General features: G+C 68.5%; 100 protein-coding genes, 10 pseudogenes and 2 riboswitches (1 of these 112 only partly in view). Of the genes and pseudogenes, 59 read left to right on the forward strand and 51 right to left on the reverse strand.

Features of this window, described 5'->3' with window-relative positions; genetic code table 11:
- Window positions 1-1,436: phosphoketolase family protein (locus ABEB03_RS32835; RefSeq protein WP_345656477.1), on the reverse strand; the 1,436-nt coding region annotated here is incomplete at its 3' end.
- A 2-nt stretch (window positions 1,437-1,438) separates the two neighbouring features.
- On the opposite strand from ABEB03_RS32835, the gene ABEB03_RS32840 reads away from it, so the two are divergent.
- A complete protein-coding gene (locus ABEB03_RS32840) occupies window positions 1,439-1,585 on the forward strand; it encodes a hypothetical protein (RefSeq protein WP_345656478.1) in 147 nt (48 codons plus the stop codon).
- 16 nt (window positions 1,586-1,601) lie between these two features.
- Here ABEB03_RS32840 and ABEB03_RS32845 read toward each other — a convergent pair whose 3' ends face one another.
- The 4 genes from ABEB03_RS32845 to ABEB03_RS32860 all read right to left on the reverse strand — a co-directional run bounded on the left by ABEB03_RS32845 (window position 1,602) and on the right by ABEB03_RS32860 (window position 5,203).
- Window positions 1,602-2,468 carry a universal stress protein gene (locus ABEB03_RS32845; RefSeq protein WP_345656479.1) on the reverse strand — a complete coding sequence of 289 codons (867 nt, stop codon included), beginning with the start codon at window positions 2,466-2,468 and terminating at the stop codon, window positions 1,602-1,604.
- A gap of 5 nt (window positions 2,469-2,473) precedes the next feature.
- Window positions 2,474-3,496, reverse strand: a complete 1,023-nt coding sequence (gene adhP, locus ABEB03_RS32850) for an alcohol dehydrogenase AdhP (RefSeq protein ID WP_345656480.1) — start codon at window positions 3,494-3,496, stop codon at window positions 2,474-2,476.
- 23 nt (window positions 3,497-3,519) lie between these two features.
- Window positions 3,520-4,425, reverse strand: coding sequence for a universal stress protein (locus ABEB03_RS32855; RefSeq protein ID WP_345656481.1), 906 nt, complete (start codon window positions 4,423-4,425; stop codon window positions 3,520-3,522).
- A 154-nt stretch (window positions 4,426-4,579) separates the two neighbouring features.
- A complete protein-coding gene (locus ABEB03_RS32860; protein WP_345656482.1) occupies window positions 4,580-5,203 on the reverse strand; it encodes a DoxX family membrane protein in 624 nt (207 codons plus the stop codon).
- A gap of 262 nt (window positions 5,204-5,465) precedes the next feature.
- Between ABEB03_RS32860 and ABEB03_RS32865 the strand changes: the two genes are divergently transcribed.
- Window positions 5,466-5,606 carry a hypothetical protein gene (locus ABEB03_RS32865; RefSeq protein WP_345656483.1) on the forward strand — a complete coding sequence of 47 codons (141 nt, stop codon included), beginning with the start codon at window positions 5,466-5,468 and terminating at the stop codon, window positions 5,604-5,606.
- A gap of 119 nt (window positions 5,607-5,725) precedes the next feature.
- On the opposite strand, the gene pflA is transcribed toward ABEB03_RS32865, so the two are convergent.
- Together pflA and pflB are read right to left on the reverse strand one after the other, a co-directional pair.
- Window positions 5,726-6,457: a pyruvate formate-lyase-activating protein gene (gene pflA, locus ABEB03_RS32870; RefSeq protein WP_345656484.1), complete on the reverse strand. Its 732-nt coding sequence runs from the start codon at window positions 6,455-6,457 to the stop codon at window positions 5,726-5,728.
- Between the two features lie 5 nt (window positions 6,458-6,462).
- A complete protein-coding gene (gene pflB / locus ABEB03_RS32875) occupies window positions 6,463-8,721 on the reverse strand; it encodes a formate C-acetyltransferase (protein ID WP_345656485.1) in 2,259 nt (752 codons plus the stop codon).
- Between the two features lie 152 nt (window positions 8,722-8,873).
- Here pflB and ABEB03_RS45465 point away from each other — a divergent pair, with 152 nt between their 5' ends.
- The gene (locus ABEB03_RS45465) at window positions 8,874-9,137 is read left to right on the forward strand and encodes a hypothetical protein (RefSeq protein WP_425589338.1); all 264 of its coding nucleotides are present in this window, start codon (window positions 8,874-8,876) and stop codon (window positions 9,135-9,137) included.
- 320 nt (window positions 9,138-9,457) lie between these two features.
- Here the strand turns inward: ABEB03_RS45465 and ABEB03_RS32885 are convergent, their stop codons facing one another.
- Window positions 9,458-9,667, reverse strand: a complete 210-nt coding sequence (locus tag ABEB03_RS32885; RefSeq protein WP_345656486.1) for a hypothetical protein — start codon at window positions 9,665-9,667, stop codon at window positions 9,458-9,460.
- 197 nt (window positions 9,668-9,864) lie between these two features.
- Between ABEB03_RS32885 and ABEB03_RS32890 the strand changes: the two genes are divergently transcribed.
- Complete coding sequence (locus tag ABEB03_RS32890; protein ID WP_345656487.1) at window positions 9,865-10,329, forward strand: Crp/Fnr family transcriptional regulator; 465 nt, start codon at window positions 9,865-9,867, stop codon at window positions 10,327-10,329.
- Between the two features lie 33 nt (window positions 10,330-10,362).
- Entirely contained in the window at window positions 10,363-11,070 is a 708-nt protein-coding gene (locus ABEB03_RS32895; protein WP_345656488.1) for a CBS domain-containing protein, read from the forward strand.
- A 635-nt stretch (window positions 11,071-11,705) separates the two neighbouring features.
- On the opposite strand, the gene ABEB03_RS32900 is transcribed toward ABEB03_RS32895, so the two are convergent.
- Complete coding sequence (locus ABEB03_RS32900) at window positions 11,706-12,293, reverse strand: Rv1733c family protein (RefSeq protein WP_425589339.1); 588 nt, start codon at window positions 12,291-12,293, stop codon at window positions 11,706-11,708.
- A gap of 224 nt (window positions 12,294-12,517) precedes the next feature.
- Between ABEB03_RS32900 and ABEB03_RS32905 the strand changes: the two genes are divergently transcribed.
- Together ABEB03_RS32905 and ABEB03_RS32910 are read left to right on the forward strand one after the other, a co-directional pair.
- A complete protein-coding gene (locus ABEB03_RS32905) occupies window positions 12,518-13,213 on the forward strand; it encodes a response regulator transcription factor (protein WP_345656490.1) in 696 nt (231 codons plus the stop codon).
- Window positions 13,214-13,570: 357 nt separating this feature from the next.
- Window positions 13,571-13,858, forward strand: a pseudogene (locus ABEB03_RS32910) (helix-turn-helix domain-containing protein); the annotation flags it as partial.
- Between the two features lie 288 nt (window positions 13,859-14,146).
- On the opposite strand, the gene ABEB03_RS32915 reads toward ABEB03_RS32910, so the two are convergent.
- Complete coding sequence (locus tag ABEB03_RS32915; protein ID WP_345656491.1) at window positions 14,147-14,458, reverse strand: hypothetical protein; 312 nt, start codon at window positions 14,456-14,458, stop codon at window positions 14,147-14,149.
- Between the two features lie 128 nt (window positions 14,459-14,586).
- Between ABEB03_RS32915 and ABEB03_RS32920 the strand changes: the two genes are divergently transcribed.
- The 3 genes from ABEB03_RS32920 to ABEB03_RS32930 all read left to right on the forward strand — a co-directional run bounded on the left by ABEB03_RS32920 (window position 14,587) and on the right by ABEB03_RS32930 (window position 20,049).
- The gene (locus ABEB03_RS32920) at window positions 14,587-15,558 is read left to right on the forward strand and encodes an Acg family FMN-binding oxidoreductase (RefSeq protein WP_345656492.1); all 972 of its coding nucleotides are present in this window, start codon (window positions 14,587-14,589) and stop codon (window positions 15,556-15,558) included.
- A 1,069-nt stretch (window positions 15,559-16,627) separates the two neighbouring features.
- Window positions 16,628-18,262 (forward strand): ribosomal protection-like ABC-F family protein, encoded by a 1,635-nt coding sequence (gene abc-f, locus ABEB03_RS32925; protein ID WP_345656493.1) that lies wholly within the window; start codon window positions 16,628-16,630, stop codon window positions 18,260-18,262.
- Between the two features lie 80 nt (window positions 18,263-18,342).
- Window positions 18,343-20,049 carry an ABC-F family ATP-binding cassette domain-containing protein gene (locus ABEB03_RS32930; RefSeq protein WP_345656494.1) on the forward strand — a complete coding sequence of 569 codons (1,707 nt, stop codon included), beginning with the start codon at window positions 18,343-18,345 and terminating at the stop codon, window positions 20,047-20,049.
- Between the two features lie 986 nt (window positions 20,050-21,035).
- Here ABEB03_RS32930 and ABEB03_RS32935 read toward each other — a convergent pair.
- Complete coding sequence (locus ABEB03_RS32935) at window positions 21,036-22,070, reverse strand: DUF6215 domain-containing protein (protein WP_345656495.1); 1,035 nt, start codon at window positions 22,068-22,070, stop codon at window positions 21,036-21,038.
- A gap of 714 nt (window positions 22,071-22,784) precedes the next feature.
- Here ABEB03_RS32935 and ABEB03_RS32940 point away from each other — a divergent pair.
- A complete protein-coding gene (locus tag ABEB03_RS32940) occupies window positions 22,785-23,900 on the forward strand; it encodes a tellurite resistance TerB family protein (protein WP_345656496.1) in 1,116 nt (371 codons plus the stop codon).
- Window positions 23,901-25,700: 1,800 nt separating this feature from the next.
- Here ABEB03_RS32940 and ABEB03_RS32945 read toward each other — a convergent pair.
- Window positions 25,701-26,039: a hypothetical protein gene (locus ABEB03_RS32945; protein ID WP_345656497.1), complete on the reverse strand. Its 339-nt coding sequence runs from the start codon at window positions 26,037-26,039 to the stop codon at window positions 25,701-25,703.
- A gap of 755 nt (window positions 26,040-26,794) precedes the next feature.
- On the opposite strand from ABEB03_RS32945, the gene ABEB03_RS32950 reads away from it, so the two are divergent.
- Entirely contained in the window at window positions 26,795-27,229 is a 435-nt protein-coding gene (locus tag ABEB03_RS32950; protein ID WP_345656498.1) for a VOC family protein, read from the forward strand.
- A 67-nt stretch (window positions 27,230-27,296) separates the two neighbouring features.
- Here ABEB03_RS32950 and ABEB03_RS32955 read toward each other — a convergent pair.
- Window positions 27,297-27,632, reverse strand: a pseudogene (locus ABEB03_RS32955) (transposase); the annotation flags it as partial.
- A 234-nt stretch (window positions 27,633-27,866) separates the two neighbouring features.
- Between ABEB03_RS32955 and ABEB03_RS32960 the strand changes: the two are divergent.
- Window positions 27,867-29,318, forward strand: a complete 1,452-nt coding sequence (locus ABEB03_RS32960; RefSeq protein ID WP_345656499.1) for an amidase — start codon at window positions 27,867-27,869, stop codon at window positions 29,316-29,318.
- 318 nt (window positions 29,319-29,636) lie between these two features.
- Here the strand turns inward: ABEB03_RS32960 and ABEB03_RS32965 are convergent, their stop codons facing one another.
- On the reverse strand, window positions 29,637-30,911 hold the full coding sequence (locus ABEB03_RS32965) for an MFS transporter (protein ID WP_345656500.1): 1,275 nt from the start codon (window positions 30,909-30,911) through the stop codon (window positions 29,637-29,639).
- 17 nt (window positions 30,912-30,928) lie between these two features.
- On the reverse strand, window positions 30,929-31,468 hold the full coding sequence (locus tag ABEB03_RS32970; protein ID WP_345656501.1) for an ArsR/SmtB family transcription factor: 540 nt from the start codon (window positions 31,466-31,468) through the stop codon (window positions 30,929-30,931).
- Between the two features lie 438 nt (window positions 31,469-31,906).
- Here ABEB03_RS32970 and ABEB03_RS32975 point away from each other — a divergent pair, with 438 nt between their 5' ends.
- Window positions 31,907-32,329, forward strand: a complete 423-nt coding sequence (locus tag ABEB03_RS32975; protein ID WP_345656502.1) for a hypothetical protein — start codon at window positions 31,907-31,909, stop codon at window positions 32,327-32,329.
- 368 nt (window positions 32,330-32,697) lie between these two features.
- On the opposite strand, the gene ABEB03_RS32980 is transcribed toward ABEB03_RS32975, so the two are convergent.
- Window positions 32,698-33,924: an MFS transporter gene (locus ABEB03_RS32980; RefSeq protein WP_345656503.1), complete on the reverse strand. Its 1,227-nt coding sequence runs from the start codon at window positions 33,922-33,924 to the stop codon at window positions 32,698-32,700.
- A gap of 55 nt (window positions 33,925-33,979) precedes the next feature.
- On the opposite strand from ABEB03_RS32980, the gene ABEB03_RS32985 reads away from it, so the two are divergent.
- Complete coding sequence (locus ABEB03_RS32985; protein ID WP_345656504.1) at window positions 33,980-34,138, forward strand: hypothetical protein; 159 nt, start codon at window positions 33,980-33,982, stop codon at window positions 34,136-34,138.
- Window positions 34,139-34,341: 203 nt separating this feature from the next.
- Here ABEB03_RS32985 and ABEB03_RS32990 read toward each other — a convergent pair whose 3' ends face one another.
- On the reverse strand, window positions 34,342-34,713 hold the full coding sequence (locus ABEB03_RS32990; protein ID WP_345656505.1) for a winged helix-turn-helix transcriptional regulator: 372 nt from the start codon (window positions 34,711-34,713) through the stop codon (window positions 34,342-34,344).
- A 56-nt stretch (window positions 34,714-34,769) separates the two neighbouring features.
- Here ABEB03_RS32990 and ABEB03_RS32995 point away from each other — a divergent pair, with 56 nt between their 5' ends.
- From ABEB03_RS32995 to ABEB03_RS33010, 3 genes are all read left to right on the forward strand, one after another.
- Complete coding sequence (locus ABEB03_RS32995; protein ID WP_345656506.1) at window positions 34,770-35,450, forward strand: SDR family oxidoreductase; 681 nt, start codon at window positions 34,770-34,772, stop codon at window positions 35,448-35,450.
- Window positions 35,451-35,491: 41 nt separating this feature from the next.
- Entirely contained in the window at window positions 35,492-36,076 is a 585-nt protein-coding gene (locus tag ABEB03_RS33000; protein ID WP_345656610.1) for a hypothetical protein, read from the forward strand.
- 367 nt (window positions 36,077-36,443) lie between these two features.
- Window positions 36,444-36,917, forward strand: coding sequence for a hypothetical protein (locus tag ABEB03_RS33010; RefSeq protein ID WP_345656507.1), 474 nt, complete (start codon window positions 36,444-36,446; stop codon window positions 36,915-36,917).
- On the opposite strand, the gene ABEB03_RS33015 is transcribed toward ABEB03_RS33010, so the two are convergent.
- The 4 genes from ABEB03_RS33015 to ABEB03_RS33030 all read right to left on the reverse strand — a co-directional run bounded on the left by ABEB03_RS33015 (window position 36,914) and on the right by ABEB03_RS33030 (window position 40,241).
- Window positions 36,914-37,306, reverse strand: coding sequence for a hypothetical protein (locus ABEB03_RS33015; RefSeq protein ID WP_345656508.1), 393 nt, complete (start codon window positions 37,304-37,306; stop codon window positions 36,914-36,916). The two genes, ABEB03_RS33010 and ABEB03_RS33015, sit on opposite strands and share 4 nt — an antisense overlap.
- Before the next feature lie 24 nt (window positions 37,307-37,330).
- Window positions 37,331-38,047 (reverse strand): hypothetical protein, encoded by a 717-nt coding sequence (locus tag ABEB03_RS33020; RefSeq protein ID WP_345656509.1) that lies wholly within the window; start codon window positions 38,045-38,047, stop codon window positions 37,331-37,333.
- The gene (locus tag ABEB03_RS33025; RefSeq protein WP_345656510.1) at window positions 38,044-39,645 is read right to left on the reverse strand and encodes a serine/threonine-protein kinase; all 1,602 of its coding nucleotides are present in this window, start codon (window positions 39,643-39,645) and stop codon (window positions 38,044-38,046) included. The genes ABEB03_RS33020 and ABEB03_RS33025 overlap by 4 nt, the downstream gene beginning before the upstream one ends.
- Before the next feature lie 362 nt (window positions 39,646-40,007).
- Entirely contained in the window at window positions 40,008-40,241 is a 234-nt protein-coding gene (locus ABEB03_RS33030; protein ID WP_345656511.1) for a DUF4265 domain-containing protein, read from the reverse strand.
- Window positions 40,242-40,668: 427 nt separating this feature from the next.
- Here ABEB03_RS33030 and ABEB03_RS33035 point away from each other — a divergent pair, with 427 nt between their 5' ends.
- A complete protein-coding gene (locus tag ABEB03_RS33035) occupies window positions 40,669-41,145 on the forward strand; it encodes an SRPBCC family protein (RefSeq protein ID WP_345656512.1) in 477 nt (158 codons plus the stop codon).
- Window positions 41,146-41,360: 215 nt separating this feature from the next.
- Here the strand turns inward: ABEB03_RS33035 and ABEB03_RS33040 are convergent, their stop codons facing one another.
- Window positions 41,361-42,938: an SLAC1 family transporter gene (locus ABEB03_RS33040; protein WP_345656513.1), complete on the reverse strand. Its 1,578-nt coding sequence runs from the start codon at window positions 42,936-42,938 to the stop codon at window positions 41,361-41,363.
- 476 nt (window positions 42,939-43,414) lie between these two features.
- On the opposite strand from ABEB03_RS33040, the gene ABEB03_RS33045 reads away from it, so the two are divergent.
- Entirely contained in the window at window positions 43,415-43,819 is a 405-nt protein-coding gene (locus tag ABEB03_RS33045; RefSeq protein ID WP_345656514.1) for a helix-turn-helix domain-containing protein, read from the forward strand.
- On the opposite strand, the gene ABEB03_RS33050 is transcribed toward ABEB03_RS33045, so the two are convergent.
- A complete protein-coding gene (locus tag ABEB03_RS33050) occupies window positions 43,795-44,379 on the reverse strand; it encodes a transposase family protein (RefSeq protein WP_345656611.1) in 585 nt (194 codons plus the stop codon). The two genes, ABEB03_RS33045 and ABEB03_RS33050, sit on opposite strands and share 25 nt — an antisense overlap.
- 2 nt (window positions 44,380-44,381) lie before the next feature.
- Here ABEB03_RS33050 and ABEB03_RS33055 point away from each other — a divergent pair, with 2 nt between their 5' ends.
- Entirely contained in the window at window positions 44,382-44,909 is a 528-nt protein-coding gene (locus ABEB03_RS33055; protein WP_345656515.1) for a GNAT family N-acetyltransferase, read from the forward strand.
- A gap of 347 nt (window positions 44,910-45,256) precedes the next feature.
- Here the strand turns inward: ABEB03_RS33055 and ABEB03_RS33060 are convergent.
- A pseudogene (locus tag ABEB03_RS33060) lies at window positions 45,257-45,583 on the reverse strand (short-chain fatty acyl-CoA regulator family protein); the annotation flags it as partial.
- A gap of 12 nt (window positions 45,584-45,595) precedes the next feature.
- On the opposite strand from ABEB03_RS33060, the pseudogene ABEB03_RS33065 reads away from it, so the two are divergent.
- From ABEB03_RS33065 to ABEB03_RS33080, 4 genes and pseudogenes are all read left to right on the forward strand, one after another.
- Window positions 45,596-45,958, forward strand: a pseudogene (locus tag ABEB03_RS33065) (3-hydroxyacyl-CoA dehydrogenase family protein); the annotation flags it as partial.
- A 188-nt stretch (window positions 45,959-46,146) separates the two neighbouring features.
- Window positions 46,147-46,367, forward strand: a riboswitch (cobalamin riboswitch).
- 166 nt (window positions 46,368-46,533) lie between these two features.
- Window positions 46,534-48,852: a 5-methyltetrahydropteroyltriglutamate--homocysteine S-methyltransferase gene (metE, locus tag ABEB03_RS33070; protein WP_345656516.1), complete on the forward strand. Its 2,319-nt coding sequence runs from the start codon at window positions 46,534-46,536 to the stop codon at window positions 48,850-48,852.
- Between the two features lie 240 nt (window positions 48,853-49,092).
- Window positions 49,093-50,574 (forward strand): hypothetical protein, encoded by a 1,482-nt coding sequence (locus tag ABEB03_RS33075; RefSeq protein WP_345656517.1) that lies wholly within the window; start codon window positions 49,093-49,095, stop codon window positions 50,572-50,574.
- 10 nt (window positions 50,575-50,584) lie between these two features.
- Entirely contained in the window at window positions 50,585-51,520 is a 936-nt protein-coding gene (locus ABEB03_RS33080; RefSeq protein WP_345656518.1) for a lysylphosphatidylglycerol synthase transmembrane domain-containing protein, read from the forward strand.
- A gap of 555 nt (window positions 51,521-52,075) precedes the next feature.
- On the opposite strand, the gene ABEB03_RS33085 is transcribed toward ABEB03_RS33080, so the two are convergent.
- Window positions 52,076-52,747, reverse strand: coding sequence for a DedA family protein (locus ABEB03_RS33085; protein WP_345656519.1), 672 nt, complete (start codon window positions 52,745-52,747; stop codon window positions 52,076-52,078).
- Window positions 52,748-52,888: 141 nt separating this feature from the next.
- Here ABEB03_RS33085 and ABEB03_RS33090 point away from each other — a divergent pair, with 141 nt between their 5' ends.
- The 3 genes from ABEB03_RS33090 to ABEB03_RS45470 are packed head-to-tail and all read left to right on the forward strand — an operon-like array spanning window position 52,889 to window position 53,828.
- Complete coding sequence (locus ABEB03_RS33090; protein WP_345656520.1) at window positions 52,889-53,263, forward strand: BlaI/MecI/CopY family transcriptional regulator; 375 nt, start codon at window positions 52,889-52,891, stop codon at window positions 53,261-53,263.
- Complete coding sequence (locus ABEB03_RS33095) at window positions 53,260-53,709, forward strand: hypothetical protein (protein WP_345656521.1); 450 nt, start codon at window positions 53,260-53,262, stop codon at window positions 53,707-53,709. The genes ABEB03_RS33090 and ABEB03_RS33095 overlap by 4 nt, the downstream gene beginning before the upstream one ends.
- A complete protein-coding gene (locus tag ABEB03_RS45470; RefSeq protein WP_425589340.1) occupies window positions 53,637-53,828 on the forward strand; it encodes a M48 family metalloprotease in 192 nt (63 codons plus the stop codon). Before ABEB03_RS33095 ends, ABEB03_RS45470 begins: the two co-directional genes overlap by 73 nt.
- A 5-nt stretch (window positions 53,829-53,833) precedes the next feature.
- Here the strand turns inward: ABEB03_RS45470 and ABEB03_RS33100 are convergent, their stop codons facing one another.
- Window positions 53,834-53,971 (reverse strand): hypothetical protein, encoded by a 138-nt coding sequence (locus ABEB03_RS33100; protein WP_345656522.1) that lies wholly within the window; start codon window positions 53,969-53,971, stop codon window positions 53,834-53,836.
- A gap of 9 nt (window positions 53,972-53,980) precedes the next feature.
- Window positions 53,981-54,118, reverse strand: a complete 138-nt coding sequence (locus ABEB03_RS33105; RefSeq protein WP_345656523.1) for a hypothetical protein — start codon at window positions 54,116-54,118, stop codon at window positions 53,981-53,983.
- A gap of 124 nt (window positions 54,119-54,242) precedes the next feature.
- Between ABEB03_RS33105 and ABEB03_RS33110 the strand changes: the two genes are divergently transcribed.
- Together ABEB03_RS33110 and ABEB03_RS33115 are read left to right on the forward strand one after the other, a co-directional pair.
- Complete coding sequence (locus ABEB03_RS33110) at window positions 54,243-55,217, forward strand: bile acid:sodium symporter family protein (protein WP_345656524.1); 975 nt, start codon at window positions 54,243-54,245, stop codon at window positions 55,215-55,217.
- Window positions 55,218-55,425: 208 nt separating this feature from the next.
- Window positions 55,426-55,950, forward strand: coding sequence for a GNAT family N-acetyltransferase (locus ABEB03_RS33115; RefSeq protein ID WP_345656525.1), 525 nt, complete (start codon window positions 55,426-55,428; stop codon window positions 55,948-55,950).
- On the opposite strand, the pseudogene ABEB03_RS33120 reads toward ABEB03_RS33115, so the two are convergent.
- Window positions 55,925-56,187, reverse strand: a pseudogene (locus tag ABEB03_RS33120) (ATP-binding protein); the annotation flags it as partial. The gene ABEB03_RS33115 and the pseudogene ABEB03_RS33120 sit on opposite strands and share 26 nt — an antisense overlap.
- A gap of 259 nt (window positions 56,188-56,446) precedes the next feature.
- On the opposite strand from ABEB03_RS33120, the gene ABEB03_RS33125 reads away from it, so the two are divergent.
- Window positions 56,447-57,826, forward strand: coding sequence for a cytochrome P450 (locus ABEB03_RS33125; protein ID WP_345656526.1), 1,380 nt, complete (start codon window positions 56,447-56,449; stop codon window positions 57,824-57,826).
- A gap of 131 nt (window positions 57,827-57,957) precedes the next feature.
- Here the strand turns inward: ABEB03_RS33125 and ABEB03_RS33130 are convergent, their stop codons facing one another.
- The 8 genes from ABEB03_RS33130 to ABEB03_RS33165 form a co-directional block, all read right to left on the reverse strand.
- On the reverse strand, window positions 57,958-59,484 hold the full coding sequence (locus ABEB03_RS33130) for a glycoside hydrolase family 64 protein (RefSeq protein ID WP_345656527.1): 1,527 nt from the start codon (window positions 59,482-59,484) through the stop codon (window positions 57,958-57,960).
- A 15-nt stretch (window positions 59,485-59,499) separates the two neighbouring features.
- Window positions 59,500-60,906: a glycoside hydrolase family 16 protein gene (locus tag ABEB03_RS33135; RefSeq protein ID WP_345656528.1), complete on the reverse strand. Its 1,407-nt coding sequence runs from the start codon at window positions 60,904-60,906 to the stop codon at window positions 59,500-59,502.
- A 468-nt stretch (window positions 60,907-61,374) separates the two neighbouring features.
- A complete protein-coding gene (locus ABEB03_RS33140; protein WP_345656529.1) occupies window positions 61,375-62,655 on the reverse strand; it encodes an MFS transporter in 1,281 nt (426 codons plus the stop codon).
- Between the two features lie 97 nt (window positions 62,656-62,752).
- The gene (locus ABEB03_RS33145) at window positions 62,753-63,148 is read right to left on the reverse strand and encodes an NUDIX domain-containing protein (protein WP_345656530.1); all 396 of its coding nucleotides are present in this window, start codon (window positions 63,146-63,148) and stop codon (window positions 62,753-62,755) included.
- Window positions 63,145-63,933, reverse strand: a complete 789-nt coding sequence (locus ABEB03_RS33150) for a dihydropteroate synthase (RefSeq protein ID WP_345656531.1) — start codon at window positions 63,931-63,933, stop codon at window positions 63,145-63,147. Before ABEB03_RS33150 ends, ABEB03_RS33145 begins: the two co-directional genes overlap by 4 nt.
- Window positions 63,902-63,993: riboswitch (ZMP/ZTP riboswitch) on the reverse strand. (Overlaps the previous gene by 32 nt.)
- Before the next feature lie 365 nt (window positions 63,994-64,358).
- Window positions 64,359-64,652: a DUF1330 domain-containing protein gene (locus ABEB03_RS33155; protein ID WP_345656532.1), complete on the reverse strand. Its 294-nt coding sequence runs from the start codon at window positions 64,650-64,652 to the stop codon at window positions 64,359-64,361.
- Window positions 64,653-64,685: 33 nt separating this feature from the next.
- Entirely contained in the window at window positions 64,686-66,119 is a 1,434-nt protein-coding gene (locus ABEB03_RS33160; protein WP_345656533.1) for an MFS transporter, read from the reverse strand.
- Window positions 66,116-66,478: a MarR family winged helix-turn-helix transcriptional regulator gene (locus tag ABEB03_RS33165; RefSeq protein ID WP_345656612.1), complete on the reverse strand. Its 363-nt coding sequence runs from the start codon at window positions 66,476-66,478 to the stop codon at window positions 66,116-66,118. The genes ABEB03_RS33160 and ABEB03_RS33165 overlap by 4 nt, the downstream gene beginning before the upstream one ends.
- Before the next feature lie 184 nt (window positions 66,479-66,662).
- Between ABEB03_RS33165 and ABEB03_RS33170 the strand changes: the two genes are divergently transcribed.
- Window positions 66,663-66,830, forward strand: a complete 168-nt coding sequence (locus ABEB03_RS33170) for a hypothetical protein (protein ID WP_345656534.1) — start codon at window positions 66,663-66,665, stop codon at window positions 66,828-66,830.
- A gap of 67 nt (window positions 66,831-66,897) precedes the next feature.
- On the opposite strand, the gene ABEB03_RS33175 is transcribed toward ABEB03_RS33170, so the two are convergent.
- Together ABEB03_RS33175 and ABEB03_RS33180 are read right to left on the reverse strand one after the other, a co-directional pair.
- The gene (locus ABEB03_RS33175; RefSeq protein ID WP_345656535.1) at window positions 66,898-67,671 is read right to left on the reverse strand and encodes a glycosyltransferase family 2 protein; all 774 of its coding nucleotides are present in this window, start codon (window positions 67,669-67,671) and stop codon (window positions 66,898-66,900) included.
- A gap of 104 nt (window positions 67,672-67,775) precedes the next feature.
- Window positions 67,776-67,991, reverse strand: coding sequence for a hypothetical protein (locus ABEB03_RS33180; RefSeq protein ID WP_345656619.1), 216 nt, complete (start codon window positions 67,989-67,991; stop codon window positions 67,776-67,778).
- Between ABEB03_RS33180 and ABEB03_RS33185 the strand changes: the two genes are divergently transcribed.
- Window positions 67,912-68,115, forward strand: coding sequence for a hypothetical protein (locus tag ABEB03_RS33185; protein ID WP_345656613.1), 204 nt, complete (start codon window positions 67,912-67,914; stop codon window positions 68,113-68,115). The genes ABEB03_RS33180 and ABEB03_RS33185 overlap by 80 nt on opposite strands.
- A gap of 268 nt (window positions 68,116-68,383) precedes the next feature.
- On the opposite strand, the gene ABEB03_RS33190 is transcribed toward ABEB03_RS33185, so the two are convergent.
- Window positions 68,384-69,283, reverse strand: a complete 900-nt coding sequence (locus ABEB03_RS33190) for an NADP-dependent oxidoreductase (RefSeq protein WP_345656536.1) — start codon at window positions 69,281-69,283, stop codon at window positions 68,384-68,386.
- 436 nt (window positions 69,284-69,719) lie between these two features.
- Complete coding sequence (locus ABEB03_RS33195; protein ID WP_345656537.1) at window positions 69,720-70,430, reverse strand: DUF4232 domain-containing protein; 711 nt, start codon at window positions 70,428-70,430, stop codon at window positions 69,720-69,722.
- Between the two features lie 254 nt (window positions 70,431-70,684).
- Between ABEB03_RS33195 and ABEB03_RS33200 the strand changes: the two genes are divergently transcribed.
- Together ABEB03_RS33200 and ABEB03_RS33205 are read left to right on the forward strand one after the other, a co-directional pair.
- On the forward strand, window positions 70,685-72,991 hold the full coding sequence (locus tag ABEB03_RS33200; RefSeq protein ID WP_345656538.1) for an ATP-binding protein: 2,307 nt from the start codon (window positions 70,685-70,687) through the stop codon (window positions 72,989-72,991).
- 193 nt (window positions 72,992-73,184) lie between these two features.
- Window positions 73,185-73,313, forward strand: a pseudogene (locus tag ABEB03_RS33205) (IS630 family transposase); the annotation flags it as partial.
- A gap of 105 nt (window positions 73,314-73,418) precedes the next feature.
- On the opposite strand, the gene ABEB03_RS33210 reads toward ABEB03_RS33205, so the two are convergent.
- On the reverse strand, window positions 73,419-73,961 hold the full coding sequence (locus ABEB03_RS33210; RefSeq protein ID WP_345656539.1) for a DUF1707 domain-containing protein: 543 nt from the start codon (window positions 73,959-73,961) through the stop codon (window positions 73,419-73,421).
- A 588-nt stretch (window positions 73,962-74,549) separates the two neighbouring features.
- On the opposite strand from ABEB03_RS33210, the gene ABEB03_RS33215 reads away from it, so the two are divergent.
- The gene (locus tag ABEB03_RS33215; RefSeq protein WP_345656540.1) at window positions 74,550-74,981 is read left to right on the forward strand and encodes a hypothetical protein; all 432 of its coding nucleotides are present in this window, start codon (window positions 74,550-74,552) and stop codon (window positions 74,979-74,981) included.
- Between the two features lie 581 nt (window positions 74,982-75,562).
- Window positions 75,563-75,754, forward strand: a pseudogene (locus tag ABEB03_RS45475) (hypothetical protein); the annotation flags it as partial.
- Window positions 75,755-75,791: 37 nt separating this feature from the next.
- Here ABEB03_RS45475 and ABEB03_RS33220 read toward each other — a convergent pair.
- Window positions 75,792-76,157, reverse strand: a pseudogene (locus ABEB03_RS33220) (DUF4259 domain-containing protein); the annotation flags it as partial.
- The gene (locus tag ABEB03_RS33225; protein WP_345656542.1) at window positions 76,100-76,510 is read right to left on the reverse strand and encodes an organic hydroperoxide resistance protein; all 411 of its coding nucleotides are present in this window, start codon (window positions 76,508-76,510) and stop codon (window positions 76,100-76,102) included. The pseudogene ABEB03_RS33220 and the gene ABEB03_RS33225, both read right to left, overlap by 58 nt.
- A 142-nt stretch (window positions 76,511-76,652) precedes the next feature.
- Here ABEB03_RS33225 and ABEB03_RS33230 point away from each other — a divergent pair, with 142 nt between their 5' ends.
- Window positions 76,653-77,567 carry an AraC family transcriptional regulator gene (locus ABEB03_RS33230; RefSeq protein ID WP_345656614.1) on the forward strand — a complete coding sequence of 305 codons (915 nt, stop codon included), beginning with the start codon at window positions 76,653-76,655 and terminating at the stop codon, window positions 77,565-77,567.
- Window positions 77,568-78,170: 603 nt separating this feature from the next.
- Window positions 78,171-78,950, forward strand: a complete 780-nt coding sequence (locus ABEB03_RS33235) for a hypothetical protein (protein WP_345656543.1) — start codon at window positions 78,171-78,173, stop codon at window positions 78,948-78,950.
- A gap of 200 nt (window positions 78,951-79,150) precedes the next feature.
- Here ABEB03_RS33235 and ABEB03_RS33240 read toward each other — a convergent pair whose 3' ends face one another.
- Window positions 79,151-81,100: an ABC transporter ATP-binding protein gene (locus ABEB03_RS33240; RefSeq protein WP_345656544.1), complete on the reverse strand. Its 1,950-nt coding sequence runs from the start codon at window positions 81,098-81,100 to the stop codon at window positions 79,151-79,153.
- An 817-nt stretch (window positions 81,101-81,917) separates the two neighbouring features.
- Here ABEB03_RS33240 and ABEB03_RS33245 point away from each other — a divergent pair.
- From ABEB03_RS33245 to ABEB03_RS33265, 5 genes are all read left to right on the forward strand, one after another.
- Window positions 81,918-82,451, forward strand: coding sequence for a nuclear transport factor 2 family protein (locus ABEB03_RS33245; protein WP_345656545.1), 534 nt, complete (start codon window positions 81,918-81,920; stop codon window positions 82,449-82,451).
- A gap of 285 nt (window positions 82,452-82,736) precedes the next feature.
- Window positions 82,737-83,660: an EamA family transporter gene (locus tag ABEB03_RS33250; RefSeq protein ID WP_345656546.1), complete on the forward strand. Its 924-nt coding sequence runs from the start codon at window positions 82,737-82,739 to the stop codon at window positions 83,658-83,660.
- A 32-nt stretch (window positions 83,661-83,692) separates the two neighbouring features.
- On the forward strand, window positions 83,693-87,547 hold the full coding sequence (locus tag ABEB03_RS33255; RefSeq protein ID WP_345656547.1) for an amino acid adenylation domain-containing protein: 3,855 nt from the start codon (window positions 83,693-83,695) through the stop codon (window positions 87,545-87,547).
- An 88-nt stretch (window positions 87,548-87,635) separates the two neighbouring features.
- Window positions 87,636-88,082 (forward strand): luciferase domain-containing protein, encoded by a 447-nt coding sequence (locus tag ABEB03_RS33260; RefSeq protein WP_345656548.1) that lies wholly within the window; start codon window positions 87,636-87,638, stop codon window positions 88,080-88,082.
- 521 nt (window positions 88,083-88,603) lie between these two features.
- Window positions 88,604-89,473, forward strand: coding sequence for an NAD-dependent epimerase/dehydratase family protein (locus ABEB03_RS33265; RefSeq protein ID WP_345656549.1), 870 nt, complete (start codon window positions 88,604-88,606; stop codon window positions 89,471-89,473).
- 126 nt (window positions 89,474-89,599) lie between these two features.
- On the opposite strand, the gene ABEB03_RS33270 is transcribed toward ABEB03_RS33265, so the two are convergent.
- Window positions 89,600-90,043, reverse strand: a complete 444-nt coding sequence (locus ABEB03_RS33270; protein WP_345656550.1) for a helix-turn-helix domain-containing protein — start codon at window positions 90,041-90,043, stop codon at window positions 89,600-89,602.
- Window positions 90,044-90,150: 107 nt separating this feature from the next.
- On the opposite strand from ABEB03_RS33270, the gene ABEB03_RS33275 reads away from it, so the two are divergent.
- The 3 genes from ABEB03_RS33275 to ABEB03_RS33285 all read left to right on the forward strand — a co-directional run bounded on the left by ABEB03_RS33275 (window position 90,151) and on the right by ABEB03_RS33285 (window position 93,459).
- Window positions 90,151-91,350, forward strand: coding sequence for a cysteine desulfurase-like protein (locus ABEB03_RS33275; RefSeq protein ID WP_345656551.1), 1,200 nt, complete (start codon window positions 90,151-90,153; stop codon window positions 91,348-91,350).
- Between the two features lie 23 nt (window positions 91,351-91,373).
- On the forward strand, window positions 91,374-91,550 hold the full coding sequence (locus ABEB03_RS33280) for a hypothetical protein (protein ID WP_345656552.1): 177 nt from the start codon (window positions 91,374-91,376) through the stop codon (window positions 91,548-91,550).
- 208 nt (window positions 91,551-91,758) lie between these two features.
- Window positions 91,759-93,459 carry an FG-GAP and VCBS repeat-containing protein gene (locus ABEB03_RS33285; protein ID WP_345656553.1) on the forward strand — a complete coding sequence of 567 codons (1,701 nt, stop codon included), beginning with the start codon at window positions 91,759-91,761 and terminating at the stop codon, window positions 93,457-93,459.
- Between the two features lie 194 nt (window positions 93,460-93,653).
- Here the strand turns inward: ABEB03_RS33285 and ABEB03_RS33290 are convergent, their stop codons facing one another.
- A complete protein-coding gene (locus ABEB03_RS33290) occupies window positions 93,654-94,958 on the reverse strand; it encodes an MFS transporter (RefSeq protein WP_345656554.1) in 1,305 nt (434 codons plus the stop codon).
- A 45-nt stretch (window positions 94,959-95,003) separates the two neighbouring features.
- Between ABEB03_RS33290 and ABEB03_RS33295 the strand changes: the two genes are divergently transcribed.
- Entirely contained in the window at window positions 95,004-95,618 is a 615-nt protein-coding gene (locus tag ABEB03_RS33295; RefSeq protein WP_345656555.1) for a TetR/AcrR family transcriptional regulator, read from the forward strand.
- A 187-nt stretch (window positions 95,619-95,805) separates the two neighbouring features.
- Here ABEB03_RS33295 and ABEB03_RS33300 read toward each other — a convergent pair whose 3' ends face one another.
- Complete coding sequence (locus ABEB03_RS33300; RefSeq protein ID WP_345656556.1) at window positions 95,806-96,357, reverse strand: hypothetical protein; 552 nt, start codon at window positions 96,355-96,357, stop codon at window positions 95,806-95,808.
- Between the two features lie 505 nt (window positions 96,358-96,862).
- On the opposite strand from ABEB03_RS33300, the gene ABEB03_RS33305 reads away from it, so the two are divergent.
- Together ABEB03_RS33305 and ABEB03_RS33310 are read left to right on the forward strand one after the other, a co-directional pair.
- Window positions 96,863-97,984, forward strand: a complete 1,122-nt coding sequence (locus tag ABEB03_RS33305) for a WD40 repeat domain-containing protein (RefSeq protein WP_345656557.1) — start codon at window positions 96,863-96,865, stop codon at window positions 97,982-97,984.
- A 607-nt stretch (window positions 97,985-98,591) separates the two neighbouring features.
- Entirely contained in the window at window positions 98,592-99,719 is a 1,128-nt protein-coding gene (locus ABEB03_RS33310) for a LysR family transcriptional regulator (protein WP_345656558.1), read from the forward strand.
- Window positions 99,720-100,025: 306 nt separating this feature from the next.
- Here ABEB03_RS33310 and ABEB03_RS33315 read toward each other — a convergent pair whose 3' ends face one another.
- On the reverse strand, window positions 100,026-100,532 hold the full coding sequence (locus ABEB03_RS33315; protein WP_345656559.1) for a hypothetical protein: 507 nt from the start codon (window positions 100,530-100,532) through the stop codon (window positions 100,026-100,028).
- A gap of 378 nt (window positions 100,533-100,910) precedes the next feature.
- On the opposite strand from ABEB03_RS33315, the gene ABEB03_RS33320 reads away from it, so the two are divergent.
- Window positions 100,911-101,804, forward strand: a complete 894-nt coding sequence (locus ABEB03_RS33320) for a LysR family transcriptional regulator (RefSeq protein WP_345656560.1) — start codon at window positions 100,911-100,913, stop codon at window positions 101,802-101,804.
- Between the two features lie 13 nt (window positions 101,805-101,817).
- A complete protein-coding gene (locus ABEB03_RS33325) occupies window positions 101,818-102,474 on the forward strand; it encodes a tyrosine-type recombinase/integrase (RefSeq protein ID WP_345656561.1) in 657 nt (218 codons plus the stop codon).
- 94 nt (window positions 102,475-102,568) lie between these two features.
- Here the strand turns inward: ABEB03_RS33325 and ABEB03_RS33330 are convergent, their stop codons facing one another.
- The gene (locus tag ABEB03_RS33330; protein ID WP_345656562.1) at window positions 102,569-104,143 is read right to left on the reverse strand and encodes a serine/threonine-protein kinase; all 1,575 of its coding nucleotides are present in this window, start codon (window positions 104,141-104,143) and stop codon (window positions 102,569-102,571) included.
- Between the two features lie 387 nt (window positions 104,144-104,530).
- Complete coding sequence (locus tag ABEB03_RS33335; RefSeq protein ID WP_345656563.1) at window positions 104,531-107,854, reverse strand: AfsR/SARP family transcriptional regulator; 3,324 nt, start codon at window positions 107,852-107,854, stop codon at window positions 104,531-104,533.
- A gap of 397 nt (window positions 107,855-108,251) precedes the next feature.
- Between ABEB03_RS33335 and ABEB03_RS33340 the strand changes: the two genes are divergently transcribed.
- The 6 genes from ABEB03_RS33340 (at window position 108,252) to ABEB03_RS33365 (ending at window position 113,164) form a co-directional block, all read left to right on the forward strand.
- A complete protein-coding gene (locus tag ABEB03_RS33340; RefSeq protein ID WP_345656564.1) occupies window positions 108,252-108,581 on the forward strand; it encodes a PadR family transcriptional regulator in 330 nt (109 codons plus the stop codon).
- Between the two features lie 77 nt (window positions 108,582-108,658).
- The gene (locus ABEB03_RS33345; protein ID WP_345656565.1) at window positions 108,659-109,405 is read left to right on the forward strand and encodes an HD domain-containing protein; all 747 of its coding nucleotides are present in this window, start codon (window positions 108,659-108,661) and stop codon (window positions 109,403-109,405) included.
- A gap of 832 nt (window positions 109,406-110,237) precedes the next feature.
- Window positions 110,238-110,594, forward strand: coding sequence for a hypothetical protein (locus ABEB03_RS33350; RefSeq protein WP_345656566.1), 357 nt, complete (start codon window positions 110,238-110,240; stop codon window positions 110,592-110,594).
- 35 nt (window positions 110,595-110,629) lie between these two features.
- A complete protein-coding gene (locus ABEB03_RS33355) occupies window positions 110,630-111,052 on the forward strand; it encodes a cyclic-phosphate processing receiver domain-containing protein (RefSeq protein WP_345656567.1) in 423 nt (140 codons plus the stop codon).
- A gap of 89 nt (window positions 111,053-111,141) precedes the next feature.
- Entirely contained in the window at window positions 111,142-111,942 is an 801-nt protein-coding gene (locus ABEB03_RS33360) for a phosphotransferase family protein (protein WP_345656568.1), read from the forward strand.
- A gap of 583 nt (window positions 111,943-112,525) precedes the next feature.
- Entirely contained in the window at window positions 112,526-113,164 is a 639-nt protein-coding gene (locus ABEB03_RS33365; RefSeq protein ID WP_345656569.1) for an HAD family hydrolase, read from the forward strand.
- Between the two features lie 52 nt (window positions 113,165-113,216).
- Here the strand turns inward: ABEB03_RS33365 and ABEB03_RS33370 are convergent.
- A pseudogene (locus ABEB03_RS33370) lies at window positions 113,217-113,341 on the reverse strand (IS21-like element helper ATPase IstB); the annotation flags it as partial.
- Between ABEB03_RS33370 and ABEB03_RS33375 the strand changes: the two are divergent.
- Window positions 113,331-113,397, forward strand: a pseudogene (locus ABEB03_RS33375) (transposase); its annotated part runs 206 nt beyond the window's last position; the annotation flags it as partial. The pseudogenes ABEB03_RS33370 and ABEB03_RS33375 overlap by 11 nt on opposite strands.

Consider the following 113,397-nt stretch of genomic DNA (forward strand, 5'->3'; position numbering starts at 1 on the left):
AGATAGCCCTCCAGCCAGCCCTGGCAGAGGTGCTCGGAGAGGATCTCCATCACCCGGCCGTGCCGGTCGAGGTGTTCGTCCACCGGCAGGTGCTGGGCCTGCCAGGCCTTGCCGCTGGCAGCGAAGACCGCCTGGAGCCGGTTGGACGCGGTCTCGTCCGGGCCGACGACCCGGAAGTCACGGCGTCCGGCCGTGTCCTTCATGACCTGTTCCAGCAGGTCACCGAGAATCCTCGTCGGTTCGTGCAACGTCGTGCCCGGCTTCTCGACCGGAACGGCGAAGGTGTCGATGGAACGGATCGGCAGGTCGCGGATGAGGAGGCCGCCGTTGGCGTGTGCGGTGGCACCCAGGCGCCGGGAACCTTCAGGGATACAGCCGAGGACATCGGCGACGGGCCGGCCGTCCGGGCGGAACAACTCCTCGGGCCGGTACGAACGCAGACACGCCTCCAACTGCCGTAGATGTTCCGGATTTTCTCGGACCCCGGCGAGCGGAACCTGGTGCGCACGCCAAGTCCCCTCGACTGGCAGGCCGTCGACCTCGGCGGGTCCGGTCCAGCCCTTCGGGGTGCGCAGTACGATCAGCGGCCAGTGGACACGCCCGGGGACGCCGTCCTCTCGGGCCGACCGCTGCATCAGGGTAATGCGGTCCAACGCCGTGTCGAACGCCGCGGCCATGTCCCGGTGCACCTGGATGGGGTCGTCGCCGGTGACGTGGAGGGGCTCGTGACCGTATCCGCGCAGCAGCGTGTCGAGCTCGGCCTCCGGGAGGCGGGACAGCACCGTCGGGTTGGCGATCTTGTAGCCGTTGAGGTGCAGGATCGGCAGGACGGCGCCGTCGTGCACCGGGTCGAGGAACTTGTTGGAGTGCCAGGAGGCGGCCAGCGGCCCGGTCTCCGCCTCGCCGTCACCGATCACACAGGCGACCAGCAGGCCAGGGTTGTCGAAGGCGGCGCCGTAGGCGTGCGAGAGCGAGTAGCCGAGCTCGCCGCCCTCATGGATGGACCCCGGGGTCTCCGGAGCGACATGGCTGGGCACGCCGCCCGGGAACGAGAACTGCCGGAACAGCCGCTCCATCCCCTGCGCGTCCCGCGACACGTCCGGGTAGGTCTCGCTGTAGCTGCCCTCCAGCCACGAGTTGGCGAGCACGGAGGGGCCGCCGTGCCCGGGGCCCCACACGCACAACGCGTCGAGGTCTCGAGCCTTGATCACGCGGTTGAGATGGGTGTACACGAGGTTCAGCCCGGGCGAGGTCCCCCAGTGGCCGAGCAGCCGCGGCTTGATGTGCTCCGGCCTCAGAGGCTCGGTGAGCAGCGGGTTGGCCATGAGGTAGATCTGTCCTGCGGCCAGGTAGTTGGCAGCGCGCCAGTGGGCGTGCAAACTGCGCAGTTCCTCGTCGGAAGGCGGGGTGGCGTCGAAGTGTTCGACCTTGGGCATGGTTGACTCCGGAAGTCATGGACTGGGTCGTCGAATCGGGGAGCGGCAAGGCGACGGCGGCGCTGCCGCACAAGAGCCACGAGCGCGAACTACTGAGCTCGCCCAGTGATCTGCCGGCCTACGTTCCCGACCACGCGGCGAGTCTGTGAGCCACCACGTTCGGGATCACGCCGGTTCGGGCACGATGACGACCGGGCAGGCGGAGTGGTTCAGCACACCGTGGGCCACGCGGCCCATCTGGAGCCCGAAGTGCCTCGGGCGACGCCGGGCCCCGATGACGACGAGGTCGGCGTTTCCCGAGGCGTCCACGAGAATGGTGCGGGCGTGGGCCTCGGCCGTGCGGCGGTGTACCTCTACATCGGCGGGGGCCTCCTGGAGCGCCTCCGTCAAGGTGTCCACCGCCTGCTGTTCGTGCAGCCGGGCAGGTTCCCCGGCCAGCAGCGGATGGTCTGCGGTCTCGTGTGCGGGGCACCTCCAGGCCCGTACGGCCTCCACCGACACTCCGCGCCGCCGTGCCTCGTCAACGGCGAAGCGGACAGCCGCCGAGCCCCACGGCTTCTCCCCGACTCCCACGACGATGCGGCCATACGTCCCAGACGTGGCCGGGTTGTCGCCCCGCACGACGATCATCGGGCAGTGCGCGTGCCCGGCCACGGTCAGGCTCACGGAGCCCAGCAGCGCCGCGGCGAGACCGCTGCGGCCTCGAGTACCCGTCACCAGCAGGGAAGCGTTCCGGCTCTCCCGCACCAACACGTATTCGGGTTCCTCGGGAAGCACCTCCGCAGAGATCTCCAGATCGGGGTGTCGGCCACGAGCTCGCGATACAGCGGCATCGACGATGTCCTCGGCCATCACCCGCTCGGAGGGCTTGCCCAGGTCCTCGGCGAGATGGGGGCCCTCGTACCGCTCCCACTGCGAGGCGTTCACGAGCCGTAGCGGCAGTCCGCGCAATGCGGCCTCGTCCGCCGCCCAGTCGACGGCCCGCAGGCTGGGCTCGGAGCCGTCGACGCCGACGACGATCGGGAGGTCCATGGCGCTCACCGTCCCGTGCCGAACTCGAAGACGATCCGCGCCTTGACCTGGCCGCGCAGCACCTCGTCGATCGACTCGTTGACAGAAGACAGCGGGCGGGTCTCGCAGATGACCCTGGTCCGGCCGGCGGCGTGCAGTTGGAAGACCTCCCTGAGGTCCTGCCGGGTGCCGACGATCGAGCCGATCACGCTCGTCCCGTTCAGGACGGCCTCGAAGATGGGCACTCGGACCGTGCCGTGTGCCGGCAGGGCCACCATGACCAACTTGCCACCGCGCCGCAGGCCTGAGCCCGCGGCCTCGAAGGCCGCGTCGTTCACCGCGAGGGCAAGGGCCGCGTGGGCACCCCCATGCCGCATGAGTACCTGGCCGACATCGTCCTTGCGGGCGTCGATCACGATGTCGGCGCCGAGCTCGGTGGCGAGTTCGAGCTTCTCGTCGGTGACGTCGATGGCTGCGACGGTGGCTCCGGCGATCTTCGCGTACTGCACGGCCAGGTGCCCGAGACCGCCGACGCCGGAGATCGCGACGAGCTGCGCGGGCCGCACGCCGGCGACCTTGAGCGCCTTGTACGTGGTCACGCCTGCGCAGGTCAGCGGGGCGGCATCCACGGCGCTCACGCCGTCAGGCACGGGCTGGGCGAAGTCGGCCCAGGCCAGCATCTTCTCGGCGTACCCGCCGTCACATCCGTAGCCGGTGTTGATCTGCTGCTCGCACAGCGTCTCCCAGCCGGACAGACAGTGCTCACACCGCCCGCAGGTCTTGCCGAGCCACGGCACGGCGACCCGCTGTCCGACGGCCAGGTGGGTGACGCCGTCGCCTAGCTTCTCGACGAGACCTACGCCCTCGTGGCCCGGGACGAAGGGCGGGTCCGGCTTGACGGGCCAGTCGCCGTGGGCGGCGTGGATGTCGGTGTGGCACAGACCGGACGCTTCCAGACGGATAACGACCTGGCCAGGGCCGGGCTCGGGGTCGGGGCGCTCCTCCATGACCAGGGGCTCACCGAAGGCTCTTACGACCGCTGCCTTCATGATCTCTGCTCCTCAGGGGTGAGTCAGCCGTGCGGGACGACGGCGACGGGGGCGGGGGAGTGGTGCAGAACGGCGTGGGTGACGGAGCCGATGTGGGCGCCGAGCGGGCCGCGACGGATGCGGCGGCCGACGACGACCAGGGAGGCCGCGCGGGAGGCGTCGACGAGGTGGCTGCCAGGAGTGCCGTAGAGCGACTCCGCGGTGACCTCGACGTCCGGGTGCTTGTCGCGCCACGGGCCCAGGACCTCGGCCAGGTCGGTGTCCTCCTGACGTTCCAGAGCCCCGTGCAGCTCCAGGTCGGTGGGCAGCCCGTAGGCGTAGTACGGGGGTGGGTTCCAGCCGTGCACGACCCGCAGGGAAGTGCCACGACGGGCGGCCGCCGCGAAGGCGAAGGCGATCAGGGCGTCGTCGGGGCTCACGACGTCGAGGCCGAGGACGACGGGTCGGAACGCGGTTGCGGCGGACGGGATGCCGGCCTGGTCCATCTCGTGCTCGTCTGCGGCCTGTTCCCCGGCGCGGACCAGCACGACCGGCCGCTCGGTGCGCGCGAGGACCGACAGGCCGACCGAGCCGACCATGAACCCGCCGACCCCGCTCAGTCCACGGGAGCCGAGGACCAGCAACTCGGCCTCCTGTGCTGGGCTGGCCAGGACGTCGACAGGCCGGCCCGTCAACTGCTCGGTCGACACGTCGAGTCCGGGGTGACGCAGTCGTATGCCCTGGGCTGCCTCACGGGGGATCCCCTCGGTCCTGTGCTGATGGGCCTCGGGGCCGAGAAGCGGCGACTGTGCCATGGGGCTCGGTACTGGGTCCCAGACCTGCACCAGCTTCAGTGGCAGGCCGAGCAACTGTGCCTCGCGGGCCGCCCATTCGGCCGCAGCGCGGCTCTCGGGAGAGCCGTCGAGGCCCACGGTGACGGTGCGCGTCATGGTTTCCACATCCTGGATCGGGGGTTCTGATTTGAGCTTCGGATTCGCATGAGGCACGTGGCAGGGGCCGCAGGTCCCTGCGGAGGGATCGAACGGCCCTGTCCCGGGGCTCGGCACGGCGGACCCACCGAGCGGCCCGCCGCGCCTGTCGCGGTCACCGCAGCCAGCGGCTGTGGCGGACAAGCGGGAGCTTGGCCCAGATCCGGCCGAGGCCGAGGGTGTCGCCGGCCGAGGCGGCGGCCAGGGCGATCAGGACGACGGCGTAGATGAGGTGGTAGTCCACGAACGGGTTCGTCGACATGCTCGCCGAGCCGTCCGAGAGGTGCTTGGCGGGCGGCCACTCGGCGATCCACATCAGCGCCATCATGAAGGTGCCCGCGACGGCGGCAAAGCGCAGCGCCACCCCCGCGATCAGCGCGACCCCGATCCCGAGCAGACCGAGCATGAACAGCCAGTCCGTCCAGGGGGCGCCCGCCCAGGAGTGGAACGTGGACTTCATGGGCCCGGCGGCGACGGAGCTGAGGAAGCCCTTGGTCGGCGAGCCGCCGTCGATCCAACCCTTGCCGGAGGGCGTGGCGTAGCCGAGGCCGAACGTCTTGTCGAGGAAGGCCCACAAGAAGACGAATCCGGTGAGCAGGCGCAGGGACGAGAAGGCGTAGGCCTGCGCGGTGTTCGTGGCGGTGCGTGCCGACACGGCGGATTCGGAAGCGGACCGGTCCCTGCGGAAGGACGGCAGGTGGAGGCCGGGACTCCGGTGAGAGTGCTCGTGCATGGCCATGACGGTGATCCCTTCGAGAAGGAGCGGATCTCTGTCCGTTCGGTATCTGACGCCCCTCACTCTCGTCTCGTCAGGGCACCGCTACCGGATGCCGAAGGTCTGCGCCCGTGGGGCTGAACGGCCCTGTCTGCAGGGTCCGTTGGGGTCGCGACACCAGCGGCGGCGGGCGGGCGCCGACCCAGGTCGAGGATCCAGAGGGTCAGGCGTATCCAGCCCGACCCGGACAGGGGTGACGACCCGGTGACAAGACGAAATCGGGCCGATGGTCGAGGCCGTGCACGTGGCGACGGCACACGGATTCACCACCGACAAGCAGGGTGCGGGAGGGCAGGCCATCATGTACCTCATCGACCAGGGCCTGCTGCCCGAGAGAGGGACGGCGGGCACTTCGTGCCTGGCCTGAGACAGATCACGTACACCAACGGACCGCACCCGGGGACCCCCGAAGCAGGTTGAGGTGCGTTTTCGTCGGCAGGCTCTGACCGGTGTGGCCCGCTACCTGATCGACCGCTTCAACCCTGTTCAGTAGGCCGCCAGGCCATGCGCGCGGAACTGCTCCCGCACCCGCTCGACTGACTCCTGTACCGGACTCGGGGTGTCGCTCAAAGGGAACGGAACGCCGAGGGCCTCGTACTTCGCGGCGCCGAGCTTGTGGAACGGCAACACGTCCACGCGGTCGATCGAGCCGAGACCCGCGACGAAGTGGGCCAAGCCTTCGACGGCCTCGGCCCTGTCCGTCCAACCGGGTACCAGGACGTACCTGATCCACATCGGGACACCGAGCCGGTTCAGTCGGGTGGCGAAGTTCAGGGTGGGGGCGAGTTCGCCACCAGTCAGGTGCCGGTAGGTCGTGATGTCGAAGGACTTGATGTCCAGCAGCACCAGGTCGGTGCAGGAGAGGAGTTCGTCGGAGGCACGGCCGCCGAGGAAGCCGGAGGTGTCGAGTGCCGTGTGCAGTCCGGCTTCCTTGCAGCGGCGCAGGACCTCGCCGGTGAAAGCGGGCTGCAGCAGTGGCTCGCCGCCCGTGACGGTCACTCCGCCGCCTGCTGTGGTGATGAAGGCACGGTACTTCTCGATCTCGGCCATCACCTCGTCGACCGTGGTCTCTTTGCCGTCGCGCATGCGCCAGGTGTCGGGGTTCGCGCAGTACAGGCAGCGCAGCGGGCAGCCGGAGACGAAAAGGACGAATCGGGTCCCGGGGCCGTCCACGCCGGTGGACAGGTCCCAGGAGTGAATCCGACCGGTCGTCGTCATCGCGCTCACAGCGATCCGTGGAAGGTACGGCTGATCACGTCGAGCTGCTGCTCCCGGGTCAGCCGGACGAAGTTGACGGCGTATCCGGAGACGCGGATGGTCAAGTCAGGATATTTGTCGGGGTGTTCCATGGCGTCTTCCAAGGTGACCCGGTCGAGCACGTTGACGTTCATGTGGAAGCCGCCCGCCGCCATGTAGGCGTCGAGGATGTCGACCAGGTGCCCGGCGCGCTCGACCGGGTTGTGCCCCAGTCCCTCGGGCGTGATCGTCGTTGTCAGGGAGATGCCGTCGCGGGCCTGTTCGTAGGGCAGTTTGGCGACCGAGAGCGCGGAGGCGGCCACCCCATGCCTGTCCCGGCCGTTCATCGGGTTGGCGCCCGGTGCGAAGGGCCGGCCGGCGCGGCGGCCGTCGGGGGTGTTGCCGGTGTGCTTGCCGTAGACGACATTCGAGGTGATCGTCAGCACGGACTGAGTGTGCTCGGCGTTCCGGTAAGTGGGATGCCTGCGTACCTTCGCCATGAACGACTTCACCAGGCCGACGGCGATACTGTCGGCGCGGTCGTCGTTGTTGCCGTACGTCGGGAAGCCGCCCTCGGTGCGGAAGTCGACGGCGAGTCCGGTGACGTCCCGGAACACCTTCACACGCGCGTACTTGACGGCGGAGAGGCTGTCGGCAGCGACCGAGAGGCCGGCGATGCCGCAGGCCATGAAACGGTGTACGGGATGGTCGTGAAGGGCCATCTCGAGGCGCTCGTAGGCGTACTTGTCGTGCATGTAGTGGATGACGTTCAGCGCGTCGACGTACGTCTCGGCCAGCCAGTCCAGGACGCGGTCGTACGCCGCCGACAGTTCTTCGTAGTCCAGGTACTCTCCGGTCAGCCGAGGCGCCTCGGGCGCGACCTGTTCGCCGGTCATCTCGTCCCGGCCGCCGTTGACGGCGTAGAGCAGCGCCTTGGCGAGGTTGACCCGTGCTCCGAAGAACTGCATCTGCTTCCCGACGGCCATCGCCGACACACAGCATGCGATCGCGGTGTCGTCCCCGGTCCGCGGGCACATGAGCTCGTCGGACTCGTACTGGACAGCGCTGCAGTCGATCGACACCTGGGCGCAGAACTCCTTGAAGCCGGCGGGCAGTCGGGGGGACCACAGCACCGTCAGATTGGGTTCCGGCGCGGGACCGAGGTTGTACAGGGTCTGCAGGAAGCGGAATGACGTGCGGGTGACCAGGGTGCGTCCGTCGGCACCCATGCCGCCGATGGACTCCGTCACCCAGGTCGGGTCGCCGGAGAAGAGTGCGTCGTACTCGGGGGTGCGCAGGAACCTTACGATCCGCAGCTTGATGACGAAGTCGTCGATCAGTTCCTGTGCGCGCCTCTCGTCGATGAGACCGTCCGCGAGGTCTCGCTGGAGGTAGATGTCGAGGAAGGTCGACGTGCGGCCCAACGACATCGCGGCACCGTTCTGCTCTTTCACGGCGGCCAGATAGCCGAGGTAAAGCCACTGCACGGCCTCGTGCGCGCTGACGGCAGGACGGGAGACGTCACAGCCGTACGTGGCCGCCATCTGCGTGAGCTCGCCCAACGCCCGTGTCTGCTCGGCGATTTCCTCGCGGTCTCGGATGACGTCGGCGGAGGAGGGGCGGGCGTCCAGCAGGGCCCGCTCCGCCTGCTTGGCCTCGATGAGCCGGTCCGTGCCGTACAGCGCCACACGCCGGTAGTCGCCGATGATCCGGCCGCGGCCGTAGGCATCAGGCAGTCCGGTGATGATGCCGGCTTTGCGGGCGGCCCGCATCGCGGGCGTGTAGGCGTCGAAGACGCCGTCGTTGTGGGTTTTTCGGTAAGTGCCGAAGACGCGTGTGACGAACGGATCGGGCTCGTAGCCGTACGCCTTCAGTCCGGTCTCCACCATACGCAGGCCGCCGTTGGGCATGATCGCGCGCTTGAGCGGGGCGTCGGTCTGCAGTCCGACGATGAGTTCGCGGTCGCGGTCGATGTAGCCGGGGGCGTGCGAGGTGATCGTGGAAGGGATGGCGGTGTCGACGTCGAGCACACCTCTGCTCCGTTCCTCGGGAAACAGCGCACTGACCTTCCCCCAGACGAGGCTGGTGCGGTCTGTGGGGCCGGTCAGGAAGGACGCTTCGCCTTCATACGGCGTGTAGTTGGCCTGGATGAAGGCGCGCACGTCGATGTGCTCGCGCCAGCCAGTTCCAGCGAAGCCTCGCCAGGCACCGGCCGTCCGGTTGTCTGTTGACACGGTTGTGGTCATCGCCGGTTCCCTCTCGTGCTCGTTTGTGCGTGCATGCGTCTGGTATTTCAGATCCTGGTGAGGGGTGGTGGCCGTGGGGAGTGCCGACCAGGGCCCGGGGCGGAGCCGTACGGCCCTGCCCGACCGCCGGACGGCCCCAGCGGGCCTTCCCTGTGATCGTTTTCGAGGAGACGACGAGATCCGGCCGGATCAACGTGTCCGACCTGCCGTGGATGATCCAGGACGCCGCATTCCGGGCCTTGTGGCCGGTGTTGACAAAAACGTCGTCGCAGCCGATCCAAGCCACCATGGTCGCCGCATTGCCGGCCCACGCAGTGATCCAGCACGGCCAGGCGTTGACGAATCCGGCGAATTTGCCGAAGGCTTCACGGGCACAGAAGTACGGCCCGCCGCTCGCCGGTCCCTGCTTGTGCTGACATGCGGCAATCGGCCGGCCGAGCACGCCTCGGCGGAGGTCGGCGCCTTCGTCGAGGACCTCGGCCGGCCCGGGCCTGCTCTCATGGAGGTGGTCGATCTACTTCCGACCCGTCTGGGACGCCGGTTCGGCCAGGTGGAATCCCCGTACAGACGTCTGACGGTGCACTGGTCGAAGACAAGAGATCCTCTGACTTCCTCGGAGACCTCTATCGGTGCTCCACGCGGGTGGGCATCATCAACAGGGCCCACAGGGACCGCTGACCGGGAACAGGCCGACGCGATCACCAGGAGAGGGCGCGGTCGCGTCGGTCTGTGCGCTTCAGTGATGCACCAGGGTCTGCTTGGGCCGGCTGGGAATGCGAAGTGCCCCGTCCTGGCGACCGGCGGGCAGTTGACGTTGCCGACGGCGTTGCCGCAGTCGCAGGACCAGCGCATCGAGGGCGGCGCTCACCACGAAGGTGGCTGCCATGGCGATCGCCAAGAGAAGGGCGAACGACTTCCAGAAGTCGGGAGTCAGTGAGGTACCCACAGTGCTCACCTCCTCCGACGGGCGGGTCGTCTCACACCCTCATGGAACAGCCGAGCCAACCTGGACACAGGGTGCCGGAGGTCTTCCTGCCGGAGCCGAGCGGCCCGATCGATGGCCCCGGGTGGCCCATGGCCCTGCTGCCGGACGTGGACACACGCTGGCCATGGCAGTTCCTACATCGCGTCGGGAGGCACGCCATGATCACCACCCCTACACCCAGCATGTTGCGCGGGCTACCCGCCGACCACCGGCAACGGCTGATGCGCGTCGCCCGCGAGGTGGCGTTTCCGCAAGGTACCCGCCTGTTCGAGGAGGGCGGCAAGGCCGACCGGTTCTGGATCATCCGCAGTGGCACGGTCGAGCTCGACATGCATGTTCCCGGTCGTCGCGCCGCAGTTGTCGAGACCCTCCGGCACAACGAACTCATCGGCTGGTCCTGGCTGTTCACACCACACGTGTGGCACCTGGGCGCTGAGGCGGTCACCCCGGTGAGGGCGTACGAGTTCGACGCCACCGCCGTGCGTCTGATGTGCCAGGAAGACCCGGCCATGGGCAACAACATGGCCCGGTGGGTCGGTGACGTGCTGGCCCACCGCCTGCGCTCCTCCCGCACCCGGCTGATGGATCTGTACGCCCCGTACGGCACCGGCGTCCCTGTCTGAACCCGCCCCGGTCGATGCCAGAAAGGAGTCACCATGCACGGCTCCCCGCACATCGTCAGCGACGTCATGAGCCAAACGGTCGCCGCCGTCGGCCGCAAGGCCACCTTCAAGCAGATCGTGCAGCTGATGCAGGACTGGAAGGTCAGCGCCCTGCCGGTCCTTGAGGGCGAGGGCCGCGTCGTCGGCGTCGTCTCCGAGGCCGACCTGCTGCCGAAGGAGGAGTTCCGCGACAGCGACCCCGACCGGTACACGCAGCTGCGGCGTCTGAAGGACCTGGCGAAGGCCGGCGCGCTCACCGCAGAGGAGCTGATGACCTCCCCGGCCCTCACCACTCGCCCGGATACCATCCTCGCCAAGGCCGCCCGCACCATGGCGCACTCGAGGATCAAGCGGCTCCCCGTCGTCGACGAGCTGGGCATGCTGCAAGGCATCGTCAGCAGGGCCGACCTCCTCAAGGTGTTCCTGCGAGGCGATGAGGAGATCGCCGAAGAGGTACGCCGCGAGATCGTGGCCCATCTTCTCCCCACCCCGGGCTCGACCATCCGCGTGGAAGTGCACGACGGAGTGGTCAAGCTTGCCGGCCACGTCCGCGACACGTCTCTGATTCCCGTGGCCGCCCGCCTCGTGCGCGCCGTCGAGGGCGTTGTGGACGTGGACTTCGCGTTGGAAGGCAGTCGGCCGGACGGCTCATCGAGCACTTCGGTGGCACCGGGAGGCACAGGAAGTTCCGGTCCGGTGTAACGGTGTGAAAAGCATTCGCGGGTGTGGCCCCGCCTCGACGACGGGGCCACACCCGCGAGCATCACGCCTTCGGCAACGGATGCTGGGCGGGCGGCGAGGAAGCGGAGGGCAGAGCTGGAGATGTCGACGCCGGACGGGTGAGCAAGCAAGACAAGTCTCTTTGTGGAGACGGTTCTCTTGGTCGAAAAACCGTCTGTCAGCAGCTTCGTCCGCCTGCCAGGTAAGATGCCCCGGCTGCGCCTGAGGTTGGGCAAGGCTCACTGAGTCGAGGCGTCAGCCGGCGAGCGGGCCGACCAGCTCGTGCAGGAGCCGGCGCAGCTTGTTGTCGATCGCGGTGTGCGGGGTCAGCTGCGCGCGCGATGCTCGACCAGGCCCCACGACCTTGAAGTCCTCCCCTCGGACACCGTCACGTCTTGGACGACTTCGGGCCGCTGCCGGATGAGCAGGGTGATGATCCGGACACGGCTGTCGACGGCGGTCGTGGCGCCCCAGCCTACTGAGCGCGGTCAGGCGGCATCTACGTCCGCTACCAGCTCCGTCGGCGCCTCAGCACGAGGGCCCACTACGCGCTCCCGCTGACACTGATGGGCGATCTCTGGTCCGTCCAGGCGGCGTCCACGGTCGAAGAACGCTGTTCAACTGGTCTTGCGCCCCCACTGCGGTCCCACCTGATCCCACTCGATGCCCCACTGCTCCGTGGCCCGACGTTCAATCCGCAGACGGACCATCAGTCCGCCTGTCAGAACAAGGAGCCCACCCGTGAGCCCCGCCCCCGCACCGGCCAGCCCGACACGTGCCGCCGCCTCCGCCGATCCGATCGGCCCGGACACCAGGTGCCCCCGCCCATCGGTCCACGCAGCGACAGTGGCTCCGGCGGTGCTGCCGCCCTTGACGGTCGTCTGGTCAGTCCGCAGGACACCGTGGCTGTCGGTCCACCGCACTTTGGCCGTCACGTGGTCGTACTTCACGCCGGTGGTGACGTCCCGTGTCCCGCTCGGTGCGTCGCTCACCATCACGGCCGACACCGGCCTCCGCCCCATCCGATCGTGCTCTACCGCACCAGCCACAGCCTGCGCCACGACCGCGCCGCCCACGGCTCCGCCGACGATCGCCGCCGCCCAGGCAGCGAGGACGATCCGCGCTTCGACCACGTCACTGTGCCGTCGCAGCGGATTGCGCCGCCACCGCCAGCCCCTGACCTTCGTGTGCCCTTCCTTCCGCATCGGTCACACCTCCTCCTGAGTACTACGAACCCGAGTACGGCAAGGAAGGTCTCACCAACCGACCGTCCGGCGGCAGGGGCCGGCGGACCGTCACCATGGGGCCGGACAGGGGGGATCTCGAAGCCGAGTAGGGCCGGTCGGCCCTATGCCATCGGGGTCCGGCGAGCAATGATCGTCGTCACGGGTACCCGCAGCCCGTCCGTCACCGGGAACAAGGGGTGGTCATGACCGAGACACGCACCTTCACGGAGCAGGATCCGATCCGTGTCTTCCTGTTGGACGACCACGAGGTCGTACGACGCGGCATCACCGACCTGCTCGACGGCGAATCGGACATCTCGGTGGTCGGCGACGCGGACTCGGTCGAACATGCCCTGGTCCGCGGCCCGGCCCTGCGGCCGCACGTCGCCGTGCTCGACGTACGGCTCCCGGACGGCGACGGCATCACGGTCTGTCGGGAGCTGCGCAGCCAAATGCCCGAGCTGGCCTGCCTGATGCTCACCTCGTTCGACGACGAGGACGCCCTGCTGGACGCCATCATGGCCGGGGCCTCGGGTTATGTCCTCAAGCAGATCAGAGGCTCCGACCTGGTCTCGGCCGTGCGCACGGTCGCGTCCGGCCAGTCCATGCTCGACCCCACGACCACCGCGCGCCTGATGCGCTCCCTGCGCGACCCCGCCGAGCCTCCCACCGTCGCCCCAGAACTGGCGAGCCTGTCGCCCCGCGAGCGGGAAATCCTCACCCTGATCGGGGAGGGGCTGACCAACCGCCAGATCGGGAAGCAGCTCTACCTGTCGGAGAAGACGGTCAAGAACCACATCTCGCGACTGCTCGCCAAACTCGGTGTCCAGCGTCGCGTCCAGGCCGCGGTCATGGCCTCCCACCTGGAGCAGTCGGACACCGGCGACCGCCCCAAGTGAGTTCCGGCTGGAGGGTTTCGTTCGGATCGGCTCGGATCGGGCCGTGGCGTCCGGTGCGGTGCCTCGCAAGGCGGAGGATCGCCCGCGTACTGGGCGTATTCCGGTGGTCCGACCACGCGGCGACGGGCCGTGCGGGGCGTCGCGGACCCGACCTGATCCGAACCCGAAACTCCCTAGTGCTGGATTCCTCTTTGGTTGGGCATATGTCCTGGTAGCGGGGTGGTTCGGGTACTCGGGGGCGGGTGCTGGACAGTGGTGTTACGAGCACGGCCGAGCCGTGACGAAAACGAACGACAGGTCGTATGTCGGCTCTCGCGAGCACGCAAGGCGCCGCGTGATCTGGTGCAGCGGGTGCGGATGGTCGAGCTGAGCTGGTCCGGACAGCGCGTGCCTGCTGTCGCAGATGAGTTGAGGTGCAGCCCCAAGACGGTCCGTCGCCGGCTGCACCGCTTCAACCGCGTGGGTCTGGACGGGCTGGAGGATCTCGGCGGGCAGGGCCGTAAGCGGCGCATCACCGAGACGGCACGTTCGAGAATCATCGGCCTGGTCAGGCAGCCGCCACCGGGTCGGCTGACGGTGCAGGCGGACGGCGAGTTGGCCGCGGTGAATGAGTCCGGGCCGCCGAAGTGGACGCTTGACGCGCTGGCTGCCGAAGCCAGGCGGTTGGGCAAGGAGATCGGCCGCAGTCAGGTGCGTCGGATCCTGCTGGCTGAGGGAGTTCGCTGGCGTCACACCAGATCCTGGGTCCGCTCCCGAGACGCGGACTTCGAGGGAGAAGGGACCAGGATCATCGGGCTCTACAGCAGCCCGCCCGAAGGCGCGACGGTCGTCTGCGCCGACGAGCTCGGACCGGTGATCCCCCGAACCTTCCCGCCGGCGCCGGGCTGGTCGCCGGACGGCCACCGCATCAAGGCGGAAGTCCAATTGCGGGGTTCACGAACGGAGGGAGAGTGTCCAACATCGGGTTGTGGCGACCGATTTAGACACCCTCTTGACGGCACTGTACGTGCATATCGACGACCGTTTGAAGACCCCGCGTGGGCGTCCGGCGAGGGCGGCCTTGCGGAAGATGCGCCACCAGCCCTCCTGGAGGTTGAGCCGGCAGGCGCCGAAGGGGATGAACATGGGCCGGATTCTGGGATGGTCCTCCAGCCAGGTCCGGGTGGACAGGCCGTTGCGCGAGGACAGGTTGTCGGTGACGACATAGATGTCGCCGACGGGATCGGCTGCCTCGAAACTACTCATCTAGGCCATCCAGAACCCACCCCGGGGCCGGACGGCCCCTCCCTCTCCCCGCATGCCGGAGACCAAGATGGTTCGGTCACCGAGAAGTCCCGAAGCCACCCTTGGCGGAGGACGGGGAGGAGCCCCCGATGCGTACCGCAGTCCTCGACGCAACGACTCTGGAGACGTTCGTCTCCGCGGCCGTGGCCGCCCCCTCGATCCACAACACCCAGCCCTGGCGCTTCCGCCTGGACCCGGACACTCTCACGTTGGAGATCCGGGCGGCCGCGCAACGCGGGCTTCGCCACATCGATCCGACCGGGCGGGCACTGCATATGTCCGTCGGCTGTGCGGTGTTGAATATGCGGATTGCGGTGGCGCACTTCGGCTGGGAACCGGTGGCCCGACTGCTCCCGCGCCCCGACGAGCCGGACCTGCTCGCCACCGTGCGCCTCGGCGGCTCCGCCAGGCCCTCCTCACACACTTCTCTCTACGACGCAGTGTGGCGCCGGCACAGCAGCCGTTTCCCCTTCTCGGAATGCCCGCCGCCCAGTTCCGTACTCACGGAACTCGCCGAGGCAGCGCACTCAGAAGGAGCCTTGCTGCACCGCCTTACGCCCGGGAGGGCCAACAGCGTCCTGAATCTCACCAGGGAGGCAGAGCACCGCAACACAACGGATGCGAGCCGGGCCATGGAGAGCCGCCGCTGGGTCGGCGAGGCGCAAGGCACCGGCCTGGGCATGCCGCCCGAAGTACTCGGCCCCCAGGACTTTCTGGACCGCATCCCGATGCGGGACTTCCGCGCCCATCGGCATGCGGAGGTGCTCTCCGCCCAGCCCTTCGAAAAGCGCCCGTCGATCACCGTGCTGTCCACCGCGCATGACCGGCGGACGGACTGGCTCCGAGCCGGCCAAGCCCTGGAACGGGTCCTGCTCGTCGCCACCGCTCAGGGCATCCGGGCATCGCTTCTCCACCAGGCACTGGAATGGCCTGACCTCCGTGACCAACTGGTGCCGTTGACAGACGCCCGTCGCTCTCACGCACAGATGGTGATTCGCCTCGGGTACGGTCCCCAGGGACCGAGCACGCCCCGCGCCGGCAACGCCCTGCTGCCGCAGTAGGCCGCGTCTGACCTGCTGAAGTGAAACTTGAGCTACCAGGTGGCTCCAGTCGGCACTTCAAGGGCACGCCGCGGCTCGCTCTGCGGGATGATGCCGTCCTGCACATGCGGTCGGCAGCAACTTGTATGGCGGCCGCGGTCTCCACCGGGATCTCCCGAACCCCGAACATCGTCCGGACAGAGGGGCCCGGACACAGACATTCTGTGCTCGTTCACGTGCAGCGGGTGGACGCGCTCAGATTTCGATGACACGTGACCAACTTCGTGGGTGAGGTGGCGCGGACGTATGGGCTTGTCGGCGGTGGGGCTTTGGCCGGACAGGTCGGTCCGGGCGTCGGCGATGCCTTTGAGGGGAGTTGCTGGACCGGATCCGGCCGGCGGGGCTGGGGCCGGCACGTCACTAGGTGGTCCAGGGCAGGCGGGTGGCTTCGATCTCGAGGTCGCAGAGCAACGCCTCGACCAGCGGGCGGGGGCCGCAGACTTTGGTGCCCCAGAGGTCGTAGTCGGTGCAGACGATCCAGGAGCGGTCCGCGGCCCACAGGTTGGACGGGGTGTACAGGATGTCCGGGTGGTCGAAGAGGGTCTGGGCGTCGCCCAGGCGGCCCGAGCGGACCTGTCCCTTTTCGAAGTCCCGCGTGACGATGGGGTTGTAGTACGCCAGGCAGGCGGTATCCGCACCAGCACGATTGGGCCGCCGGGGTGCAGCCGGGCCGCGATGAGGGGATCGCGGTAGTCGGTTCAGGCGACGCTACGCCGCCCGCCGCACCTGTTGTCGTCGTGTCGTCCAGCACATCGTGGTCCGGATGCCCTGCGCTAGCCGGCCCGCTGGAGGGGGACGGGAAGAGGCGATGAGAACAGGTCGCTATGCTGGTGGGTGACATAGGTCGTACATCGAGGAGCACAGACGTGGTGGGTGACGACGACATCTCCGGGTGAGATCCGGATCTGACGGCCACCGGCCGGCGCACACGAGCGCTGCCGAGGTGGTCCGTTTCGTCGTACCCCCTTCTCCCACGTCTGCCCAGGGCAGAGGTCTACGCTCTGCCCTCAGTACCTTCGAGGTCATTTCCATGTCCGACGCCGCTGTCGTCTGCTCGAACGTCTCCTTCACCTGGCCCGACGACACCCCCGTCTTCCACGACCTGTCCTTCTCCGTGACCCCTGGCCGTACGGGCCTGGTCGCGCCCAACGGCTCCGGAAAGAGCACTCTGCTCAAGCTGATCTCCGGTGAGCTGAAGCCCGCCACGGGCTCGGTGTCAGTGAACGGTACGCTCGGCTACCTTCCACAGACCCTGCCCCTGACCAGCGGCCTCACCGTCGCCGAGGTGCTCGGGGTCGCCGCGGTGATCCGCGCTCTGGACGCCGTGGAGTCCGGGGACGTCGACGCGAAGCACTTCGCCACCATCGGTGACGACTGGGACATCGAGGAGCGCACCCGCGCCCAGCTCGACCGTCTGGGCCTGGCCGACCTCACCTTGGACCGCAGCCTGAGCACGCTCAGCGGCGGCCAGGTGGTCTCCCTCGGCCTCGCCGCCCAGTTGCTCAAGCGCCCCGACATCCTGCTCCTGGACGAGCCCACCAACAACCTCGACCTCCAAGCCCGGCACCAGCTCTACGATGTGCTGTCCGACTTCAACGGCTGTCTGCTCCTGGTCAGCCACGACCGCGCGCTGCTCGACCGCATGGAGCGCATCGCCGAACTCGGCAGTGACGAACTACGCCTGTACGGAGGCAACTTCACCGAGTACGAGGAGGCCGTCCGCGTCGAGCAGGAGGTCGCCGAGAAGAACGTCCGCAACGCCGAGCAGGAACTGAAGCGGGAGAAGCGGGAACTGCAGCAGGCCCGCGAACGCGCCGAGCGCCGGGCGAGCAACGCCGCCAAGAACCTGAAGAACGCCGGTCTGCCCAAGATCTTCGCCGGCACCATGAAGCGCGGCGCGCAGGAGGCCGCGGGCAGGTCCGGCACGATGCACGCCTCCCGGGTCAGCGACGCCAGGGCCCGCCTCGACGAGGCCGGGCGGGCGCTGCGCGAGGAGCAGCGGCTCGCGCTGGAGCTGCCCGGCACCCAGGTGCCCGCCGGCCGCAACCTGTTCCTCGGCGAGGGCATGCAGGTCCGCCTCGGCGACAAGGACGTGTTCGCGGCGGGCGGCGTCGACCTGAGCGTCCGGGGCCCCGAGCGCATCGCGCTGACCGGGCCCAACGGCGCCGGCAAGACCACCCTGATGCGGCTGCTCACCGGCGATCTCGCCCCGGAGAGCGGGGAGATCAAGCGCAACGACGGGAGGATCGCCTACCTGTCGCAGCGCCTGGACCTGCTGGACCTGGACCGCACGGTGGCCGAGAACTTCGCCGCGTTCGCGCCCGAGCGGCCCGAGGCGGAGCGGATGAACCTGCTCGCCCGGTTCCTTTTCCGGGGCGCGCGGGCCCATCTGCCGGTGGGTGTGCTCTCCGGTGGCGAGCGGTTGCGCGCCACCCTGGCCTGTGTGCTGTGCGCGGAACCGGCCCCGCATCTGCTGCTGCTCGACGAGCCCACCAACAACCTTGACCTGGTCAGCGCGGGCCAGCTGGAGAGCTCGCTCAACTTCTACCAGGGCGCCTTCATGGTGGTCAGCCACGACGAGCGGTTCCTCGCCCGGATCGGGATCAGCCGCTGGCTGCGGCTGGCCGACGGGGTGCTCAAGGAGATGGGGGCGCCGGAAGTGTGAGCCGCCGACGTGTGACCTGGCCCGCGCCCGAGGCCCTGCGCCCGGCGGGCCGACCATCGATCACGCCAGGACGGTACCCCGTGCCCCAACTCGCTCTGCTCGCCCACGACCTCGTCCGTGACCTCGGCGGCCGTCGCGTCCTCGACGGTGTCTCCCTCACCGCTTCCCCAGGTCACCGCATCGGCCTGATCGGGGAGAACGGCGTCGGCAAGTCCACCCTGCTGAGGCTGCTCGCCGGCGTGGACGAACCCGACGCGGGACGTGTCACCCGCCCCCGCGACCTCGGTTTCCTCCACCAGGAGATGCCGTTCGACGCGGACTCCACGCCCGCCGCCGTACTGGACGAGGCGCTGCGCGAGACCCGTGAGGACCTCGCCGAACTGGACCGGCTCGGCGAGGAGTTGGCCCGCTGCGCCGAGGACGACCCGGGCCACCAGGAACTGCTCGACGCCTACGGCAGACGTCTCGAACAGGCCCAGGATCGAGAGGCCTGGGACGCCGACCGCCGGGCCGCGCTGGTCCTGGACGGCCTTGGCCTCGGCGCCGTCGGCCACGACCGGAGGCTCGGCTCGCTCTCGGGTGGGCAGCGCGGCCGGCTGGCCCTGGCCGCGCTGCTGGTCCGGCGGCCCTCCGCGCTGCTCCTGGACGAGCCGACCAACCATCTCGACGACGACGCCGCCACCTTCCTCGAGGGACAGGTCGGGTCCCTGCCCGGCACCGTGGTGGTCGCCAGCCACGACCGGGCGTTCCTCGACGCCGTCAGCACCGACCTGATCGACCTCGACCCGGCGCTGTACGGGCCCGTCCGTTACGGCGGGAACTACAGCGCCTACCTGTCCGAGAAGCACGCCGAGCGGCGGCGCTGGGAGCGGCGGTACACCGAGGAACAGGAGGAACTGGAAGAACTGCGCGAGTCGGTGGGCGTGACCGCGTACCGGGTCGCCCCGGACCGGGGCCGCGTCGACAACGAGAAGATGGGCTACGGCCACCGGGCCGGCCGGGTGCAGCACTCCATCTCCCGTCGGGTGCGCAACGCCACCCGGCGGCTGGAGGAGCTGGAGCGCACTCGGGTGACCGAGCCGCCGCGCCCCCTGCGATTCGCCGCCGGGGACTTGGCGAGGCAGGCCGAGGAGAGCAAGGAGCCACTGGTGGCACTGCGGGACGTACGGGTGCCGGGTCGACTGGTACTGGACGTCCTGGAGGTGGCGGCGACCGATCGGCTCCTGATCACTGGCGACAACGGGGCCGGCAAGTCGACGCTGCTCGCCGTCCTCGCCGGACGGCTCCCGGCCGAGGGCGAGGTGCGCAGGCGGCGGCACTTGACGGTGGGGCTGCTCACTCAGGACACCGTGTTCGAACGGCCCGAACGCACGGGGCGCGACACCTATGAGGCGGCGGTGGGTTCGGCCCGGGCGGCGAAGGTGCCACTCGGCTCGCTCGGCCTGATGCACGGGGCCGACCTGGACAGGCCGGTCCGGGAGCTGTCGGTGGGGCAGCGCCGCAGGCTGGCGCTGGCACTGTTGGTGGCCCGCCCGCCCCACCTGCTGCTGCTCGACGAGCCCACGAACCACCTGTCCCCCCGCCTGTGTGACGAACTGGAGGAGGCACTCGGCACCGGACCAGGTGCCATCGTCGTCGCCAGCCACGACCGCTGGCTGCGCCGACGCTGGCAGGGCCGGGAGGTTCGACTGGTCCTTGGGGCCGACCGGCGCAGGAGCGACAGAGCAGACGCGTTCCGGGCCGCCGGTTTCGTCCGGGAACCAGCATCCGAACAGGGCAGCGGATAGTTGTGGCCAGAGCAGACCTACTGTCACCAAAGCTTCCGGTGGACGCCCGGCGACGCGCCCGGATGGACACGAAGTCAGGCCGCGAACCGCACTGTTGAGCCGGTGGTCCCTCTCGTGGACGCCAGTGGAGCGAACGAGGACGGCGCATACATGCTCAGAGAACTCCCATCGCTGGATCCCGCGGTGCGCGCGGACGTCCTGCGCCTGCTGGACTGCGTGGTGCGGGACCTCCCCGCTCACTGGCAGCGCCGCAGGGGAGTATCGCAACTCATGGTGTTCCTCGACGGACCAGGGACGTGCGGTTGGAGAAGATCACCCTGCGGGAGTTGTCCGAGCACGGATATCTCGACGAGTTCAGCCGCTGGGCCGGCAGCGTCCCGGTATCCAAAGCCAGGGAGCACGGCTGTGCCGCTCTGGTGCACGGGAACCGTATTCACGCGAGGATCAACCAGATCGGCCCCATCGGATCGGGCTGGCACACCAGACACATTCGTCTGCGTGCGCACCGCGCACCGGGACTTGCGAATAAGCCCTTCCGTTTCGCTCAAGTTCGACGTCGGAGGCCGGTTCTTCCCGCGGCTGGTGTTTCACGAGTGGGTGTTCGACACCATCGCCCGCGCTCGGCAGAGTTGACCCCGGCGCGAGTACTCCAGCCGTGTCGGGGAACCTCTGGTACCGCGTACGCCGTGATCGCAATTGGGCAGGTCCGAATCGTTCGTAGCGTGGCCGGCGACGGCCGTCCTGTGGGGCTGCCGGTGGGTCGGCCGTCGGATTGCCCCTCGGCCGTCCAGCGTGACGTGTGGTGGTGATCGCCCGACGGAGGAAGGCGACGGTCTCCGCGACGCCTGCACGGCGGACTAGCAGTGTCTCTTCGCCGCCGGGATCCGGGCCAAGGAGTTCGTGGCCCGGATCCCGTTACACGACTGGTCCGGTCGCCGGCAGCGTGACTGGACCGATCTGTTCGCGGCTGAATTGTCCTCGGTGTCTCATCTGGCAGGCCGCTCGGAAATCGTCGGGAGAACCTTCTCGGCGATGTCGAGGAGAACATGGTCGTCCGGGAGGGCTCCGGACGTGCTCCACACGGTGATGTCGCAGTAGCCGCCCCGGTCCTTGCGGTCGAGGGCCACGGTCAATGTCCTGGCCAGGGGACCTTGTTCGACCGGTCCGCCGGATCCGCCGCTGCCGAGGTTGATCTCGAGCTTCATGGTGTGATCCGAGGAGAAGACCGCGGGCCGGTCGAGAACCTTGAGGGTCCTGATGTCTGTCTCATCCCCGAACTTCATCAGCTTCACGTACTGGTCGGTCGTCAGATCGTTGTAGGTGGCCGAGACATTGACGGTGTACGTGTCGAACGCGACCTCGGCCTCCGGCTGGGCGACCTTCCCATCAGTCAGGGGAGCGGTGTTGCTGGTGCCCGAAGCAGTGGTCGCGGTTTCTCCGGGCGTGCCGAGGAGCTTGGCCAGGTCTGGCCGGTTGAGTGCCTTGCACAGCTCTTCACCCGTCACGGGCTGGGGCTTCTGCTTGTAGGCCTGGGGCAGCGGCTCGTGTTCTCCGCCCGAACACGAGGCGGGCTGGGGAGTGCTGTCGTCGGACGGCATCACGTGTGGGGCCACCCACAGCGCGGCCCCGAGTGCCCCGACCACGGCCACGGCGGCGACGGCCTGGCCCCACGCGTTGGGTTCCTTCTCCGGGGTGTCCGGGCCGGGATGCGGCCCAGCTCCTAGCTGGGGCTGGGGCTGGGGCTGGGGCTGGGGCTGGGGCTGGGCGTGGGCGGCAGCATCGACCGCCGCCCGGTCTGCGGAGGCCGCCGGACTCGGGTCCCGGCGTGCACGCAGGGCCCGGACCACCCCGTAGAAGCGTATTGCGGTGAACACGAGGAACACCATGCCGAGTCCGGCCGCGACGCGATCGTGATCACGGACGGCGAGATACATGATGCGTATGCCGAGAACGGACCCGACCGCGATGAGCAGGGGCTCGCGGACCCAGAACGGCAGGAGACGGAGGAGGAAACCGAGCATCCGGTGATCTCACCAGGACAAGACGATATTCGCCGTGGTGGAAGCCACAGTTCCGCGTACGTTGCGGTGCGGCCGATGCAAAAGCCACCAAGCCGACGATCCTGAGATGGCTGTCGCGACGTCAGCGGGTGCCGGCGCCTGAGACCAGGCCCTCACCTTCGGCGTCCTCCTCGTCCTGCCCGCACTGATCGTCTTCGCGTTCTTCCAGCGACGGTTCGACCACGACGTCGTCGGCTCTGCCGTCAAGTGCTGAGCCAAGGCTGCCTGAGGTTCTGGACCAGTCCACTGCCCAACAACAAGCGGGGGAAGTCATGCCGGGCCTGGAGGCCAGCGGTCCTCTTGCAGGGCCGAACAAGATGCCGGGGAGGGCAGTGCGCACTCGCAGATCGCCATGATGACCGAGACCTACTCCGAGGTGGGCGAGGAGCGGGTGGATGCCAGGGTGCGGTCGACGCGATGTAGGCGGTGTCCTACCGCGGCCGGCGGGCGAGTAAGGGTTCGTTGACGCCAGCCAGAGGGTTGGCAGGGTCTGATACGAAGACGGCGTTTGTCACGCGAGAGTGCTGCTCCTCGCGGCGAGAGTTGCCGTTGAGCGGGATACTTCCTACTGGGACCTCTGCAGGAAAGGGCATCAGTCATCTCGTCGGCCACCTGTGGATTGCCCATATCTGGCAACCTTGCAGGTTGCTGAACCATCCGGGAGGGGACCCCGCTGTGACCGAAGTGCTGCCCGGCTCCGTCAACGCCGGCGACGACGATGCCGACCGCGAAGCTGTCGAACAGGAGCGCGCCAAACTGCGGGAGTTCGTTGAAGGGCTGTCGGCGGACGACATCAAGTCGGGCGGCTGGTTCACGAAACTCTGCGCCCAGGCGTTGCGGTCGTACACAGAGAAAGCCACCTGGGAGTACTTCCAGCAGAAGTACAGGGGCGTCCCCGCGGACGGTATCGTCGGGCAGCAGATCAAGCTGGCGGCAAAGAACGCCATGATTGAAGGCGGAATCACCTCCAGCCTCTACACAGGGACGATCGCGGCGACCATCGGGTCGTTGGGTGGTGCCAGCCCCGCCACTGTTCCGGCCGGGCTCGTCACCTTCATGGTTGACCTGACGTACATCACCCAACTGCAGATGCGCCTGGCCTACGACATCGCGGTGATCTACCGGATTCCCCTGGACGTGGACGATCCCGAGGACATGATGAAACTCGTCCGGGTGGCAGTCGGCATTAAGGCCGGAGAGGTCGCCCGCGGCAGCATGAAGTTCGTACCCGGCCTGGTCCGGCAAGTCCTCAAGAAGTACTACGCCGGTCCGGTCCTTGCCACCGCGAAGAGCCTCCCGTTCGTCGGGAAGCACCTTCTGCAACGCAACATCATCAAGTTCGGCGTCCCCGGCGTCGGGATCCCCCTCACCATCCTCGTGAACCGCTACACGACCGTGGCCGCGGGACGCCACGCGAAATCCGTGTTTCGTGACGAAGCAGAGGTGATCGAACTTGCCGACACTTTGATCCGACGTACGCGCCACCTGCGGCTGATGCTGTGGGTCGCGTGGCTCGTCATCAACGCGGACGGCAAGATCTCTGACGCCGAGCGCCTGCTGTTCCAGCGGCTGACGCGGCTTGCCCGGGAACGGCATCAGATCGATGACGAGCAACTCGCCGACGTCGTCACCATCGACCCGGACGAGGTATGGCAGCGCATCGACGCCGAGCCCGGGGATCTCAGTGACGTTCTCTACGCCGCCGAGCGGGTCGCCGCCGTCGATGGGGATCTCAACACGCACGAGAAGGCAGTCATCGCCGAGCTACGGGATCGCTGCCGACGACGCTGACCCGCGGTGCGCAGGCCCCACGAAGGCCGAAGTCTGCCCTACGGCGAGGCCGCTGTCGGGCGCCCCACCAGTTGCCCGGAGTGGCTCGCAGCGAGCAATGTGCACCTCAGGCCACCAGGCCGGCATCCGGGGGAGGGATCTCGGCCCACCCTCTGCTGGCCGGATTCAAGTGGTGGCGAAGTACTGGTTGCGCCAGTGACCGCGGACCCAGTGCCCGGCAGAGGCTCGACCGCTTACTGGGGCACGGGCGGGGTTGAGTTCATGGACGGCTGTCTCCGGGCGCGACAGCATGATCCGGCGGAAGAGTCGGGGCGCAGTCCCGCACGGCGAGCGATGCCGCGCGCCGGTTGGAGGAGTTTCGGCTGATCGGCGCGAGCCAAGGGCTGGCGGGCAAGGGCGGAGAGGGCGCGCGTGCGGAAACGGCGCGCACGCCAGCACGCTGTGGGCGCTGGTGGAGTTCATCCAGTCCGCGACCATCCGGCCCGGCAAACGCAGACAGCGACGCCCGGCCGTGACCGCGACGTCAGCATGGTCGAGGACGGTGACGCCGTGGTGCCCGGGCACCGCCGCCCGGACTACGCACGTGCCGTGCCGAGGGCACTGCTCGTCAGGGCCGCTCATCGCGGCTACACGTGATCGCACCTTCCCTGCCGGGTATGGCCACCGGTAACCCCCACGCCGACATGCCTGCAGAAGGGCTCGGACGCACGGAACTGGCCGCCGGCGGTGTGCCACCGGACTCCGGGGCAGACGCGGCGGAGGGACCGAGAGCGGTGAGGCAAGACCACAGCGGGTTGTAACCCGGGGAGGGACAAGACGACTCCAACCAGCCGATCTCGCAAAGATCGCAGACCACGTACTCGACCTCGAAAGCCAGCTCGGATCCGAAGTACGCCGTTCGGATGGGCCAACTCGTTCGCTTCTACTGCCCTACGGGCCGGCCGACCTGGGGTCGTGGCAGGGTGGCTGTGTCGAAGCGGTAGGTCTCTCGGTATGCCCAGCGGTGGAGTCGGTCGCGCCCGAGGTCGCCAACAGAGGCTTTGGCCCCGACATCGGTCTGGCCTCGCTCACCGAAGGCATCCGGGCCCCGGGGGAGCTTGAACCACTGGCCAAGCGCGGTCAGCATCCATGAGCGCAACCGTTCGCGTGGAGTGCCAGCGTCGTGGCTCCCCCTCGCTTACAGCGGCTGCACGGTGGAGTGGCACCTTTCTGCGACGCCGACGCCGACGCCGACGCCGACGGCAATGATCTGAGGAGCTGCCCGGCGCGTTCTCGCGAGGCACCTACACGCGGATCGATGAGCTGCAACTCGCTTGCGATCGCCTGCCTCACGTCCTCTGCTGCGCTGACCGTGGACGTGTCCCCACCGGGCCCACCTGCGAAGCCGCAACCGCATTGCTCGGTTACGAGGGTTCAGCGACCGTGACCTGCGTCCGCCTCCTCGATCACCACTCCGACCTGCTGGAAGCTGTCGTAGTTGTCGACGTCACTCGTACACGGGGGAACGCTTGCCTCTACGACGGCGGATGTGATCGGGAGCAAGGGCGCCCTGGGTTCTCCGGCCGCAGCGGCAGGCCTGGTCAACGGCGCATCTCGATTGCGGCGAGCGGCCGTGGACCGCATGAGGTGGCACGATTGTGGAGAGAACCTTCTTTCCGAGGCAACTTGCTCGGGCGCTCGGCCTCGGGCTGGTGTACCCGTCACCTGCCGCGATGGTCCACAGGTGTGCGTGCTTGTCCGCCGGTGTACGCAGGCGTTGTCTCGCAGTTGGACACTCACACGACAGGCATGGCACGAGCGTCAGTCGCCCGCGAACCACAGGTAGCTGCCTCGGGTGGCCGCGCACTGTTGCAGCATCAAGGCGAGGTCGTTCAGTGCGGCGAGCTGACGCTCGTTATCGCACCGCTGCATTAGATCGTCGATCTCTCGGAGGGCGGCTGCGGCCTCCTGCTCGTTCATCAACGTATTCCCGTACGGATCGACGGCAGTGAGCCTCCCGGATACCCCAAGGAGCTGGAGCGAGCCGAGTGCATCGGCCAGGGCGTCGCCGTGCCCGTAGCTCCGCAGGAGTGTTGCGCGGGACTTGCGCCAGTTGTTGCGGGCCGGCCGTGCTGAGTGCAGCTCCAGATCAATCCCCATGCTTCATGATGCACACGCTATGCCGCTGAACAGCAACACTGATCATCGGCGGGCCGTGGCCTCTGCCCGACATCCGCTTCAGGAGCTCGATCCGAGTCGGCCTCGGCGGTGGCCGGCGACTGGTGTGAGTCAATGGCCCCACCGGTCACCTGACGCTTGGTGCTGGCAAGATCTACGGGGGAGGGGTGGGCATGGACATCGTGGAACTCATGGAATGGCTGATCGAGCTGGGGTGCTGTGGAGTCTTCAAAGCTGACGGCGAGCGCACCCCGGGCACACGCTGGATTGTGATCGTCTCTGGCTGAGCCTTGGGTGAGGATACGTTCTTTCGTACCGACCAGCCCTCGCCGGACGCCTGTCTTCAAGACCTGCTTGATCACCTTGAGACTGCTGGACTCTCTCCCTTCGCCTGAAGGCCGACGGCGGCACTGATCTTGAAAACCTTCGTGGCGCGAGTCGTCGTGGGTTCACATCCCGCAGTCACTGCATGTGAACGGCTCCTGGCCAGGTACCTCGGTCAGCGGCCGCTCGTATGAGTGTTAGGTTGTCCAGCAACGGAACTTGGCAGCAAGGTGGTTGGTCAGGACTGGGTTCTGGGAACCGCTGGGGCGCTCCGCGCCACGGTCGCGTCGTTCTCGTGAGCTGTCAGGATTGACCACTTGGTATCTACGACGCCATGGATGTGACGGGTGGCGGGCGGAGCCGCCTGTGGAAATGAGCGGCAGGGTCCCCCTGGTACGCGGTACGGTGCGCCGATGTCCGGGCTCAAGAAGTTCCAAGTCACCTTTGACTGCGCAGACCCCGAGCGTCTTGCTCGCTTCTGGTGCGAAGTGTTGGGGTACGTCATACCGCCGCCACCGGAGGGGTTCGCCACCTGGGACGATTTCAACCGCACCCTGCCTCTGGAGAAGCAGGGATCATGGTTCGCCTGCAGTGATCCATCCGGCGTGGGCCCGCGCCTGTACTTCCAGCGCGTCCCCGAAGGCAAGATCGTCAAGAATCGCGTGCATCTCGATGTTCGGGTCGGCACCGGGCTGATGGGGGACGAGCGCCTCGCCATGCTCGAAGCCGAGTGCACACGACTGGTCGCGCTCGGCGCCACCCACGTGCAAACGCTGTATGCCGACGAGGAAAACGAGTCGTGCATCCCAATGCTGGACATCGAAGGAAACGAATTCTGTATCGACTGAGCCCTCTCCGAGCCGGAGAGGGGGAGCCGCCTCCCCTGGGCCTCTCTGGTCTCGTATGGGGCGGGAGTTACCCTGTGCGGGCGAGGTTGTGCAGCCGGGCGATGCCGAGCATGTCGGCATGCACGCCGTCGCCTTTCAGACGGCAGTGACGAAGGATCTTCCCTGCCTTCATTCGCGCGAAGACGTGCTCGACGCGGGCCCGGACCTTGCGGTGGGGGGCGTTGTGCTCCTCTTTCCAAGCTGGCAATTCGGTCTGGCCGCGCTCACGGCGGTGTGGGACAGGCAGGGCGGTGCCCCGATAGCCGCCGTCCGCGATGACCGTGGCCCGGCCGATGGCGGCCTTCGCACCGGAAAGTTCCCAGGTCTTGCAATCGTTGCGGTTGCCCGTGGCCGGTCGGCCGACGGCGGCACGATGGCATCGGGGCAGGCCGGCCATGACGTGGGGCGGAGGGCGAGTGTCAACCCCACCGTGACAGTCAGTCTTCGTTCAGGCGGAGGCGATGCCGCCGCGTGTCGCCATCGCCGACTGTCAGGCGAATCGTCCGTGGCCGAAAAGGGTCATGAGTATGGGGACATCCAACTCGTTGTGCGAAGCGGCATTTTATGACCTCTTCCAGTGGCCGATACGGTCGGATTCATGGAGTGGAATTTTCAGACGGCCGAAGAACTCTCCGCTGCCTTGCGCGCCGGAGAAGTGACCTCGGCGGAACTGACTGATGAGGCGATCGCCCGTATTGAGCGGGACGACAAGGCGATCAACGCGATATGCGTGCCGGACTTCGACCGTGCGCGGGCCGCCGCACACCGTGCCGACCAGGCGCGCGCCCGCGGCGAGGACCGGCCTCTGCTCGGTATTCCGGTGACGGTCAAGGAGTCCTACAACATTGCCGGGCTGCCCACGACCTGGGGCATGCCGCCATACCGGAACTATGTGCCGCCCGAGGACGCGGTACAGGTGACGCGGCTCAAGGCCGCGGGCGCGGTGGTGCTCGGTAAGACCAATGTGCCGTTGGGGCTGCAGGATATACAGAGCTTCAACGAGATCTACGGCACCACCAACAACCCGTGGGATCACGGCCGCACGGCGGGCGGGTCCTCCGGCGGGTCGGCGGCGGCCCTGGCGTGCGGGTTCGGCGCGCTGTCCATCGGTTCCGACATCGGCGGCTCGCTGCGCACCCCCGCGCATTTCTGCGGCATCTACGCACACAAGCCGACACTCGGACTGGCGGCCAACCGCGGCATGGTCCCGCCGCTCGCGCCGGCATTGCCCTCCGATCTCGACCTCGCCGTCGTCGGTCCGATGGCACGTACCGCCCGCGACCTCACGCTCCTGCTCGATGTCATGGCCGGACCGGACCCGCAGACGCTCGGCGTCGCGTACGACTTGACGCTGCCGCCCGCGCGCCACGAGCGGATCGGCGACTTCCGGGTCCTGGTCCTCGACGAGCATCCGCTCATTCCGACCGGGTCCGCGGTGCGGGCGGGCGTGAACCGGGTGGCCGACGCGCTTGTCGACTGTGGCGCTCGCGTCGAACGGCACAGTTCGCTGCTGCCCGACCTGACCGAAGCCGCGACGCTCTACACGCAATTGCTGATCTCGAGCTCCATTGCACGGTTTCCCGTCGAGTCGTACGAGCAGTTGCAGACCCGCGTCGCCGGACTGAACCCAGACGACCAGAGCCTGAACGCTGCGAGGCTGCGCGCCATGGTGTTCAGCCACCGCGACTGGATCGAGGCGAACAACCGTCGCGAACTCCACCGCCACGGCTGGCGGCAGCTGTTCGCCGAGTTCGACGCCGTGGTGTGCCCGATCACGCCGACGCCCGCGTTCCCGCACGACCACAACCCCAATCTGCTGGAACGGCGCATCGACATCGAAGGCGTCGAGTACCCGTACCTCGACCAGCTCGTCTGGGCCGGCCTGGCCACCATGCCCGGGCTGCCCGCCACCGCCATACCCGCGGGGCGGTCCGCCGAGGGCCTGCCGGTGGGAGTGCAGCTCATCGGTCCGATGTTCGAGGACCGCACCCCGCTGCGTCTGGCCGAACTGCTCGAGCTGAAGATCGGCGGCTTCCAGGCGCCGAAGTAGGGCCTACGACCTCGATGTCCGTCGAGGACGTGGGGCGGGTCACGACGGGATCTTCCGAATGATCGGTGGCCTGGCGAACCACGGGGAGGTGCAGTGGAGTTGAGACGGCCCATCGATGAAGGAGCCTGAGACGAAGCGGAGGCCGCTACCTGTTCGACATCAAAGCCGGCGGACCCGGCCAGGGACTGCGCCCCTTCCGGGAACCGGACATTGCCGAGGGCGGCGAGGACTGACGGCCGGCACACGCGACCGCCCCGGTCACTCCTTGCGCCCAGTGGGGGCTGGCACCCGACGTGTTGTGGCGTCTTGCGGCAGGCGTCACAGCAGGTCCGGTGCATTCTCCTGGGCGGGGGCCTTGGATGCCGGGTGCTCCGGTTCGTCGGCCGGGGCAGTGGCGCTCAGGGCCGCTTCGACCCGGCGGTTGCTGGTCATGGACGCCGTGACGATCGTCATTGACAGGAGGAGGCCGGCGGCGGCGTAGAGCGGGGTGCGGATGTCGTAGGTGGTGGCCAGCCAGCCGCCGGCGAAGGCCCCGACGGGTGCGGCGCACATGGCCAGCATGCGGGAGGTGGAGGCGACTCGGCCCATGAGGTGGGCGGGGACGATTGCCTGCCGGAGGGAGGGCGCGAGCACCATGGTGGCGCCCATGGCGGCCCCGCAGACGGCGAGCGCCAGCCCGGCCACGTACGGGTTCGGGGCGGCGGCAAGCCCGAGGATGGCAAGGCCTTCGACGGCGGCCGTGAAGGTCAGTGCGGTGCCGGTGCCGAGTCGTTGGCCGAGGCGGGAGGCGATGCCGGCGCCGAGCAGACCGCCGGTGGCCTCTGCCGTGAGGAGCAGGCCGAAGCCGTAGGTGTCGATGCCGAGGCGGTCGTGGGCGAAGAGGGCGAGGACGGTCTCCACGGCGAGGAAGGCGATGTTCCCGACCGCCGGGCGGAGCGCGAGCCCGAGCAGCAAACGGTCCCGGAAGACGTACGAGGCTCCGGCCCGCGCCTGCCGCAGCAGCGACTCGCGGACCTCCGGTACGGGCCGGGGCATGGCGGGAAGCGACCGTACGAGCAGCGCGGAGAGCAGGAACGACACCGCGTCGGCGAGCAGCGGAACCGCACGCCCGAGCGCGAGCAGCGCACTGCCCGCAGGCGGCCCCGCGAAGCCGGACATGGCGGTCTGGGCTCCGCGCAAGCGGGAGTTGGCTCGCTCCAGCAGCGCGGGGTCGCGGCCGAGAAGATCGGGCAGGTATGCCGTGGCGGCCGTGTCGAAGAAGAGTCCGCCGAGGCCGAGGAGGAAGGCGACGGCGGCGAGCAGCGCAATGCTCAGCACGTCGAGCGCGGCTGCCACCGCCGGTATCGCGAGCAGCACCGCACGCGCCGCGTCCGTGACCCACATGGTGCGCCGGCGGTCCCAGCGGTCCACCAGCGCACCGCCGAGAACCCCGAAGAGCAGCCAGGGCAGCGTCCCGGCGGCCGTGACGACGGCGAGCGCCATCGGATTTCGCGTCAACGTCAGCGCGATCAGCGGCAGCGCGGCATGCGACACTCCGTCACCGAGCGAGGACACGGTCTGCGCAGTCCAGAGCCGTGCGAATCCGGTCGGCAACTTCCTTATATCTGATGTCACTTGGTGTCCCCCTCGGCCTGATTGCGCGGTGCCGGGTGGAACAGTGCGAAGACGAGTGAGGCGTCCGGCAGCGACGGATCGGACAGCTCCCGGTACTCGTCCGCCAGAGCCTGCAGCCGCGCCCCCAGCTGCGCGAACTGCTCCTCGGTGAGCCGCAGATGCGCCATCCGCACGTGCCGCTCGCCATCCGACGGCGAAGCCTCCAGGTCCGCCACCGCATGGCGCATCAGCACATCCGGGCCTCCCTCGCCCGGATCCGGCAGCACGATCGACCGTGCGGCCATCGCGTAGTACCGCTCGGTGACGCCCCGCACCTTCCGTGTCCGTACGACCTTCACCAGGCCGGCCCGTTCCAGCAGCCGCACGTGGTAGCTGGAACTCCCCTTGGCGAGGCCGACCCGCTCGGCGATCTGCGTGATCGTCGCGGGCTCGAAGCGGAGCACGGCCATGATCCGGTGGCGCGTGAGATTGGAGACGGCGCGCAGCTGCTCGTCCGTGGTGACGTGAAACGTCTCGGGAAGATCCTCGGTTGGCATGCGAGCAATGGTCAACGATTCTTGACCATTGCGCAAGGGGATTTCCCCCATCGGAGGACGCGGACGACATGGACGCGCTCGTCGCCGAGCCGCTCGTGTGCACCGGGATCAAAATCGGTTATGTCCGGGGGGCGACCGGCGGGCCCGAACTGCAGCGGCAGCTCGACTCGCTCACCGCCGCCCGGCGCCGGCCGGAACATCTACGCCGACAAGCAGTCCGGCAAGGGTGCGCTCCGTCCCGAGATGAAGGCGTGTCACGCCTTCATCGACGCAGGCGACATGGTCGGCGTCCCCTCACTCGACCTCGACCGCTACGACCACAGCCTCCAGGCCTCATCGACATGGTCACCGAGCTGCGCGAGCGCGGCATCGGCTTCACCACGCTGCACGAGAACCTGGACACCACCACCCCCGGCGGCCGACTCGTACGATGTGCCCGTGCATGCTGCTGATCAGGTTGGCGAGGGTGTCTCTGCGGGCCTCACGACGTTTCTCCGGAACGCTGACGGCGACCGCCCAGTGAAGATCGTTCCTTCCGTCTGTGGCGAGTGTGACGGGCGCGTGTTCTTCGTGCTCGTCGATGATGTCGAGGGCGCAGCCGAGCGGGTGTGCACTGGTTGCGGCGGCCGCGCGTTCATCGCGGACAGCGAGGAGTTCTGGGAGGACGCGGGTCCCGGCGAGGCCGGCTGTCCATGCGGGGGCGAGGAGTTCGAGGCTGCGGTCGCGTTCTCGCTCGGTGACGACGGGTCGGTGCGCTGGGCGACCGTGGGCCTGCGGTGCATCAAGGACGGATTCTGCGGGGTCTATGGTGATTGGAAGATCGACTACGGCTCCACGGATCACCTCCTGACCATGGTCTAGGGCTGGGCGGTGGCTCGGACGGGCTGGGGTTCAACGTAGGACCACCCTCGGATCATCAACAACAGGAGGGGGCAGTGCAGGGGGCCGGGTTGTCCGGTCGTCCGTCCCGTTCCGGTCTCGCGGGCCACACAGCCACGCACTACATGCAGCTCGCACGAACGCCGACGCCTCGCCGACCACAGCGACACCTCGCCCAAAGAGCCGATGCGTGCCGGGCACCAGCCAGCCGTCGGATCTCGTGTTCCTCCTTCGCATCGCGCGCAGCCGCGCGAGCAGTGCCTTCGGCATGAGCACATCCCTACCGAGCGCGATTCCCCTGGTCAGGGGATTGACCAGGGGTAAGACCAGACGCTTTGAGGAGCGCAGCACTAGCCGACTCCGACGCGGTTCTGTGCCGCCGGCACCGTCCTGCCGATCAAGGTGGCGAGCGTTGCTCCAAGGACGCTGACGCCGACCAGGGTCAGCCAGATTGGTGTTGCCCCCGTGGACAGCAACCCGGAGAGTGCGATCGGAGCGAGCGCTCCTGCGACAGTCACAGCGAGTTGGTTGAGGGCCAGGTATCGGCCGCGGAGAGCGTCCGGGGCGCTCTCCGCTGCGACCGTCGACGTGATGGGGCCGCCGAGGATTTCGCCGAGGGTGTAGCTGCTCGCACCGAGCAGTACGACGGCGACCGCGAGGGCGAGCGCTGTCACGTGGTCGGCGGCGAGGAACAGGAGGTAGCCGGCAGCAAAGCAGGCGTGTCCTGCGACGAGGACGCGGCTGCGGACCCGCCCGCGGAGCCAACCGACGACGGCGCCCTGGCCGAAGCCGACCATCAGGGTGTTGAGTGTGAAGACCGCTCCGGCCGTCCAGCCCGGAAGTCCCAGCACGTCCACGGCGTAGACCGGTATCGCGATGTTCAGGGCGAACAACGAGATGGCGAAGCACAGTTGATGTCCGACGAGTGACAGGTACCGCCGGTCCTGGAGTACGCGCCGCCAGCCTCCGGCAGTGTCGTGGCCCGCTTCCGGACGGGCGTTGGGTACGGCCCCCATCAGGGCGAAGGCGGCGACATAGGACATGGCGTTGATGGCCACGATCGCGGCGTAGACGCGGGGAGTGCCGATACCGACGGCGACGGCGGAGAGGAGCCCGCCGAGTGCGTACCCGAGGTTGCGTACGGACCCGAGGAGGCCGAACCAGCGTTCGCGTTGACCGGGCGCGGCCAGCGCCGTGACGGTCACGCCGTAGCAGCCGAAGAACACTGCCCTCCCGGCGCTGTTCAACCACGCGCAGACGGCGATCTGCCAGGCTTGGTCCACGACGAGATACCCGGCGAAGCCGAGCGCCTGAGCCAGGTTTGCGGCTTGCAGCACCGGCTTGGCGCCGTACCGGTCGACCAGCCCTCCGACCAGAGGACCTGCTGGGAGTGCCAGCAGCCCGGCCGTCGTGAGCGCCGCGCCCACCTGCACCAGCGTCAGCGAGGTCGTGGCCAGGAAGTACAGCATCGTAACGGGGATGAAGACGCCGGTGCCGATCGAGTCGATGACGATGGCCGCGACGAAGCGGCCATGTCGAGCCATCGAGGGACGCACCATGGAATCGGAAGGAGGCACGACCCAGACGGTATATATTCTATACCGGTATCTACAACGCTACCGGGAATCGTGCATGGGTAAGGCCTTGAACGTCATGGCCGCGCCCTGCCCCGGCCGCCACCAGCCGACCAACCACCTGATGCGTTCACCCGGCGCCCTGCTGGACCAGATCGACGAAGCCACCCGGCCCCGGTTCCAGATGCTCTTCAGGCGGCCCAACGCGTTTCGCTGAGGCGCCCCTTGAGGCCGTGGACGCACGGCCAATCGTTGCCGGGGATGCGGTCGAAGCCGCGAGGAACGTGCCGAACTGGGCGCCAAGTCGTCGGTGATCTACGACAGCACGTCGAAGGGCGAAGCCGGTGCCGCCGGCTTGTGCTGTGACGTGACGCTGCGGTCAGCGCCTTGCGTTGTTGCCCGGCGCTCGGGGTGGCATCGTCAGCCCGAGGCCTTCTCGACGCCGGCTCGTTCGCGCGCAGCGAGGATGTCGGGGACGTGCGTCTCGGCCCACTGTCGTACGGCACGCAGCGGAACCAGCAGGGAACGGCCGAGCTCGGTCAGGGCGTATTCGACGTGCGGCGGGTTGCCGCCCAGGTCGGTGCGGGTGAGCAGGCCGTCGGTCTCCATGGCGCGCAGTGTCTCGGTGAGGGCCTTGGGGGTGATCCCGCGGATGTGTGCCTTCAGTTCGGTGAACCGCATCGGGCCGTCCTCCAGTGCGTTGATGGCGAACACCGTCCAACGCGCCCCGATGCGGTGCAGCACCGTTCGGCTCGGACACGTCGCCGCCATGACGTTGTACGCCTTGCCCATGGGGGTCCTCCCGGTAGCGTTGAAGATACCGGTAGCAAATCTATACCGTCGCGGTCATGAGTGAGAACCTGACAGGCAAGCGGATCCTGGTCGTCGGCGGGGCCCGCGGTATCGGCGCTGAGATCGTCCGGCGCACCGAGCAGGCCGGCGCCGACGTCGTCGTCGCAGCACGGTCTGGCTCCGAGGTACAGATCGACGTCACCGACGAGACCACCATCATGCGGGCCGCGGAGTCGCTCGGCGCCTTCGATCACGTGATCTCCACCGCGTCGGCTCACCACGACGTGCCGGTGCCGGATCTGGAACACGACAAGATCCAGGCCGCGTTCTCCGCCAAGGTCGTCGGCCCGTTGCTGCTGGCCAAGCACTTCGCCCCACGGATGCCTGCCGGAGGATCGTTCCTGTTCTTCTCCGGCATTGTGGGCTGGAAGCCCAAGCCCGGAACCGTCGTCAAAGGCACTGCGAATGCTGCTCTGGCCGCGTTGGTCACCCACCTGGCCGTCGAGCTCGCGCCGCTGCGTGTCAATGCCATCGCGCCCGGTATCACCGACTCCGGCACTTGGGACAGGCTTCCGGACGAGCGTCGCCGTGCCTTGTACGACAGTGCCGCCGCGGCCTCCCTCGCAGGCAGGGTCGGGACGCTCGAGGACGTCACCGACACCGCCCTGTGGCTCCTGGGCGCGGGATGGGTGACGGGCGACACCATCCATGTCGATGGCGGCGCCCGGCACCGCTGATCTCAGCGCCACATTGTGTGGCGCGTAGGGTGTCCGTCGTGATGAAACGGGGAGTCAAGCTGGTGGCAGTGTCGGGCATAGTGGTGCTGGCCCTGACGGGGTTCTCGACGGGTCGGGGGCACGGGCACGCGCGGGGGCACAGCAGCGGCGGGGGCGGGTGCAGCAGTTCTTCGCAGAACCACGACAGTTCGTCGAACTCGTCGACGTCCGGGGGCGGGAGCTCCGGGTCCACGTACGGCGATGACGACGACGTGTACGGCAGTTCGTCGGGGTCGTCGTCGGGCGGCAGCGGCTACACGCGACGGCCCCACCGCTCCACGTCGTCGCCGGCCGCGACGGGCAGCACGAAGTCCGTGGAGGATGGAACCGTGCGTCTGATCAAGTGCGCCGACGCGACAACGCCGTACGCCACCGTCCAGGTCAGCAACCCCAACAGCAAGTCCATGCGGTTCGACGTCCACGTCGCCTTCCTCGACGCGAATGGCGGCACGGTCGAGGCCCTCTTCCACGAGGTCAAGGTGCCTGCGAAGGGCAAGGTGACCGCAAAGGTGCCGGTCGGCGGCGCCGGCTTGGCTGCCAAGGTGGACCGCTGCGACGTCGACCCCGATGCCCTCGTGCAGGTCTGACACCTACAAACCGGACAAGAGTCTTCGACGCGCGCGCTTCCTCTCCTGATCGTGATGGACCCTGCTGCGGGACGGGCGGCGGCGGACTCGGAGGTAGGGAGCCGCCGGACGCCGGCTGATCGACCAGTACTTCACCGCCGCCCATCAACTCGGGGAGCAGATCCTCGAAGTGGCCTCGGCCTACGCGTCCGAAACGGCGTACAGCGTGAGCGAGAGCTCGCAATAGCGGACCACGTCCGGAGAGGGTCCACTGCCAAGGCGCATGTGGAAGAAGTTCTCGGCGCAGCCGCATCCGATGGGATCGGGGCGAGTCCGCGGCTTGGTCAATGCCGTCGCTGCGGAGCGGAAGGTGGCATAGGTTCACCCGGTGACCTACGACATCGTGCTCGTGCGGGTGCAGCAGGGTCTGACGCTGCAGGAGACGCTTGACCGCCTCAACGCCGGCATTGATCCCGATGCAGACCTGCCGCTGCTCCGACTCACCGACGCGCAACGGAACGAGTGGGAGCGGATCCTGGGCCGAGTCTCGCGGGACATTGGTTCTGTCGAGTCTGAGGAGTACCTGTACAGCCTCACCCTTGAGACGGTTGGTCCGCCGGGACGCGTGCAGCTCGACTACTGCGGGGACACAGCCCATATCGAGGTCGCCTACCGCCACTCGGGTCCGGCGGCGTTGGAAGTGATGCGGCTGGCCTATCGCATTGCTTGCATTGTCGAGGACGAAAGCGGCCTGACCGGCCACGACTTTGAGGTGGGCCAGCCCACCCGAACCGGTGACCCTGTCAAAGCCGCCGTCCGGCTCAGCGGCCTCTCCGATTGGGCACGACATCACTTGAGCTAGCGGATCACAGGGCAGGCCAGAGGAAGAAGGCAGGCCGGAGGCGGAGTGCGATGGACACCTGGCGCCGTCGCACGGCGCGACGTTCCCAGTGTCTGGTCGGCCGTCGCGAAGCGGTGCTCCGTCGGCTTCAGCACGTCATCGAGGTAGCCCAAGTACTCCGTCTCCGCCGTTCCTGTCAGCACCGCCAGCAGGAAGGCCAGGCAGCCCATGTCGTGGTGCTCCCACAGTGGGCCGCGGCCCTCGTTGCAGAGCACCGTCCACTCGTCAGGCCGCTGACCGGGCCGCGCCAGCCAGTACAGGAACGCCCCAGTGCCCTCCTTCTGCCAGGCCCGCTTCGGCACGTTCGTCACCAGGACATCGGCGCGGAACGTGCCTGTTGCGGTGGCCACTTCGGCCGAACAGGCCACCGCGGGTCATCGGCAGTCGTAGGTCAGCTTCGTGACCGCCGTGTGCACCGACGGCGTGAGGACGCGGAGTTCTGCTCGCCCGGCCTGGTGGCCCTTGCCCTCGAAGGTCCACAGGAGGCTGAGAGTGGCGTGACGTCGGCCGCGGGGCAGGCGTTCGCGCAGCACGCCCGAGGACGTGCCGTCGCTGCGGAGCCAACGGTAGGTGAACGTGCCCGGGCGGCCGTTCGTCGTGACATGGGCAAGGATCCGCGCCGTCTCGCCGCAGCCCAGCTCCGCCGGACGGGAGGTGACCGACACGTCGCGCACCTCCACCGAGGGGCCGAGCCGGTGCCACGCCAAGAAGGCCAGGATGCAGAGGAAGACCAGCGCCGGGAGCGCGTAGCGGCGCGGGCCGCTGCGTGGGACGGGCGGGGGCGGTGGGGGCGTGACGATCAGCGTGCTGAGGCTACGGTGGGCGGTTGCCGCCGTGACACCGGGGCCGAAACGCAGGACGGTGCCCTCCATGCGGTCCGGCACCGTAGCGGGGGACACCTGCTGCCGCGGGCGGGGGAACCCCCCGACCGGCACCGTCACGGAGGGATCCCCCTGCTCCGGCACCGTGGCCCCGTCCTGTTCCGGGCGCGTAAACCAGTGGCTGGCCAACACGGTTGCGCTGTACTCGGCCTCGGTGGGGCCGAGTCTGCGGGTGGGTTCCTCGGGAATCTGGTCTTCGGGGGCGTTCATTCCACACCCGCCCTGCACCCGCGTAGCTGTGACTGGGCGGTCGCGCCGCCGTCGGCGGACGCCGGGTCGGTGGTGGCCTTTACGGTCCACCAGGAGCAGTAATCCCTCTGGAAGGTGTGCTCGACGGTGACGGTGTAGCTGCTCGCGCCGCTGCGCTCGAATGTGTCTGCCGGGCCGTCGGGCGTCAACTGGCCGCCGGGCTCCTCGCTGGTGAACCACTCGACGGTGAGGGTCAGCGGCCCGGGGCCGTCCGTAGTGATCGTCAGCGTCGCCGTGGCGGTCGTGGGGCTGGTCGTCTGGAGGTCCGCCGCGATGTCCTTGACGGCCGGCGGGGGATCGACGTCAGGGGTGGTCGGGGTCGTGGTCACCGGATCCGGCTCATCGACCGGCGGAGGCTCGGTCGACGGCGTGGCCGGATCCGTGGGTGACTGGGGGGCCGTCGGGGCGGGCGGGGCGGGCGGGGTGGCGGACGGCGTGGGCGTCTGGCTCGACTCCGCGACGGGGTCGCTCCCGGGCCGCGCGCTGGTCGTCGCCAGCACCCGCGCCACCTCACGCGGGGAAGCGGCCGGGTCCGGCAGGACGCCGTAGGCCAGAAGCGCGCCCAGCAGCACCAGGGCCGCCGACAGCACCAGTCCCGCCCGGCCCGGCAGCCACGGCCGCAGCCGGCCTCCCGCGGAGGGCTGACGCAGCACCGTCCGGGCGAAGTCCGTCGTGGAACTGGGGGACGTACGCCCCGACGGCAACAGCAGGGGAAGCAGCGCAACCAGCGCGGCAAGGGCCCTGCGGCCGCGCTCCTCCCAGTCCGGCCCGTACGCCGCCCCCGCCACCACCTCCAGCTCCCGCACGAACTCCGCGGCGTGTGTGGGCCGTTCCGCCGGGTTCTTCGCCAGGCCCCGCGCCACCAGACCCCGTACGTCCTCCGGCACCTGCTCCACCGGAATCGGCGCGTCCAGGTGCCGGAGCGCCAGCTCGGCGAAGTTCTCGCCCTGGTACGGCTTACGGCGGGTCAGGCACTCGAAGAAGGTGGCCGTGGCCGCGTAGACATCCGCGGCGGGCGAGGCGGGCGCGCCGGTCCATTGTTCCGGCGCCATATAGGCAGGGGTCCCGGAGATGCCCGCGCTGACGCCGGAGTCCACCGCGATGCCGAAGTCGACGAGGCGGGAGGACCCGTCCGTGCCGACCAGGACGTTCTCCGGCTTGTAGTCGCGGTGGACGACACCTACCCGGTGCGCGTCGGCGAGCCCCAGCAGCGAGCCCTTGAGGACGGTGAGCGCCGCCTCCGGCGCCAGCGGGCCCTGCCTGATCAGCAGGGTGTGCAGCGAGATGCCGTCGACCAGCTCCATCACGATCGCGGCCCCGTCGGGGCTCTCGACGTACTCATACAGGCCGACGACGTACGGACTTCCCAGCCCGCCCAGCAGCCGCGCCTCCGAGCGGAACCCCTGCACGAATCCCGGCCGGGTGCGCAAGGAGTCGCTGAGGTACTTCACCGCGACCGGAACCCCGGTCTCCACATGAACGGCGAGCATGACCCGTCCGCTCGCCCCCGAACCGAGTTCCAGCGACTCGGTGTATCCCGGCACCGCCCAAGTGCTCATGTCCGTCCCCCAAGGCCGCCGTGCCCCGGTACCTCACCTGCCCCGGAGCATCGAGCACAGGATGAGAGACACATTTCCGGGCATCGCGGTTGCGGTGGGAGACCCGTAGCTCCAAGTGACGACCGAGGCTTGTTCGAACGTCTCCGGGTCCGGATCCTCACTCAGCCATGACCTTCACGGACTGCGGGCAGGGCTGTCTCGGAGCTTTCATCGGAGTTCCGGAATCCGCAGGGGCCGGACGCACACCGCGGGAAGGAGTCAGGCTGGAAGGGGGGGTGCCGGCCGGCCCTGTGCGTCTGGTGATCGGGCGGGGCCCCGGCGTGCCCACCGAGGGCTTGATGAAACCGGGGTCGTCCTGGCCCCTAGTCCGAGGCGGTACCTCTCCATGCCGCGGTGACGCGCCCTTCCTCCCAGTGCCACCATTCCTTGGCTGCACCGTGCTCCAGCAACCTGCGGATCCGGGGAAGGTCCGCTGTCGGCGGGATGTCCAGCGCGACCATCCGGAACTGCTCGATACCCTCGCCTGTCGTTCCGAGCCGATGGAAGGTCTCCAGCACGGTCTGCCTGGCTGCTGCCGAACCTCCGTCCTTCAGCACGATCAACCGGGTGGTGCAGTTGTCCGAAGCGCGAACGGTCTCGCCGGCCCATCAAGCCGTCGTCGTCGACCTCGACTTTGACGATGTCATCGCTTGCGACCCCGCGGACGAACCAGGGGGTGTTGTCCAAGAGGGAGGAAGCGACCCGGGCGTGGAATGCGATCGTGGGGACCGGCCTTCCGAGAGTGGTGGCGCCCAAGACGTCACCGCACGCCCGGACGACGGTTGATCACGGTGGTGTCGGGTACTCGCCCGCCGTGCGAAGGACATGCATGAGGGCGTGATCGGTCCAGGTGTGGGCCGCCGCCCGGGTGAGGCTGTCCGAGCCCGTGGAGCAGCGCCGGACCATGCCGGGGCGAATACGCCCTCGCACGCGGGCTTCGGCCGCTCGATCACATGCCGGCCTACCGCAAGCAAGGAGAAGTGGATGAGCACGGTCAAGGAAGCAGTGGACGTCGAGGTTCCCGTCCACACCGCCTACAACCAGTGGACCCAGTTCGAGGAGTTCCCGCACTTCATGGAGGGGGTCGAGGAAGTCAGGCAGCTGGACGACCGCCACAACCACTGGATCACCAGGATCGGTGGGGTGCGGCGCGAGTTCGACACCGAGATCGTGGACCAGCTGCCGGACGACCGGATCACATGGCGGACCGTCGACGACGGCACGCAGCAGCGGGGTTCGGTCCGGTTCCAGCGCCTGGACGATACGCACACCAGGGTGGAACTCACGATGGACGTGGAGCCCAGCGGACTTGCCGAGAAGGGCGTGGACGCCCTGGGCTTCATCGACCGGCGGGTCAAGGGAGATCTGCACCGTTTCAAGGACTACATCGAACATCGCGGCGGCGAGACGGGAGCTTGGCGGGGACGCATACAGCCGGGCGATCCCGGCTCGACCCTCTGAGACCGCACGGCGTTCGCACACTCGGGGGCACGCAGCACGCGCGGGTGGAACGCGGCCGTAGGGCCACTCGTGCAGAGCTCGTCACCGAGAACCCTTCGTCGTCGACAGGGCCCCGTATGCCGCCCCGCATCACGCCGGGCGCGGCGTCCGGCCGAATCCACCGCGCCACCGGTCCCGGGGGCGCCGGTGGGTTGGCGCCGCGTCGGCGGGCTTGACTACGGCAGTGGGCGGGTGGGCGTCGAGCCCGTGCTCTCCGGGCGTGCTGCCTGCCCTGTGTCGGTACCGGATCCGTGCTCGGTATCGGTACCGGATCCGTGCTCGGCACGCCCTTCGCGCACAGACGTGGAGCGGGGCCGGAGCGCGACGGACACCATGGCGACGAACGCGAGGGCCCAGACGGCCGCGGCGACCCAGACTTCCCAGCGGCCCATGGCGGTCATCCACGAGGTTCCGGTCACGCGTCCCAGTTCGTGCGTCGTGACCGCGTACATACCGATGGGGAAGACGAGGTTCCACCAGCCGAGCTCGTAGCACAGCGGAATCCGGCGCAGCGCGTGGCGCCATGCGCCCAAGGCGAGCAGGAGCGGGATCAGCCAGCTGGAGAACGCCCACAGGACGACGGACGACCCGAGGACGACCGGACGCGACAGCAGCGTGCTGCCCGGCGGTAGTGAGATCAGCCGTACACCGGCCAGCACGGTGATCGCCGCGGCCCCCATGAAGATCCAGACGGACGTCATGAGGCCTTCCGGCTGCACCGGCCGGGCCAGCAGTCTGGCGAGAACGAGTCCGGCGGTCAGCAGGTACTGGATCAGGCCGACGGCCCAGCACACCACCGCCAGTACGGGCAGTACGTGGCCCGGGGTCACCAGGGCGAGCGAGGCCGCCGCGACCGCCACCGACTCCGAACCCACCGCCCACAGGAACCAGGTGCCGTTCACCTGGTCGAGCGACGGGCCTCGCCTCGACGCGGTGATGAGCGCGAGCGGGATGCCGTAGTCCAGCAACAGCCACCCCAACGCGCCGAACGCCAGGAACGCTCCCGCCACAGCGGTGTGCCCGTCGGGCACGAAGCGCGCGGCCAGCACATTGGAGGAGATGGCGAGGGTGAGGAAGGCGAAGCTGCGCGGTCCGAGGAGATCCGCGACGAACCGCTCTCGATGGCGCAGCAGCCGCCAGCCGTAGGCGGGCACCAGCACGACGAAACCGGCCAGAGCCACCCACAGCAGTGCGGCGGAGGCGGTACCGGCGCCGACGACGTACAGGGCCGTGGAGACGATGCCGGTGCCCATGACGAAGGCGAGCGCCCCCGCGTTGAGGTTCGCCACCGCCGTGGAGACGGCGGCGCGGTGTCCGGGTGGTCGAGGGGCGGCACCCGTGCGTCCGGGCTCGGAATGGTCGTCGTGACGTCGCGCATCGTGGTCTTCGGGATCGCTGAGCCATTCGGCGAGGACCAGGGCATGGCTCCGGCCCATGTCCTGGGTGGCGGTCAGCAGGGTGAGGTTGCCGAGTTCTGCCAGATCCCGTAGGCGGGCAGCCGCCTGCCGGTGGCCTTGATCGGCCAGTTCGAGGAGATAGCGGCGGCGGAATTCATCGAATTGCAGAGGGTTGTAGCCGTACCAGCGCTGCAGCGCGGCGGACGGGGCGATGTCCCGCATCCATTCGTCGAGGGGCGCGCCCCGCCGGCGAATGCCTCCCGGCCAGACCCGGTCGACCAGTACCCGATTGCCGGCCTCTCCGTCCTGGGTGGGCGTCTGTTCGTAGATGCTGTGGCAGGTTATCTGCTTGGCCATGAGGCATCCTCCGGCCGCTCTTGCGGTAGATCCATTTTAGTTGAATGTGCAGTTCAGGGACTCTTGAGTGCAGTGGCTGTGCGGGTACTGGGGGACACCGCGGTGACGACGGTCCGCGTGACGGCCTGAGGAGGTCCTTCAGGACGGCGTGTCCTGGCAGACGGTGCCCTCGCACCTCGGATCCGAGGATCTGGCATCCGTTTCACATGCCGACCTGTATGACCACGTCGTACGGACGACGGTAGAGCCCGGCGAGGACAGGAACGGCGGGTCTTCCGAGCCACATCAGCCTCGCATCAGGACATCGGCCGAGCAGTCCCCCCCGGCCCGGCGGCACCGAACGGACCACGCGCACGAGCCGTGTCCTGATTCGAGGGCTCGATGTCCGAACGCCCCGCCATCGGCGCTGCACGGAACCTGGTTATGACCGTGCGGCCGCGGTCTCGCTGCCGGAAGAACCACCTCTGGGGAAAGACATGGCCGACCGCGATCCATCGGACATCGCACCGCAGCCTCCGCCGATCCTGTGGGTCCTGGGTCTCCTGCACGGAGAGTTGCGGACAGTGCACGGTCTGGCGCTTCACGACTACCTCATCCTCGGTGCTCTCGCCGCGGCCGAGGGGCGGCCCGTGCCCGTGGCCCGGCTGACCGCGTTCCTCGGGGAATCGGGGCACCGGATGTCCTCCCTCCTCAAAGGTCTGCAGGCGGCCGGACTCATCGAGCGTGAGCGTCGTGACGGAGATCGCAGGACCGTCGAGGTGACCCTGACCGACGCAGGACAGACCAGGTTCACCGACGCCGAGAAGACTGCTCAAGCGCTGCTTCGGCCGCACCTCGCCCCCGGACGGATCGCCGCTCAGCGGTCGCCCGCCCGAGGCTGACGACCTCGTGCACGGTCGGCCTTGGCCCGGCGAGGGGTGTGGCGTTGTCGGTGTTCACGCTCGAATCCTGCGGCCGAGGGTGGCGGTCTGCAGGTGCGAGAGCAGACCGGCGACGGCCTGGACGATGTCACACATGTGTTCGCGTCGGCCAAGATGGCCGGCCAGAGCCCGCCAGTCTTCATATGGGCGATGCCTTGCTCGACGCGGATGCGCTGTGAGGAGTGCGCCTTACGCCGCTGTTCGTGCCGCTCCTCGGACCAGGCGGGAGGATTCTTCTTGAACTTGTGATGAGGCGGAGTCACCACTCCTCCGCCCCTCTGTGCGCCCATGCCCTGATAGCCGGCGTCCGCGAGGATCTCCAGGAACGGGCCGCAGGCCGGGAGCTGGGCCAGTCCCAGCCGTCGCGCCTGGGTGATGTCGGTGCAACTGCCCGGCAGGACCGGGCTGCAGAATGGCACGCGCCCACCGGTGTCCGTAAGGACCATGGACTTCACCGCGTTCTGCTCGGTCTTGCCGGAGCCGCAACGGCACCTGGCACGATCGTCTGGTGCCTCGACAATTGGTGACCTTGAGCAAGATCGGGCTCGCGGACTGGCGAGCTGTCCACTCTTGGGCTTCCGACGCCCGGGCTTGCCGCTTCCAGACCTGGGGACCGAACAGTGAAGCGCAGACGCGCGCGTTCGTGACGGATGCGGTCGACGCGTGGGCGCACACACCCCAGCAACGGTTCTCCTACGCGGCGCGTGTCGAGGGCGACGTGGTCGGCATGGGCGAGTTGCATGTCCGAAGCCGAGGACAACGGCAAGGCGAGATCACCTACGTCGTGCACCCGCAGGTCTGGGGCCAGGGCCTGGGAACAGCCATCGCGAACGAGCTGCTCACGCGAGGCTTCGAGGAACTCGACCTCCACCGGATCTATGCCACCTGCGACCCGCGCAACCGTGGGTCGGCTCGGGTGCTCGTCAAAATCGGCATGACATGGGAGGGGCGGCTTCGTCACACCGCGTTGATTCGGGACGGCTGGCGAGACTCTGAGATGTTCAGCATCGTCGAGGACGAGTGGCGCGCGGCTACCCGACCCGGTATCTGACGGAACAGCCGTGAAGAGACGGCTGCCCCTGCAGCGGCAGCTCGGACCCGAGGCGGCGTCTGTGGATGGTCAGCGGCTCGGTCACGCGACCAGCGGGGGTGAACCGAACGTCCGCTGCGGAGCAGGCCGGCGTAGGACGCACGAACGGGACTACCCCTGCGTGCGGCACCGCCGACCCGTCATCACATGACGCAAGGGCTCCTCAAAGGATCCGTGGGGCGAGGTCGCTGCGAGTCGGAACACCTACGTCGGTCGGTCGGCGTGGTGACGGCGCGGCTGATCCTCCGGCTTGCTCAAGCGCCGTGGAATCGCTGGGCTCTTGTCGGCGACCGTGTCACGTCCGGCGATCAGCCGTATGAGGAGGAACCAGTGTCGACGTGGTCCGAGTCCGAAACGGGGTACGGCACGAACGTGCTGCTGTTCTGATCGACGAGGAGCTGATGGCCGAGGGGAGGCGCGGCTCGTTGGGAGCAGTCGAGGCGCTCGCAGACGCGGCAGCCCATGCCGATGGGGGTGGCGGCGGACGCGTTGGTGAGGTCGAGGCCGTCCGAGTAGACAAGGCGGTGGGCGTGGCGGATTTCGCAGCCGAGGCCGATGGCGAAGGTCTTGCCGGGTTCGCCCCAGCCGCCGCGGTGCCGGGTGACGACTCGTGCGGTCCACAAGTAGCGCTGCCCGTGACCTGCACGGTCGAGGACTTCGCGACCCGTGTGCTCGGCAAGACCGTGATCCGGTCCCAGGACCGGGCAGGCTTCGTCGTCAACGCGCTGCTCATCCCCTACCTGCTGTCCGCGATCCGGATGGCAGAGTCCGGCCTCGCCACGGCCGCCGACATCGACGCCGGCATGGAGCTGGGCTGCGCTCACCCGATGGGCCCGCTGAAACTCGCGGACCTGATCGGTCTGGACACCGTCGCCTCGATCGCCGAGTCCCTCTACGACGAGTTCCGCGAGCCGCTCTACGCGCCATCGCCGCTGCTCCACCGGATGGTGCAAGCCGGACTGCTCGGCCGTCGGACCGGCAGGGGGTTCCACACCTACGACCAGGGCTGAGGACCTGGTAGGGCGCGGGCTGAGGGGCCCGTACCGCCGGCGGGACGAGGGTCCCGCGCGGTGTCACAAGGGAGGGGCGGGAGGCGCGAGTGCGGGCGCCTCCCGCCTTGTGGCGTTGCTGCCTTCGAGTGTCCCCCTTCACCATCCGGATGGTGGACGTGCCGCTTTCCCCGAACGCGGCACCCCGTAGGCTGACGGGAGCAGCTGGTTCGCCCCGTCCGCCAGACGGGATGCGTCGTAAGAGGGAACCCGGTGGGAATCCGGGACTGCCCCGCAGCGGTGAGCGGGAACGACCGCCGTCATACGCACTGGGCCCGAAGGAGGGTCTGGGAAGCGACGGCCAGTAGGTGTCCTCCTCGGTGAGGACGTGCCCGTGAGTCCGAAGACCTGCCAACTGCCCGCGCGCGAACCACTCGTGCGCGGACATTCCGGTGACCTCGAGGGCAGGTCGGCGTACACACCAGACGTTCGACCGTGCCTTGCCGCGCGGGGCCGTATCCGTCCGGTTCGTCACCCCTTCGCGCTCTCGTCCCGTCTCCGGAATCTCAGGGATTCATCTCGCGAAGGAGATCTCCGTGACAGCGAAGTCCGCGACCGCGGCAGCACGGGCCACCGTGTACGGCTACCCCCGCCAAGGACAGAACCGCGAACTGAAGAAGGCGATCGAGGGCTATTGGAAGGGCCGTGTCACCGCTGACGCCCTCCGAGCCACCGCCACCGACCTGCGCCGGACGCACTGGCGGCAACTGGCCGAAGCCGGCATCGACGAAGTGCCGACCGGTGACTTCTCGTACTACGACCACGTACTCGACACCACCGTCATGGTCGGCGCGATCCCCGCCCGCCATCGGGGCGCCGTCGCCGCGGACGCCCTGGATGGGTACTTCGCCATGGCGCGCGGCACCCAGGACGTCGCTCCGCTGGAGATGACGAAGTGGTTCGATACGAACTACCACTACCTGGTGCCTGAGCTGGGCCCGGACACGGTGTTCAACGCGGACTCGACCAAGCAGGTCGACGAGTTCAAGGAAGCCCTGGCCCTGGGGCTGACGGCCCGGCCCGTCCTCGTCGGGCCCGTCACCTACCTCCTGCTGGCCAAGGCCGCACAGGGCGTGGCCGCCGACTTCGACCCGCTCGTCCTCCTCGACAGCCTCCTTCCGGTGTATGCGAAGGTCCTCGCCGACCTGCGAGCCGCCGGCGCCACCTGGGTGCAGCTCGACGAGCCGGCCCTCGTGCAGGACCGCACCCCGGCCGCGCTGAACGCAGCGGCCCGCGCCTACCGCGATCTCGGCGCACGCACGGACCGGCCCAAGCTGCTGGTCGCCTCCTACTTCGACCGGCTCGGCGAAGCCCTGCCCGTGCTCGCCAAGGCGCCGGTCGAGGGCCTGTCCCTGGACTTCACCGGGGCGGCGGCCGCCAACCTCGAAGATCTCGCCGCCGTGGGCGGCCTGCCCGGCAAGCGCCTGGTCGCCGGTGTCGTCGACGGCCGCAACATCTGGGTGAACGACCTCGAGAAGTCACTCACGACGCTCGGCACCCTGCTGGGGCTGGCGGACCGGGTCGACGTCGCCACCTCCTGCTCCCTGTTGCACGTGCCGCTCGACGCCTCCGTAGAACGCGACATCGAGCCGCAGATCGTGCGCTGGCTCGCCTTCGCGCGGCAAAAGACACGGGAGGTCGTCACTCTGGCCCGGGGCATCGCCCGGGGCACCGACACGATCGCGGCCGAACTGGCCGCCAACCGGGCCGATCTGGCCTCGCGTGCAGGCTCACCGATCGCTCACGATCCGGCCGTGCGGGCGCGGGCCGCCGCCGTCACCGAGGCCGACGCCCGCCGCTCCCAGCCGTACCCCGAGCGGACGACCGCCCAGCGCGCCCGCCTCGGGCTGCCGCTGCTGCCGACCACCACGATCGGCTCCTTCCCGCAGACGAACGAACTGCGCACGGCACGCGCCGACCTGCGCGCGGGGCGCATCGACACGGGCGGCTACGAGGAGCGTGTCAAGGCCGAGATCCAGGAGGTGATCTCCTTCCAGGAGAAGGCCGGCCTGGACGTCCTGGTGCACGGCGAGGCCGAACGCAATGACATGGTCCAGTACTTCGCCGAGCAGCTCACCGGCTACCTCGCCACTCAGCACGGCTGGGTCCAGTCGTACGGCACGCGGTACGTCCGCCCGCCGATCCTGGCCGGTGACATCTCCCGCCCCGAACCCATGACGGTGCGCTGGACCACGTACGCACAGTCCCTCACGGGGCGTCCGGTCAAGGGCATGCTCACCGGGCCGGTCACCATGCTCGCCTGGTCCTTCGTCCGCGACGACCAGCCCCTCGGCGACACAGCCCGCCAAGTCGCCCTCGCGCTGCGCGACGAGGTGGGCGACCTGGAAGCCGCAGGGGCCTCGGTGATCCAGGTGGACGAGCCGGCGCTGCGCGAGACGCTGCCGCTGCGCACCGCCGACCGAGCCGCCTACCTCGGCTGGGCCACGGAGGCGTTCCGACTGTCCACGGCCGGTGTGCGCCCGGACACCCAGATCCATACGCACATGTGCTACGCCGAGTTCGGCGACATCGTCCAGGCCATCGACGACCTGGACGCCGATGTCATCAGCCTGGAGGCCGCCCGCTCCCACATGCAGGTCGCCCGTGAACTGGCCCGCCACGGCTACCCGCGCGAGGCCGGACCCGGTGTCTACGACATCCACTCCCCGCGCGTTCCGAGCGTCGAGGAGGCGGCCGAACTGCTGCGCACCGGGCTGAAGGCCATCCCCGCGGAACGCCTGTGGGTCAATCCCGACTGTGGCCTGAAGACCCGCGGTTGGTTGGAGACGCGCTCCTCCCTGGAGAACCTGGTCGCAGCCGCCCGCACGGTCCGCGGTGAGCTGTCCCCCTACTAGGCCGGTCGAGAGCAAAGGTCGGGGCGGGAGCGCTCCGGCCTTTGCCGAGCAAGCACGTCTTCTGCCTGACGGCGGGCTACGTGGCGCTCGGCCCCGGCCGCTGCCTGCCGTGTCGGGCACCTCGCCGAGCTGGGGCATCTTCTCACCCGCCTCTAACCCTACAGATCGTAGTGTCGATTTACAGTCCTACAGGCTGTAGGGGGTTCCAGCCCTGTGGTGAGAGACGACGAGAGGTGCACCATGGCCGACGGCTCGAACGCCACGACGACCCGGGAACGTCCCACCGGCCTTCCACTCCTCGCCACCTGGCTCAGCCGCGCCCAGGGGGAGCCCTGGCTCGCGGTGGTCGCAGCCACCTTCACGCTCGCCCAGCTGGTTCTGGTCCGCACGGGGCTCGGCTGGGACGAGACGGTCTACGTCAGCCAGGTCAGCGGCCGTATCCCCGCCGCCTTCTTCAGCGCGCCCCGCGCCCGGGGCATTTCCCTCCTCACGGCACCGATCGCATCGTGGTCCGACTCCACCGCCCTCCTCCGCGCCTACCTCGCGATCCTCTCCGGCCTGGCCCTGCATCTCGCGCTGCGCGTATGGCGGACCCACACCCGGCCGCACGTCCTGGCCCTTGCCGGTGCCCTGTTCGCCTCCTTGTGGGTCACGCTGTTCTACGGCCCGCAGGCCATGCCGAACTACTGGGTAGCCATCGGTGCCCTCGCCTGCGTGGGCTGCTTCGTACGTGTCCGCATGAACGGACGGGACCGGCCGGCGTGGTGGGGCGTGTTCATGGGCGCGGCACTGATGGCGTGGATGCGCCCGATGGACGCGGTCTACGTCGCTCTGCCACTGTTCGCCTTCGCCCTGCGCAGCCCGCGCCTTCTCGCCGTGATGGCTGCCGGACTGCTGGCCGGCGCAGGGGAGTGGGTGGCAGAGGCGTACGCGAGCTACGGCGGCCTCACGCATCGCCTGGCCGACGCCTCCCGCATCCAGGGTGGCCTCGGCTGGCATCTCGCCGCCGTCGATCAACTCCGCAGCCTCGGCGGCCGTACCCTCTGCCGCCCCTGTACCGGGCCACTGCCCGACCCGGCCGTGACCCTGTGGTGGTTCGCACTGCCGCTCCTCGCCGGCCTGGGCGCATGGTCCGCCACCCGCACCCGACGCACGCTGCCCGTCCTGCTCGCCGGAACCTGTGCCGTCACGATCGCTGTGCCCTACTTGTTCCTCATCGGCTACGCAGCTCCCCGATTTCTGCTGCCCGCCTACGCCTTGCTCGCCCTTCCCGTCGCCCATGGCATTGCCCACCTGGTCACAGCTCCTGCCCGGGTGACCGCGCGTACCATCGCCGTGAGCCTGGTGGCCGCCGTCCTGGCATGTCATCTGGCCGTGCAGTACACCGTCCTGGAACACACCGTGCGCAACTCCGCTGCCGCCCGAGCTGGCTGGTCCCGCACCGCCGCGGCACTTCACGAGTTCGGTGTACGGCCGCCATGTCTGCTCAGTGGATACGAGGCCGTCCCGATCGCCTTCTACAGCGGCTGCGGCTCGGCCCAGACCACAGGTCACGACACCAGCACCACCACGGCCTCACTGATCCGAGCCGTCCACCGGACACCGTTTGCCGTTCTCCGCCTGCCGGGACATCGGCCACCCGCCTATGCCCGCAGCTGGCGGGTGAAGCGGGTAGGACATCTCCAGGCGTACGTGGCACCCGACGCGTGGCGGGGGTGGTGAAGGCGTGATCGTGACCGATGATCAGACGACAGGGGCCCGGGGTGGGCGCTGGTACCTCCAACTGGGAGTTGGCGCAGCACTGCTCATCGCCGGCGGCGGGATGCTTGCTGCGCATCGTGCCACGCTGGACAGCGGGACCGAGCGGCTCACGGCCGGCGACATGGAGTGGCTCCTGCTCGCCTGCCTCGCCGCTGTGGCCACATGGGTGTGCGCGGCCGTGGCACAACAGGGCGCGGTCGCCGAGCAGCTGCCCACGCGGCGTCTGGTGGCCGCGCAGTTCGCGGCGAGCGCTGCCAATCACCTGCTTCCGGCCGGTGCCGGGGCGACCGTCGTCAATCTGCGGTTCCTGATCCGGTGCGGGCTGTCGCCCAGACGCGCTGCAACCGCATTGGCGGTGAAGGCAACCGTCGGCGGGATCGTCCGGTGCACGCTGGGCGTGGCCCTGCTGACGACCTCACCCGGCACACTCCGTCTGTCCGCGCGGGTTCCCTGCGTCCTGTTCCTGCTGCCGACGGCGGCCACAGCCGTCGCGTTGGCGTTCGCGGCGAGCGGCCGCCTCCGGCGAGCGGTGCGCCAGGTCCTTGCCGATGTGCGGGACGTTCACCGGCACCGAACGCGTGCCTGGGCGTTGTGGGGAGGATCGATCGCGTTCGCGCTCATGCACGCGGCGGTGGTCGTCGCGATGGTCCGCGCGCTGGGCCTCGGCCTGCCTACGAGGCACGTGGTCATGGCGTACCTCGTGGCCAGTGGAGCCGCGGCGCTGCTCCCGACGCCGGGCGGGCTCGGATCGCTGGACACCGCACTCGCCCTGGTGCTCACCGCCGCCGGTGCCCCCGGACAGGCGGCCGTCTCGGCAGTCCTCGGCTACCGCCTGGTGACCGGATGGCTGCCGATGGCCCCTGGCCTGCTGGTCCTGGTTCTGTTGGTCCGTCGCGCGGCCTTGTGAGGCGCACTGTCCGCCGGACTCGTCCGGGGCTCGATGTCGTGGCTGCGGTTGCCGGTCTCCACTGCCCTCGCCTGCCATCGGTGGGCTCCGTTCGGCCGGATCGACCAGGCGATTGCCGACGCCCCTGGCGAGGCATGTGATCGCCTTCCATGCTGCGATGGCGTCAAGTGCCCGCCTCTTCGGCCCAGGGGCGCTGCCCCACTCTCGGTGATCAATGTTCTCGACGGCGACCGGCCACTTCACCAGCGGTGGGTGCCGGCTTGCCGCGGTCGACCGGCCGGCTGGCGCAACTGCCGCCGCCGACAGCGGTGTACAGGAACTGGTGTCGCCGACGAGCTGCATGACAGGAGAGCAGGCGTCCGCCCGCGTGTTTCCTCCGAGCGGGGGCGGAGGAAACACGCGGGCGTGATCTACGGCGACCCGCACGAGTGGAGGGTTCGCTTGGCGCGCTCGATCACATGGGCGCCGATATTCCACCCGGTGTCATTCGGGAGGCACAGATTCGGCGAGCCTTGCGGAGGCGGTCCCGTGCCGACGGTGCTGCCGTTGAGGGCTTCAGGCGCTGTTGCCTGTCTGGCGGGTCTGCCGGGAGCGGATCAGTTCGAGGCCGATCGGCACGAGGGAGACCACGACGATCACGGCGATGATGGGCAGGAGATAACGGTCGACGTTGGGCACTGAAGCGCCCAGGCCGTAGCCGGCGAGGACCAGGCCGACCGTCCACAGCAGACCCCCGAGGGTCTGCCACAGGGCGAAGGTGCGTGCCGGGACGGCCAGGATGCCGGCCAGGGGGTTCAGTACGGTGCGCACGATGGGCAGGAACCGGGCCAGCACGATCGCCTTGGCGTGACCGTACCGGTGGAGGATGTCCCCGGCGCGGTCGGCGCCTTCTCGGAGTTTGCGGGACTTCGTGCGGGCCAGGAATGCCGGGCCTGCCTTGCGGCCCAGCAGGTATCCGGTCTGTGCGCCGGCGAGGGCTCCGGTCGCGGCGGCGACGAGGACCCAGGGCAGTGACAGGTGGCCCGGCTGCGTCGCCGAGCCGGCGCACAGCAGCCCGGCGGTGAACAGCAGGGAGTCGCCGGGCAGGAAGAAGCCGATGAGGAGACCGGTCTCGGCGAAGAGGACGACGGCGATGCCGAGGGTGCCGAAGGCGGCGAGCAACGACTGCGCGTCGAGAAGGTTCACGGCGAGGTGCACCTGAGATGCGGCTTGGTGTGCGAGCGTCATGGACGAGCCTCTTCGTGATGCCGGCAGGGGGCAGATGATCCGGACGCTCGAAGGCATGCGCGACCCACGAGCGCCTATCCTGTCTACAAGACAGTAGTCGGTCTACTTCACTGTAGACGATAGGGAGGGGGAGGTGGCCGTATGACGGACACGGAGGGCGAGCGCAGGCCCGCCGGCGAGTTGGAAGCGAGCGTGCTCGCGGCACTGTGGGCCGCCGGCGCTCCACAGTCGGCCGCCCAGGTGCGAGCCGCGATATCCCAGGATCTGGCGCGCACCACGGTGGCGACTCTGCTGGGGCGGCTGCACGACAAGGGGATGGTGGGGCGCCGGCCCGACAAACGCGGTTTCGTGTACTTCGCCATGCAGGACTCCCACGGCCTGACGGCCCGACGTATGCATCGTGAACTCGACCACAGCGGAGATGACCGCAGTCTCGTGCTGGCCCGGTTCGTCGAGGGGCTCAACGCACAGGACGAAGCCGAGCTGCGCCGCCTGCTGGAGGAAGACCGCCCGTGATCACCCTCCTCCGGGTCCCTCTGCTGCTGCCCTGGGTGCTGCCGCCACTGGCGCGGCGGACCACGGAGCGGGTGCGTCCGGCTGTCGCCCTGTTCGCGATCACCGGCGCCGCGGTTGTACCGGCCCTTGGCGTGGTCGCCTGCCTGGGCCTCCTGCTCCTGCCCCTGGCGCTCCGTCTCCCCACGCTCGCCGGCCTCGTGCATCTGCGCCAGCCGGTCCAGGCGGGCCCGGCGACCCTCGTATTCGGGGCTGCCGCACCGGCTGCGCTAGCGGTGACCGTGATCGCCGGAACGCGGGGCGCCGCGGCCGAAGTGCCGCGCCTGCGCGCAGCCCGCGACCGTGTGGCGGGACTCCCGCATGCCGGGGGCTGTGCGTGCTCGGCGACGACCGGCCGGACGCTTTCGCGTTGCCCGGCGGTCTTCGAGGGGCGGGCCGGATCGTGGTGACCGCGGGAATGCTCCGGGCACTGGACGGGCAGGAACGCGAAGCGCTCCTCGGCCACGAGCGCGCTCATCCGACTGCGCGCCACTACCCGTCCCAGGCGGCCGCGCAACTCGCCGGCTGATGTCATCAGGCCTGGCCGCTGTCGTCCCGCAGTTCTGCTTCGCCGCTGAACGCGCCGCGGACGAGGACGCCGCCGGGGCGTGCGGTGGCCGGCGGCCGACCGCGCGCGCCGTCGAGCGCGCCGCCCTGGCCGTCGCCTCGCATCGCTCAGCATCAGCGCTGCATCGATGCCGAGGCCCGCCGGTGTTCCACCAGACCTGAATGCATTCTGACCGCCGCGTGCCACCGCGCCCGCTCCTCGCCGCGCGCGATCAGCATGGACACCATGAGCAACGCGATGTCCCTTCGCATACCGGCCCTTCTTCCGAACCCCCATTGCCGGAGAAGGGCCACCATGTGCATCCCGCCTGCTGTCCGACCACCCGCCGACCGAGCAACGCACTGGCTCCAACGCCGACTCGGCCAGGCAGTCCTCATGTCCTACACCGCCGCCCTCCTGGCACCGGAACTCGGACAGTGGCTGCGCCGTGTCCACTCCCTTTCTCTGGGCGCTGCGGGCAATGTGCCCCTGCACACCACACGACTGCTCCTCTGCTTGGTGCTCTTCTCAGCCGGACTCCAGGTACCTGTACGCGCATTGGGAACCCTCCTGCGACGACCCACAGCGATGCTCGCCGGACTGACACTGCATCTGACCATCCCGCTCGTCGCCATTCCCGCTGTCGCCCTGATGCTGCGGCAGACCTCCGACACCGACGGCGGCAGCGGTTTGGTCGCCGCGATGATTCTCATCGTGGCCATGCCCGTGGCTGCCGGAGCGACCGTGTGGACCGGCAAGGGGGCCGGCGACCAGCCGACCATGGTGGGACTCGTCCTCGCATCCACACTCCTGAGCCCCTTCTCCACCCCTCTCGTCATCCATGCTCTGCTGCCGCACCTCAGCGACAGTTACGCGCACACACTCACCAGCGCCGAGAGCAGCGCCAATGCCACGTTCGCCTTCGTCGACGTCGTGCTGCCCTGCGCGGCAGGGCTCCTGTGCCGTCTGGCCTTGCCCGCACTGGCGCTGAAGCGCCTGATCAGCGCGATCGTGCCCCTCGCTCTCGCCGGCTCATTCGTACTGACCTACGTCAATGCCAGCGGCGCGTTCGGCTCCTTCCTGGACCGTCCACGCCCAGCGCTACTGGCAGGCGCAATCGCAGTGGCGGCACTGGTATGCCTGATGTCCATGGCGGTCGGCCGCACTGCGGCCCGGATGCTGCGACTGGAAGCCTCGACCGCCGCATCCCTGACACTCGCCTGCGGCATGAACAACAGCAGCGCGAGCGCGGTCCTCATCAGCTCCGTGCTGCCCGACAAACCGCACCTGCTCTTGCCGGTACTTGCATACGGACTGATCCAGAAGACGGCTGCCAACCGGGTCGTACGCCCCAAAAGCTCATCCAGTTGATGCGAGCGGCGTCTGCGGCGAGTGGCAGCACCTCGCACAGCGTGGACAATGATCAGCAGGGCAACGGATGTTCACGAGAAAAGACGTCACCGGGGTCAGCATCGCTCGTCGTTCTGGAAGGTGCTATGACCGCCGGGCGGTGCTCGGAACCCATGTGCGGGCCGGTCTGGAACCACGGCAGGATGGGCGGATGGAGCAACCTCTTGACGTGCCTGAACTCGCCGCTGGTGGTGGATTCACGCTTCGGCCGTGGCGCCTTTCGGACCTTCCGCTTGTCCGTGAGGCGTCGGAGGACGACTACATCCCGTTGATCACGACGGTGCCGTGGCCCTACTCCGAGCCGGCAGGCGTCGCGTTCATAGAACGGCAGTGGAGCCGGGCGACCACGAGGGCTGGGTATACGTTCGTCATCGTGGCCTCCGACGGTCGGCCGGTCGGCCAGGTGGGGCTGTGGCTGAAGAACCTGGCAGAGGGCCGTGCGTCGCTGGGCTACTGGGTCGTCAAGTCGGCGCGTGGCCAGGGCGCCGCCGTGGCTGCCGTCGACGCAGTGGTCGGCTGGGCCCTGCGCGATCTGCGGATTCCCCGGCTCGAACTGTGGGTGGAGCCGTGGAACATGGCTTCCGTGCGTACCGCCGAGCGTGCTGGGTTCCGACGTGAGGAGCTGCTGCGGGGATGGCAGCAGGTGGGTGACGAGCGCCGGGACATGTTCATGTACTCGCTGTTGAGTGAATGATGGTGCCGTTGAAGGGGAGTCGGTCGGCGATGGCCGCGCAAAGACGGGGATCTGTGAACGTCTTCGTCCACCCTCAAGACGACTCGTTGGAGGCGATGGCGACACCCTTCTTCTCCTCGCGCCCGGTCAGCTCCTGGGAGAGCAACTCGGCGCCGTGCCGGTCCAGTTCCATGTAGCCGAGCTCATCACGCACAAAAGGTCGACGCGGCCGTGGCGGGCGAGGGTCTTGCTGAGCTGCCCTCTTGATCCACTCACAGCCGGCGAGGAAGCCGCGGACGTCGTCCTCGATCAGCCACTGCCCGCAGCCGTGTCCGGCTTGTGTGTGACGGGCCAGGACAGCGACACGATCCTCGCAAACCGCACCTGCGAACGATGCCGACGCGGAGCAAACCAACTCCCCACGTGATCATCGACACCCGAGAGGCAGGATTGTCCTGGTCAGCGAGACGGGAATTGATCACGGCGCCAATCACTGTGAAGGGACAGAGCAAACGCCGTGACTACCGCAGCGCCTCCCCCCATACCCAAGGCAGCGGGATCCCTCCCACTGCTCGGCCACGCGATACCGCTCATGCGCGACAACCTCGGCTTCATCGCTTCCCTGCGCAACTACGGGCCTCTCGTCGAGATCCGTCTCCAGCCGCAACAGCCGACGATCGTGATCAACGATCCGGCCCTCATCCGCACCATGCTGGTCGACGTCGCCCCCACACTCGACAAGGGCCGCTTCTTCGAGAAGATGGGTCAGCTCCTCGGCGACAGCGTCGTCACCGCGGCCGGCGCCGAACACGTCCGCAAGCGCCGCCAGTTGCAGCCTGCCTTCCGGCACACAGAGATCGCCCGCTACGTCGACCTCATGCGCGACCAGGTCACGACGACCGCCGAGGGCTGGGTGCCCGGACAGGTCCTCGATGTGCGCGAGGCCATGGTCAAGCTCTCCCTCGACATGCTCGCCGCGACCGTGTTCTCCTCCAGCATCGAGCCGCAGGCCTTCGACCAGCTGCGACACGACCTGTCGGTGGTGATGAACGGGGTCGGCACCCGGATCATGCTGCCGGACTGGGCGGAGAGGCTCCCACTGCCCGCCAACCGGCGCTTCACCGCGGCACGGGACGCCGTGCGCGCCACCATCTACGACGCGGTCGACCAGCTACGGGCTTCGGGCCGCGACACCGGCGACATGCTGTCCCTGCTCCTCAAGGCCGAAGACGAGGCGACCGGTGCACCGCTGACACCGCACCAGATCTGCTCCGAGATCCTCACCCTCGCCGTCGCCGGCACCGAGACGACCGCCTCCGTCCTGGCCTGGGTGCTGTACGAGCTCGCCCGCCATCCCGAGATCGACGAACGCGTCCAGGCCGAGCTCGACGAGGTCCTGGGCGAACGTCCGCTCACCTTCGACGACCTCACACAGCTTCCCTACCTGGGCCGGGTCGTCACCGAGGCCACCCGTCTGCACCACACAGGCTGGCTGGTCACCCGCCGCACCCTCCAGCCCACCCGCATCGGCCAGTGGGACATCCCGGCCGGCACGGAGCTCGCCTACTGCCAGCACGCCCTGCACCGTGACCCAGCGCTTTTCCCGGACCCGCTGGCCTTCAACCCGGACCGCTGGCTGGACGACGGCCAACCTGCCCTGCCCGACGGTGCGTTCCTGCCCTTCGGCGCGGGCAAGCACAAGTGCATCGGAGACCGGTTCGCCCAGGCCGAGATCACCACGGCGATCGCCACCCTCGTGCGGGCCTGGCGGCTGGAGATGGCTCCTGGCCAGAAGATCCGTCCCGTCGCCCGGGCCACGGTCCGGCCCAGCACCCTGCGCATGACCGCCCGCCGCCGCGAAGACAGCCAGCAGCCCACATCAGCCGGTTCACCATGACCAGGCAGCCACATGCCGTGCCCGGGACTGGACAGGGACGCCGTAGATCTTTTCCGGCCTCGTCAAGTTGAAGTCGAACTGTGCTGAGAGGGGCGGGCCGCGCGGCCCGCCCCTCCCTCATGTCCGGCGGATCACCAGCCGATGCCGAGCGTCAGTCCGGTCGGCGGGTTCGCGTTGCTCAGGATCTGTACGGACGACTGGTCGTTGATGTCGTCGTAGGGGAAGGCGTAGGCGCGCTGGTCGAGTCCCACGGTGTGCATGAAGGCGGCGTAGTCGTTCTTGACGCCTCCGTTGTAGTAGGTGGACGGGGTGTACCAGGCTGAGGTGTCGAGGGCCACGCCCCGGTTGAACGCGGCGCAGAACTCGGCGCCGAGTTGCTTCTCCGGGTCGCTGCCCGAGGCCAGGGCGCCCGCGCAGGCCATGACGTCGGGGGAGGACGGTTTGTGGAGCGTGTAGGGGCCGGCGCCGTTCTTGGTGAAGGTGAGTGTGGTCCCGGAGACCTGGCCGGTGAAGGTCTCACCGAGCCGGGTGAGTTCGAAGGGGTGGGCGGAGTAGTAGGACCAGGTCTGGTCGATGGTCGACTCGAGGTGGTTGGCCTGGGAGCCTCCCGCGAGGAAGGAGTTGGAGGAGCGCGGCGCGATGATGCGGTAGGCGTTCTGCAGCGGTTTGAAGGCTGTACCCACCGAGGCGGCGTATTGCGACATGACCTGGGCGCGGGTCAGTGTGATGCCCCGGGTGGTGTCGTAGCCGCTCGACGTCTGCGTCAGCCGTGAGGTCATCGGGAAACCGAACTGGTCGACCTGGGTGGTGTTGCCGCCGAAGGCCACCTGCCCGAAGACGTATGTGTACTCGTACCAGTCGTAGTAGACGTCGGTGTTGGGGTCGTTGGGGTTGCGCAGGTCGGGGCCGCCCCAACCCTGGTCGTCAGGAGAGACCGGAATGTACAGCGGGGAGCCGAGGGAGACGTAGATGCGGCCGCCGCGGATCGACGTGGGGGAGGGGACCGAGGTGCCGGACTGGGCCAGGGTGAACGACATGTTCGGGTAGTTCACGCCGTTCTTGGTCAGGTGTCCGGGCGCGTTCGCGTCCAGGTGACTGATGTGGGTCATGGTCCCGTCGGACTTCATGTACGACCACTGGCCGGGAGTCACCTGACCGAGCACGGTCACGTAGATCTGTGAGTTCGCATACGTGCCACGGGTGTTGTTCTGGAAGGTGATCGGGAAGCTGCCGGTGCCGCCCCCGCCACCTCCCTGGCCGGTGCCGACGGTGTAGGTGAAGTGCGGGGTGTCGTAGAGCGGGCCACCCTTCTCATAGGTGAACCAGTACTCCAGGGTGAAGCCGTTCGGCAGGCTGCTGACGTTCTGCTGCCAGGTCCCGGCGTTGTTCGTCATCCGGAAGTTCTGCTGACCGGCACTGGGTGACAGGTAGTGCACATCGACCAGGGACGCGGGGGTGGTGGGCTTGAACCAGATCTGGACGGAGCCCGAGCCGGTCGCGGTGATGCCCTGGGTGTAGTCGACGGCGGCCTTCGCGGGCGCCGCCCCGGCCAGCCCGAGCGCCAGCACCGTGAGGAGGGCGGTCAGGACGGCCGTCACCAGCCTCTGGACCTCGGGGCGTGGCGCCCTGGACGACATGGCGGGGGAGTAGGTGATCATCTCTCGACTCCCCTGTCAGTGGCCGAAGTCGAACCAGTTGACGTTCACGAAGTCGGCCGGCTGGCCGCTGGTGAAGGTCAGATAGACGTCGTGGGTGCCCGTGACGGCACCGATGTTCGCCGGCACCGTCCTCCAGGACTGCCAGCCGCCCGTGTTGGCCAGTGCGAAGCTGCCGATCGGTGTGCTCGTACGGCTGTCGAGGCGCACCTCGACCAGGCCGCTGACTCCGCCGGCCGCGCCGCTCGACACCCGGCCGTAGAACTGGTGTGCCGCGGAGGAGCCGAAGTTGACGCCCTTGTAGACGGCCCAGTCGCCGTTCGCCAGCGCGCCGATGTTCTGCCCGCCCCCGGTGTCCGTGGTGCTCTCGGTGATGGTGCCCGACTGGCTGTCGTAGGACTCGGCCTGGATGGCCGCGTAGGCGTCACGGTTGCCGGACGGAGGCGGGGTCGTGGGCGGCGGGGTCGTGTCGCCACCACCGGTCGACTGCAGCACCTGGACGTAGTCGACCACGAGTGGGTGACCGGGGTCCGTGCCGCCGTCGGGGCCACCACCGAAGGCCGCCGGGAACTCTCCGCCCATCGCGACGTTCAGGATGATGAAGTAGCCGTGGTTGGTGGCGTTCGCCCAGGTCGTCGCGTCGACCTGATTCTGCCTGACCGTATGGAAGTTGACGCCGTCGAGGTAGAAGCGCATCTCCTCGGGGCTCCCCGACTTGTCCCACTCCACGGCATAGGTGTGGAAGCCGCCCTGGCAGGTCGTGCCCTCACAGACCTTCTGACCGCCGATGCCGGACTTCTCGTTGCACGGACCGCCCGGGCTGGTACCGCAGTGCATGGTGGCCCACTCGTTGTTCATGCCCTGGACGTTCTCCATGATGTCCAGCTCACCGACGCCAGGCCAGTTCCACCAGTTGCCGCGGTACGGCGCGCCCAGCATCCAGAACGCGGGCCAGTAGCCCTTGGCCGCCGCACCGGTCACGTTCGGCATCTGGATCCGGGCCTCGACACGGAGTTTGCCGCCGGCGGGCGGCTGGAAGTCGGAGCGGTTCGTCTCGATCCGGCCCGAGGTCCAATTGCCGGCCGCGTCACGCCGTGGAGTGATCCGGAGATTTCCCGCGCCGTCGAGTGAGACGTTGTCGGTGCTGGAGGTCATCGTCTCGACCTCGCCGGTACCGAACCCGGCGGGCCCGCCGGGGTAGCTCGTGCCTGTCGTGTACTGCCAGTCGGCGGTGTTGACGCCCGATCCGGCGGAGCCGTTGAAGTCGTCGAGGAAGACCTGGGACCAGCCGGAGGGGGGAGTGGGGGCGGAGGCGTTCGCGGGGAGGGTGGCGGCCGTGGCGGCGGCGGCCGCCAGGCCGAGTGTGCTGAACACGGCGACGAGCACGCGCCTGAGGGGGCGAGGTCTGCCGGGCGTTTCTCTCATGAGGGCCTCTTCGGGTACGGAGTGGGGTGTGCGGGTGTTTTTGAGAGCGCTCTCAGATCAGCTGCGCGGCCAATGTGCTCTCCGTCACTCCGGTCGTCAAGAGGTAAAGCAAAGAAGTCCCCCTCCGTGCATGAGAGTTCACGACGTGAAGGAAGGGCGATCCGGGGAAGCTCCGCTGGTGTGGGCCATTCTCGACGCCGCTGTGGCGGAGGACCCTTTTTTGGTGGGCCTATGGCGGCCCGCCGGGCAGTGGTGGCCGGTGCGCCGCGGGCCATGGCCTTTCCTGGACGGTCACGTAGGCGTGGATGCAAGCGCCGGGGAGCGGACGCCGGCGTGACTGTCGCTGTAGGTGCCGGCAACTCCTTGGACGCCGGGCATCAGCAGGGCGATGTCCCAGGGGCCGGCTTCCGGGAGGAGGAAGGCGTCGAGCTGACCCGTCTTCCGCCGCGGTGAGCGAGCGTCACTCGCTCACGCGGTCGGACAGGTGGCGTCACCGTCAGCCCCTGCCGGCGTCGTCTCCTCGGCTGTGGTGTCGGCGCGGGTGATCGGTCCGGCCGGCCATGCGGCTGTCACCGCGGCGACGGCGACGATGGTGCCTGCCATGACGAAAGCCCAGGGCACGCCACCCGGCTCGTCCACAAGGGTGCCCGCCACCGCTCCTCCGACCGAGTTGGCTGCGACGGGGACGGTGGCGATCCAGGTGTGTGCCTCTGTGAGCATGTCCGTCGGCGCGATCCGGCCCACGAGGGAGATGTAGACCGTGAGACAGGGAGCGATGACGCCGCCGCCGAGCACGAGTGCGACGGCCAGCGCCGCCGGGTCCGGCACGACGGCGAGTACCGCGAGGCTGAGAGCGACGCAGCCGAGCAGCCAGGCGAGTTGCCGGTGCAGCGGCGAGCGCGGCGGCCAGGCTCCGTACCAGAGGCCGCCCACAGCGGAACCCAGGCCCCACACCGCGAGCAGCAGACCGGCCAGCCCGGCGGAGTCGCGGCCGGAGTGCTCGGTGGCGTAGGCGGGTACCGCCACGCTGACGGCGCCGAACCCCGCCCCCAGCGCGCCGACGCAGCCCAGCAGAACGGTGAAGCCGGGCACGCGCAGAGGACCCAGACCGCTGGTCCTGACGCGAGAGGCATGCGGTCGCTGGGCGCGCATCGCGGCGCCGAGTGCGACCAGGGTGGTCCCGGCCAGCGTGACCCCGGCGGCTGCGATGATCGCCGCGGCCGGGGTGGCGATCACCCCGAAGACACCCACCAGCAGAGGACCGATGACGAAGACGAACTCGTACAACGCGGTGTCCGCGGCCAGCACGGTCCCGCGCATTCGTTCCCAGCCGGTCCTGGGGCCGGTCATCCGGTTGCATGCGCCGCGGATGACCGCGGTGAGGGGCGGATAGGTCGCGCCGACGGCGGCGGCCGTCGTGCAGATCAGAGGCAGCGCGCCGGCGCCCTGGGCAGTGACCACCAGCCCGGCCAGGGCCATCGCATGGGCAAGGGCGGTGCCCAGGAGAACCGGCGAAGGGCCCAGCCGGTCGGCGATCCGCCCGATCACCGGGCTGATCGATACCCCGGCCAGGGCATACACACCGACCGCGAGACTGGCGTACGCATACCGGCCGGTCGCCCCCTCGACGAGCAACAGCAGGGCGAGCGGTGTCATGCCGCTGCCGAGCCGTGCGACAACCCCCGTCACGAGCAGGGACATGAGTCCGGGGATCTTTCGGACCTCGGCGTATCGACCTAACGCGTTCACCGGCCGGAACTCCTTCGTGTTGGCTGCCTGCGGTTTCGGAGAGGCGCCAGCGGCGTAAGTTGTGTGTCGCAGCGCCCTGTACTCCTTCGACGCGTCGTCAGAGTTGCGGCAGTACGCGGTCGAAGAACACGCGGTCGGTTTCGAAGACGGGCTGAAGTCGGGAGAACTCCTCAGGTGTGACCCAGCGGGCGTCGCTCACCTCACCCGGATGCAGAACGACGTCGCCTTCCTCGGCCTCCGCCGTCCACCAGTGCAGACGGAACGTGCCGTCCTCGGTCTGTGACTCCCAGACCTTGGCCACGGGCGAGACCCTCAGGCCGACTTCCTCGTGCACCTCCCGGACCAGGGCTTCCGCCTGCGTCTCACCGGCTTCGAGTGTGCCGCTGAGCGGCGCCCAGTACCCTGACAGCCTGGCCAACGGACCCCTCTGGATGACGAGCACTCGCTCTTTTCGTCGCACCACCGCGACGATCGCTTCTCGCTGATCCATCATGCTGCTCCTTCGGCGGTTTCCCGGGCGTAGGAGACGGTGACCGCATCGCGGAGAGCGCCCACGTCACGGGTACGGATGTAATCCGCTCCGCGCCATGCCGCGTACAACTCCGTCGCCACAGTTGCCGGGCCGATCCCGGGAAGGCTGGTTGCGGTGAGGGCCCGAAGGGCCGTGGGGCGAGGACCAGCCGTTCCCGGCTGATGCCGGCCGTTCCCGGCGCGGCCGGACGCTCGGCGAGGAACTCCTCGATTCCCCCGCCCACTTCGGTGACATCGGTCATGGCTTCGGTGGCTGGTGCGCGCCGCTGCACGGAGTGCCCGGCGATCAACCGACAAACGGAGCCCGTGAGTTCCTCGTACGATCCGGGATCGGGTAAGCCGTGGATGTCGTTGAGGTGCGGGGCCCCTACGAGCGGCAGCGAAGCGCTGGAACTGAGGCAGGAACGAGTCGACCGACACCGGCACACTCTCGGCGACCACTTGGTCCATGACGTCGGCGGGCCGCCTGATTTCCTCGGTCGCGTCCACTTCCTGGGCTCCCAGGTGGCTCGCCGCAGGACCCGGTTCGACGCTGTCGGCCCCCTCCGACCGCAGCCGCCGGGCGCGCCCCGACGCTCCTTCAGCGCCGAGGTACCGGCCGCCATGCGGGAACGCGTCTGCTGTCCTGTCGACGACCCCGACCAGCAGGGGCCGGCCCATGGCCATGGGCGAGGAATCCAGGTGCTGAGCCATGACGGTGCCTCCCGGGTCGATCCCAAGAAGCCCAGGCGCGCGGCACACGTCCATGTGACGAAGCCGCTCCCCGATGGTTGCACCCATCTCGACACGCCAGTCACGGCTCGACCGCAACTGTAACCGAGTCACGAATTCACCGGTAGTGGCTCAGGAACAGCCCCTTGCGCAGGGGAGGCGCAATCGCCCCGGTCCGGTGCCGGCGATACGTCTTGCCCGTCCCGGTGAAGAAGACTCAGGTTGCGAAGCCGTGCGCGAGCTGAACCTGAACTGCCGGGTGCGATGGTGAGGGCCGAGGGTGCGGGATGTGCCCGACGCAAGTACGCGGCTCTTCTGGATGTCGCAGGCGTCGCGTGCCTCGCGCACTTCGACCACCCGGTCGCGGCGATGGTTCTCGGTGGGCTCTTCGCTTTGTCGTTCGTCGTGGGGTTCGGGCTGCGCCGCAGAGAGCCTTCGGCGAAGCTCCGACTGGACCTCGGTCAGTCGATGCCTTCGACGATGCGGAAGTCGCGCTCGACGCCGTCGGAGAGGGCGACCAGCGCCTCCTGGTAGGCCGCGCTCTCGTACGCCGCGACGGCCTGCTCGAAGCTGTCGAACTCGACCAGGACGGTGCGCTCGGCGATTCCGGCGCCATGCGCCTGGACCCGACCGCCACGGACGAAGGTCCGACCGCCCCCGGCCGCGACGGCCGGAGCGGCCAGCTTGTTGTAAGCGGCCAGCTTCTCAGGGTCTGAAATGGTGCGGTAGACGCTGACCCAGTAGCCCTTGGGCATGGAACCTCCAGTGTGGGGATGAGTGCATCCGACTTACAGGTTGGTCTCGGACGAGCGTCGGCGGGCGAGAGCGAGGCTTGTCAGCGTCGTGATCGCCATGGCGCCGATGCCGACCAGCGCCGCGGTGGTGTAGGCGCTGTCGTCGGGGAAGAGGTGGCCGGGGCCGGTGCCCGCGGCGAGGATCAGGCCGCCGATGGCGCTGCCCAGGGAGTACCCGACGCTACGGACGACGTAGTTGAAGCTCATGGCGCTCGACGTCTCGCTCTTGGGGGTGACGGCCAGGATGACGCCGGGCATCGCGGCCGAGAAGCCGCCGACGCCGAAGCCGAGCACGCCCATTGCCGCGAACAGTTCGGCCAGGTCTGACCGGGCCGCCGCGAACAGGGCGAACCCGCCGCCGACCACGACGGCGCTGCCGGCCAGGAGCAGGGGGTCGGCGATCCGCGTTCGGACCCGCGGCGTGAGCTTGCCGGCGACGAACCCCAGCACCGAGAACGGGATGAGGACCAGCCCGGCGACGAAGGTCGTCAGCCCGAAGCCGTAGCCGGCGCCGTGCGGCGTCTGCGCGTACCGGGTGATGAGCGTGAGCAGGAGGTACATGCCGATCCCGCCGACGAACATGGCGAGGTTCGCCCCGGCGACCGCCGGGTGCCGCACCGCCCGCACATCGACCAGGGGCGTCGTGCTGCGCAGCTCGATGACGGCCCAGACGCAGAGCAGCACCACCGCGACGACGGCGAGGCCCGCCGCCACGGCGAGGTGCCGGCTCCACAGATTCGGTTCGCCGGCGAGGAACAGCACCAGGAGCAGCGCAGCGGCCAGGACGACCGCGCCTGCCACGTCCACGTGGGCGGAGCGGCCTTCGGGGGCTTCGGGCATGGAGCGCCACGCGGTCAGGAGGGCGGCGGCGGTGACGACCAGGCCGAGGCCGTAGGCGGCCCGTACCCCGCCGAGCTCGGCGAGCAGTGCGGCCAGCGGGTAGCCGACGCCGGCCCCGATGATCGAGACCACCGAGATCAGGGCGATCACGCCCGCGCTGCGCTCCTCGGGGAGGTGGTCCCGGGCCACGCCCATCATCAGCGCCGTCAGCCCGAGCCCGACGCCCTGGGCCGCCCTGCCGGCCAGCAGCCACGCGAACGGCAGCGGCAGCACGGTGAGCGCGCTGCCGGCGACGACGACCGCCAGCGTGGCGAGGATCGTGGCCCGCCGGTGCGGGCCGGCTCCGAGCCGGCCCAGGACCGGCGTGGCGACGGCGCCGCTGAGCAGGGCGACGGTCAGCGTCCACTGCGCGCTGCCGAGCGAGACGTGGAACGAGGTCGCCACGCTGGTGATGAGCGGCGTCCCGAGGCTGGCGACCGCCGCCACGACCAGAGCGATGAACATCAGGGCGGGGACCAGCAGCCGCGCCTCGGAACGCGCCACCGGGAACGCCTTCCCCGCGACCCTGCCGCCCGGCTGCCCGGTCACGGCTTCGGTCCTTCGCGGTCCTGGCTTTCGAGCTCTGCCAGATGCTTCAGCGCCGGTAGGGCCGCCACCAGCGCCTCGACCTCGTCGCCGGTGAGCTCGCCGATCAACCGCTCGAACGCGTGGACGCCCGCCTGGCGCCGCGTCCGGACATAGGAGGTGCCGGCTTCGGTCAGGCACACCAGCGTGACCCGCTTGTCGGACGCGTCGCCCCGTCGCTCGACCAGGCCGGACTGCTCCATCACCCGGACCAGGGCGGTCATCGCGGGCTGGGTGACGCCCTCGACTGCGGCCAGATCGGTGATGCGTCGCGGGCCGCTCCGGTCCAGGGTGGCCAGGGTGGCGGCGGACGTCAGGCTCATGTCCCGGGGCAGGCGTCGTGTGGCCCTGGTGGCCAGGCCGTAGAGGGCTGCCCCGATGGCGGCGGACGCGCCAGGAGCGGTGTCTTGACGACTCATGCTCGAAGCATAGCATTTTTATATACATGATTTATGGAAATGGGGCTGGCGCGGGTGGCCTCGACCGCTGGGAGCCGGTGACGTTGCGGTGCGCAGCCGCATCGACTTCAAGTGCGCCCTCGGCCTGGAGCTGGAAGACCCCGGCTTCCACCACGGCGTCCTGTCCGACTCCCGCGACCGGCTCGCCGAGGGCGACCGCGTCGACCGGCTGCCGGGCCTCGCGCTCACCCGGATCCGGCGGGCCGGCTTGCTATAGGGCCGCGGCACCCAGCGCACCGACTCCACCCACATCCGGGTCAGCGCCATGATCCAAGAGAAACGGCCTAGATGCGCGAGTTGCGCAGCGACTGCCACACGGCGCCGGCCAGTGCCCGGGTCGCCCGCGGGACCGACAGATGCTCGTGCTTGCGGTACAGGGCCCAGTTGTACTGCACGAGCGACAGCTTGTTGGAGGACAGTGATCCCGCCTGATGGGCCCTGTAGACCGCAAGCGGCTCAGCCAGGCCCCGGGCGTCAGCGCCGTCCCGCATGATCAACAGCCAGAGGGCGTAGTCCTGGCGCTTGCGCATCTCTGGCATCAGCCTCGTACCCAGGACATTGCGGTCGTACATGGCGGTGAGAGCACCGATGTGGTCCTGGACCAGCATCGCGCGGTAGTCCACGTGCTCCCGCGCACGGATCACCCGCCCGTTCGGGACCCAGTCGGTGCTCTCGCCGTCGTAGTCGGCGTCCATCTTGAAGTACGAGGTGAACGTCAACGGCGCAGTGGCTTCCGCAGCGAAGGCGAGCTGCTTCTCGGTCTTCTCCGGGAGCCACATGTCGTCGCTGTCGAGAAAAGCGACGTAGTCCCCGCGGGCCCGTTCGATCGCGAGGTTGCGGGCCCGGCCCGCACCGCCCTGTTCGGGTGCCGACTCGGGCAAGACGCGCTCGTCCTGCTCGGCGAACTCGCGGAGCAGGTCCATGGAGCCGTCGGAGGACTGGTCGTCGGTGACCAGCAGCTCCAGGTCGCTGTGGGTCTGCGTGAGTACCGATCGGACGGCTGCGCCGAGGGTGGCTGCCGAGTTGTACACGGGCATCACGACAGACACCAGGGGCACAGCGCTTCTCCTTGCCAGACCAGGAACGACGGTCCATTCAAGCACCGCGATCGAGCAGGAGCTGCCATGGGGCGCCGAAGTTGGTGTCCGGGCTCGACGCCAAATCATTGGATGTGATCAAAGGTTTCTACGACGGCATCTTGCTGACGGCAGTGCGGGTATCCGAGACCAAGGTCGCCGAGTTGCGCCAGGCTGATCGAGAACATCTTCCGGTTCGTCAACATCTCCATGGTCAACGAGATGGCGACGCCGGCCGCTTCCCTCGGCGTGAACGTCAGGGAGGTGATCGACGCTGTCGCGACCATGTTGTTCGGGTTCACGCGGTTCACCCCGGGGCCTGGGGTCGGCGGGCACTGCCTGCCTGTTGACCCGTTGTTCCTCTCGTGGAAGACCGAGCAGGAGCTGGGGATCCTTTCCGGTTCGTGGAACACGCAGACGACGTGAACCGTCACGTGCCCCACCACGTCGTACGACGTCTCGTGGAAGCACTCGACAAGCGCGGCATGCCCGTCAGCGGATCTCGGATTCTGCTGCTCGGCTTGACCTACAAGCAAGTACGACGCCATCGACCTTGGCAATTCACCTTCGGCACGTGGCGCCGTACTGCTCATCGGCCTCGGTCCGCGCCCCCTCAGCCTGACGACTTCTCGATCGCGTCTGGCGGGCACAGTGGCCCAGCATCGGGATCGGTATCGGGCAGTGCCCGGTCGGGTCATGCTGGGGTGAGCACGATCTTCTTTCCGCCGGCCCCTCCGGTAACCACCCGGGCGAACGCAGCCGGGCCTTCGCTGAGTGGCAGGGGTTCCGGTGCGAGTTTCAAGGTTCCCGCGGCGGCCTGCTCCGCCAACTGGGCAAGCTGCGCGGCGTCGGGCTCGATGTAGAGGTCCCCACTCGTGATGCCTCGTTCTGCCGGAGGCGCGTCCGAGGTCAGGGAGCACAGTCGGCCGCCGTCCCGCACCAAAGGCAGGGCGGTGTCCGCCGTGCCGGCAGCGATGATGAGGGCGGCGTCGAACCCACCGCGTACCTTGGCCGACCAGGTCGCATCGTGGTAGTCGACGACCTCCGTCGCTCCCAGACCGAGCAGGCGCTCCGCGGCGGCAGCAGACGCGGTCGCGGTCACCTCGATGCCCTGGGCCGCGGCGAGCTGGATGGCCAGGGCTCCGGTGGCCCCGGCTCCGTTGGTGATCAGGAGCCGCTGTCCTCGGCTGAGGTCCAGCTTCTCCAAGGCCTGCAGCGCGGTGAGCCCGTTGACCGGCAGCGCCGCCGCGTGCACGGCGTCCAGCCCGGGTGGGCAGGCTGCCGCGTGATCCGCGTTGATCAGAACGCGTTCGGCCCAGAAGCCGCTTCCTCCAGGCAGCGGGGCCTCGTGTGCGAGCACCCGGTCGCCCACGGCAAACCCGGTGACATCCGCACCGACGGCCAGTACCTTGCCCGCGCCCTCCACTCCCAGCGCTGCCGGGGGGCGCAGCCCCACGTCCCAACTGGCGTCGATGGGCAGTCCGTCCCACGGGCCGACCCCGGCCGCCTGAACCCCCATCAGAATCTGACCGGGCCCCGGAGGCGACGGTTCGGGCAACTCCAGCAGGGCGACTTCCTTGTCGGCCCCGGACACTCCGCACGCCTTCACAGCAGATCTCCGTCCTCTCACTCAGTCCGGCCGATCGGGAGGCACGGACCGGAACCCACAGCTGGCAGCGGTTGTGAACCTGGGATCCCCTGCAGAGGTGGCTCGTGGTCTCAGCCGCATCGGTGCAGAGCCTATGCGGCCAGTGGCCCGGGCACGTGGTCCATTTGAAGCGTGTCCAACTGGGCCAATCGTGGAATGGATCCGCACCTGGACCTGCCGATCGAGGCCCTGCGGCAAGCCCGCAACCCCTACCCCGTCCCGCGCACATCCTCCCCGAGCCGCCGCACGGCCACGCGCCCGTGCACGGCCCCGCGCGACAGTCAGCGGTGCCTCCGTCGACGGTTCGTCAGGCGGGGCCGCGACGTCCGACGTGATCAGGCGGGAGAAGGCCGATCGATGCCTTCGGGTGTCACCACGGGCTTCAGAAGTCGTCCGCCCCGTTGCGGAGTTCGGGAGTCCAGTAGCCGGTGAGTGCCTTCGCCGGGTCGGCGGCGATGCCGTCGCTGCCGGGCGCGCTGACGGCGATGACCGTCGAGTCGCCCTCCAGCGTGACGGAGAACGCCGACACGGGCTCGTTGTCCTCGTCCACACCGCCGTCCGACACCTTCAGCAGGGCGTAGGCCGGGGCCCCTGCCGAGATCACGACAGGTGCGGCCGGCTTGCTCTTTGCGACGGCCGGGACATCCTGCTTGTGGCTCTCCAGGAGCTGGACGTGCGGGAAGCCTGCCAGGCGGCACGCGTGCCCGGAGGTGTTCTTCGCCGTGAGCACGAGATGGGTGTACGGCGGACCGTCCTGAGTGGCGGCGGTGATGGTGACGTCCCCGGCCGTGCACACCGGGGTGGAGCTGGCAGCCTGCCTGCCGGTCGAGCCCGCGGAGTCCGCAGACCCCGAAGACGCCGAAGAGCCCGAAGACCCCGAAGAGCCCTGCGACCCGGTCGAACCGGCCGAGTCGGTCGTCCCCTCCGTTTCCGACGCGCCGTCGGTCTTGCCGGCCGCCGCCGATTCGCTCGCCGAGGACGACGCGGAGGACGAAGCTTTGCTGTCGTCGCCACCCTGGCAGGCGGCGAGGGGGAGAGCGAGTGACGCGCAAGCGACGGCGAGCAGGGCGGGACGGCGCAGGAGAGTGTTCATGAAAGGTTCCCCGATGAATTGGTGCGGAGCCGCAGGTCTGTTGCCGGCGGCCGTGGTCGTCTGGTCGGTGTACCGCGGTTCTGAACTGCCCTTGCCTGTCCGGTAGCAGGACAGGAGGGTGTGCACGAACCCGTGCCTTCAGTCGATCACCGCGCGCCGTCGTCTCCCAGGCAGTTCACCCGGCAGAACTACCGACTGTCATACTTCTGCCGGTGGCTCGCGCAGGGAGAGCCGGACGAACGGAGACTTCAACAGTGCGCGGTGCCACGCCTGTCGGCAGTGACTTCGGGCACCAACTGCGCCACCTGCGCACGCGCGCCGGACTCAGCCAGGAGGCACTGGCCCATGCGGCCGAGGTCAGCGTGAGAGCACTGGCGGACATGGAACGCGGGCGCACCCGGGGACCGCAGCGCCGTACCGTTCAGGCTCTGGCCGAAGCGCTGGGACTGGAAGGCGACGAGGCGGCGTGCCTGGAGAAGTCCGCCGCCCTGGGCCGACCGCGCCCCCGCACCCCGGACGGCCCGGTCGCGCCCGCCACGTTGGCCCTCCCGCGCGACATCGGGGACTTCACCGCACGAGCCCCGGCACTCGCCCGGCTGCTGGAACTGGCCCACGACGCCGAGCGCGGCCGGCCGACGGTCACCGTCGTCACCGGGCAGCCGGGCCTGGGCAAGACCGCGTTCGCCGTACACGCGGCGCATCACCTCGCTCCGCACTTCCCCGACGGGCAATTCGCCCTGGACCTGCGCGGTATGGACCCCGAGCCGACCCCGCCCCGCGACGCGCTGTCCCGGCTGCTCGGCGCAATGGGCATCGCCGACGCCGCGATGCCGGCCGACACCGACGACCGTGCGGGCCTGTGGCGATCCCTGGTCAGCGACCGGCGCGTGCTCCTGCTGCTGGACAACGCCGCCGACGAGGCCCAGGTCCGCCCCCTGCTGCCCGCTGCCGGACCGTCCCTGACACTCGTCACCAGCCGCAATTCCCTGGCGGGCCTGGAGTCCGTCCACCGCAGCGATCTCGCGCTGCTGAGACGCGAAGAGGCGGTGGAACTCCTCACCCGCATCCTGGGCCCGGAACGCGTTCAGGCCGAGGCTCAGGCGGCACGGGACCTCGCGGACCTGTGCGGACACCTCCCACTGGCCGTCCGGATCGCCGGCCAACGGCTGCTGAGCCGACCCCACGAACGACTGAGCAAACTCGCCACCCGCCTCGCTGCCGAAGGACGGCGCCTCGACGGCCTGCAGGTCGGCAATCTTCGAGTGCGTGCCGCCTTCGCGCTCTCCTACCGGCAACTCGCCCCAGAATCAAAGACTTTCCTGCGCCGGGCCGCACTGGCCTCCGGCGCGGACTTCAGCCCGGAAACCGGTGCCCTCCTGGCCGGGCTGTCCTATGACGAGGCGTTCGCCTGTGCGGAGGAGCTGACCGACGCCGGACTGCTCCAGAGCGATGCCAACGCCGAGCGGTACAGCTTCCACGACCTGCTCAGGCTCTACGCAGCCGAGCTGACCGAGACGGAGGACGGCCCCGGCGACCGCGACGCCGCCCTCGACCGCATCGCTCGCTGGATGCTGCGCCGGGCCACCGCCGCCGCGCTGCACTTCGAGGCCGACCCGGTCCTGGCCGCACCGCACCGCGACCCGGACCCGGACACGGCGCCCGTCGGCAGGGACGAGGCGCGGGCCTGGCTGGAGGCCGAGCGTGCCCAGTGGCTCGCCGCACTACGCCGAGCCCACACGTCCGGCCGGCACCGAGAGGTCCTGGACACGGCGGAGGCCATGCACTGGTTCTCCGACGTCACCCAGCACTGGGAGCAGTGGGTCGAGGTTTTCGCGTGCGCCGCAGAATCCGCGCGCTCACTGGGCAGCAGACGGGAAGAGGCAGTCCACCTCAATTACCTCGCTTGGTCCTACAACCTCTGCGTCCACGACCCCGACGCCGCCCTGACCGCGGCCGATGCCGCGCTCACGGCGGCCCGTGAGTGCGGGGACGGCCTGCAGGAGGGCTGGGCACTCGGCTACGGCGCGGGCGCCCTCCACCGCCTGGGCCGGACCGAGGAGGCCCACGGGCGGCTGCGGAAGTCGGCCCAGTGCCTCGCCGCACAGGAGTCCCCGCAGGCCCGGCTGGCCGAACTGACCATCCTCAACACCCTGGGCACGCTGTTGCGGCAGACGGGTCGGCCGGCAGAAGCCCTCGACATCCACCGCCGCAGCGAGCGGATCTGCCGGGAGGGGATCCCGGGCCGTCCGGACGAGCTGATCGCCCTCTACCACGCGGTCGCCCGGCAGCAGATCGGCAATGACCTCGCGGCCCTGGAACGCTGGCACGAGGCCGAACCGCCGTTGCGGCAAGCACTCGCCGACTTCGAGGCCGCCCAGATGCCGGCCTGGGTCGAACAGGCCCGCCTCGACCTGGGACGGGCACTCGCCGCCACGGGACACCCCGAGGCACGGCAGACACTCCTCGCCGCCCGCGACGCCCTCACCGCGTTGAAGAGCCCGCGTCAGGTCGAGGCCGCCGCCGCTCTCGCCGCCCTCGACCAGGTCACCACCGCCGGGTGAGACCTGCGCCCCGTACCCATGCCGGCTGTTCTCCACGGTCCGGGCCAGGGTCCGTCTTCAAGGATCATCGGATGGTGGATCATGGTGGAGCGATACGCCGTCATGAACTCACCGATCAGGACTGGGAGTTACCCGCTCCGCAGACACCGCGGGCCGCCACTGGCCGACCGCGTGTGTCGGACCGGCAGGTCGGATCCGGGCCCTGCATGCCTACCTGCGCCGGCGCAACGCCAACGCCCGCCACCGCGACGTCATGGCTGCCGAACGCAAGGAACGCGCTCGTATCCGGAGCGAGAGGGGCATCCGCTGGGGTGGGCGCCCCTCTCAAAAGCCGTCGCCTGACGAATCCGGCGAACCGATGCCTTCACGACCCCGCAGTCGGCGGGGTGAAGTGTCGGACGTGTGGTCCTGAGCGCCGGATGGACCCTCAACGCCGGGCGTGACGGATCTTCAATCGTCCGAATCCCATGGTCCCAAGGATTCGGATCGTCGGCCCACCGGAGCGGGGACGCCGCGGGACCTTGTAGCGCAGGTCCTTCCACTGAGTGCGCAAACCTCCGACGTCGACGACCGCGTCGCGAGGCACCGTGATTCTGGCCCCGCCGGTTCCGAGCTGCAGCTCGATGTCGATGACCGGATGCTCGATGATCGCCCGGGACAGATCCAGTCGCGCCCTTCCGTACGCGGACTCGACCTTGAGAATCCGAGGTACCCGCCATGCGCCTCGCCGCTGGATCCGTCCGCTGGCGGCGGCGATGGTCGACGTGGTGCCCGGGCGCTCCTCCGGGAGTGAGGCCAGAGCCGACACAAGCCGGCTGTGCGCCTTGGCGGTGAGCACCTGGTGAAGGCGTTCGTCCAACTCCTCGTGCGAGATGAGCCCTTCGGCGTACGCCTCCTGCAGGCGCTGCACAGCCGTATCGCGGTCGTCTTCGCCGATCAGCGGCAGCGAGTCTTCCGGTAAGGAGGTCACCGTTTCACCCTACTGCCGTGCCGGCGACGCGAACGCGGCAAGGTCCAGCGGGCAAGGCACCCGACGGGAAGACCAACCGGTGGTCATCATTCATGGCCTTGATCGTCCAACGCGGCGTACCTATGCGGTCACAGAACTGGCGGGAACGCGATGCCCGGCTGCCGGACAGCGTGAGGATCCCTCGACTCCGCCGACGGCCAGGGGTGTTGTCGTTTCTGGCGAATGTCCAGAAAAGGGGTCGAGCAGGCCGCAGGCACCCGCCGGCGGGCCGCTCGCCGCTCACGCTCGCCCCACCTTTGACGCACGCATACTTGGTGAGGGTGCCTGTGTGGTGGGCGTGCGGGTCCAGGGCGACTTCCATTGCGACGGTCAGTTCACGGAACGGGTTCGTGCTGCCCGGATCGGGTGGGCAGCGATGCACGCCGGGTGCCGCGGGCACTGCTCATCTCATTGGGTGTGGCGATGCTGCTGAGCGCGCTCATCGGGGGAGTAGCTGGAATGGCCGAGGCCTTTTGAGGCCGTGACAGCCCTTTTCCGAACCCGACTCGGGTTGCCGCGACCGTGGCGTGAGGGGAGCATTGCAATTGCGTGCTCGGCGACGAGTGGTCGCTCTCGCCTGCCCTGGGGGCACTTGTCGAACCCCATTTTCCGCAATGCTCGATGCGTATCGTGCGTGAGAAAGGAAAACTTGTGAGGAATCGCAGGAAGCAGCAGATTGCGACGGCAATGGCATCGGCGGCCGTGGTGGGAGCACTCGTCACCATCGGGACCCCGGCCTCGGCGGCACCTCTGCAGAACGGCACGGCCTCCCTCGCGCCGGGGCGTACCCTCCAGGACGACGGTTCCGGCAATACACAGGGCGGCACGCAGGACGGTTCCGGGAACACGCAGGGCGGCACGCAGGGTGGTGGCTCCGGGAACACACAGGGCGGCACGCAGGGTGGTGGCTCCGGCAACACACAAGGCGGCACGCAGGGTGGTGGCTCCGGCAACACACAAGGCGGCACCCAGGGGGGCTGATCGCGGAAACACCCCCGAGAAAGTCGGCACCTCGCGGCACGACCGCGAGGTGCCGATGTCTGTCCAGGTGAATTCGGTACGCCCTGTCCGGGTGACACCGTCGTGTCGTTGCGGTGGTGGACTCACGTAGTGCGACAGCTTGGTCCCCACGTTTTCTGTCATTGTCCGACAGTAAGGAAGGGCTGCTGTGAGACGGTGCGGCATCTACGCGACCCTGGCTCTCGCCGCCGCGACGGCACTGGCAGGCGTAACAGCAGGCCAAGTATCCGCGGAAACCCGCAATGACCCCGAGCCTCCCCTCGTCAACGTTCAGATCGTTAACTCCCAGGGCGGCACGCAGATCGGCACGGGTAACACCCAGGGTGGCACTCAAATCGGTTCGGGTAACACGCAGGGCGGCACGCAGAACGGCACGGGTAACACGCAGGGCGGCACGCAGGGTGCCGGCAACGGCAACACCCAGGGCGGCACGCAGGGTGCCGGTTCCGGGAACACGCAGGGCGGTACCCAGGGCGGCACCGGGACGAGCCTTGACAACGGTGCTGTCTCAGGGCCGTTGGCCCGAGTCCTAGGTCTCTTGCGGCTCACGCCTTGACGTGATTCCTCCGACCGACGCGTTCCCTCCGGCCGTCGTCGCTCACAAGGAACGATCTGGTCACCTAAATGCATGCATCATCCGTCGGCGCAGGCCGGACTCGCTGTTCGCCGACCGCGGCTACGACCACGACATCGATCGAACAGTGCTTCTTCCCGAGGATCGGGCTCGGGTGCGACGACGGCGCGTAGCCGGCTGATGCTCTGCCGCCACTTCGGGCCGCTTGGTGTCTCGTCCCAGAGTTCGGCGAGTTCGGACTTCTCGGCAACCACTCGGTCGAGTGCCTCGGCAGCAAGCGGCCGCAGCTCGTCGGCGAAAGTCGGGAGGGCTTCGTCGGGTCCGTAGCTTGCACTGATCCGTTCACCGCCCGGGCTCTGCGCCGCGATGAGGGCGGCGGCTGCGACAGCCTCTGCGCCCTCTGGGCTGTCGAGGCCCTGTGCCGTGGGGCAACCGGGTAGGACGACGCCACCTGGACCGCGGACTCTTGCGGCTGCGGACCAGGTGGCGTTCAGCGGGCGGCGGCTTACTCGGCGAGGAGCTCGACCGGGATGTTGCCGCGCGTGGCGTTGGAGTACGGGCACACCTGGTGGGTGGCCTCGATGAGCTCTCGACCGACTTCCCGGGGCAGGCTGTCCGGTAGCTTCGTACGCAGGCTGGCTTCGAGCTGGAAGCCGCCCTGCCCGTTGGGGACGAGGCCGATTTCGGCGGTCACCGACATGCCCGAGACGTCGATCTTCTTCTGCCCTGCCACCAGCTGCAGGGAGGTGGCGAAGCATGCCGCATAGCCCGCCGCGAAGAGCTGCTCGGGGTTGGTGCCGTCGCCGGTGCCGCCCAACTCCTTCTGGAGGGCCAGCTCGACGTCCAACTTGCCGTCCGAACTGAAGGCGCGGCCGTCGCGGCCGGTCGCGGTCGCGGCGGCGGTATACAGGCTCATGTCCTGCCCTTCTGGTAGACCGATCGGCCAATCTGTTTGGCGCATTCAGCGTATGGAGACAAGGAGTCGCTCCCCATGGCTCACCGTCTACGTTTCATATCTGATCGTCTTGTGCGCATCGGCCTCGCGATACGATCTGGCGATGGACGTGCTCAGCGATGCGATCGGCGTCATGCGTACGGGGCGCCCGCATTCCACTGAAATCCGCAAGCACGCTCCGTGGGGTGTGCGGGCCGAGCCGTTCTCCGGGACCGGCTTTCATGTGGTGCTGGAAGGGACATGCTGGCTGATCCCGCCGGCCGGCGCCGCGATCGCCCTGAGCGTGGGCGATGTGGTGTGCCTTCCGCACGGCTGCGGGCACGCTCTGGCCGACAGCCCGTCGACGTCCCTGACGGGCGCGTCCTCGGCCTCCCTGCGGGAGATGGCGCCGAGCGCCGACGACGGCGAGGGAGCCACGACGGTCCTGCTGTGCGGCGCATACACGCTCGACCAGACCCGGCCACATCCACTGTTCGAGGAACTGCCCGAGGTCATCCACCTTCCGGCACGTCTCGGCCACCGCACGCCACTACGTGCTGCCGTCAACCTGCTCGGCGACGAGATCGCCAACCCCGGCCACGGAACCGAAGCGGTCGTGTCGGCCTTGCTGGACATCATGCTGCTGTACATCCTGCGGGCCTGGCTCGACGAGCAGAGCGACGACGGCCCGGCCACCGGGTGGGCCGCAACGCTGCGCGATCCGGCGATCACCGCAGCGCTGCGCCATATCCACCAGGAACCCGCCGAGCAGTGGACGGTCGAAGCGCTGGGCGCGAAAGCCGGACTGTCGCGCGCGGCCTTCTCCCGCCGGTTCACCGCGCTGGTCGGCAAACCGCCCCTCGGCTACCTGACCTGGTGGCGGATGACCCTGGCGGCGCGACTGCTGCGCGACAGCGACCAGCCGGTACAGACCGTCGCGCAGCGCACGGGGTACACCTCCGAATTCGCCTTCGCCAAAGCGTTCAAACGAGAGTACGGCCTGGCCCCCGGCCGCTACCGCCGGCAGTCGCGGAGGTAGTCCGGTCAGCACGCCGTGACGACGACGGCCTCCTGTTGGGCGCCGACCTGATCTGCCGCTGACCGCTCGAGGTCCGTCATCGATCGGGCACCGAGTTCGCGGGGCTCGTTACTCTCTGCCGTATCGCTCACGCAAATGCCGCCGTTGTTCCGCGAGCACCGGAGATCCCAACACCACGGTCGCGATCTGACGGTCGCCACGGCACGAGACCGTGAGAGCTGTGCACGTTTCCCCGTACACGCTCGTGCACGTCGACCTGTACGCCGACGGAAGGTGCCGAGAGCGGCAGTTGTTCGGTTCCGGGGCCCGGCGGCGGCCTGGTGATCCGGGGGCCTGGCGGGTCAGGGGGTGGTGGCGTCGGACCGGCGCAGCAAGTGCTCGACGGTTCTGGTCGGCGCACCCGGGCACCGTGTGGGCGTGCGCTGCTGTGCCCGTTCGCGGGAGGTCGGCGGACCGCTCGCGGAGTCCCGTCTGTGACCCTCTGGTTGGGGGCTGGGTGTGGTGTGCCTGTTGTGCCGCGGGTGTGCGTGGTGAAGTGTGGGCCTCTGACAACGGTGAAGTGTGGGCCTTTGACAACTCCGACAGCAGGGAGCGTTTCTTCCGATGAGCGCACAGCCCGCACGTCCTGAGCACAGCGGTCCCGAGACCGCCTCGGTCATGGATGTCTCGCCGTTCAAGCCTTCTCTCGTCAAAGCGGTGTTCAGGGACCTGACCTCGATGCACGTCTCTCGGTCGGCCGCATGGGTCGCCGCGTCGGTGACGCGGACAGTGCTGACGGAGATCATCGACGGCGCGCGGAGAGCGGCGGCGGAGGAGGCCCGGAAGAAGCTGATTCCAGGGGACCTTCTTGCGGCGCTCGACCGCAACGTCGAGCTCGAGGTGGGGGACAAGTGGTACGAGCACAGCCCGACGTTTCAAGGCCTGACCGGTGTCCTGTACGACGCCGAGGGTGTCGTTGTGCCTTCTCGCAAGCGCAGCAGGTCGCGCAAACCGAGTGCTGTGGTCGGCGCCCACAGGTTCGAGGCCGGGGTCAAGAGGCTGCTGCGGAGCCAGGGCGCGACGGCCGTCCCGGCGATGGTCCGCGACCTGGACGGAATCGCGAGCGTGTTCCTGACGGACCTCGCCCGGGACGCGGCGGTGATCGTCCGCGAGGGCGGGGCCAAACGTTTCGGTACGGTCACCCCAGTGATGTCGGGTGAACCGGCCCCACCCCCGTTCCTCAATGATTCCCTCCGGGCCCTGTCCGCCCGGAGGGGGGACGGGCGGACCATCGGCAGGGATGACATCCTGGCCGCCACCACGATTCAGTTGTCCGGTGGCAACCTCAGGCAGCGAGCCCTCACCGAGGCACGCGAGGCGACACGGAACAGTTCGGCCTGCTGAGCGGGTGCGACCAATATCGCCGCCTGCACCCCATCCGCCACCGCAGACTCGCCAATTGAGATGGCCTCTCATGCACGGACATGGACGGGCATCGAGGTCACCGCGGAACGGCAGTGTCCTTAGTCGTCGCTCGGGGATCGAAGCGGGCGAAGAATGCCGACGGCCTCGGGGGCGACGGCGAAGGCACAGCGGAGAGGGAATCATGTGCGTCCTCCCTCGGGCCGATAGGCATCTCGGTCCTGTTGCAGGCGCCACAAGTCCTGCATGAGACCGGTCTGATTGATCAGCTCGTGGAAGGTGCCGCTCTGCACGATATGCCCCTGGTCCATCACCACGACGCGGTCGGCGATGGAAGTGTTGGCGAGGTTGTGGGTGACAAGGACGACGGCTCGGTCGCCGGCCAGGGCACGAAGCCCGGTGAAGATGCGGTGCTCGGCCCTGGGGTCGAGGTCGCTCGTGGGCTCGTCCATGACGAGCAGGCCCGCGTCGCGGTGGGCCGCTCGGGCTACCGCGACGCGCTGCCATTGGCCTGGGGAGAGTGCCACCCCGCCCCACCACTCCCGAGCCAGCAGGGTGTTGAGTCCGGAGCGCAGAGTTGTGAGGACGTCGTCGGCGCCACTTGTCTCGGCTGCACGAAGGACTGCTCGGTCTCCTTCCGGCCGGGGTTGGCCCAGGGTGATGTTTTCGCGTGCCGTCATGGGCCAGCGGGCGAAGTCCTGTGGGACCACCGAAGTCTCTCGCCACATCGCGTGCGGATCCAGATCCGCGACGTTGACGCCGTCCCAGGAGACGGTGCCGCTGGTGGCCAGGTTGAGGCCGGACAGCAGCTTCATCAGGGTGCTCTTGCCGGACCCGTTCTCTCCGATCACAGCCACGATCTCGCCTTGGCGTACGTCGAAGTCGACGGCGTGGAGGGTGTCCTGTGTGGCTTCCGGGTAGCGGAAGGTGACCTGTCGGAGAGTGATGTGCTTGGGCCTGCGGGGTACGAGGGTGCCTCGATCAAGGCGCTGACCGGCGGCCTCGTTGACGAAGCGTTCCCAGTCGTCGAGGTACAGACCGGTGCGGAGCAGGTCCCGGCCGTATCCGACGAGTCCTTGCAGACCGGTGGCGGCAGAGCGTAGGGCGAACACGGCGGTGCCGGCTGCTGCTGCGGAGATCCGGCCGGACCCCAGCAGGAGGAGGACCGTGCCCCACACGAGCGCTGTCCCGAGTCCGGTGGCGGCAGCGCCGACGAGAGTGACCTTGGCTCGCTTCCAGGTGGCGGTGTTGCTGGTGGCCTCCACACGTTCCGCGCTCGCCCGATATTTCTTCAGGAGGTAGGGGGCCAGGGTGTCGGTGCGGACTTGGTCGGACTGGTCCTTGGCGATCAGGTGCCAGCGGAGCATGTACATCACGCGACGGTCTTTGTGGGTGGCGACTGTCGCCAAGTAGGTGATGCGCTCCCCTCGGATGCCGGCGACGGCCTGTGGTACAGCGGCCAGTACGAGCAGCGGAAACAGGAGGGGGTACAGGCTGGCCAGCACGACGGCTGCTCCGACGAGGGTGGCGAGGGAGGAGACGTAGTTCTGGGACTGTCCGATCATGTCGCGGCTGACGTCGACGCCTCGCTCGGCGGCATCGAAGCGGTCGTTGAATCCCGGGTGATCGTAGGCAGCTTGCTCGGCGTTGGTAGCTGCCTCCAGCATCCGGAACTCCGCCTCGCGGCTGATCCGCGGCGACAGCCGGTTGGACAGAGCCTGGACCGCGATGCCGAGCAACGCGCGCAGGCCGGCCGTGCCGGCGAGGACGGACACGGCGGGGACCGCCTCGCTCAGCCGGCTCGTGTCCTGAGCCGTCGCGATGAGCGCGGAGAACGCCTGGGTGGTCGCGAACAGACCGAGTGCGCCCGATCCTCCCGAAACGACTTGGCAGGCGAGCAGGACCACGACTGTTCGGCGGTCGACCTGCCACGCCAGGGAGAAGGTCCGCCGGATCAGGGAGGGAAGACGTCGGGCCATGCTGCGTCCGGTCAGCAGGTCGGCGAGTTCCAGGCTGTCCCCGCCGGGATGGTCGAAGGCCAGAGTCTCCTCGGCGACGGGCGTCGTGGAGGCATCGTCCCGTTCACCGTTCTCGTCGTGCAGCTTGCTCGGGGTGTCACTCGTGTCGCTCACAGGCACTCGAATCCTTCCTGTAGAGGAGCGTTGGACCTGGTGTGCTCGGCGGCGTTTGGTTCGACGACGCAATGGGGGTTCGAACATGCCCGGTTCCAGACGGACTGCAACCCTTGGAGAGCGCGGCTCCGGCCGCGTAAGGCCTGCGTCGGGGGCGTCCACCGAGCATTCGATTTGGCCGAAACAACCACTGGACGGGGCGGGGTCGGACTGAAAGCGAGAGCTTGGCAGGCCGGCATGTCTGCGTGGGGGCATGAAGCATTGACATGGGTAAATCGGGGGTTGGGTGGCGGTATTTGAACCCGCGACCTCTCGCTCCCGAAGCAACTTGGGCAGGGGTGCTGATGGGCACTCGGGCCGGCATCCCCGCTTTGTCGCAGGTCGACGTATCGGCCCGTCACGCCTGCCGCGGATTGCGATGCCGTGGAGACTGCACCACCTGGTCCCCAGCGCGGCCGAGCCGCGGGCGCAGGTCGCGGTCGGGTCATGCGGAGGGTTAATCCGGCGACGAGGCATTGATGGCGGAGCGGACGGCAGGGCGGTTTCGCTCCACGGTCTGACGTCGCCTCGACGAAGGCCGGTCGAGGTCGGCAATTCGGCCGGGAAAATTGCCGCTCGTACTGTTTCATGTCAGCCTTCATCGCCCGCACGGCCCTGACCTAGCCTGGCGCGACGTACACGCTCCGCTGAATCAGCCTCTGGAAATAGGCAGTTACCGAGCCCGGACGTGGCGGCGCCGAGATCCGACGCGGCCACCGGAGCGGCGTCTCGGACGCGCGCCGCCGTGAGCTGATCATCAACCAGGAGGTATAACGACATGCCTGCAATACCCGACCGACGCTCGGTTTTGCGTGTAGGACTGGCCGCCACCCTGCCCGCGGCGGTCGCCGTGGCCGCGGCGCCGCCGGCTCAGGCCAGGCCTTCCCAGCTCCGCGAGTCCGACGTGACCCGCTGGATGGACGCCTACCTGAAGGCATGGCAGACCAAGGACGCAGACCTTGCCGCCTCGCTCTTCACACGTGATGCCGTCTACCAGGCCGTCCCGGGACTGGCGGATCAGATGTTTCACGGTCGCGATGAGATACACGAATACTGGACGGGTGTCACGGCCTCTCAGGCCGGGATGTCGGGCATTCAGGGCCGGCCCTTCGTATCGGGAAACCGAGCTGACATCGAGATCTGGGTGACCATGCAGATCCCGTCCGAGACCGATGGCTCCATGCAGTGGGTCACGTTGATCGAGACGAACATCCTCACGTTCGCCACCCCGAAGCTTTGTTCCAGCAACATCGAGTACAACCAGATCCTCGATGGGAAAATCGACCCGCCGAATGGCTGGGGCCACTTCTGAGATGACCCTGGCCCGCACCGGCCGCGCGCCTGGTCGAGCGAAGCGTCACCATGCCCTATTCATCGTGGGCGACTTCGTGGGCACGGCCCGAGTGCGACCTGCTGTAGAGGTCGAGGAATTCGACAGAACGATTGACTGAATCGAACGCGATGGACCTAACGAGCGTCGTCGGCGATCAGTGATCCCTTGTCCGCCTCCCTTCGCCTGAATCGGAGAATTCGTCGTGCTCAACACCATCTCCACGGACTCCACCACAGTCCCGGACGGCGACGAACGGATGCGGCGGTGAAAGCCGGCCGACTGGCCGCCGACTCGGCCCTGACCGTACTCGCACCGGCAATCTGGGGCTCCACCTATCTGGTCACCACGGAATGGCTGCCTGCGGACCGGCCACTGCTGGCCTCCACCATTCGGGCACTTCCCGCCGGACTGGTGCTCCTCGCGATCGGCCGGTCCCTGCCGCGAGGTGTGTGGTGGTGGCGGGCGATCGTCCTCGGCGTGCTCAACATCGGCGCCTTCTTCTACCTGCTGTTCCTCGCCGCCTACCACCTGCCCGGCGGTGTCGCCGCGCTGGTGATCGCAGCCCAACCGATGATCGTACTGCTGCTGGGGGCGGCCCTGCTCAGGGAGCGCGTCCGGAGTGTCCAGGTGGGCTTCTGCGCGCTCGGCATGCTGGGGGTGGCGCTGCTGGTCCTGCGCCCCACCGCGGGCATGGACACCATTGGCATCCTTGCCGGCCTGGCCGGCGCCGTCAGCATGGCGACAGGAGTCGTGCTCACCAAATACTGGGGCCGCCCAGAAGGTGTGGGCGTACTGACCTTCACCGGCTGGCAACTGACCGTCGGTGGACTCGTCCTGGCCCCTGTCACCCTGACAGCCGAAGGCCTGCCCGACCACCTCACCTGGACCCACATCGGCGGTTTCGCCTTCCTCAGCATCATCGGCGCGCTGTTCGCCTACGCCATCTGGTTCCGCGGGATCGCCCGACTGCCTGCACTGGCCGTCTCCATGCTCGGCTTCGGCAGCCCGCTGTCCGCCACCGTCCTCGGCTACGTCGTGCTCGATCAGAGCCTGTCCGCACTCCAGTTGACCGGCGCCGCCGCAGTCATCACCGCCGTCTTGCTGGCCCAGCTCCGCTCGCCGCGGGCCGCCCCGGCACCGGCAATCGAAAGTCCGACTACCGAACCGTCTGCCGCCAAAGCGCTCTGACGAACGGTTCACCTGCCACCAAGGAGCTGACGTTGAACGCCACTGCGTTGAAGACCCACCGGCAAGAACCCCGGCTGGGCAGGTGCCTCCCGGAACTGTTCAAGCGGCAGGCCGAAGCGCAGCCTGACGCCATCGCGGTGAGCTTCGAGGACCAGGAGCTCACCTATCGGGAGCTCGAGCAGGCAGCCGGCCGCCTCTCCTGCTATTTGCACAGGCACGGAGTCGGGATCGACGACTGCGTCGGCCTTTATGTCGAGCCGTCACTGGACTTGATGATCGGGGCCTGGGGCGTCCTGCTCGCGGGCGCCGCATATCTGCCGCTGTCCCCGGAGTATCCGGACGACCGGCTGCGCTACATGCTCGAGGACAGCCGCACCAGGGTTGTCGTCACTCAGGACCATCTGGTTTCCCGCCTTGCCGAACTCGCCCCGCAGGGCACCAGGGTCATCACCCTGGCCGACTCACAGACCTGCGAGGAGGGCGGCTGCGCAGACGTCGAGTCGGAGCCGGTACCACTGGATGCGCTCGCCTACGTCATCTACACCTCCGGCAGCACGGGTCGGCCGAAGGGCGTGATGATCGAGCACCGCAGCGTCATGTCTCAGATGCGCTGGCTCGAGGAGTGCGGCCACTTGGGCTCCGACACCACGATTCTGCAGAAGACGCCGATGAGCTTCGACGCAGCCCAGTGGGAGATCCTCGCCCCTGCCCTCGGTGGACGCGTTGTGATGGGTGCCCCCGGCATCTTCCGTGATCCACAGGCTCTGATCAGGACGATCGTCTCGCACGAGGTCACCACGCTCCAATGCGTGCCCACGCTGCTGCAGGCGATGCTGGACACCGATTCCTTCCACCTCTGCGCCTCGCTCAGGCGGGTGTTCTCCGGCGGCGAGGCACTGTCGCGCAACCTCGCCCGTGCCCTCGCGGACGAGTTGCCTCGCGTATCGCTGGTCAATCTGTACGGGCCGACGGAGTGCACCATCAACGCCACCGCATACCTGGTCGATCCCGAAGCCATAGAGGCCGGACCCGGCAGCATCCCGATAGGTGTGCCGGTCGACAACACCCAGTGCTACATCCTCGACGAGAACCGGGCACCGGTGGGCATCGAGGAGACGGGTGAGCTCTACATCGGCGGCGTCCAGCTGGCCCGTGGCTACCTGCACCGTGAGGAGGAGACCCAGAAGCGGTTCATCCCCTCGCCGTTCATCCCGACGGAACGGCTCTACCGCACCGGTGACCTCGCGCAGTGGAACAAGGACGGATCGATACAGTTCGCGGGCCGGGTGGACAACCAGATCAAACTCCGCGGATACCGCGTGGAGCTTGACGAGATCGCCCTCGCGATCGAGGAGCACACCTGGGTCAAGCGGGCCGCGGCCATCGTCACCGACGATCCGCGGACAGGCTTCCAGAACCTGGTGGCCTGCATCGAGCTCAACCCCAAAGAGGCCGCGCTGATGGATCAGGGCAACGCCGGCGGCCACCATCAGTCCAAGGCCAGCAAGCTCCAGGTGAAGGCTCAGCTGTCCAACGCCGGTGTGCGCGACGCCGATGAGCTGGAGGGGCGGAGCGTGCTCGAGCTCCCCGGGCGCGAGGAGACCGAGCGGCAGCGTCGCGAGGCCTTCGCCCGTAAGACCTACCGCTTCTACGACGGCGGGCAGGTCGAGAGGGCCGAGCTGGTGGAACTGCTGGCGCCGCGCCAGGCGGGCGGCATCTCGCGCGGTCTCGATGAGCTCACGTCCGATGAACTCGGCGAGATCCTCCGCTGGTTCGGCCCCTTCCGGAGCGGCGAGCGGCTTCTTCCCAAGTACTCCTACGCTTCCCCGGGTGCCCTCTACGCCACGCAGCTGTATCTGGAGACGGGTGGCGTCGCCGGCCTGGAAGCCGGGATGTATTACTACCACCCGCTGGATCACACCCTCGTGCGCATCGGCCCGGCCACGGCCGGCGCCGGCAAATACCTGGAGCTCCACTTCATCGGCAAGAAGCGGGCGATAGAGCCCGTCTACAAGAACAACATCCAGGAGGTTCTGGAGTTCGAGACCGGCCACATGCTGGGGGTCTTCGAGGAAATCCTGCCGGAGTACGGTCTCGGCATCCGCCCCTCGTCGTTCCACCCCGCGGTCAAGAAGGCGCTGGACGTCGCTGACGATGACTACTACCTGGGAACCTTCGAAGTCGGCTCGAATGACGGGCTGCTTCAGGAGGACCCGGTCGAGATCTACCTTCAGGCGCACCCCGGGTGCATCGAGGGCCTGTCCGGCGGTCTGTACCGTTACGCCGACGGCGAGCTGGAGCCCTTCTCACCCGACCTTGTGCAGCGCAAGCACGTGATCGCGATCAACCAGAAGGTCTACGAGCGCGCGGCCTTCGGTATCAGTGCCGTCAGCCGGGCCGGGCAGGAGTGGCTGCACTACATCGTTCTCGGGAAGAAGTTGCACCACCTCCAGCGCAACGGCCTCGCGCTGGGCTTCATGTCCTCGGGCTACAGCTCCAAGACCGGCAACCCGCTGCCGGCGGCGCGGCGTCTCGACGAGATCCTCCATTCCCGTGGGGTCCAGAGTGGCCCGTCGTACTTCTTCCTCGGCGGCAAGGTCAGCGACGAGCAGATCCGCAGCGAGGGAATGTACGAGGACACCGTCCATATGAAGGGCCCCGCCGAGATGGTCCGCGACGAGCTCGCGGAGCTCCTGCCCGACTACATGATCCCCAACCGGGTGCTGGTGCTCGACTCGCTTCCGTTGACTGCCAACGGCAAGGTCGACGTCAAGGCGCTGGCCGCCTCCGAGCAGGTGAAGAGCGCGAACACCGGCGCCGAGTTCGTCGCTCCCCGCACGGAGACCGAACGGTGGCTGGCCGGTGTCTGGGGCAAGGCGCTCAAGTACGACACCGTGTCGGTGGAGGACGAGTTCTTCGCTTCCGGAGGCAACTCGCTGACCGCCGTCGCCGTCATCAACGAGATCAACAGGGTGAAGGGCATCCAACTGCCCCTCCAAGTGCTGTTCACCGCTCCCAAGCTCGCCGATCTCGCCGCCCGGATCGACAGCGATGACGACGGCGACGGCGATGACGAGAGTGCCTCGCGCCTTGTCCTGCTGCACAACGGCGGAACCAACCGGCCCGTGTTCGCCTGGCCGGGTCTGGGCGGCTACCCGATGAACCTCCGACTTCTCGGCCAGGAGGTGGACCTCGGTCGGCCCTTCTACGGGGTGCAGGCGCACGGCATCAACGAGCACGAGGTTCCGTATCCGACCATCCGGGAGATGGCGGCGGCCGATGTCGAGGAGATCCGGAAGGTGCAGCCGAAGGGCCCGTATCTGCTGTGGGGCTACTCCTTCGGAGCACGGGTGGCGTTCGAGTCGGCGTGGCAGCTGGAGCAGGCGGGTGAGCAGGTCGAGGACCTGCTGTTGATCTGTCCGGGGAACCCGAAGGTCCGCCGGGCCGACGGTGAGGAGTACGGCCGTGAGTCCTCGTACCGCAACCCGGCCTACGTGACCATCCTGTTCTCCGTCTTCGCCGGCACCATCACGGGCCCGGAGCTCGAGCGGTGTCTGGAGGTGACTCGGGACGAGGACTCCTTCGTGGCCTTCGTGCACGCGCTGCTGCCGACCCTGGGCGAGCCGGTGATCCGCCGGATCACCCGCATCGTGAGGGAGACCTACGAATTCGACTACAGCTTCCGCGAGTTGTCCGAACGGAGCCTGAGCGCGCCGGTGACCATTCTCAAGGCGACCGGCGACGACTACTCCTTCATCGAGGGGAGTTCGGGCTACTCCGCCGAGGCGCCCGCCGTGGTGACGCTGAAAGGCGACCACTACAGCGTGCTGCACGAGGCAGGGATCGCCGAGCTGGTGGCGGCGATTCGCGAAAGCCTCCATGCCTGACTGATCGTTTCAGATAGAGGACACCGCCCCGTGACAGGGGACCTGGCCTCTTGGGCCCATCCACTCAACTCACTCAAGGAGCGTCGCCTTGCTCGACCTTCCCGCCCGTCCCGGCCCTGCGCCCAAGGTCGTCGGCCCTGCCCCGCACGGCCAGCGCTCGCAGACCGCCCCCGTGATGCTGCAGGAGGAACTGTGGGAGCGGATGCGTGCGTTGCCCTTCGTCTACATGGCGCCGACGCTGGTCTCAGTTCCCCATGCCCGGTCGCTCTTCATCCCCGAGGGCATCGGCACCGGACCCCGGGAAGCTTTCCAGGCAGGCCGTGAGTGGGCCCACATCCACCCCCACCACGACGGCAGTCTGCACCTGACCCTGACCGAACCCCTCAAGGACGACATCGAGAAGTCCGGCTGGGGCGTGCGCCATCCTGAGCAGAACACCATCCTCGTGTACGGCCCGCGTGACCGCGCCGAACTCGAGCTCGTCTGGCAGCTGGTTCAGCTCTCCTACGCCTACGCGGTCGGCGAGGTGTCGTAGTGCCGCGTGCCGCGAGTGCCGCCGGTCACGGTGGGCCGACCTGGAAGAGTGCAGTGCGGCTGGGCTCGCACTGGGGGTGTCGGCCGGGGCGGGCCCCTAGAGTCGGGCGGGACGACGAAGGAGGGCTTTCAGTGCACTATCGACTCTTTCAGTCAGTCCAGGCCACCCTTTCAGCCGTAGATCGGGGCACTGGCTGTGCTTCGGCGGGGCAGGGGCGGGTGATGGTCGGGTGGCGTGCCGGCGCGGTGGCGTCTGCGATGGCAGGCACGAGCGCCGGCCAGATACCGGTGCCGCGACTGGGCCAGTGCGGACCGTACTCGGTTCCGGTGAACCGACCGAAGGCGTCGACCGGCCATCTGGCGAGACGCGGCGACTCGGCCCGGCACGCCCCCAGGATGCATGGCACCCGACCCTGACGCTCCGTCATCGACCGGCCATATCCCGGCGCCAGCCGGCTGTTGGCGAACGTATCCAACTCGACCAGAGCCTTTGGGATACGAGCAAACGAGAGAGGGAACATCATGCGGATACTGCTCATCGGAGCCACGGGCTACCTCGGTTCGGTGGTGGCAGAGCATCTGAGCGACACCGGGCATGAGGTTGTGGCCCTCACCAGGACACCTGAAAGTCCGAGCCGCTACGCAGTGCGACCCGGCGACCTGCATGACCCCGACTCGCTCACCGCCGCAGTGACAAGCGACATCGACGCGGTGATCAACGTGGCGACACCGACCGGAGACGCCGCCGTCGACGCAGCCGCCATCGACGCACTGACAGCGCCGCTGCGGGGCACCGATCGGCCCTTCCTCTACACCAGCGGAGTATGGGTGCTGGGCGCGACGGGAGAGGCGACCGCCGAGGAGAGCAGCCCGACCAACCCCATCCCGATCGTGGGGTACCGACCGGAGATCGAGCGCCGCGTCCTTGCCACGGCCGACCACGGAGTACGGGCCACCGTGCTCCGCCCCGGCATCATCCATGGGCGGGGCGGCGGCATCCCCGCACTTCTGGTCGAGTGGGCGCGCAAGCAAGGCGCGCCACGGATTGTCGCGGACCTGAACGTGCGGTGGCCGATGGTGCACATCGAGGACCTCGCCGACCTGTTCGGAAAGGTGGTACAGGACGCACCGGCCGGAAGCATCTGGCACGGCGTCGCCCAACCGGCCGTCCCCGTGCGGGAGCTGGCCCTCGCCGCCGCAGAGGCGGCCGGTGTGCATGGCGAAGTGCAGCTCTGGCCTCTGGACCAGGCCCAGGGCGAGCTGGGCGAGCCGTTCGCCGACGCCCTGGCCCTCGACCAGTCCGTCGACGGCCGCAAGGCCCAGGACCAGCTCGGCTGGCGTCCGCAGCAACCTGACGCCGTCACCGACGTGAGCAAGGGCTCCTACCGATAGGCAAGGGCCGTACACGCCTCATGGAGTCGGCCAGGGGACGCGGCCACGGCAATTCCGGGCCTGCTGTCTGACCTCTGCGAGATCTCAGAGTCCTCCACTTGGTGATGGTCTCAGGCTGTTCGGTAGTCACGCCGACGCTCTAGCTGAGTCCTGCCGCCGGCTACCTGACGAGCCGCGGATGCTGTTCCAGCAAGTCCGCGACCCCCACGTACGGCAGTGGGGGTCGCGGACGAACGCACCCATTGCCTCCACCGGCTTCCTCCGAGCAGGCCCCGGCGTGCAGGCCAGGGGGAAGTGGACTCCTGAGGGGGGTAGGTTTCGACGTGTTGTTCGGCGATCTCTCGATTCGCGATGCCGTGGGCGGGGGAGCGGCCGGCCGCGGTGAGGATCAGTCGGCCGCCGGGGGCGGCGGGTGATCAGTCCGACGCCCATGCCGCGCTCGAGCGCGGCAATGTGCTGGGGCGCCGCCGAGGGCACGTAGCCGAGCTCGGCCGCGTCCTCGGCCATCGAGCCCCGGCGTACGACGGCTAGGACGGTGGCCACGAGCTTCAGATCCGGCTGAGACTTCATGGTTCATGAACATTTTCTTCGGGATCATCGCTTTACGTGTCGCGACGTCGAAGCCAGAGTAAAGGCACCGCGACGCCAGGCACTCCGCCCGACAGAAAGACGAGACGATGGCCATCGACCTCACCGCCCTGCGGGCCCACTTCCCCTCTCTCGCCACCGGGCTCGCCTTCTTCGACGGTCCGGGCGGAACGCAGACACCCCGCCCGGTTGCCGACGCCATCACCGCGACACTGACCGGTCCCCTGTCCAACCGGGGAACCGGCAGCCCGTCCGAGCTGAACGCCGAGCACGCCGTCGCGGACTTCCGCGCCGCCTACGCCGACCTGCTGAACATGCCCGCGAGCGGCATCGTCCACGGACGCAGCGCCACCCAGCTCACCTACGACTTCTCCCGCCACCTGGCCAAGACCTGGAACACGGGCGACGAGATCGTCCTCAGCCGCCTCGACCACGACGCCAACGTCCGCCCCTGGATCCAGGCCGCCGAGCGCGTCGGCGTGATGGTCCGCTGGATCGAGATCGACCCGGAGACCACGGAGCTCGACCTCGACTCGTACGAACACGCCCTGACGCCCCGGACCCGGCTGGTCGCGGTCACGGCGGCTTCCAACGTGCTGGGCACCAAGCCGCCCGTCCGCCAGATCGCCGACCGCGCCCACCATGTCGGCGCTCTGGTGTACGTGGACGGCGTTCACTACGCCGCGCACCACCTCGTGGACGTACCCGCCCTCGGGGCCGACGTGTTCGTCTGCTCGCCGTACAAGTTCCTCGGACCGCACTGCGGGGTCCTCGCAGCGGCGCCCGAGTTCCTCGAAACCCTGCGCCCGGACAAGCTCTTGCCGTCCTCCGACACCGTGCCGGAGCGTTTCGAGTTCGGCACGCTGCCGTACGAGATCCTGGCGGGCGCCACCGCCGCCGTCGATTTCCTCGCCGAGCTGGACCCGGGCACGGCGGCCTCGCGCAGGGAGCGCCTCACCCACTCCCTGAGGTCCCTGCACGAGCACGAATTGAAGCTGCGCGCACGACTGCAGGAAGGTCTGGAGTCTCTGGGCGACGCCATCACCCTGCACTCGAAGGCCCCCGACCGCACACCGACCGTTCTGATGTCCATCGAAGGCCGCGACGCTCGCGAGGCCCAGGCACATCTGGCCGCGCGCGGCGTGGTGGCACCGGCCGGGTCGTTCTACGCCTACGAACCCTTCACCGCGCTCAAGCTCGAAGACCCCGCCCTGCGTGCGGGCCTGGCCCCCTACAACACCAGCGACGACGTGGACCGCTTCCTCGACGGGCTCGCCGACTTTCTTTGATTTCGCCGGGTCCAGCTCAACATATGGCTGCCAACTGGCGCAGTTTCGTGTTCCTGTGTCGTCGCGTCGAGCGCGAGCATGGCCGAGGCATGGGCGGCGCGGGCGCGAGTGCCACCGCCCTGCAGTACGCGCTCGGCGGCGGCGCCGTCGGCCCCCGCTGGTCGTTCGGTCCCGGGTGGGTGTGCCTGGCCAGGCCGTAGTCGGGGCCACCAGAGTGAGGAGGTGAGCGATCCGGGCTGGCACACCGGCGTACGGGCCGGGCGCTGAACCTCCACGTCTAAGTCCACAGATCATCACGTCCAGCCGGGCAACGGGCTCACCGGCCGACAGGTCTGGAAGGGTGAACCAAGCAACCGTAGGAGTGACGGGCACCGCGGGGCACGCTTGCACAGCACATGGAGGACGCCGATGAACTCACGCCGAACCACACACGCTCGTGGCCTGGCGCTGACCCTCGCGGTCGGCCTGTCCTTGACGGCATGCACGAGTGCCGATCCCGGTGAAGCCGAGAGCAGTGCCAACGGCAATGGGTACGGCGCTTCTCCGGCCGGGTGGTGTGTGAACGGCGCGCAGGGTGCCTCATCCGGTGCCGGCAAGCGCCACCGTGGCCCGCTCGATGACGACTTCAACGGTGACGGCTACTCCGATGTCGCCTTTCCGGTTCCGCACGGTGACCTCGGCCGCAGGAAGGCCCATCGAAAGCCCGGCTATGTGGCTGTCGTGTATGGCTCGTCCCACGGTCTGCGGATCTCGTCCAAGCAGATCTTCGACCAGGACACGCCCGGGGTGCCGGGGGTCAGTGAACTGGGTGATTACTACGGCAGTTCCGTGAGCACCGCGGACCTCGACCAGGACGGGTACGCGGACCTGATCGTCGGGTCCCGCGAGAACGGGCACGATGAGGCGTACGGCAGCGGCGGCTACGAAGACGGGCATCTACGCCACTACTACTGGCAGGGTTCCCTGTCCGTCATCTGGGGAGGCCGACAGGGGCTGTCCGACTCGGTCACGCTGCCCAGCCGCGCTACGTCCCACGACGGTGTCGGTTCGCTCACCGTGGCGGGGGACTTCGACGACGACGGTGCGCCGGATGTGGCAACCGAAGTTCGGGGTGGCGACCTGCGCATTCTGTCCGGGCCGTTCCGGCGTGACGGTACGCCGGCCGGTGGCGTGCACGACGTGAAGGGCCCGCGCGACGCTGGCATGAGTGACCTGGCCACCGGTGACGTGAACGGTGACGGCGTCACCGACCTGGTCTCCGTGGGCGAGACGGAGAACGGGAGCACGAGCCGAAGCGACGTCTTCTACTGGAAGGGCACCCATGGCGGCCCGACCACGGGTGCCGCCCTGGGCAGGATCCACGGTCCCCAGGATGCTGGCCGCGAGGTGGCCGTCGGGGATGTGAACGGTGACGGTTACGCCGACATCGTCACGAACGCATTCTTCGAGTTCGTGTCCGTTGACAGTGGTGGCAGCGGGGTGGAGGAGCAGGAGTACGCCAGGAAGCACCGTCTGCCGCATCTCAAGAGTGGCGCGGTCATCTTCGTGCCGGGCGGCACGAGCGGCCCCGAGGCCGGGAAGATGACGATGCTCAACCAGGACAGTCCTGGGATACCCGGCGTCGCCCATGAGGATTCGGGTGCCGACGAGGAGGGCGGGACCGAGTACTTCGGCTCCGGCGTCTCCGTGGGCGACATCGACGGTGACGGGTATGCGGACGTGTCCGTCGGGATACCGCAGAAGAAGGTCGGGAGCGCATCCGGTGCGGGCAGTGTCCTCACGATGCGGGGTACCGCACACGGCTTGACCGGAAAGGGCGCGCAGCTCTTCACCCAGGACACCAAGGGCGTGCCCGGCGTCGCTCAGGACGCCGACGCGTTCGGGACGGCGACCAAGATCGTCGACATCGACCGCGACGGCCATGCCGACCTGCTCGCCGGGGGTGAGGTCGCTCCGGATGGCACCCCGCACGGCGCCCGCGGCGCGGTTTGGGTGTTTCCGTCGACGGCGTGCGGGGTCACCCCGAAGGGCTCGTTCGTCATCGGGCCCAGCACCCTGGGCGCCCCCAAACAGTTCAATTCCGCGCTGGGCGCGGACTTCAACTCCTGACCTCTGGGTCCGTCATCATGGCACGGCCCGGCTGATCTCATGCTCCCCGGGCTGCATCGTCAGCGAAACCACGGCAACTGTTTCAGACGGAGGTCTTCGCGGCGAGCGCGCCTCTGAACGTACCCGGAGGCCTTCCCGGCTGAATGGGCCCCGCCATTTACTGATCAGCAGGGGCGGATGTCTCTCTGTACGGCTCATCCGCCACTCTCCGGTCCCGTCGCTTGCGCATCTCCAGCGCGTCGTCGGTGCGGATGAACGTTCGATGCTCTCTTTGTGCGGGGCGTGAGCGTGTTGTCGGGACGCATGCTGATCGTGCTGGCGACAAGTAGCAGGGCGCCCCCGATGTAGAAGGGGGCACGAAGCCCGAGGGAGTCGGCTTCGAGACCCGCGAGGGCGGCGCCGAGCGTGGTGCCGGCACCGATGACCATCTGGTATGCCATGCCGACGCGGCCCAGTAGGTGAGTCGGCACCATTGCCTGGCGGACAGACACTGCTGTCACGTTCCATGTCAGGTTCGCCGCTCCGTACGCGGCAATGCACACTCCGGCGATGAGGCCCGAGGAGGTCGCACCGGCTGCGACTGCGGTGCCGGCAGTGGCAGCAGCACTCAGCCGCAGGACCCACGAGGTTCCGAAGCGGGCGCACAGCCGAGGGGTCGCCATCGCCCCCGCCACTCCTCCGATGGCGAAGGAGGCGACCAAGAAGGCGAATCCGATGCTGGTCAGGTCCAGGATCTGCCGGGCGTAGAGCACCAGGATGGCGATGAGGCCACCGCCTACAAGGTTACTGATCCCGGATGTCAGGCAGAGGCGACGCAGTAGTGGCTGCTGCCAGAGCCATCGCATCCCCTGAGTCGTGTCACCGAGCAACGTCCGCCGAGGGTTCGGTGCGGCATGCGGCTGTGGCCGCAGTCCTCCGTTCAGTGTCAGAGCCAGTGCGGCGGCGGCCGCAAAGGAGACCGCGTCAACGGCGAAGGGAAGCGCGGCAGTGATGCCGAAGAGCAGCGCGCCCAGCGGGGTGCCGAGGAGGGTGTCGGTGACGAGAGAGGCGGACTGCAGGCGGGCGTTGGCGCGCGTCAGTTCGGGGGAGGTGACCAGCGACGGCACGATGCCTGACCAGGCTCCGTTGTAGAGGGTCTGTCCGAGGCCGAGAAGGAATCCGATGCCGGTCAGTACAAGGATTGTCAGCGTGTGCGTCGCCACCGCGACGGCGAGTGCCCCGACGATCACGGTTCGGGCGGCATCGACGACCCACAGGATACGGCGCCGGTCGAAGCGGTCCGCGATGGCGCCCGAGAGGAGGCCGAACAGCAGGAGGGGGAGTTGCTCGGCCACGTACACGAAGGCGACCTGGCGAGGGTCGGAGGTGAGCTGAGCCGCGAGGAGCGGCAGAGCGACGAAGCGCATTCCGTCGCCGAGGCTGGAGGCCGTGACCGAGGCCCAGATGCGCTGGAAGTCTGGCCCGAGCTTTGTTCGGGAGGTGTTCCTGGGTAAGAACATGAACTAGACTCTGGTTCGTGTTTTGGTGGCATGTCAAGGAGTTCGATGGCTGAGCAGGTGAACGAGCCGCGGCAGCAACGCAGTCGGGAGAAGGTCGCCCGCATCCTTCAGGTGACGGCTTCTCTGCTGGAGACGACCTCCTACGACGATCTGGGAACCAAGTTGATCGCCGCAGAGGCGGGGGTCTCGGTCGGCGTGCTGTACCGGTACTTCGCCGACAAGGAAGCGATCGTCGCCTCGCTGGTGCGCAGTTGGCTGCAGCTGGATGTGCAGATCGCCGAGCGGGTCACAACCGAGCCTCTGCCTGAACGCTCGCAGGACCTGCTGGAGAAGCTGGTCACCGCCTACGCGGACCGCTTCCGCGAGGAGCCCGGCTACCGTCGGGTCTGGTACCAGGGACCGCGCATCGCGTCGCTGCGAGCCGACACCCAGCGGACCGACCAGGAGATCGCTGCCCGGGTGCACGGGGCGCTCGTCCGCGGGTACGCGATGCCGGACACTGACGAGTCGCGACGTCGGGGCCGACTGGCTGTCGAGGTCGGAAGCAATCTGCTTGACCTCGCCTTCCGCGATGACCCCATGGGGGACTCGGAAATCCTTGCCGACGCAGCACTCATGATGGACCGATACCTCTTCGCGCCACCGACCGGCTCGCATTGAGGTCAGCCACCGAAACGACGATCTCCGCGCGCTGCCGCGCCAGTCACCGCCTACCGGCGACAGCCGCCACCCCTGCTCAGGTGACAGGGACGAGCGCTGTGGCAGGGGATGGGGCCCGGTTCGCAGTCCGCCGGCCCGGTATCCCGCTTCGCGGTGGATGCCGGGCCGGCGGACGGGTGCGCTGCGGCTAGTTGTCGATGCCGCCGTCGTCGATGCTCGCTGTGATGGCGTTGATGGCGCCGTCGGCCGCGAGGGTCACAGCGACGCTGACGGGCTGGATCGGGTGCGGTGGCACGATCGGGTTCGGCGGCACGATCGGACCCGGCGGCCAGAATTTGAGGAAGGTGGGGTTGACGGGCAGCGGGGCGATCGGGCCCGGCGGATAGGCGACGTCGTCGACGTCGGCGCCGATGAAGCGGTAGGTGGCGCCGCTGGTCTGGCCGATGCCGGTGGTGCGGCTCAGGCTGCTGACGATGTGTGCGGTGCCGCCGCCGCCCGCTGCGCTGCGGGTGACGACCGTGACGCGCAGACTGCCGGTGATGTCGATCGGCTCCGCGCCCGCGCCGAGTTCCAAGAAGGTGCCGTGCAGAGCCAGCACTGCGGTACGCGTGTGCACGGCCTGCACTGCCTGTGCAGCGTGGGCGGGCTGAGCCATGGCAGGGACGGTGGGGGTGACCAGACCGAGCAGGGCGAGGACGACACCGGCTCTGGTGGCGGCGCGTGTGAGATGACCGCGCATGGGTGCTCCAAATCTATGAGGCGGGACCCCTCTGCCCGCCCCGTCCCGCCGACGACAACTCAGCCTGCCCCGGCAGGCGAACAGTTGTCGCATCAGAGCGGGCGAACGGGCTACCCGGCATGGTCCAGCCCCCGCACACGGGAACAAGCTCACGATCCCGCTCTCAAGACGGGTGTGCCGCCCCGGACGGCTGGTGAGCGGTGCCCGGGAGGCGAACCTGAGTCCGGTTGCCGACCCACGCCGCGTCCGACGGCGTCTGGGCAGGAGGGGCCTCGGATGGCCGTTGGCTCCGGACAGGCGCATGTCTCTGTTCGGCCTTGCCGCCCGGCGTCTCATCGGGCCGTATGGCCCCGCGAGGTGCGAACCCGACCGCTCTCACCTGAGCGGAACCGCGCCTCTCGATAGTCATGCGACACATTGACCCCACAGCGCCATCGCGGTTGCATGTTTGTGGCCCTCCGGAGGGAACCGGGGAGAGGGGCCATGTCTTGTCTTAGGGGGAAAAATGAGAGGAAGCGCGAATCGGAGCGCGGCCAGACGTGTGCGGGCCGCCTTCGGCGCCACGGTCATGGTCTGCGCGGTCACGGCGGCGCTGCCCGGTGCCGCTTCGGCTGAGCCCATGACCGTGCCGGGCGTCGCAAGTGACAGCGGAGCCGGGGTCGAGCGGATCAGCGTCGCGACCGACGGCACCCAGGGCGACGGCGACTCCGCCGGTGCCACGATCACGAGCGACGGCCGGCGTATCGCCTTCTCGTCGTCGGCGAAGAATCTCACCCCCGCCAACCCGGTGACCTGGGAAAGGGTGTTCGTCCGCGACCAGTTGACGGGCCAGACCACGCTGATGAGCACCAACACCCCGCCGATCCAGCGCCCGGTTATCAGTGGTGACGGGCAATACGTAGCCCTGTGGGGGCTGTTGTTCAGAGATACGAAGGTCTTCCTGTCTCAGGTGAGCTCGGGAAGCACGATCGGCATCAACTGCGCGGGCCTCAGTTGCAGCCAGCCGTCGCTGAGCGCGGACGGCCGCTACATCGCCCAGGTCGCCACCTTCAATCGGCCGCCGTCCCGGCAGCGCATCGAGGTACGGGACTGGCGAGCCGACACCACGCAGACCGTCGCCGAGTTCGACCACACCGTCTCGGCCCGGCCGTCCATCAGCGGCGACGGCCGCTTTGTCGCGTACCAGGACGGCCAGGCGGAGGACGTCTTCGTGTGGGACCGGACCGACGGCACCTCCTCAGGCCCGATCGAGGGCCCGTCCAAGGCGGCGACACTCGTCCAGATCAGCAGGGACGGCAGCAAGGTCGTCTACCTCTCGGGCTCCGACACCTACATCCACGACGAGAACTCGGGCACCGACCAACTGGTGCCGAACGTAAGGGGGGTCGCCATCGATCCCACCGGCCGCTACCTGCTGTACGCCCCACACGACATGAATGGGCCGTCGCTCACGCTGCGCGACCTGGAGACGGGCACCGACGAGATCGTCTCGAACCAGCCCGCCTCGGCCGGGACCGACGCGGTCAGCGCCGGTGGGCGTGACGTGGTCTTCCATTCCACGGCCGACGACATCGTGCCCGGCGACACCAACGGCAAGTCGGACGTGTTCATCCGCCGCTTCTACTGATCGCCCCGACCGCCGCACTCTCCGGCTGCCCCACCGCTCGCGCGCGAGCGGTGGGGCAGCCACCTCCTCGCAGCCGCAGCCTGAACGCAGTGAACCTACGCGGCTACAACGCCAGATCGTTGCCGCCCCCACCACAGGCTCACCAAGGGGGCCACACCACCGAGCACAACCATGACCGCCGCAGTGACCCAATACCGCGGTTCCCGTCCCAGAACGAGTACCGAAACCGCGCCCACCACAGTTCCGAGGCTCAGGCTCAGCGCCGGCCACCACTCCTTGCGACGAAGCAGCCCGGGAACGGAGTACAGCGTCACAATGGCTCCTGCGGTGAACGCGAACTCGTAGAGCCTTCCGCCTTCGGGGAGGCTCCAACCGTCACGGCGCCGCCCATTGCTGTGATGCACCAGCCCCAGATGCACCGTCCCAGCCACTCCCCAGCACAAGGCACTCGCCCCCGCCGCGCCGATCAATGCTCTCCACCCGTTGCGTACCACGCCGTGGATCGTAGCCGCATCGATGAGTCTGCGTGCCGCGCACAGGCTCGGCCACCAAGACCTCCAGTGATCGGGATGGCTGACACGCCTCCACCCGTCAACCCGGCGAACCTATGCGGTCACAGCACTGGCGACAATCACAACTGAGGTGCGCGGTGGGCGGGTTCGGACAAGACCGGCTCGCCGCTGTCGGTCTGGTCCTCAACGCCGTGGTCCTGTGGAACATCCGATGCCTGGACGCCGTCGTTGCCCGGGTTCGCGCCGAGGGCCACGACATCAAGGACGAAGACGTCGCCCGTCTCTCCCCGTTCAAGGACCGGCACATCAGCTTCCTGGGCCCGCTGCCTGTTCAACATCGACCCCTGATACCCGACGGGTATCGTGCGGGAATGGACCTGCGCCTGCTGCGCTACTTCGTCGCCGTCGCGGAGGAACTGCATTTCGGCCGTGCCGCAGCACGCCTGCACATGCGTCAGCCGCCGCTCAGCCGCGCCATCAAGAACCTCGAAGCGGACCTGGGGACCAGGCTGTTCGACCGGACCCCTGTCGGCGTGACGCTGACTGCGGCCGGGGCCGTCCTGGTCGATGAGGCTCGCTCACTGCTGGAGGCCGCCGAGCGCATCCGCGCGCGCATCGCCGCGCTCTCGGGGCCGGTCACCATGACTGTGGGCATGCTGGGCGACGGCATCGCCCCCGGCAGCCACCGGCTCGTGGAGGCGTTCCGCCGCCACCACCCGTATGTGGAAATCCGGGTACGGGAGTCGGACCTCGCCGACCCCACGTGCGGGCTCGCCGCGGGCCGCGTCGACGTCGCCCTCACCCGCGGCCCCTTCGACGAAACCGGACTGCACGTCACACAACTGCGCAGCGATCCCGTCGCCGCCCTGCTGCGCGCCGACGATGTACTGGCCACTCGCCCCCACCTCACGCTTGCGGACCTGGACGATCGAAGCTGGTTCCGCTTTCCCGACACCACCGACACCCATTGGCGCTCCTACTGGAGCGGAGGAAGGCAACGCTCAGGACCGGTCGTGCGGGCCGTGACCGAGTGCAGGCAGGCCGTGCTGTGGAACGGCACGGTCGGCATGACGCCGATGGATCACGAACCGGACGAAGGGCTCGCCATGGTTCCCCTGCTCGAAATGCCTCAAAGCCCGGTGGTCGTGGCCCACGCGAAAGGCGGCGTCAGTCCCGTCGTCCGATCCTTCGTGGACATCGTCGTCGCAGCCATCCGCCAGTGATGCGGCTCTGCACGCGAGGTGTCAGCACGCACGTCACGGGAGCACAAGCAGAGCAGGGCTTGCAAATCGACTCTGATCAGCAGGTTCCTTGATCGTGGGAGGTGTGCGGTGCCCTCCTGTATCGCAGGTAGTGCGTACCAGGCAGGAAGCAGTTCCGTAGTGGTGCCACGTCGTGCCCTCATGAAGGTGGAGCGGATCGGGAGTCGCCTTCGGCTCCGACGCCCTTTGAGTGGTCGGCTTCGCCGACGGGCTGTGACACCACGGTGCTACAGCCCGTCCTTGACCGGACAGTCCGGCCGTCGCAATTCAGTGCGGCTGCGACGGGGGCCACTGACCGCGGGACAGGTCGTGGTCGAGCAGCCGATCGCTGACATCGCCCTTGTAGAAGAGGTCCGAGCCGAACTCGTCGCCGAAGTGTTCCGCCAGCAAGGACGAGAACAGCAGGGCGGCTGACTGTGGCCGGTGGTTCATGACCAGCTGACTGGTCTCGCCCGCCTCGTTGAAGTAGACGACGACGAAGTTGTAAATCTCGATTCCACCCGGACGGTAGGTCTCGCTGCCACGGATGGTGGAGCGATAGTCCTCCAGGAAGAGTTCGCCGCGCTTGCCGACGAAGCGGAAGTCCTGGAAAGCGTAGTTGCTTCGAGCGAAACTCAGCAGCTTTCCCACCTTTTCCTTGCCGATCACTTCACCGTTGGCGAAATTGCCCTGGAGGATGACGTTGTCGGCGAGGTTGTCGAGCCACTCTGGGTAGTAGTCCAGGTGCGGCGCCTGGTTGTTCAGCTTGCCGGTGGGCTCGTTCGGTGTGGTCATGGCAGTCGTCTCCTTGTTCCTGGATTTGATTCGGTGTGTTTCCCGGCTCGGGACGTCCGGAGGTTTTGACATTCACCAGCGCGGCGCACCCAGGTCAATTACAGCGTCCCTGGTCAGAGCAAGAAATTCTCGTTCGAATCAGGGATATGAAGATGCTGCCGGAGAATATCGCGCGCCTCTGCAACCACCGATTGATTATGGTGGTCGCCTCGCGCTTGTCCTCCAGTTTCGGTGTGCCCGCCAGTAAGCATTCCTGCTTCGAGCAGTTCTTCCGATGAAAAGGATCGTTGACCGCAACGGTCGCTGTCCAACGAAAGTCAGAGACTGTACTTATCTCGCTGAGAGATAAATGGGGGTTCTCCGAGGGATACTGGGAGGGTGGAACTGCGCCAGCTCGAGCACTTCGTCGCCGTCGCCGAGGAAGCGAACTTCACCCGTGCCGCCGCACGGCTGCACGTCGTCCAGTCCGCGGTCTCCACCACGATCAAGAACCTTGAGCGAGAACTCGGCGCGCCGCTGCTGGAACGCACCACCAAACGCGTGGTGCTCACTGATGCCGGCGCGGCCCTGCTCCCGCGCGCCCATGCTGCTCTCAACGCCGCCCGGGAAGCCGCAGACGCGGTGGCCGCGGTCCGCGGAGGACTGCGCGGCACCCTGCGGCTGGGCACGATGACCACGGTGGGCCTGATCGACTTTCCTGCGCTCCTCGGTGAATTCCACCGGCGTCATCCCGGTGTGCTCCTGCAGACCAGCGCCGCCGCCTCCGGCTCCCAGGGCCTGATCGATGCCCTCCTCGAACGGCGGCTCGACCTCGCCTTCGTCTCCCTGCCCGGACCGCGCCCGACAGGCATTACGCTGACCGACCTCGTCACTTCGGTGCTCGACCTCGTGGTGCCGGCCGACCATCCGCTCGCGAAACGCCGCACTGTGCCGATCACGGAACTCGCCGGCCTGGACTTCGTCGACTTCCCCGTGAGCTATGGCATCCGGACCGTTGCCGATCAGGCCTTCACTGCAGCCTCCGTGACCCGTCGCGTCGCTCTCGAGATCACCGACGTCCCCACCGGCGTGGCCTACGTCCGTAACGGCCTGGGCGTGGCGCTCTTGCCGCGCCCTGCCCTCGCCAGGACGGAGGACGTCGCCACGCTGACCATCGACGACACCGACCTGGACTGGCCGTTTTCCCTGGCCGTACCGTCCGAGCGCACGCCCGGTCGTGCGGCACGTGCCCTCATCGCGATAACGCACGAGTTCCTCATTTGGCCAGGATGAGCATCGCCTCGGAGTGTTCAGAGGTCGTTTACTCCTGTTCTTCAAGGGCGAAGTCCTGGACCGCGACGCCGTCTGCCTGCTGGACGTCCCCACCCACAAGACCGGCACCGCATTCACCAAGCCCGTCGACCCCCTGCTGGGCAAGGCCGTCGAGGCGTGGCAGGCCGTCAGACCCGCCCAACCGCAGATGCTGGACCACAAGACCGGCGAGTTGGCGAACTTCCTGTTCGCCCACCGCGCCCGCCGGGTCGCCAAGCACTACATCAACACGACGATCACCCCGATGCTCTGCCGCAAGGCCGGAGTCCCCACGGCCGACGTCCGCGGCAACATCACCAGCCACCGGGCCCGCTCCACGATCGCCAGCCAGCTCTACAACGCCAAGGAGCCCATGACACCGTTCGAGCTGCAGGAATGGCTCGGTCACCGCACTCCGGAGGCGACGGCCCACTACGCGAAGATCACACCGAAGTCCTCGTCGACCGCGACGCGGTCGCCTCCGGCGCCGCCGCCAGCGGTGAGCCCTGGCAGTACTACGACCTGGGCCACGGCTTGTGCACCTACACCTTCACCTTGCAGGGACAAGACGCTCTTTCGGCACCTGTTTCTGAACTGGCAGGTCGGCGCGACCGGATCTGGCAAGATCCACTTGTGGCTCAACATTCAGTGATCTTGAGCAGAATCGAGCTCGCGGCCCCTCTGTGGAGGAGCACTTCGTTCACCCGCCAGCCCTGTCGCCGACGAGTGCGAGGACTTGGTTGACGCTAGCGTGGCCGTTGACGTTCGCTGCCGCTGGAGGAAAGCAGGGCCAGGACGGCGGAGAGGGCGGCTGCGATCGCGGCCAGAGGTAGGACCTGCTGCAGGGCAAGGCCGATCCAGTTGAAGAAGAGCGTGGCATTCACCGCCTGCAGAGCGAGGCCGATGCCGCCTGCCACGATCAGCCAACGTCCAGCCGTGTTCCGCGCGAGCATCAGCAGCACGCCGATAGCAAGCACGGCCGCCATCACGCCGAACAGCGCCATCTGTACCGTTCCCTCGTCGCTCGTTATCTCGCCGGTGTCGACGGCTTGGGCGGTCGCGAAGGGGATGACCGGAACCGTGAGAAGGCAGACCAACGCTGTCACGGCAGTCGCTATTCTGACCGCGGACCGTCGAGGAGCGGGCCCTGGCTTCGCGCCCGGGTCGTCTTCTGGGGCTGGACGATGCTTGAGAGGCTCGGGTTTCAGGGCCCGGGTGCGGCGCTGGGTGATGTCCTCGGCAAGCGAAGCGGTGCCGGGCATGGTGCGCGATAGGGCGGCCTCGGGTGCCGGCGACGCTGGCCCGGATGCGCGGTCGAGTTGGCGCGGAACGCGCTGTGTGCGACTGAGAGCATCGGCGAGATGGGCCGCGCCGACGTCATGCGCGGCCCGCATGGCGGTAGCGAGTCGGCCGAGGAGCGCAGCGCGGGACTCCACCTGTGAGGGGACGCGGCTCCGACCAGCGGTTGTGGGGACGTAGGCGCGGTCGAGTTGTCGTAGAGCCTGGGAGAGGGTTGCCGCGTTCTGGTACCGCTTGTCGGGTTCTTTGTTGAGCAGAGTGAGTACGAGCCTGTCCCAGGCGGCCGGGATGCCCGTGGATACCGAACTGGGGGTGGGCGGGGCCTGGGTGAGGTGTGCCGCGAGGTAGCCCACGGTGTCAGGGGCCTGGAACGGCAGTTGGCCCGTGATCAGTTCGAACAGAAGGCAGCCGAGTGCGTACAGGTCGCTGCGCGCTTCTGGGAAGCCACGTGCTTGTTCCGGTGCCATGTACGGAGGCGTGCCCACGATGAAGCCGGTCTGGGTGAGGCGGTCCGCAGTCGCGTAGGGGTCGGCCGCCCTCGCAATGCCGAAATCGAGGACCTTCAAGGCACCGGAAGGCATGACGAGGATGTTGGACGGCTTGATGTCCCGGTGCGTGATCCCGGAGTCGTGCGCTTCCGCCAGCGCGTCACATATCTGCGCGCCCCATCGGGCCGCATCCGGCAAGGTGACGACGCCTCCGCGCAGCTTCGCGTCCAGGCCCTCGCCCCGCACCAGTTCCATTACCAAGAACGGGGCCCGGCTGTCCCCGGTATCGGTCTCCCCGAGGTCATGGACGGTCACGATGTTGGGGTGCTGCAGGCGGGCGGTGATCCGCGCCTCGCGCAAGAACCTGGCGCGTGCCTCGGTGCCATGGCTTCCGCCGCCGGCGAGTAGGGAGATCACCTTGACCGCGACGCGTCGGCCCAGCGACTCGTCCTGTGCCTCCCATACTTGCCCCATGCCTCCCTCGCCGAGCTGCCGCACCAACCGGTAACGGCCTCCCAGGAGCTGGTCTCGCACTGCCCGCCTCCCCCGTCTCGACAAGTTCCGCCACCCGCTGGCCGAACCGGCTGCTCAGGGGATCATGACGTGACCGCGAACGCAGCGCACCCCGATACGCAGAAACTTGTCAAACGGCAGGGGCGTTGGCCAAAAGGGCCTGGGTGTCCTACGCGACTTGGCAAGGGCCACGCGCAGTCCGTAACGGCTGAGTGTCACTGGGGCTGCTCGGATCGCTGACATGGAGGACGGCCAGAGGCCGCCAGGGAGCGCAAGCAGGCACGGAAGTGTTCCTGGGCGAGCTTGTCGCCATGATCGACTGTCAGTGGCGGTCGTCGGCATGGGTGGGTTCATGCGAAGCGTCGTCCACTGGCCGTCCACTACCAAGAGCGGCTCGGCCCCGGCATATCACCGGTGTATGGCTTCGTATTCCTCCGAGGGCACGCCGATGTCGGACAGAATGGTCCGTCCCTGCTGCCGAATCAGGTCAGCGGCAGTGCTGTCGGTCTTCTGTCGGGCGCGGGCGAGTGCCATGAGGGTGCGGGCTTCGCCCAGTCGGTGGCCGGTCTCGCGGTGTACGGACAGGGCCTCCTGGGCGAACTCGACGGCTGCGGCGCGTGCCTTCAAGGACTCCGCAGTCTCGGAGAGGGCTGTCAGGGCCTGGCCTTCAACCATGCGGAAGGAGTGGTCGCGTGCCAGGCTCAGTGCCTGTTCGGCATAGGTGCGCCCCTCGTCGTACCGGCCCAAGTGCTGGAGGGTGAGTGAGAGGCCGAGGAGGCTGTCCGCCTCGGCGCGTCGGTATCTCGCCTGGTGGGACAGGGAGAGGGCCTGCGCGTCGGCCTTCAGAGACCGCTCGAAATGCGCCAGCTCCCGGTGGGCGGCGGCGACTGTGCTGATGAGGCTCGCCTGGATCCAGAGCCGCCCCTCGTCCTTGACCATCGCGAAGGCTCGCTCGGCTTGTTCCAGCCCCTCGTCGTGGCGGCCGCGCGCAATATTGATCCTCGCGGCGGCGCCGAGCATCATGGCGCGGCCGTTGCGGTAGCCACTCCCTGAGTCCGGGGTCACCCAAGGGCCGAGGACGTTGAGGCCGTCTGTGAGACGGCCGAGTTCCCAGTACACCCAGCCCAGAATCTGCAGCGCCAGGCCGTCGTCCCACCAACTGAGTTCCTCGCTGCGGCTGATGGCCAGTTCGAGGTGGTCGGCAGACTCGCGCAGGCGGCCCAGATCCCGGTAGACCATACCGAGACCGACCAGCCCGAACGCCTCGACGTGACGGTTCCCAATGTCCCGGGTGATGCGCAGGCCGGTGGTGAAATGCTCGTGCGCGCGGCCCAGCCGCGCCATGCTCCAGGCTACGAAGCCCTGGCCGCCCAGGGCCGCTGCCTCGCCTTCCGGCCAGGCCAGTTCCCGGCTGATGTCCCTCGCCCGCGCGTTGTGCTCCATCGCCTCCCGCGCCTGCCCCCAGTCCCACCCGATCACACCGAGGGCCTGGTGCATGACCGCCGCGCCGTACGGATCACCTTCGGCCTCCGCCGCGTGCAGCACGATCTGCGAGATGGACAGCCACGTCGCCCGCGGCAGATGGAGCCAGAAGTAGCCGAACAGTACGGAGGCCAAGTGCCAGGAGATGGGGCGCGGGCCGCGCCGGGCGGCGTGTTTGATCACAGCAAGCAGGTTGGCCCGCTCCGTTTCCAGCCACACCGTGGCCTCGGCGGCGGACGGCAAGCCCTGCTGGTCATCGGCCCGGAGCTCGGAGGGCAGTTCCGGGAAGAGCCAGGTTCCCGAGGCGGCGCGGGCGGCGTGCAGATACCAGATCAGGAGACGCTCCAACGCCGCGTTGCGATCCGGGGCCGTCTCCTCCTCCAGCGCCCGCTCCTGCGCGTACTCGCGAAGGAGATCGTGCAACCGGTACTGGCCCGCGGCCGCGGGTTCGATCAGGTGCGCCGCGGCAAGCGCGCCGATCAGACGTCGGGCCTGCGGCAGCCGTACGTCCAGGAGGGCCGCCGCGACCTCGGCGGTGAACTCCGTTCCCGGAAAAAGTCCGAGCAGGCGGAACAGCCGGCGCGCGCCGGGCGCCAGGACCCGGTACGACACCGAAAAGGCCGCGCGCAGGGGGGAGTTGTCCTCGCCTTCCGGCTCCAGCGCTTCGAGCCGCTTGCCCTCGGTCATCTCGGTGACCATCTCGGCAGTCCGCAGTCCTGGATCGCTCGCCAGCCTGGCGGCGGCCACCCGCAGGGCCAGCGGCAGGCTGCCGCACAGCCGGATCAGCTCGTCGACCGCGCCTTCGTCGGCGGCGACCCGGTCCGCGCCGAGGGCCCGGCTCAGCAGCGCGCTTGCCTCGTCCGGCTGGAGGAGGTCCAGCGGCAGGGCGTGTGCCCCGTCGTGGGCGACGAGGTCGCCGAGCCGGTTGCGGCTGGTGACGACGACACGGCAGCTCGGGCTGGCCGGCAGCAGCGGACGTACCTGTTCGGCGGAGGCCACGTTGTCCAGCAGGACCAACATGCGCCGGTCAGCGAGCAGGGTCCGGTACACCCGTGCCTGCGCTTCGTCGTTCGCGGGGATCTCCGACGCCGCGAGCCCCAGGCTGCGCAGCAGGAGTTCAAGGGCCTCGCCGGGCTTCAGCGGCGGGCGGTCGTGGTCGAACCCGTGCAGGTTCACGTACAGCTGACCATCCGGGAAACGGCTTTTCACCTGGTGTGCCCAGTGCACGGCCAGCGCGGTCTTGCCGATGCCGGCGGCGCCACCGATGGCGGAGATGACCACGGTGGTCGCAGCTCCCTGCTCCTGCGCGGACGGGAGTAGGGCGTGGAGCCGGGCGAGTTCGCCGACGCGGCCGGCGAAGCCCGGTACGTCGTGGGGGAGTTCGGAGGGTACGGCGCTCGCGCGCGGGCTGGTGAGCGTGGGCGGGGAAGGAGCCGGCGGATGTAGGAGGAAGACGTTGTCCTGGTGCAGAACTGCTTCGTACACCCGGCGCAGTTCCTCACCGGGATCGGCCCCGAGTTCGTCACGCAGTCGTACGCGTATGTCCTCGTAGGCTCTGAGCGCTTCCGCCTGACGGCCGCAGCCGTACAGGGCCCGCAGGCGCAAGGCGGTCAGCGCTTCGTCATAGCGGTCGGACGCGGACAAGCCGAGTTCGTCGAGGGCCTCGCCGAACCGGCCCAGCAGGACCAGGCACTTGAGCCGCTCCATCCGGAGCTTCCGTCGGCGCTCCTCCAGCCGCTGCCGTTCGTCCTGCGCGAAGGGACCTGGAAGGCCTGCCAGGGGCTCGCCTCGAAACAGTTCCAAGGCATCGGAGAGTTGGTCCGCCGCGGTGGCCAGGTCGCCGGAAGAGACGGTGCGCATCGCCGCGTCGCTCCGCTCGCCCAGAACTGCCGTGTCGAGCCGGACCTTTTCGATGTGGAAGCGGTACCAGCCCTTGCCACTACGGATTACCGACTCCGCGGGCTGGGTGCTTTCCGGATCCAGTGCCCGGCGCAGCGAGTTGACATGGGTGGGTAACACTTTGCGGCCGCCCAGGGGCGGCTCCGACCCCCACACTGCGTCGAGTAGTCGCTCATGACTCACCACCGCTCCGTGGCGCAGCAGCAGCGCGGCCAGTACGGCCTGCCGCTTGATCGGCCCCACCTCCAGGGGTGTCCCGCCCCGCCATGCCCGTAACGGCCCGAGCACCTCGAACTGCAGCAGCTGAGGAGATGCTTCGTCCACCTTGCAGCCTCCGCCTTCCTGCGTCATCGGAGAATCATCAGCATTGCAGCACCCCGGCCATGGGGTTGGACACGACATTGCACAACCCGCACAACCAGAAAGAGGGGGCCAGGGGGACCGAAGAGGAGGCGGTGGCGACCGCGTTGGCCGCAGACGCGTGGTGGCCGGACTCACCGAGACCTCGCGTGGAGTCGTCTACGACCTCTACACCACGCTGAGAGAGGCGGTCCGCAGACGGTTGGTGGCGGCGTCGGTGTTCTGCAGCGCGGGGGAGTACCCCGGGATTGCGAGAGGGCACGCGGCTCTTCGAGGGCAGCACCCGCATCGTGACGCCGGCCTGCCTCGCAGGAGAACCACAGTCCGTGACGAACTCTAGACAGGTCGTACATAGGCTATGTAGAGTACGAGTATGGGTAGTCCGCGTATGACCCTGCAGACCCAGCTGGTGCTGCGGGCTTTGCTGGAAGACCCCGCCAAAGAACGTTACGGTCTTGAGCTGTGCGAGTTGGCGGGACTGCCGTCGGGCACCATCTATCCGATCCTCGCCCGCCTGGAACAAGTCGGCTGGGTGGACAGCACTTGGGAAGACCCGGCCGTCCATGAGGAAGCCGGCCGGCCGCGCCGTCGCTTCTACCGGATCACCGAAGACGGTGCCGAGCACGCGCGCGACACTCTCGCCCGTACCTACCGTGCCCGCAAGCAGCCCCTCCCGGGGTGGGCCGCCCGCCCGGCTGCCGACGGGGGAGTGTCATGAGGGCCCGGCGCCGGTCGGCACGCCGACCGAGCAGGCGCCGCTCCGCCGCCACGTCCCTGGACGGCATTTTGGCCGTCGTGCGTACTCATCACCCGGACGCCGACATCTCGCTCATCCGGCACGCCCACGATGAGGCCGCCCTCTGGCACGAGGGACAGACCCGTCACAGCGGCGACCCGTTCCTCACCCACTGTCTCGCCGTCGCCGCCATCGGCATGCCACCGACCGTGATATGCGCCGCCCTGCTGCACGACGTCGACGACACGCCCTGTCCGCCGGGCCGTGTGGCCGAACACATCGGGCAGGAGACAGCCGACCTGATCTCTGCCGTCCGCACCGCCAAGCTCAGCGCGATCGTGCCAAGCGCTTTCAACTTTGACATCGCACGGCGGCCCGGGATCAAACCAACGTGGGAGGAGGCCGTGCTGGCCATCCGCCTCGCCGACCGGCTGCACAACATGCGCACCATCGCGTTCGTCGCCCTCGCCAGGCGGTACCTCGTGGCCCGTGAAACCCTCGACATCATCGCTCCGTTGGCCCGCGGGGCAGGCCTGACCGACGTGAGCCGTGAACTGCACGACCTCTCCTCGGCCGTCCTCCGGCCCACATCCACCGCATTCGCGGTCACGACCCGCACGCTGTCCATACTGACTCTGCTGCTTCCCACCCCGATGCGTGCACGGTGGCGCGAGGAATGGCATGCCGAGCTGGCCGCCCTCCCCACCCGCTGCACCCGCACTCGCTTCACTTTCCGAGTCCTGCTCAGCACACCCAGGCTGTCCTGCACTCTGCGCCGCCCGACCTCTCGGGAGCACCGATGCTGAGCGCCGCGGCTCGTATCGGAGGTGTGCTGGGTACGGCGGCTGCTTTTGCGATCACCATGGCCAGTGGAGGCCTATCCGCCTGGACGACCGGAGCGCTCACAGCAGGCGCCCTTGCCCTGGTCGCGGTCGTCCTCTTCATCCCCAGCGAGACACCAGCCCGCCGGCTTGGGCAACTGATCCGCGCCTGGCGCATCCCCACCGAAGCGCCCATCATGCCGGAGCCGGCGCAGCCTTCCGCGGCCCCACCCTCGCCATCCCGACGCAGCGGATGACAGCGCCAGTGCCGTGAGACGAGGTCGTGGCCCTGCCCGTCACTTCCGCAACGGACCTACCACCGCACGTCCAGCTCATCGGATCCGCCTCGGCGGTCCGGGGAGAGCTTGCCGTCCTGACGTCGCGTGTTGTCGAGCCACCATCCGAGCCGGACCTGCCTCCGGACCGCCGCCACTGCTGTGCAGCTCGGCCACATGAGTGAGGGTCCGAAGCCGGGCGGGTCGGGGTCTCACGCGGGCGCGCATCCACCTGAGCGTCGGAGGTTGGTGCGCGCTGCTGTGCAACGACGGCTGCAGCGGCTGGACACGCATGCCTTGGCGTTCTGCGTCCGTCTGATCGGATACTGCATACTTCCAGCTTCGGCGGCGGGTTCCGCGGCCAGCCTCCGTTACCCGCACGCGCTCGTACGGTCTCGGGGTGTGAAGTTCAAGTTCAGTGTCGTGAAGGCCTGCTCTTCGCGCGCGTGGGGCGTCGGTCTGTCCTTGTGGATACGAGACCGAAGTTGTTCCGTGGATTCAGGTGGGGGCTGGCTGTCGGTGCTGTGTGAGAGCCTCCGGGCATGAGCTACGACCTGGCGGTTTGGGAGGGTGAGAGGCCGGCGGACGACAGGACCGCTGGCCGGGTCTTCAACGACCTCTACGACCGTTACATCGACGTGGACGCCGGCGAGCCGCCGACCGAGCGCATCGCGGCCTACGTCGCCGGCCTTCTTGAACGCTGGAGTGACGTGACCGAGGACGATTACGGCACCTCTCCCTGGCATACCGGCCCGTTGATCCGCGAGGCCCGGGGACCGGTGATCTACTTCCCGATGAGCTGGAGCATGGCCGAGGAAGCCTCCGCTTTCGCCGCTTCCCTGGCCCAGTCCATGGAGCTGGTGTGCTTCGACCCTCAGCAGAACAGGCTCAGGCCCTGAGGTCTTCGTCAGGAGTCGATACACGATCAGGGACGTTGCACGACCACCTGACCCGCCCGCTGAGGCAGCGCCCCGCTGCCCGTATCTGCCCGCCGTTCACCGGGCATGATGGTCGGGTGCAGCAGCCCTCTCCCGAACCAACACCGATCATCCTCGCCATTGACGACCTCAGCGCGCTGCCCAGAGCGACACGGCTCGCCCGCACGAGCCGCGAAGGAGTCCAACTCCTCCAAGAGCACCAGGACATCTTCATTGACGAACTCTGGCTCGATCACGACCTCGGCGGGGACGACAGCATCATGCCGGTGGTGACCCTCCTGGAAGAGGCTGCCTTTCACAGAACCCCGTTCCGGATCGGCACTGTCTACGTGCACAGCGCCAACCCCATCGGGGCCGAGACTGTTGTGCGGTCCCTTTCACATTGGAAGTACCACGTTCGGCGAGCCGCCCCGCAATGAGCAGCTGGCGGCGCGTCACCCTGTCATCGGAGCATCCCTTCATACGTGCGAGAGCCGTGCGGGGGCGTTCTGGCGATAGCGTGATCCTCATGACGGCTGAGGGTGAGGCGCTGGTCGGCGGGATGGTGAATGTGGGGGCGATCTTCCGCCGGGGTGAGTTGGTTGTGCGCCCGGCGCCGCGCAACGCGCGCGCCCTGCATGCCTATCTCCGCGCGCTGAAGGAGCACGGCTTCGACGCGGCGCCCGTCCCTGTCGGTCTCACCGCGGATGGCCGTGAGCAGCTGACCTTCATTCCCGGCGATGTGGCTCTGCCGCCGTTCCCGGACTGGGCAATGACGAAGGCTGCTCTCGAATCGGTGGGCAGCCTGCTGCGACGCCTGCATGAGACCGGGAGGGCCGTCGCGGTCGACACCCATGCCGAGTGGCCCCAGGACCTGACGGATCCGGAGCGGGGAACGATGCTGTGCCACAACGATATGTGCCCGGAGAACGTCGTCTTCCGCGACGGCCGTGCCGCTGCCCTGATCGATTTCGACCTGGCGGCCCCGGGCCGCCCCCTCTGGGACATCGCCATGACAGCCCGCTATTGGGTGCCCATGCTCGATCCCGGATCCGCAGCTGCCCTCTACCCCTCGGGGCTGGATGCGGCTGCACGGCTGCGGGTCCTTGCCGACAGCTACGGCCTCTCGGCGGGGGACCGGGCCGAGTTGCCCGGCGTCATCGAACAGGCCACAGAGGTCTGCCGGGCCTTCGTCGCCCAACGCGTGGCCGACGGCGACCCCGTCTATCTCCAGGCGCTGGCCCAGCGTGGCGGATGGGAACGCTGGGACCGTATGCAGACCTGGCTGGTGGACCACCGCAAGACGTTCACGGCTGCCCTGCTGAACTGACTGCCCCCGGTTCGGCATGCCGGCCCCGTAGAGCTGCCGGTCGCCCGGCGGAGGCGTGCCGGGGAGGAGTGCGTCGGTGAGGGGCCCGGCCGTAGCCGTGACCGTGGCCGCTGCGGCACCAGTCCTGACGTCGGCCTGACTCGGAGCCGGGTAGGCGGACACTTTCCAGCTGCCGGGGACACGGGCACGGTCCGGGCAGCCGGGGCAGGGCGCGGCGCCTGCGGCTCGACGGGCTGGTTCCCCGGACTTGGACGGTTGCGGTGAGCGCAGACAGGCAAGTCGCAAGGCGGAGAGGTGGCGGGCTGCATCACCGCCGGTATGCCTGGCTTCGACCACTTCTTGCGACAGCGTTTGTTGACGAGTTCTGACGTCGTCGTCCGGCCTAGGGCTCCGCGGTTCGTCACGAGTTTTGAAGGCACCTGCCCATGCAGCCGAGTCGTGTCGGCGGCTCGCAACAGGGCTGCCACAAGGCTTCAAGATCGCTTGACCTTGCCCCAGAGGGAAGGGCGACAGTGTCACCGTAGATCACACGAGCGAGCGGTGTGCGCTCGCCAGCCGGGCTGGACGAAGAGGGGGAGTTCGAGTGACGGCGACCTGCGTCATTCTCGATATCGGTGGCGTGCTGGAGATCACGCCGGAAACGGGGTGTGTGCAGCGGTGGGAAGAGCGGCTGGGGTTGCCGTTCGGCACTGTGCATGAGCAGATGCGCGACGTGTGGCAAGCCGGGAGCGTCGGGACTATCAGTGAACGAGAGGTTCACGAGCAGGTGGCAGCACGCTTGGGGTTCGACGCGCCCCAGGTTGAAGCCTTCATGGCTGATCTCTGGGCGGAGTACCTGGGAACGCCTAACGAGGAGCTCATCGCTTACGTGCGTGGGCTGCGAGGGAGTTGCAGGCTGGGCATCCTGAGCAACAGCTTCGTCGGTGCCCGGGAACGGGAGACCGCGCTGTATCACTTCGACGAACTGGTCGAGCAAATCGTGTACTCGCACGAGATCGGCATCGAGAAGCCGGACCCGCGTGCCTTCGAGACCGTATGCGCCAGCCTGGAGGTGCGGCCGGAGAGCTGTCTGTTCATCGACGATCTCGCAGTAAATGTTGAGGCTGCTCAGGCGGCGGGCATGCAGGCGCATCTGTTCCAGGACAATGCCCGGACGATGACGCGCATCGCAGCTCATCTGGACGCTGGTCCCCGGGTTGGAGGGCCTGTCCAGCTCGGATGATGTCGGCCTGGCCGACCTTCAGCGGTTGCCGGCCAGGCGGTGGAGCGGTTGATCAGCCCGCTTCTGCGTGTTCGGCACGGGCTCGGGTGCTGGCCAGGCGGTAGGAGTCGGTTCCAGTCTCGATGATGGTGCCGTTGAAGGTGAGCCGGTCGACGATGGCGGCGGGCACGTCCGCGGCTTCGGGCAGATGCTCACCCAGCTCCAGGGAGAACGGCTCCCCGAATGGATCGCGG

Source organism: Streptomyces siamensis (assembly GCF_039543605.1).
Taxonomy (GTDB): Bacteria; Actinomycetota; Actinomycetes; order Streptomycetales; family Streptomycetaceae; genus Streptomyces; species Streptomyces siamensis.

Bases quoted from the DNA above. Each gene is read 5' to 3' on its own strand.
- ABEB03_RS32845 (WP_345656479.1), bottom strand. From the start codon at position 2,468: ATGGACCTCCCGATCGTCGTCGGCGTCGACGGCTCCGAGCCCAGCCTG.
- adhP (WP_345656480.1), bottom strand. From the start codon at position 3,496: ATGAAGGCAGCGGTCGTAAGAGCCTTCGGTGAGCCCCTGGTCATGGAG.
- ABEB03_RS32855 (WP_345656481.1), bottom strand. From the start codon at position 4,425: ATGACGCGCACCGTCACCGTGGGCCTCGACGGCTCTCCCGAGAGCCGC.
- ABEB03_RS32860 (WP_345656482.1), bottom strand. From the start codon at position 5,203: ATGGCCATGCACGAGCACTCTCACCGGAGTCCCGGCCTCCACCTGCCG.
- ABEB03_RS32865 (WP_345656483.1), top strand. From the start codon at position 5,466: ATGGTCGAGGCCGTGCACGTGGCGACGGCACACGGATTCACCACCGAC.
- pflA (WP_345656484.1), bottom strand. From the start codon at position 6,457: ATGACGACGACCGGTCGGATTCACTCCTGGGACCTGTCCACCGGCGTG.
- pflB (WP_345656485.1), bottom strand. From the start codon at position 8,721: ATGACCACAACCGTGTCAACAGACAACCGGACGGCCGGTGCCTGGCGA.
- ABEB03_RS32890 (WP_345656487.1), top strand. From the start codon at position 9,865: ATGATCACCACCCCTACACCCAGCATGTTGCGCGGGCTACCCGCCGAC.
- ABEB03_RS32895 (WP_345656488.1), top strand. From the start codon at position 10,363: ATGCACGGCTCCCCGCACATCGTCAGCGACGTCATGAGCCAAACGGTC.
- ABEB03_RS32900 (WP_425589339.1), bottom strand. From the start codon at position 12,293: ATGCGGAAGGAAGGGCACACGAAGGTCAGGGGCTGGCGGTGGCGGCGC.
- ABEB03_RS32905 (WP_345656490.1), top strand. From the start codon at position 12,518: ATGACCGAGACACGCACCTTCACGGAGCAGGATCCGATCCGTGTCTTC.
- ABEB03_RS32915 (WP_345656491.1), bottom strand. From the start codon at position 14,458: ATGAGTAGTTTCGAGGCAGCCGATCCCGTCGGCGACATCTATGTCGTC.
- ABEB03_RS32920 (WP_345656492.1), top strand. From the start codon at position 14,587: ATGCGTACCGCAGTCCTCGACGCAACGACTCTGGAGACGTTCGTCTCC.
- abc-f (WP_345656493.1), top strand. From the start codon at position 16,628: ATGTCCGACGCCGCTGTCGTCTGCTCGAACGTCTCCTTCACCTGGCCC.
- ABEB03_RS32935 (WP_345656495.1), bottom strand. From the start codon at position 22,070: ATGCTCGGTTTCCTCCTCCGTCTCCTGCCGTTCTGGGTCCGCGAGCCC.
- ABEB03_RS32945 (WP_345656497.1), bottom strand. From the start codon at position 26,039: ATGGGGATTGATCTGGAGCTGCACTCAGCACGGCCGGCCCGCAACAAC.
- ABEB03_RS32950 (WP_345656498.1), top strand. From the start codon at position 26,795: ATGTCCGGGCTCAAGAAGTTCCAAGTCACCTTTGACTGCGCAGACCCC.
- ABEB03_RS32960 (WP_345656499.1), top strand. From the start codon at position 27,867: ATGGAGTGGAATTTTCAGACGGCCGAAGAACTCTCCGCTGCCTTGCGC.
- ABEB03_RS32970 (WP_345656501.1), bottom strand. From the start codon at position 31,468: ATGCCAACCGAGGATCTTCCCGAGACGTTTCACGTCACCACGGACGAG.
- ABEB03_RS32985 (WP_345656504.1), top strand. From the start codon at position 33,980: ATGGGTAAGGCCTTGAACGTCATGGCCGCGCCCTGCCCCGGCCGCCAC.
- ABEB03_RS32990 (WP_345656505.1), bottom strand. From the start codon at position 34,713: ATGGGCAAGGCGTACAACGTCATGGCGGCGACGTGTCCGAGCCGAACG.
- ABEB03_RS32995 (WP_345656506.1), top strand. From the start codon at position 34,770: ATGAGTGAGAACCTGACAGGCAAGCGGATCCTGGTCGTCGGCGGGGCC.
- ABEB03_RS33000 (WP_345656610.1), top strand. From the start codon at position 35,492: ATGAAACGGGGAGTCAAGCTGGTGGCAGTGTCGGGCATAGTGGTGCTG.
- ABEB03_RS33020 (WP_345656509.1), bottom strand. From the start codon at position 38,047: ATGAACGCCCCCGAAGACCAGATTCCCGAGGAACCCACCCGCAGACTC.
- ABEB03_RS33025 (WP_345656510.1), bottom strand. From the start codon at position 39,645: ATGAGCACTTGGGCGGTGCCGGGATACACCGAGTCGCTGGAACTCGGT.
- ABEB03_RS33035 (WP_345656512.1), top strand. From the start codon at position 40,669: ATGAGCACGGTCAAGGAAGCAGTGGACGTCGAGGTTCCCGTCCACACC.
- ABEB03_RS33040 (WP_345656513.1), bottom strand. From the start codon at position 42,938: ATGGCCAAGCAGATAACCTGCCACAGCATCTACGAACAGACGCCCACC.
- ABEB03_RS33045 (WP_345656514.1), top strand. From the start codon at position 43,415: ATGGCCGACCGCGATCCATCGGACATCGCACCGCAGCCTCCGCCGATC.
- ABEB03_RS33075 (WP_345656517.1), top strand. From the start codon at position 49,093: ATGGCCGACGGCTCGAACGCCACGACGACCCGGGAACGTCCCACCGGC.
- ABEB03_RS33085 (WP_345656519.1), bottom strand. From the start codon at position 52,747: ATGACGCTCGCACACCAAGCCGCATCTCAGGTGCACCTCGCCGTGAAC.
- ABEB03_RS33090 (WP_345656520.1), top strand. From the start codon at position 52,889: ATGACGGACACGGAGGGCGAGCGCAGGCCCGCCGGCGAGTTGGAAGCG.
- ABEB03_RS33100 (WP_345656522.1), bottom strand. From the start codon at position 53,971: ATGCGAGGCGACGGCCAGGGCGGCGCGCTCGACGGCGCGCGCGGTCGG.
- ABEB03_RS33105 (WP_345656523.1), bottom strand. From the start codon at position 54,118: ATGCGAAGGGACATCGCGTTGCTCATGGTGTCCATGCTGATCGCGCGC.
- ABEB03_RS33110 (WP_345656524.1), top strand. From the start codon at position 54,243: ATGTCCTACACCGCCGCCCTCCTGGCACCGGAACTCGGACAGTGGCTG.
- ABEB03_RS33130 (WP_345656527.1), bottom strand. From the start codon at position 59,484: ATGATCACCTACTCCCCCGCCATGTCGTCCAGGGCGCCACGCCCCGAG.
- ABEB03_RS33135 (WP_345656528.1), bottom strand. From the start codon at position 60,906: ATGAGAGAAACGCCCGGCAGACCTCGCCCCCTCAGGCGCGTGCTCGTC.
- ABEB03_RS33145 (WP_345656530.1), bottom strand. From the start codon at position 63,148: ATGATGGATCAGCGAGAAGCGATCGTCGCGGTGGTGCGACGAAAAGAG.
- ABEB03_RS33150 (WP_345656531.1), bottom strand. From the start codon at position 63,933: ATGGACGTGTGCCGCGCGCCTGGGCTTCTTGGGATCGACCCGGGAGGC.
- ABEB03_RS33155 (WP_345656532.1), bottom strand. From the start codon at position 64,652: ATGCCCAAGGGCTACTGGGTCAGCGTCTACCGCACCATTTCAGACCCT.
- ABEB03_RS33165 (WP_345656612.1), bottom strand. From the start codon at position 66,478: ATGAGCCTGACGTCCGCCGCCACCCTGGCCACCCTGGACCGGAGCGGC.
- ABEB03_RS33185 (WP_345656613.1), top strand. From the start codon at position 67,912: ATGGCGACGCCGGCCGCTTCCCTCGGCGTGAACGTCAGGGAGGTGATC.
- ABEB03_RS33195 (WP_345656537.1), bottom strand. From the start codon at position 70,430: ATGAACACTCTCCTGCGCCGTCCCGCCCTGCTCGCCGTCGCTTGCGCG.
- ABEB03_RS33225 (WP_345656542.1), bottom strand. From the start codon at position 76,510: ATGAGCCTGTATACCGCCGCCGCGACCGCGACCGGCCGCGACGGCCGC.
- ABEB03_RS33230 (WP_345656614.1), top strand. From the start codon at position 76,653: ATGGACGTGCTCAGCGATGCGATCGGCGTCATGCGTACGGGGCGCCCG.
- ABEB03_RS33235 (WP_345656543.1), top strand. From the start codon at position 78,171: ATGAGCGCACAGCCCGCACGTCCTGAGCACAGCGGTCCCGAGACCGCC.
- ABEB03_RS33245 (WP_345656545.1), top strand. From the start codon at position 81,918: ATGCCTGCAATACCCGACCGACGCTCGGTTTTGCGTGTAGGACTGGCC.
- ABEB03_RS33265 (WP_345656549.1), top strand. From the start codon at position 88,604: ATGCGGATACTGCTCATCGGAGCCACGGGCTACCTCGGTTCGGTGGTG.
- ABEB03_RS33270 (WP_345656550.1), bottom strand. From the start codon at position 90,043: ATGAAGTCTCAGCCGGATCTGAAGCTCGTGGCCACCGTCCTAGCCGTC.
- ABEB03_RS33275 (WP_345656551.1), top strand. From the start codon at position 90,151: ATGGCCATCGACCTCACCGCCCTGCGGGCCCACTTCCCCTCTCTCGCC.
- ABEB03_RS33280 (WP_345656552.1), top strand. From the start codon at position 91,374: ATGGCTGCCAACTGGCGCAGTTTCGTGTTCCTGTGTCGTCGCGTCGAG.
- ABEB03_RS33285 (WP_345656553.1), top strand. From the start codon at position 91,759: ATGAACTCACGCCGAACCACACACGCTCGTGGCCTGGCGCTGACCCTC.
- ABEB03_RS33290 (WP_345656554.1), bottom strand. From the start codon at position 94,958: ATGTTCTTACCCAGGAACACCTCCCGAACAAAGCTCGGGCCAGACTTC.
- ABEB03_RS33295 (WP_345656555.1), top strand. From the start codon at position 95,004: ATGGCTGAGCAGGTGAACGAGCCGCGGCAGCAACGCAGTCGGGAGAAG.
- ABEB03_RS33300 (WP_345656556.1), bottom strand. From the start codon at position 96,357: ATGCGCGGTCATCTCACACGCGCCGCCACCAGAGCCGGTGTCGTCCTC.
- ABEB03_RS33305 (WP_345656557.1), top strand. From the start codon at position 96,863: ATGAGAGGAAGCGCGAATCGGAGCGCGGCCAGACGTGTGCGGGCCGCC.
- ABEB03_RS33310 (WP_345656558.1), top strand. From the start codon at position 98,592: ATGCGGTCACAGCACTGGCGACAATCACAACTGAGGTGCGCGGTGGGC.
- ABEB03_RS33315 (WP_345656559.1), bottom strand. From the start codon at position 100,532: ATGACCACACCGAACGAGCCCACCGGCAAGCTGAACAACCAGGCGCCG.
- ABEB03_RS33335 (WP_345656563.1), bottom strand. From the start codon at position 107,854: ATGACGCAGGAAGGCGGAGGCTGCAAGGTGGACGAAGCATCTCCTCAG.
- ABEB03_RS33340 (WP_345656564.1), top strand. From the start codon at position 108,252: ATGACCCTGCAGACCCAGCTGGTGCTGCGGGCTTTGCTGGAAGACCCC.
- ABEB03_RS33350 (WP_345656566.1), top strand. From the start codon at position 110,238: ATGAGCTACGACCTGGCGGTTTGGGAGGGTGAGAGGCCGGCGGACGAC.
- ABEB03_RS33360 (WP_345656568.1), top strand. From the start codon at position 111,142: ATGACGGCTGAGGGTGAGGCGCTGGTCGGCGGGATGGTGAATGTGGGG.